Raw genomic sequence first — 115,343 nt, 5'->3', positions numbered from 1 at the left:
ACCGTATTCTGTTGCTGATGGGGGAATGGTTGGCTGTACGTCGGCGCAATGGTCAACTGTCAGATATATTATTCCATAGTTTAAACAATAGGTTAAATGATATGTCGGCGGTACTTGCAGGGTGCGAGCGGATCGCGAATACCCCAGTGCCATTTGCTTACACTCTGATACTTCATCGAACGGTATACTTGTTTTGTATTATGTTACCTTTCGCGTTGGTGGTAGATCTGCACTATATGACGCCGTTTATCTCAGTGCTGATTTCCTATACTTTTATTTCGCTCGATACGCTGGCAGAAGAGCTGGAAGACCCGTTTGGCACAGAAAACAATGATCTGCCGCTGGATGCGATTTGCAATGCGATTGAAATCGACTTGCTGCAGATGAACGATGAAACAAACGTGCCAGCAAAACACATTCCAGATAAGCATTACCAACTCACTTAGTTACATTCTTTTGCCACCATGTAGGTTGCATATCTGAAAAAGAATGAAATTCCGGCGCCAGGTCTTCATCGTCAGGATCGTCAAAAGCGCCTGCTAACAGTGCAATAACCGGGGCGTCATCAATGGCGCCTACAGAACTGCCGCACTGTGGACAAAATGCCCGACTTGACGCCTCAGAAGAGCGCCAGGTTGTCGGTTTTCCGCCTTGACCCGTCCACGTTACATTTTCCGCATTAAACTCAATCCAGACGACGGTCGGTGCACCCGTATGTTTCCGACATATATCGCAGGAGCAGGTATGGGAATTATTTGGACTGCTGGCCACGAAACGAATCGAACCACACAGACAGCCACCAATGTAGACTTTAGACATGACAACTCCCGTCAGAAACACGTTGCCAGACACTAGCAGATGACGGGCTTTGCCACTAGTTCCTCATGATAAAAAGGCGAGGGCGCGCATGGCAGATAGTTATCTCCTGTGATGCACTTATAATAAACGCTTAATCATTGCGTCTGGCTACGATAAATAACCGCGGAAAGGCCAGCAAAATTTTACCGTTTTCCTGCAGAGGATATTGTTCCTGAAGCAGTTCATGATAACGTGCCAGGTAAAGATGTTGCTCATTTTCGCTCAAGTCCTGTAACCAAGGCCGCAGGCCCGTTGAACTTACCCAGTCGATAATCGACTGATGTGAATCCATAACGTGATAATACGTTGTGCGCCAGATATCCACCTCACAGCCCGCTTCAGCCAAAATGTCATAATAGGCGTGTACACCAGGAAGCGGCGAGCGGCCCCGGTCAGGGTAACCTTGTTCATAAGCCACTTCACGCATCAAAACATGCGTTGGCTCCAGCCAGTTATCCGGCATTTGTACAGCCAGCACGCCATTGTGAGCCAGTAGCGATACCAGATGCGGGAACAAATCATAGTGATCGGGAACCCACTGCAACGAAGCATTTGCATATAGCAGTTCAAGAGGCTGCTCTGTCTGGAATTTACAGATATCCGCTTCAATAAAGCGGCATGTTGGTAATGCCTTGCGCGCCTCATTAAGCATGGCGGGTGAGGTATCAATCCCTGTTATTACAGCCGAGGGCCAGCGCTGATGCAGTAATGCCGTACTGTTTCCCGGACCACAGCCAAGATCGACGACTGAATGGACATTCTCTAACGCCACTCTGCTGAGTAAATCCGCAGCGGGTCTTGAACGTTCAGTTTCATATTGCAGATAAAGCGAAGGATTCCAGTCGGCCATGAATGAATCTCCAGTATGAGAGAAAAAGGCGGAAAGGGTTACATAAGTCCTTGCCGATGAGCCATTTCTTTTAGAAGATTATATGAAAATACAGGAGAAGGGCAGAAATATGCTGGAAACATCAAGACTGATTTTACGCCCGTGGGAAGCCAAAGACAAAGCCCCGTTTGCCGCGTTAAATGCCGATCCGGACGTGATGCGTTTTTTTCCGGCTCCGCTGCAACGAACGGAAAGCGACAACCTGGCTGCCAGATTCCAGGAAGGCATTACAGAGCGCGGCTGGGGATTCTGGGCCGTTGAACTTAAAGAAACACACCAGTTTGTGGGGTGTGTAGGTTTACATCCACAACCTGATAAATTTCACTTTTCACCCTGTACCCAAATCGTAGGTACTTCACAAAAGGTGGAAATCAGCGCAGTCATCACATCCATGCTTTTACCACTGGGGATGCTCAAATAATAAAACATCTAGCAACCGGCTTTAACCATAAGCGACCGGACAGTTTCTTTGGACAGATGGACATCGTGCAGTTCTACGAGTTTCCCGCATACCCGCGTCGGCCCAAAGCCGGTATAGCTCTCGCGGATTATGTTGAGTGTGTATCGGGCAAGATCAACAGGCACCTGATAATTGCTTAGCCATAGGAAGTCCTCAATCTGAACCAGAGGGCGCAAGACAATCCAACTGTTATGCGAACTAACTAACTACTGCACCCAATCTGGCTACAATTCTCGCTATCTGACGTTAGTGCGCATAATGTATATTATGTTAAATTAAGTGATTCGCATAAAGTCATAGAATTAAGTCCCCATTAGTCTTTCGTTTGCTGGCATTTGGACATTGGTTGACACCACTACTAACAATCGCTTCTGAAGAGTTCTTCTATCGCGATTATCCTGAAGTGTCAGGCTTGTCCACCCTCCTCTTTTTACTGCTTCAACGAACGTTCGTTCCTTGGAAGATCAGTGCCGATTTGGGCCATTGCTGGTCGTTCCGCTTTCTTGTAATCTGTCTCGTTGCATAACTGACAAAATCTGGAAATACCGAACTGGACTTCATATGAATGCTCATACTTCAAAAGACCCTTTACATGGCGTGACGCTAGAAATGCAGGTCAATGCACTGGTTGATCGTTTTGGTTGGGCTGAGCTTGCTCAACGCATTAACATCAACTGCTTTAAAAATGAACCGAGCGTTAAATCCAGTTTAAAGTTTTTGCGCCGTACGCCGTGGGCGCGTGCTGAAGTTGAAGCGCTCTATCTTGATTCGCTGCATGACGTGACCCCGTTCAACAACACCGCACCTGCTATTGATCCCTGGGCTAACAGCCGCAACAAGAAAAAATAAGAGCAAAGTCTGATGCCAGCATCCGGTTTCTTTTCAGGAAAATATCAGAAAAAACTGGCGAATATCTTCGTCCGTTGCCATGCCAGATTACCGCGAACTAACCTGAAATGGTTCGCGGTACTTGTGGGCAGTATGTTGTTACTGGGCAGTTGCTCTTCACAGCCGCCCGCTCCCAAAGTCACCCCACTACCTCCGGTGAATAAACCGCAACAGATTAAGGAGCCGGTGCGCGGAATCTGGCTGGCGACGGTTTCCCGTCTGGACTGGCCGCCGATCTCATCAGTGAATGTCAGTTCCCCTGCCATCCGTATCAGCCTGCAGCAGAAAGCGTTGACGGATAAGCTGGATAACCTGAAACGTCTTGGCATCAACACCGTTTTTTTCCAGGTCAAACCCGATGGTACCGCATTGTGGCAATCTAAAATCTTGCCTTGGTCAGATACGCTAACCGGCACGATTGGTCAGGATCCGGGTTACGATCCGCTACAGTTTATGCTCGATGAAGCGCATAAACGCGGCATGAAAGTCCATGCCTGGTTTAACCCCTACCGCGTGTCCGTTAATATAAAACCGTCAACGATCACCGAATTAAACAGCACGCTGTCGCAGACGCCTTCCAGTGTTTATGTCCTGCATCGGGACTGGATCCGCACCTCGGGCGAGCGTTTCGTGTTAGATCCTGGTATTCCCGAAGTGCGCGACTGGATCACCAGCATCGTGGCGGAAGTGGTGGAACATTATCCGGTCGACGGCGTGCAGTTTGATGACTACTTCTATACCGAGTCTCCCGGTTCAGCGCTTAACGACAGCCAGACCTTCAGAAAATATGGTCAGGGATTTGATTCCAAAGCTGACTGGCGGCGCGATAACACGCAACGACTGATCGCCCAGGTTTCGCGGACCATCAAGAAACTTAAGCCTGAGGTGGAGTTTGGCGTCAGCCCCGCGGGTGTGTGGCGCAATCGCTCTCACGATCCTGCGGGTTCCGACACCCGTGGCGCGGCAGCGTATGATGAATCCTATGCCGATACCCGCCGCTGGGTGCAATTAGGCTTGCTGGACTACATCGCCCCACAGTTGTACTGGCCTTTTGCCCGTGATGCGGCACGATACGATGTGCTGGCGAAATGGTGGGCAGATGTTGTGAAATCAACCAATACCCGCCTCTATATTGGTGTGGCGCTGTATAAGGTCGGCGAACCTTCACGAAAAGAGCCGGACTGGACAGTCAAAGGCGGCGTGCCAGAACTGAAAAAACAGCTCGATCTGAACGAGTCCGAACCACACATCAACGGCACCATCCTGTTTCGCGAAGATTATCTTAATCAGCCGCAAACGCAGGAGGCCGTAACCTATATTCGCAGCCGTTGGGGGCGTTAATGGTTATCTTTAGGCCAGTGTAGCGACTGTATCTGCATCACCGGGACAGTAACCGGCGAACATTATCATTAATTTGTTTCTGGATCGTATCCAGCGTGGTTTGCGTTATCTGATCGGGGTATTTGTCACTGGCGATAGCGCTCAGCCCTATCGCAGAGTGGCAGATCTTTTCGATTATGGCGTTCACCTCGTCAGCAGTGAGCTCAGCTTCCTGAACGCCAAGCAACTGAAGGTGCTTTCTTTCGATATCCAGCGCTTCCCCCAGCACGTCCATTTGGTGGTACCCGCCGGGTCCTTCACACCAGGTGACGTCGTAAGCCGGAGCCAGAGTCCAGTTTCCATCGGCTGACATTAAATAAGCAAAGTTCTTCGGATGATCGTCACGATTGTTGAATGCCACGTTGAAAACCACGCGTTCGAACGCTTTCGCCTTTTCTCTGACATCATTGGTACAGATCTGCGTGGCACGCAGAAAATCCCGATAATCTAAAGCGCCGGGTAACTGGTAATTTGCGCCGGTTAGAGCCGCCAGACTCTGCATTGGAATACGTATTGACTGGTCACGGTCGAAACGGCGGGTGGCAAAGGCCGCCTGCCCACCAGGCAGATCAAAATATGCCGTATCGGGTGTGCTAATCCTACATTGACGCAAGCATTCAGCATAAACAGCTTCGATGGCGCATACTTCAGCATGCTCATGCCTGGCGGGAAATTTAATCAACCAGCTTTCGCTCCCGGGTAGCGGCGCAGTAGTAAATTTTGACGTGACACTGTCACGATAAAGTAGCGCTTTTGGCCTTGCCCCTTGTGGCGAACCGCCCATCTGAAGCAATTTTTGCAAGAATTCCCCGCCGTCTCCACTCAGGACTTCCTGCACCTCAGCGGCCAGTTGTTCGAGAGGCACATCCTCTTTTGAAATCTTCTCGACATCTGACTGAACGGGCTGGAAAGTCATGGCGCCCATCGCGTTGTTGCCGACCCAGGTTAAGCGCTCCAAAGGACCTATGCGCGCTGCGTTTAGTCCGCGACGTTTAAATAATCGGTCCATCAACAGCATACCCCAGCCATCAGGTAGCGAATCATAGACTGGTCCAGGTAATCCCAATTGATGAGCCGGGAAATCCCTGCGTAAACGTGGGCCGTTCAGCGGTAACATCAGCCTGGACAGTTCCAACCCTTTACGTATGGCGTCTTCACTGTATTCAAAGGCGATCAACGGGCGTCCGGTCAGGGCTGTGGAAGACACCAGTTTTCCCCACAACCATTTCTCACCCCAACCTTCATAAAAGACATCAACTTGTTCAGGCATCAGAATTTTTCCTTTTCACCCGCTGACGTACCGCGCTCTTCTCGTAACGCAAAATATCATCCAGACTGTCAATCCTGGGTTTGAATAAACCCTCCAGCGCATCGCCATAACCTAACACCATTGCGACTTTGACCAGATTCTCAAATCCTACGTTCTTACCTGTTTCCAGATTCGAAACGGTATTCACACCGACACCTGAACGCGCGGCAACCTCAGCCTGCGTCATTTGCCGCGCGAGTCGTTCTTTACGCAATCTGTCACAGAGTAGTTTGACGATATCAGCAGCCGTATTGAGTGTTAAATCCATAATATTGGCCCTTATTTGGATAAATGCCAGTTTACACACAATATTATAGAGTTAAGTCGAGATTAATACAAAGCGGATAACATATGTTTTAATGGATTTAACGCCACAAGTCCGTGATAAAACCCATTATAATGTATTTAAATCATGGTCGGGTGCGGTGATTAATCTGCCGCTATGCAGACTAAATGACCACGGTGCAGCTGGATCGCGCCCTGTCGTTTTAACCGGGCAAGCGTATCCATAATGGTGCTGCGAGAAAGTCCGGTTCGCTCCCTGATATATTGTACCGCCGGGATTCTTTTTTTGATGTCATCAGGCTCTTGTTGTAAAAGTTCAAGATGTCCCCAAACCATATCAGTTGCGGTTCGACTGGTGATTAGGCGATCGCGCTGGCTCATTACCTGAATAATATAGGCTTCAACTATTGCCACAGATTCCCAGAGTCGATCACGGTTAACGATAGTCATGAAATCCGTTTTCTTTACTACATGAGTAGTACATGGGCTGACCGCTTCAATATCATAAAAGTTATGCCCTGTAGGAAGAAAGAACTCGGCCATTCCCAGCATCATCGGTGCCTGCTGACTGGCCAGGATTAGCCCATCAGTGCGCCGGCGAATGACTATTCTACCTTCGGTCAACAACCAGATCCCATTCTCACCCTGAGAGTCCATAATAAAAGAACCGCTACGATATAGCGATTGGGCTTCAGAAAGTGGCAGTAATGCGTTGAAAAGTTTGGTTATATTAGTCGCAAGGAGTTCTTCGCTGCTACCGGTTTGTTCAGTATTGCTGGTCATAGAAAGCTCAGTATAATTCACTAAATAATCTTATTAATGATTATCGGTAATAGAGAAAAAATCAAACCTGAAAAGTCCATTTTTGGATTTTATTATTAACATTAGCCTTACAAGAAAGTCTGATTTTATACTTGCAATACATTAATACTTTTTGTCAAAAAAAACACAGTGATAATATCGATGAACAAAATGGTTCTTGTGGGCTTTTTCAATGTTGATTAAAAATATCGTGTGGTCGCTATTTATTACTGGATTATGTGTGGGGGTTCATTATATTTTGACGCGATGGGTAACCAGACGCCTGCAATGTGCAACATTGAGAAAGCCGAGAGCAGGATTATTATGCTCTTTATTACTGCTTGCTCATTTATTGGAATGTGGCGTTTATGCAACATTTTATTATATTCATCATTGCTTTAGTTCATTTTACGACTCGCTTTATTTTTCAATTACAAGTTTTGCCACCGTCGGTTATGGCGATTTGCTGTTACCACGATTCTGGGAGATCTCCGGTTCACTTGAAGGCATGACAGGCGCACTGCTAACTGGTTGGTCGGTCGCTTTACTGGTAGCAGTAGTGGTGCTCGAATCCGGCGAAAAACAACGTTAGAGATACCCTCTAATTAAGTTATAAATTCTGTTGGAGTTACTATGTTGCTCAATTATTTATCATTAGCAATACTCATCCTGGTGTTCTTAATTATTTTTTATGGCGTATTAATCTTGCACGACATCCCGTACGAGATCGCTAAGAAACGCAACCACCCTCACCTCGATGCCATACATGTCGCGGGTTGGGTCAGTTTATTTACATTACATGCGATTTGGCCATTTCTCTGGATTTGGGCAACATTATACAGTGATAAGCATGGCTGGCATGGAAATACCTCAGGACATAATATCGCTGAGCTAAGCGCGCGGATTGCGATACTGGAAAAAACACATGAACAAACTAATAGCGCATACAGCCCGCAGGATCCAAAGGTGAATTAATCGTGGAAATATTATTAACATTAACCTACGCTGCTATCGTTTACGTCATTTTTAAAGTATTTAAGGTTCCGTTGAATAAGTGGACATTACCCTCAGCGGTATTGGGGGGCGTGGTCATGCTTGGGGCACTGATCCTTACCATGAATTATAATCATCCCTATACAGAAGATGCACAAAAATTGGTTGTGGGCATTCCCGTTGTTCCGCAAGTTACCGGGGTGGTTTCAGAAGTAACGGATAAAATTAACACACCAATAAAAAAAGGAGATGTACTGTTTAAAATCGATCCTGCCCGTTATAAAGCTAAACTTGAAAAGCTTGAAGCGGACATTGTTACGGCAAAACATGACGTTCTGGCCCTTGAGGAGAAACGCAATAGCGCGCGACTGCAGCTAGAACAGGCCAGGGCTGAACGTGATAAATATTACAAAAACTATCAGCGCTACCAGAAAGGCAGTCAGGCAAAAGTGAACCCATTTACTGCCAATGATATTGATACAGCGCGCCAGGATTATCTGGCTCAGGATGCGGCGATGAACGCCGCCAATGCTGAACTGAACAGTATCCAGAAAGAACTCGACAGCACTATTCATGGACAAAACTCGCAGATCGCCAGTCTGCAAGCTCAAATTGATGAGGCTCGATTTAATTATGAGCAAACCATTGTTCGCGCCCCCAGCGACGGTTATGTCAGCCAATTACTGGTTCGTCCGGGAACCTATGCGTCGAGACTGCCTTTTAAGCCAGTTATGGTGTTTATTCCTGCGCACAAAAACCAAATTGTTGCGGCGTTTCGTCAAAACTCGATCTTACGTCTTAATGTGGGTGATGAAGCTGAGATTGTCTTCAATGGCTTGCCGGGACAAGTAGTACAGGGAAAAGTCGTCAATGTTGCCCCCGTGATCCCGACCGGGGCTTATTATGCCCAGGGAACATTGCAATCCTTAAACGTCACACCGGGCAGTAACAAAGTGCTGGTCAGTATCGAAGTTGATAATAATCAGGCTGAACAGCAACTCCCAGACGGTGTTGCCGCTCAGGTTGCGGTCTATTCAGCTCAGCATTTTGAAGCATTATCATTGCTACGGAAAATACTCTTGCGCATGACCAGTTGGATGCACTACCTGTACCTTGATCATTAATCGACTGTCCGGGGGCAATGGTTGCGCCCGGACCTCACTCGACGTCAGGCGGTAGCAGGTTCTGGTAATCTAAATGAGGAGACCAGCAACGCCAGTTGTTCCGCCTCTTCTTTCAGGGCCTGGGTACGTGCGGCGGCATCATCAATTAACGAGGCATTCTGCTGAACGGTGCTGTCCATTTCGGTAACGGCCAGCGTGACTTCGGAAACGCCTTTACGCTGTTCTTCGCCTGCAACGCGTATTTCCCCCATCAACTGACGCACCTGCCGTACGTTATTGACCAGTTCTCCCAGCCGTTCGCCTGCATTGTGAATTTGCTGACTTCCGCTCCCAACGTGAGATACGGATTCATCAATCAATGCTTTAATTTCCTGCGCGGCGGTGGCGCTACGCTGGGCCAGCGTCCGTACTTCAGAGGCGACAACGGCGAACCCTCTACCGGCATCGCCCGCTCTGGCGGCTTCAACGGCGGCGTTCAGGGCCAGAATATTGGTCTGGAACGCAATGCTGTCAATCACCGCGACAATTTCTACCATTCTCCCGGATGACGCGCTGACGTTATCCATTGTTGAGATCACGCCCTGCATGACATCACCACAGCGGTTGGCCGTTTGCGCGGTGCTATCGGATAGCTCATCTGCCAGTTGCGTATTACTGGCATTTTGGTGAACGGTCGCATTTAACTGTTCCATCGCCGCCGAACTCTCTTCCAGCGCAGCGGCCTGCTGCGTGACGCGAGATGAGAGTTCCATATTGCTGTCTGCCAGGCTGACGGCGTTATTCGCCACTACAACGCTGCTGTTTCTGACGGTGATCAGAATGGCTGAGATTTTATCGACGAACAGATTAAACGCCTCGGCGATAGCCGAAATCTCATCTTTGCCGCGCACATCCAGACGACGGGTAAGATCGCCTTCGCCCTGCGCAATATCATCGAGCGCCTGGCGGGTATCATCGAGACGCGAAATCAGTCGGCGAACCACCAGCCAGGATCCCACCAGCAATAGCGTCATAATTGGGATCAACACTTCCAGCACGTCCTGCATCATCACTTTGGCGAGACCGACGATGCGTGATTCAGGCGTCACCAGCCCCACGACCCAGCCGGTATCCGCCATCGGGAATAGCATTACCCGGGTCGGCGTATTCAACACATTGTCGTTGGCAAGCGTAATCGTTTTCACACCATCTGCCGGACGTAAAGATTTAAGACCGTTTTCCACCGGGATAAGCCATTGCGCGCTTTGCGCCAGATCGTTAATGGTTTTGTGTTTTGTCAGGTCTGCCTGCGGGAAATAGAGAATTTGTCCCTGTTTATCCACCACGAACGCGTAACCACCGGTGCTGTTTCCCTGCTGTTGCATAAAGGTGGCAACGTTATCGAGACGAATATCGGTAGTGGCGACGCCGGCAAACTTACCGGCCAGTTGATAAGGAACGCTGCAGGTTACCATGTTGACCCCGGAACTGGCATCCTGGTAAACATCAGACCATAAGCAGCTGTTTTGTGAATGTCCCTTGGCATGCTGATACCAGCTTTCATTGTGGTATCCGCTTGATCCTTCGACGTTATAGTCGTTGGAGTACATCAGCTTTCCTTCAGCGTTACGCGCCCAGAAAAAGCTGCGTTTTTCTACGCCTGCGGTGAAGGCGTCTGGTTCTGGCCAAATGCCGCCGCCGGTAATGATCGATTCTTTATCTTCACCTATCAAATGTGGAACAACGCTTTGATATAGCGATTCATCGTTGGGCAGCACTTCGGCCAGTCGCGACAAACCGACGGTCTCACCTTCAATTCGCGACAACACGGTACTTAACTGACGGGTTAAACCTTGCCCCGTTTCTTCGATCAGGGCGGTATTGATTTCAACGACGCGCGGCTGCCCTCGCCAGAGCATAATCGCAACAATAACAAGTGTAGTGACTGCAAGCAGCAGAATGCCACCAATGGTTAAACGCGTTGAAATACGAGTAGGATACCAGGCCATACAAACTCCTTCTGCAAAAGGCTAACTTTTACCCAGTATCGGCACCGGCGTTTTTATCTTTATAAAGTTTCCTTAAGTATTGCAAAATAAATAAGTGACAGCGTCACAAATAGCAAAACCCAGCACTTTGGCTGGGTTTTAATAACGGTTTAATCTTATTTGGATAATTCTTTTTTGATTTCGTCTTTTATTTTGCTTAATTCGCTCTGCGGATGTTTTTTACAAAGCTCAACGGTCAGAGGGACAGCTGTAGTCACGGTTTCGTTATAGTCAACGTAATCACCACCTTTGAAATCTTCGTCTTCATTAAGCACCCAGAAAGCCACCGGAGCCATGGTCTGCGGGTTCAGATCGATGAACTCCTGGCAGCTCATGCCTTTCGGCGTCACTTCAGTTTTCGCGCTATCAGTGGCTGCATTGACGCTAACGCTGGTTAACAGCGCTGCGACCAGAATACCTGCTGTAGAAAGGGAGAATTTATTCATTGTAGTACTCCATTTATAATATAAATAATATCTACACTTGCGCTTCAAACCGTTAATGTAGTTCGCAAAAAATAATACCCCTACCGTCATAAGAATAAAGATTGCCATTATTGATATGGCTGAAAGTTATATTTCCCATTACTGATTCTGATGTTTGAGAGGAAATGTTGCCGACAATGTGATCGTTCCGACGAAATCAGCAGATTCATACCCCGCTCTTCTGTCGCTGCACCAAAACTGAACTACGCTGCACAAATGTTGATCATTAGTTAATGAATATGGTTTGTGTTTTAACAAAAACAGCCTGCGTGCCGCTGTCTGTGACTTGGCACGCGTCCTGCATTGTTAATTCACTAACAGTGAGCCGTAATCTGACAGACAACTAACAGCGAGAAGGTAATGACAGCGAAACCTGAATTATTTACCCGCATAGAACAGACCTTCAGCCAGCTTACGCCGAGCGAAAAGCGCGTAGCCGGGTGGCTGTTAGCCCATGGTGTACAGATCCCTTTTGAAACTGCGGATGGCATCGCTAAAGCGGCAGGAACCAGTGGCATTACCGTAGGACGCTATCTGCGTAAGCTGGGCTTTCGCAATCTGGAGGATGCAAAAGCCAGCCTGCGTGAGCTGCCGGTTGTCCCCTATCAACCCTGGGGAATGAACGAGCGGCTGGATTCCTGGCACCAGCAACAAAGCCTGCCGGATCGCGCACAGCAGTCGCTGTTACTGGAAATCGACGCCATTACCCACGTCTATCAACTCGCGCAAAGCGATACATTTTTACGCATTGCGCAGCAGCTGGCGCATGCGGAAGCGGTTTACATCCTTGGGATCCAGTCTACTCGTGGAATTGCTAACGCCTTTTTTAGTCACCTGGAATATCTGCGGCCTAAAGTCAGTTACTCCGAGGGGCTTTCCGGCAGTTGGGTCGAGTCGCTGAATTCGGGATTTAACCAGCCATACGTGGTGATCACCGACATGCGCGCCTACTCCGCCATCTCCCGACAATATTGCCGTGTTGCGACAGAACGTCAGATTCCGCTGGCGCTGATCACCGATGTGTGGTGTCCGTGGGCCAGGGATTATGACCTTGATTTACTTCAGGTAAAAACCGACACCGGACATTTCTGGGATTCTCTGGCTCCCGTGAGCTGTCTGTTCAACTTATTACTTTCTGCGGTGGTGGAGCAACTTGGTGATTCCCTCGCAGGACGCCTGCAAACCAATCGCCAGTTACAACAACAGTTTGGTCAATTCGAACAATAAACAGGAAATGTGCTATGTCAGAAACCCCAGAACTGGTCGATCTGTCGGTGATATTCCCGTCGCTGTATATCGATCTCAAATACGCCACTGCCGACAACATTACCGGCGCGCCTATCTACCGGGAAGCGCGCTGCCTGTTACACAGCGAGGCGGTAACCGCGCTGGCTAAAAGCATTAGTATCGCGCAACTGGCGGGCCTAAAACTTGTAGTGTATGACGCGTATCGTCCCCAGCAGGCGCAGGCGGTGCTGTGGAATGCGTGCCCGGATCCCCAGTACGTCGTCGATGTGGCGATTGGATCCAATCACAGCCGCGGGACGGCCATCGACGTTACGCTGATGGACGAGCGTGGCAATGTTCTCGATATGGGCGCGGGTTTTGATGAAATGCACGACCGTTCCCATGCCTGGCACCCTTCTGTTCCCCCGGCCGCGCAGCGTAACCGGTTACTACTCAACGCCATTATGTTCGGTGGCGGTTTTGTCGGCATTAACAGCGAGTGGTGGCATTTTGAATTACCTGATGCCGCGTGTTATCCGCTGCTTGACGACCAGATAGCCTGTTTCCCTGTTCCCCCCATAACAACACAACATCCCTTTTAATTCTGGAGCCTGGTTATGAAGACTACACCTGCGTTAAATGCGTTTTTTCGCCCCGCTCTGATCGCCGTTGCACTGGCGTTTGCCCTCCCTGCCGCGCAGGCCGCCGTGCCTAAAGATATGTTGGTCATCGGTAAAGCCGCCGACCCGCAGACGCTCGACCCCGCCGTGACCATCGATAACAACGACTGGACGGTCACCTATCCCTCTTATCAGCGTCTGGTTCAGTACAAAACCGAAGGCGGTAAAGGCTCCACGGAAGTTGAAGGTGATTTAGCCAGCGGCTGGAAAGCCTCTGACGATCAGAAAGAGTGGACGTTCACCCTGAAAAACGATGCCAAATTCGCCGACGGTACGCCGGTGACGGCAGATGCAGTAAAACAATCTTTTGAGCGCCTGCTCAAAATTGGCCAGGGACCCGCTGAAGCATTCCCGAAAGATCTGAAGGTTGAGGCCATTGATGACAATACGGTGAAATTTACCCTCAGCCAGCCGTTCGCACCCTTCCTGTATACGCTGGCAAATGACGGGGCCTCAATTATCAACCCGGTAATCTTAAAAGAGCATGCCGCAGACGATGCCCGCGGATTCCTGGCGCAGAACACGGCGGGTTCCGGGCCATTCATGCTGAAAAGCTGGCAAAAAGGACAACAGCTGGTGCTGGTGCCAAACCCGCATTATTCCGGGCCCAAACCGACGTTTAAGCGGGTTTCGGTAAAAATCATCGGTGAAAGCGCCTCCCGTCGCCTGCAATTATCGCGGGGTGATATCGACATTGCCGATGCGCTTCCTGTCGACCAACTTGCCGCTTTAAAACAGGAAGGCAAAGTTAACGTAGCGGATTATCCCTCACTGCGCGTGACCTATCTGTATCTGAACAACAGTAAAGCGCCGCTCAATCAGGTGGATTTACGCCGCGCCATCTCATGGGCCACCGATTATAAGGGCATGGTGAACGGGATCCTCAGTGGCAATGGTAAACAGATGCGCGGTCCGATCCCTGAAGGTATGTGGGGTTTTGATGAAAAGGCTATGCAGTACAGCTTCGATGAAGCCAAAGCGAAAGCGGCTCTGGAAAAAGTAGCCACCAAACCCGAGACCCTGAGCTTCTTGTATTCAGATAATGACCCTAACTGGGAGCCGATTGCGCTCTCTACCCAGGCCAGTCTCAACAAACTGGGTATTAAGGTGAAGCTGGAAAAACTGGCAAATGCCACCATGCGTGACCGTGTGGGTAAAGGGGATTACGACATTGCTATCGGCAACTGGAGTCCGGATTTTGCCGACCCGTACATGTTTATGAACTACTGGTTTGAGTCGGATAAAAAAGGTCTGCCGGGTAACCGTTCGTTCTATGAAAATAGTGAGGTCGATAAGCTGCTGCGTAGCGCATTAGCCACCACCGATCCGGTCGCCAGAACCAATGATTATCAGCAGGCGCAAACCATCGTGATTGATGAAGCAGCCTACGTCTATTTATTCCAGAAAAACTATCAGCTGGCGATGAACAAAGACGTCAAAGGATTTGTATTTAACCCCATGCTGGAACAGGTCTTCAACATCTCCACCATGAGTAAATAAGCCACGTTGATGCGGAGCCACTCAGGCTCCGCAAGGGGAAGCTAATGACGTTCTGGAGCATTTTACGCCAGCGATGCTGGGGACTTATTCTGGTGGTTATCGGTGTTTGCGTGATCACCTTTATTATTTCGCACCTGATCCCAGGCGACCCCGCGCGGTTGCTGGCGGGCGATCGCGCCAGCGATGAGATAGTCGAAAATATTCGCCAACAGCTGGGGCTGAACCAGCCGTTGTATGTCCAGTTTTTTCGCTATGTGAGCGATATCTTTCAGGGAGATTTAGGCACATCCATTCGCACCGGACGCCCGGTACTGGATGAGCTGCGTATCTTCTTTCCCGCTACTCTGGAGTTGGCTTTCTGCTCTTTGCTGCTGGCGCTGGTGATCGGTATTCCGTTAGGTATTTTATCTGCGGTCTGGCGCAACCGTTGGCTTGATCACCTCGTTCGCCTGATGGCGATTACCGGCATCTCCACGCCTGCATTCTGGCTGGGGCTGGGGGTTATCGTGCTGTTTTACGGTCATCTGCAAATTTTGCCCGGCGGTGGTCGGTTAGACGACTGGCTGGATCCACCGGCTCATGTCACTGGGTTCTACCTGATTGATGCCCTGCTGGAAGGCAATGGTGAAGTCTTTTTCAATGCGCTCCAGCACCTGATCCTACCATCACTGACGCTGGCTTTTGTGCACTTAGGGATCGTTGCCCGCCAGATTCGCTCCGCCATGCTGGAGCAACTGAGTGAAGATTACATTCGTACCGCGCGCGCCAACGGGCTGCCGGGCTGGTACATCGTGTTGTGTTACGCGTTGCCGAATGCGCTTATCCCATCAATAACGGTTCTCGGCCTGGCATTGGGCGATCTGCTCTACGGTGCGGTACTAACCGAAACGGTATTCGCCTGGCCGGGAATGGGCGCCTGGGTAGTAACGTCGATTCAGGCGCTCGACTTCCCGGCGGTGATGGGATTTGCCGTAGTGGTCTCTTTCGCTTATGTGCTGGTCAACCTGGTGGTGGATTTACTCTACCTGTGGATTGACCCACGAATTGGACGCGGGGGTGCTGAATGATGCTCACCCAAGAAACGCCGACCGCCCCGCAGACATCACGCCGTCGCACGGACTGGGCGAAATTGTTCTGGATGATGAAAAGCAGCCCGCTGACGCTGGTAGGCGGGGTCATCATTGTACTGATACTGTTGCTGATGGTGCTGTCACCGTGGATTACGCCTTACGATCCTAATGCCATCAATTTAAGTGCGCGCCTGCTGCCACCATCTGCCGCTCACTGGTTTGGTACCGATGAAGTGGGCCGCGATCTGTTCAGCCGCGTACTGGTCGGAAGCCAGCAGTCGGTCGTCGCTGGTCTGGTGGTGGTGGGAATTGCCGGTGGATTGGGTTCGCTGCTGGGTTGTCTGTCTGGTGTCATGGGCGGACGCGCCGATGCCATCATTATGCGAATAATGGACATCATGCTGTCCATCCCTTCGCTGGTGCTGACGATGGCACTGGCCGCCGCGCTGGGACCCAGCCTGTTCAACGCCATGCTGGCAATTGCAGTCGTACGTATTCCTTTTTATGTGCGCCTTGCCCGCGGCCAGACGTTAGTGGTGCGTCAGTTTACCTATGTGCAGGCTGCGCGGACCTACGGCGCTTCACGCTGGCATCTGATTAGCTGGCACATTTTACGTAACTCTCTGCCACCGCTGATTGTGCAGGCATCGCTGGATATCGGCAGTGCGATCCTGATGGCCGCCACGCTCGGGTTTATTGGTCTGGGCGCACAGCAACCCAGCGCGGAATGGGGGGCGATGGTGGCGATTGGCCGCAACTACGTGCTTGATCAGTGGTGGTATTGCGCCTTTCCCGGTGCCGCAATTTTGATTACCGCCGTGGGCTTTAATCTTTTTGGCGATGGTATTCGCGACCTGCTGGATCCAAAAGCCGGAGGAAAACAGTCATGACACAACCCGTACTGGAAATTGAGGATTTGCATCTGAGTTTCCCCGGCTATAAAGCTGACGTGCATGCGCTGAATCATGTTTCGCTGCATATCAACCGTGGAGAAATTGTCGGCGTGGTCGGTGAATCCGGTTCCGGCAAGTCCGTGACGGCGATGCTTACCATGCGGCTGCTGCCGGAGGGCAGTTATCATATTCACCAGGGACGCGTTTCGCTGCTGGGTGAAGATGTGCTCAACGCCAGCGAAAAGCAGATGCGCCAATGGCGTGGCGCACGCGTCGCCATGATCTTCCAGGAGCCCATGACCGCGCTTAATCCCACGCGACGTATCGGCCAGCAGATGGTGGAAGTTATCCGCCATCACCAGGCGTTAAGCCGCGCGGATGCTCGCCAGAAAGCCATCGCTTTACTGGAGGAGATGCAAATTCCGGACGCGGCGGAAGTGATGAAACGTTTCCCGTTTGAGCTTTCCGGCGGTATGCGCCAGCGGGTGATGATTGCGCTGGCCTTTTCCTGCGAGCCGGAACTGATCATTGCCGATGAACCGACCACCGCACTTGACGTCACGGTACAACTGCAGGTGCTGCGTTTGCTGAAGCTAAAAGCGCGCGCCAGCGGGACAGCGGTGCTATTTATCAGCCATGATATGGCGGTGGTTTCACAATTGTGCGACCGGTTATACGTCATGTATGCCGGAAGCGTGATTGAGAGCGGCCCAACACCAACCGTTATTCAGCATCCGACGCACCCCTATTCCATCGGCTTGCTGAAATGTGCGCCGGAACACGGCGAACCGCGCGCATTGCTGCCTGCCATTCCCGGCACCGTACCGAATTTAACCCGCTTACCGACCGGATGCGCATTTCGTGAGCGCTGTTTTGCGGCTGGCCCTCGCTGTGACGAGACGCCTGCATTAAGCAGTCAGGGAGGCGCGGATCAACAATCTGCCTGCTGGTATCCGCAACTGGAGACAACACATGTCTGAATTTTTACTGGCCCTGCAGGATGTTCATGTCAGCTTTCCCGCGCGTAAAAACTGGCTCGGCAAGGTTACCGAACGGGTGCATGCGATCAACGGTCTGGATTTACAGATTCGTCAGGGAGAAACGCTGGGGATTGTCGGTGAGTCGGGCTGCGGAAAAAGTACGCTGGCGCAACTGCTGATGGGGATGCTGCAACCGAGTCAGGGAAACTACTCTCGCCACAATGACAAGCGGCACAGCGGCATGCAGATGGTCTTTCAGGACCCGCTTTCATCGCTTGATCCGCGCTTACCGGTGTGGCGAATTATCACCGAACCGGTGTGGATCCAGAAACGAAGCTCCGAGCGTGAACGCCGTATTCTTGCCGAAGATTTGGCGCAACAGGTAGGGATCCGCCCTGAATATCTCGACCGTCTGCCGCATGCGTTCTCCGGCGGGCAGCGTCAGCGTATTGCCATTGCCCGGGCGTTGTCGTCTGAGCCGGACGTGATCGTACTGGATGAACCCACTTCGGCGCTGGATATTTCCGTGCAGGCGCAAATTCTTAACCTGCTGGTGTCATTGCAGGCCCGCAGAAATCTGACCTATGTGCTGATATCGCATAACGTGTCGGTGGTTCGCCATATGAGCGATCGCGTGGCGGTGATGTACCTTGGGCAAATTGTTGAACTGGGTGAAACGCAGCAGGTTCTTACTCATCCTGCTCATCCCTACACGCGATTATTACTGGACTCCGTCCCTAAAACGGGAGCACCGCTGGCGGAGGATTTAGTGTTACGGAAAACCGAACTACCGGGGAACCGAACGCTGCCTAAGGGCTGTTTTTTTCGTGACAGATGTCCGTTGGCGATTCGTGGCTGTGAGAATAAACAGATCTTGCGGTCCAGCGAATCAGGATGTGAGGTTCGCTGCTGGCGGGCGGTTAACGTGAGCTGAACGCGGCGGAAAATCAGGCGCAATACGCCTTTTTCAGAGTATCCACCAGCACTTCTGAGGCAGTAGATAACTTATGATGTGCCGAACGCAGAACGCCGATCCGGCGCTGGATCACCGGCGTGTCCAGATCGATACAGGTTGCGCCTAATTCAGTCATTTGCGTACGGCACAGCGCAGGTACCGCGCTGCCGCCCAGGCCCTTAGCCACCAGCCGGCCAATGGTTACCAGTTGATGGCTCTCCAGCGCCACCTCCAGCGAATGCCCGCTTTGTACCAGCTGTTCTTCCAGCATCAGACGCACGGCGGAAGGACGTTGCAGGGTGATAAAATCCAGCGTCAGCAGTTCACGCCACGCAATACGATCCCGCCCTGCCAGTCGGCAGGTTGGCGGGACAATCGCGATAAAACGATCCACGCCAAGCGGGGTGAAATGCAGATGCCCGGAATAGTCCGGTTCGAAGGCAATACCCATCTCTACCCGCCCTTCACTCACCATCTCAATGACCTGTTCGTTAATCACATCGTGAACCGTTACGTTGATACCAGAATAGGAATCACGAAACGTTTTTAGTACCGATGGCAGGACGTTAGCGGCAAATGAAGGCATGGCGGCAATAGAGATTTTACCGCGTTGCAGCGTGAATCGCTGGCGCATTGCCTCTTCCGTGTTCTCCCAGTCCGCAAGCAGCTGTCGCCCCATATTCAGCAACGTTTCCCCTTCCTGCGTCAGGGTCACTTTGCGGGTAGTTCTCAACAGTAAAGCTCCACCTAACGAATCCTCCAGTCCTTTAATCGCCAGGCTTAATGCGGGTTGCGACATATTCAGTCTTTCACTGGCATGAGCGAAATTCAGAGTGTGAGCTACCGCTAAAAACGCGCGTAACTGTTTGATGCTCATTCCCATTTCGCATTCCTTTAACCTGTTGAATACCTTTAATTAACATTAAATTGATAAAAAAACCCAATGAGTGAGTCACAAATTTAAAATTAACAAATCATTTTTCTCCCCCAATGATGTCGGCAAGGACAACAGGAGGGGCAAGTATATGGCTGGACTGGATAAACGGGTCGCCACGTATCAAGAGGCGCTGGAAGGACTGACCGACAACATGACGCTGCTGGCGGGCGGTTTTGGCTTGTGTGGGATCCCTGAAAATCTGATTGCCGAAGTACGTCGTCGGGAAGTTCAGGGACTTACCGTGGTGTCAAACAACTGCGGCGTGGACGGTTTTGGTCTCGGCGTGCTGCTGGAAACGCGTCAGGTGCGCAAAGTGGTCGCATCCTATGTGGGTGAAAACGCGCTGTTTGAAAAGCAGGTGCTTAGTGGCGAACTGGAAGCCATCCTGACGCCGCAAGGCACGCTGGCGGAGCAGTTGCGCGCTGGCGGCGCGGGGATCCCCGCTTTCTTCACCGCGACCGGATACGGTACCCCCGTGGCTGAAGGAAAAGAGGTGCGCGAGTTTGCCGGACGTCCGTACATTTTAGAGCAGGCCATAACCGGGGATTTTGCGCTGGTCAAAGGCTGGAAAGCCGACTGGTACGGCAATGTTATCTATCGCCATACCGCACAGAATTTTAATCCGCTGATGGCCGCTGCCGGGCGCATTACCGTAGTGGAAGTCGAAGAGATCGTCCCCCCTGGCGAGTTGGATCCCGCTGCGATTCATACCCCCGGAATTTTTGTTAACCGCATTATTCAGGGGCAATTTGAAAAACGTATTGAACAACGCACCCTACGCCAGAAAGGAGCCTGACCATGTTAACGCGTGAACAAATGGCAATGCGTGTCGCCCGTGAGCTGCGCGACGGTTATTACGTCAACCTTGGGATTGGTATTCCCACTCTGGTAGCGAACTACATCCCCGATGGTATGGACGTGATGCTGCAATCGGAAAACGGTTTGCTGGGTATGGGGCCGTTTCCCACCGAAGACGAAATTGATGCGGACATGATCAACGCCGGAAAACAGACCGTGACGGCGCGCAAAGGCGCAGCGATTTTCGACTCGGCGCAATCCTTCGCGATGATCCGCGGCGGCCACGTTGACCTGACGGTGCTCGGCGCGTTTGAAGTCGATGTTAACGGCAATATCGCCTCGTGGATGATCCCCGGAAAAATGGTGAAAGGCATGGGGGGCGCAATGGACCTGGTGGCCGGAGCCGACAACATCATCGTTGTAATGACCCATGCCTCCAAAAGCGGTGAGTCAAAATTGCTTCCTGCATGCACTCTGCCGCTGACCGGCGTGGCCTGCATCAAACGCGTGCTTACCGATCTGGCGCTGCTGGAGATTGCTGATGGGGCGTTCATTCTGCGTGAACGCGCCCCGGGTATCAGCGTGGATGAAATCGTCGCCAGAACCGCCGGCAAGCTGATCGTGCCTGAAAATGTCCCCGAAATGCAATTTAACTGAGGAGCTGACCATGCAGGATGTTGTTATTGTCGCGGCAACGCGCACCCCGATTGGCAGTTTTCATGGCGCGCTGGCGCCGCTTTCGGCGGTTGAACTCGGTTCGGTGGTGATCCGTTCCCTGCTGGAAAAAACGGCGGTGGCACCAGAGCAAATTGATGAAGTGATTTTGGGTCAGGTACTCACGACGGGCTGTGGTCAAAACCCTGCCAGACAGACGGCGGTACGTGCGGGTTTGCCGGTCACTACGCCAGCGCTAACCATTAATCTGGTGTGCGGCTCGGGTCTGAAGGCGGTGCATCAGGCGGTACAGGCGATTCGCTGCGGTGATGCGCAAATTGTGATTGCCGGTGGGCAGGAGAGCATGAGCAACGCGCCCTATTTTCTCGACGGCGCGCGGGCCGGTCTGCGCCTGGGTCATGCCAGCCTGAAAGACAGCGTAGTACATGACGGTTTGTGGGATGCCTTCAACGACTATCACATGGGCATTACCGCGGAAAATCTGGCAGATAAGTTTGTTATCAGTCGTGAGCAACAGGACGCATTTGCTCTGCACTCCCAGCAAAAAGCAGCTGCCGCGATTGAAGCCGGTCGTTTTAGTGCGGAGATTACCCCGGTCAGCGTTCCGCAGGGGAAAAAACCGCCGCGTGTAGTGGACCGTGACGAACAGCCTCGCCCGGATACTCAGGCCGATAAGCTGGCGCAGCTCAAGCCAGCGTTTCGGCCAGGAAACGGCACGGTGACCGCCGGGAATGCTTCTTCAATCAATGATGGTGCCGCGGCGGTGATGCTAATGAGCGCCGCCAAAGCCGCAGAACTCAATTTGCCAGTTCTGGGACGGGTGGCGGGCTACGCGGTTTCCGGCGTCGATCCGGCCATTATGGGCATTGGGCCAGTGGAAGCGTCACTTCAGTGTCTGAAACGGGCTGGCTGGACGCTGAACGATGTTGATCTCATTGAAGCCAACGAAGCATTTGCCGCACAAGCGCTGGCGGTTGGCGAATCACTGAACTGGGACAGCAGCAAAGTTAACGTCAATGGCGGCGCGATCGCGCTGGGTCATCCGATTGGCGCGTCCGGGTGCCGGATTCTGGTGACCCTGCTGCATGAAATGGCCCGCAGCAACGCCGCCAAAGGGTTGGCCACACTGTGCGTAGGCGGTGGTCAGGGGGTCGCACTGGCAGTAGAACGTCCGGGAGGATCTCATGAAAAATAAGCAAATTTGCGTACTGGGCGCGGGTTTAATGGGCGTCGGCATCGCCACCCACTTTGCCCGCTTTGGTCACGATATCTGGTTGTACGACACCGATAGCAGCCGAATTGCGGAAATTAGCCATATTGCCAGCGATATTGTGGATGAGCTTATTGCTACTGAACAATTTGCTCTAAGCGAAAAAACATCGGTTATGAACCGTCTACACGGTACGACGTCGCTACAGGATATTGCCGCGTGCGGATTGCTGATTGAAGCCATCCCGGAACGCCTCGAACTTAAACATGCGCTTTATGCGCAACTGGAAGAGCTGATCGCACCGGAGGCGGTGATCGCCAGTAATACCAGCGGACTGCCACCCGATGCCCTTGCAGAAAATCTTGCCTATCCTGAGCGGTTGCTGATTGCCCATTTCTGGAACCCGCCGCACTTTATTCCGCTAGTTGAAATTGTGCCGGGGACGGCAACGAAGGCGGAATATCTCCATGAATTACAACAACTACTGCTGTCGATGCAGCTGGAAGCGGTCGTACTCGATCGCGCCGCGCCAGGGTTTGTCGGCAACCGTCTGCAATTCGCCCTGCTGCGTGAAGCGTTGCATATCGTTAAAAGCGGTATCGCCAGCGCGGAGGTAGTGGATCAGGTAATGCGTGCCTCGCTCGGACGACGCTATGCCATGGTTGGCCCGCTGGAGGCGGCTGATATGACGGGTCTTTCTACGGTACAGGACATTTGTCAGCATCTGTTACCCACGCTCGCCACCGGTAGCGACATGATGTCGCTGGTCGCTGACAAGGTTGCCAACGGTGATACTGGTTTGCGCAGCGGCCAGGGATTTTATCGCTGGGATGATTCGCGCAAGGAGTACATCCAGCAACGCAGAGAGCACCAGCTGCGCTTTGCCCTGAAACCGTAACTTCTCTTTCTGTACCCCACTATAACAATGATATTGAGGAGTCATGATGAGTGTATTAATCGCCCTGGCAGCGCTGGGCCTGCTGATGCTTGCAGCCTATCGCGGATACAGCGTCATCCTGTTTGCCCCCATCGCAGCATTAGGTGCTGTATTGCTTACTGAACCCAGCGCCGTCGGCCCTGCCTTCACCGGCCTGTTTATGGAAAAAATGGTCGGTTTTGTGAAGCTTTACTTCCCGGTATTTTTGCTGGGTGCGGTGTTTGGCAAGTTAATCGAGTTGTCTGGTTTTTCCCGCTCTATTGTTGCCGCCGCCATCAATATTCTCGGGCGGCGTCACGCCATCCCGGTGATCGTGCTGGTGTGCGCGCTGTTAACCTACGGCGGGGTATCGCTGTTCGTCGTGGCGTTTGCGGTGTATCCCTTTGCGGCGGAGCTGTTCCGCCAGAGTAATATCCCTAAGCGCCTGATCCCGGCCACCGTTGCGCTGGGCGCGTTTTCCTTCACGATGGACGCCTTGCCGGGCACGCCGCAGATCCAGAATATTATTCCGACCAGCTTCTTTGGGACTAACGCCTGGGCCGCGCCGTGGCTGGGGCTGATAGGCTCGCTGTTTATTATTTTCGTCGGTCTGGTTTATCTCGAACGTCAGCGTCGTAAAGCGCAGGCTAAGGATGAAGGCTATGGCACTGAACTGTTAAACGAGCCGGAAACGCCGGATAACATTAACCTGCCAAACCCGATAATAGCTATCTCTCCGCTGATTCTGGTTGGGGTGTTTAACCTGCTGTTTACCCGTTGGATCCCACAGTGGTACGGCGCAACACATCAACTGGAACTGCCAGGCCTTGCCAAACCGATTACCACCGAAGTCGGTAAAATTACCGCTATCTGGGCGGTGGAAGCGGCGCTGATTTCAGGGATCCTGCTGGTGGTGCTGTTCGGCTATCGCAACATTAAAGGTCGCCTGGCGGAAGGCAGCAGAACGGCGGTTGGCGGCGCGATCCTCGCGGCCATGAACACCGCGTCGGAGTATGGTTTTGGTGCGGTGATCGCTGCCCTGCCGGGTTTCCTTGTGTTGTCAAAAGCGCTGGCGGCGATCCCCGACCCGCTTCTTAACGAAGCCATCAGCATCACCACGCTAGCCGGGATCACCGGCTCGGCGTCTGGCGGGATGAGTATTGCCCTCGCCGCCATGTCTGACACTTTTATTGCCGCTGCCCATGCCGCCAATATTCCACTCGAAGTCTTCCACCGCGTGGCGTCAATGGCCAGCGGCGGCATGGATACCCTGCCGCACAACGGCGCGGTCATTACCCTGCTGGCTATTACCGGCCTCAGCCATCGTCAGGCGTACGGCGGGATTTTCGCCATCACCGTGATCAAAAGCCTGGCCGTGCTGTTTGTTATCGGCGTCTTCTACACCACCGGAATTGTTTAAGGAGAATCATCATGAACTTAACGGGAAAAACCGCCCTGGTTACCGGCTCGACCAGCGGTATTGGATTAGGCATCGCTCAGGTGCTGGCACAAGCGGGCGCTACGTTGATCCTCAACGGGTTTGGTGATGTTGAAGCCGCCAAAGACGCCGTGGCGCAGCATGGCAAAACGCCAGGCTACCACGGCGCGGACCTGAGCGATGAGGCGCAAATTGCTGACATGATGCGCTATGCCGCAAGCGAATTTGGCGGCGTGGATATTCTGGTCAACAACGCCGGGATCCAGCATGTGTCTCCGGTAGAAACCTTCCCGGTTGAAAAATGGAATGCGATTATTGCTATTAACCTCTCCTCCGTTTTTCACACTACGCGGCTGGCGCTGCCGGGTATGCGCGCACGAAACTGGGGACGCATCATTAATATCGCCTCGGTTCACGGCCTGGTGGCTTCTAAAGAGAAATCCGCGTATGTGGCAGCCAAGCACGGCGTGGTGGGATTAACCAAGACCATTGCGCTGGAAACCGCGCAGACGGGCATTACCTGCAATGCGCTGTGCCCCGGTTGGGTGCTCACACCGTTGGTCCAGCAGCAGATTGATAAACGTATTGCCGAAGGCGCGGCGCCTGACGTCGCACGTGACGCCCTGCTGGCGGAAAAGCAACCGTCGCGTGAATTTGTCACGCCGGAGCAATTAGGGGAACTCGCGTTATTTTTATGTTCAGACGGTGCGGCACAGGTGCGCGGCGTTGCGTGGAATATGGATGGCGGCTGGGTGGCGCAATAACATCATCGGGTGCCGGATAAGACGTAGTCGCATCCGGCACGCCACGATTAAGACTTCAGCTGATAATCCAGTGTAATTTCCGCGTTCAGTACCTGCGAAACAGGGCATCCGGCTTTCGCTTTCTGGATGATGCCGTCAAACGTGGCGGCGTCTATCCCCGGAACGCTTACTTCACTGTGCAGCGCTACTTTGGTTATCGCAAAACCCGCATCCACCTTATCCAGAGAAACATCGGCAGTGGTATCAATGGCATCTGGCGTAAAGCCCGCTTCACCCAGCATTAACGAAAGCGCCATTGAGAAGCAAGCCGCATGAGCCGCGCCAATCAACTCTTCAGGATTGGTGCCTTTTACCCCTTCAAACCGGGTATTAAACCCATACGGTTGCTGATTCAGCACGCCGCTTTCAGTCGATACGGTACCTTTACCGCGCTTAATGTCGCCTTCCCAGTGTGCCTGACCTTTCTTATGGATAGTCATTACCGTTCTCCTGTGTTGTCGTTGAAGTTACAAGTATAGGACGCCTGAGAAAATGCATGATACATACGGGATAGTTCTGCATTTACCGCTTAACCATTGACCTTTCAGATAAAATGACCGACCATCCTGAAAGCCGTTATTTTAAACATCGGCTTTCTATCAGGTTGTATTTCGTCCGTTTTTATACGGACTCGCCCTTGAAACCAGAAACAGGATTAAGGAGTTAGAATGAAATCGAACCGTCAGGCCCGTCATATTCTTGGACTGGACCACAAAATCTCAAACCAACGTAAAGTCGTGACCGAAGGTGACAAAACCAGTGTGGTCAACAATCCTACCGGAAGAAAGCGCCGCGCTGACGGCAAATAGCCTTTCGCTGGTCTGACTGAATAACGAGATAAACACCATTGCAACCGCAGTGGTGTTTTTGCTTATAAAACCCCTTAACCCATTCACAATGCTTTATACTTCGCCCGTTTCCCTGGCGGACAGGCCACACTCGATCATAAAGAACGCCAGGGACGGTTATTCAAAAAAGAGTGAGTGACATGGAAAACGAAACTAAAAAACTGCGTTCCCTTTACATCCCCTACGCTGGCCCGGTACTGCTGGAATTCCCTTTACTGAATAAAGGGAGCGCTTTCAGTGTGGAAGAACGCCGTAACTTCAACCTGCTGGGGTTACTGCCGGAAGTGGTCGAGACGATTGAAGAACAGGCTGAACGCGCCTGGATCCAATATCAGGGATTCAAAACCGAAATCGACAAGCATATTTACCTGCGCAATATCCAGGACACCAACGAAACCCTGTTTTACCGACTGGTGCATAATCACCTTGATGAGATGATGCCGGTTATCTATACCCCAACGGTAGGTGCTGCCTGTGAGCGTTTCTCTGAGATCTACCGTCGCGCGCGCGGCGTATTTATCTCTTATCAGAACCGCCACAATATGGACGATATCCTGCAGAACGTGCCTAACCACAATATCAAAGTCATCGTCGTTACCGACGGTGAACGTATTCTGGGCCTTGGCGACCAGGGGATCGGCGGGATGGGTATTCCGATCGGTAAGCTGTCGCTGTATACCGCGTGTGGTGGGATTAGTCCGGCCTACACCCTGCCGGTCGTTCTGGACGTCGGTACCAACAATCAGCAACTGCTGAACGATCCGCTGTATATGGGCTGGCGTAACCCGCGTATCACTGATGATGAATACTACGAATTTGTCGATGAATTTATCCAGGCTGTGAAGCATCGTTGGCCGGACGTACTGCTGCAGTTCGAAGACTTCGCACAGAAAAATGCGATGCCGTTGCTGAACCGCTATCGCGATGAAATTTGCTCATTTAACGACGATATTCAGGGCACCGCAGCCGTTACCGTTGGTACGCTCATTGCCGCCAGCCGCGCGGCGGGTAGCCAGTTAAGTGAACAGAATATCGTGTTCCTCGGGGCGGGCTCCGCCGGTTGCGGGATTGCCGAGCAGATCATCGCGCAAATCCAGCGTGAAGGTTTAAGCGAGGAAGCGGCGCGTCAACGCGTGTTTATGGTCGATCGCTTCGGCCTGTTAACCGACAAAATGCCGAACCTGCTCTCCTTCCAGACCAAACTGGTGCAAAAACGCGAAAACCTGCAGCACTGGGATACGCAAGAGGATGTGTTGTCGTTGCTCGACGTAGTGCGTAACGTTAAGCCGGACATCCTGATTGGAGTTTCCGGACAGACCGGCCTGTTTACCGAAGAGATCATCCGCGAAATGCACAAGCATTGTCCGCGCCCGATCGTCATGCCGCTGTCTAACCCGACTTCACGCGTGGAAGCTACGCCACAGGATATTATCGCCTGGACCGAAGGTAACGCACTGGTTGCGACCGGTAGTCCGTTCGCGCCGGTAGTGTGGAAGGAAAAAGTCTTTCCGATTGCCCAGTGTAACAACGCCTATATTTTCCCGGGTATCGGGCTGGGTGTTATTGCTTCTGGCGCATCGCGCATTACCGATGAAATGCTGATGTCAGCCAGTGAAACACTGGCGCAGTATTCTCCGCTGGTGTTGAACGGCGAAGGACTGGTGTTACCAGAACTGAAAGATATTCAGATCGTTTCCCGCGCGATTGCCTTTGCCGTGGGTAAAATGGCCCAGCAGCAAGGCGTGGCGGTGAAAACGTCCGCCGAAGCGCTGCAACAGGCGATTGACGATAATTTCTGGCAGGCGGAATATCGCGACTACCGTCGTACTTCTATTTGACGGTTTGCCCGGCAGCTGTGTCTGCCGGGCAATTTTAAGCGTTCGATGAACGAAATACTGTATGTAGATTACTGTTCTGAAAGTTCAAGTTCAGCAATAACCGGCAGGTGATCGCTCGCCGTAGACCACGTAAACTCTGGCGAATTATGTGGGATTTCCAGGTTTTTGACGTTCCACTTCTGACCTTTAAACGTGAAAATATGGTCTATATCGATCGCAGGATTAACGGCTGGCCAACTGCGCGTATCAATTCCTTCTTTCGTCACTTCATTGAAAAAGTAACGTATTTCTTTAAGTGGCTGCTCATCCCGGGTCGAATTAAAATCCCCTGCAAGGATTTTAATTGAGGAGGCGATATCCGGGAAATCTGATGTCGCGTCGCCAATGCTGATATCTAACAGATAGCGGGCTTGTTCCGTACGCATGGTGGGATCTTTTTGCCAGTCGAGATGAGTCACCATAATGATGGGAGCAGAATCAAACCCAGGAACGTCCACCTGCGCCAGTAACGCCACGCGTTGTTCAGCATTACCCGACGGTAATTTTACCACCTGCGTATGCAATATTTTATATTTGGAAAGCAGTCCTAACCCGTACTCACCGCCATCAAAATCGAGTGCTTTACCGAAGGCGTAATACAGTTTATTGGCATCAGCGATTTTTTTGAGTTGATCAATCTTTTGACTGCGCCCTGTTTTATTATCAACCTCTGGTACAGCAATAATATCCGCATCAATTCTTTTAATTGCCGAATTAAGTGCCGTAAAATCCGCCACATCAGCAGATGCTTCATTTTTACCAATGTTGTAGGTGGCAATCTTTAAATGCGGTTTATTCTGCGTGTAAATTTTGTCAGGAACACCACCTTTTTGCACTTTAAGTATCTCATTACCCGCTAGTTTTTCACTTGCTTGTGCATTTGCAAATAAACATCCCAGCGCAATCATCGTCAATGTAATTGTTTTTTTCATGTCATCTATTCTCCAAATAATAAAATAGTGCGCGATAGGATACCGGAGAATATTGATCGTTATTGTGATCATTAACCCAAGCTTTCGACGCGAAGAAAATTAACTTTTGCATGATTTATTTGTCTTGTAATCTGCTGGGCGTTCAAAGCTTGCGCTACTGCGTATGTTGCGATTACACTTTCATCACCGATTAACATTCTGAAAAACAAAAGGAGGATACTTATGCTGTACTGTGAACGTTTTATCGTTTCACATGCTTTTGGCGATCGCCAGTGCTCAAGCGTTATCGGTATCGTGCTGCGATAACTTCTGCTTGAGCGAAGCTAACTTCTCAATCCCCTTCTCTCGGGCTTACCGGGTTATCGTCAGCGATGTTTGACGAGGCGTTTTTACGCCTGTAACTCTTGAGTAAGCAACAATGAGCACATTACTAACCGCACAATCCTTACACGTTGATACGGCATTCGATACGCTATTCGACGATCTTTCTTTCACCCTGAAAAAAGGCGACCGCATCGGACTTATCGGTTACAACGGCTGCGGCAAAAGTACGCTGTTAAAACTACTCGATGGCACGATTTCACCCACCAGTGGGACAATTGCGCAGGCGAATCACTGTCATCTTGCGCGTGTGGAGCAACATTTACCTGACGATATACTGCCGCTGACGTTGCAAGAGGCGGTGCTTGCTCAACTTCCCGAGCATGAACGCGCGAGCCAGCAATGGCGAGTGGAAGCGTTGCTGGCCGAAATGGGTTTCACGCCGGAGAATTTATCTCTGACAGCACAAACGCTGAGCGGCGGACAACACACGCGTCTGTTATTAGCGCGGGCGCTGATGCGAAACCCTGACCTGCTACTGTTGGATGAGCCAGGTAACCACCTGGATTTGCCCACATTACTGTGGCTGGAACAGTTCTTACAGAACTGGTCTGGTAGTTTTGTGGTTGTTTCCCACGACCCGCAGTTGCTGGATGCCGTGACTCACGGAACCTGGATCCTGCGCGATCGCACCCTGCATGCCTTCGATCTCCCCTGTAGCGCGGCGCGTCAGGCTCTGGTAGACAGAGACACCAGCGATGCCTTGCGCCATAAGGCTGAACAAAAGGAGATCGATCGCGTCACCGCCAGCGCCAAACGGCTTGCGACCTGGGGGCGGGTCTACGACAACGAAGACCTTTCCCGTAAAGCCAGGCAGATGGAAAAACAAGTGCTGCGCCTGAAAGAGGTACAGACCGAAGTAACCTCGGGAAGTCAGTGGACACTAACATTGCAGGGTGATGCCCTGCGTGCGGATCGTTTGCTGGAGATGACTCATCTGTCCGTAGCCCCTGCTCATGGCGCAGATTCGCTGTTTTCGATAGCCGGTATCCGCGTAAAAAGCGGCGATCGCGTAGCGATTGTCGGGCGCAACGGTTGCGGGAAATCATCGTTGTTAAGGCTTATCTGGCAACAGTTTCAGTCACAGCTGGCATCGCCTTCATTGGTGTTACACCCGCGCGTTACGCTGGGGTATTACGATCAGACGCTGCACCAACTCGCTGATGACGATTCGCTGTTTGACGCGCTGGAAGCGTTCGCTCCTCAGCCTGATATCCGCAAAATGGCGCTGATTAGCGCGGGCTTTCCATGGGTTCGTCACGCGCAGCGGGTCAGTACATTAAGCGGTGGTGAGCGCTCCCGGTTATTGTTTGTTGGACTGACTCTGGCGCGTTATAGCCTGCTGATGCTCGATGAACCGACCAACCATCTGGATATGGAAGGCAAAGAGGCGCTGGCTGAAACGCTGCAAAGCTATCACGGAGGCGTGCTGCTGGTAAGCCACGATCGCCAGCTTATCAGCAAAAGTTGTAACCGGTTCTGGTTTATTGATAACGGCGAACTCAGCGAATGGCACGATCTGGACGCGATCAACGCGCGAATTCGGGAAACATCTGCTGAGATACCTGTCCCGAAAATGGTGGTCGAAGCGAGAAATGAAATAAGCTGCGACAGTGATGCGTTACTGGAACAACTTCTCGAACTGGAGCAGCGGCTGGCCGACGATCTCGCTCGTAAGCCGAAGCATCAAAAACCGCTGTTACAGGCGCAATGGCGTAAGGAGATTGCGCGGCTGAACTCACAACTGGAGTAAACCGCATTGCCGGATGGCGGCCTACATCAGCAAAATGTGCGTGTAGGCCCGTCATCCGGCAATTCTTGCGTGACGCTTTCCAGATATTCCCCTTCTCCCTTTTTCTTTGTGCACATTCGCCGCAAAATTTAAAACATCGCAATCCTGGTGTTGCGCTTAAAGGAACATTAATGGTAATGTTCCTCTTGAAGGAACAAGGAAGATATGGATGATCATGAACTTCAGACACAAAGGATTGCGTGACTTGTTTCTTCATGGGCGAACATCAGGCGTTATGGCGAAGCATGTCCGACGATTACGACACAGACTTGCTGTTATTGATGCGGCAAGTAAGGTTACAGATATCAATATGCCCGGTTATAAGCTTCATTCTCTTATAGGCGAGCGTGATGGAGTTTGGGCAATTTCTGTTTCAGGTAACTGGCGTATTACGTTTGAATTCGTCAATGGCGACGCGTACATACTGGACTACGAGGACTATCATTGATGAAAATGGCAAATCATCCCCGCCCTGGGGATATCATTCAGGAAGCACTGGACGAACTCAATGTCAGTCTGCGCGAATTTGCCAGGGCGATGGAGATTGCACCTTCGACGGCAAGCCGACTATTAGCCGGGAAAGCGGCCCTCACGCCTGAGATGGCGATCAAACTCTCTGTCGTAATTGGTAGTTCACCCGAAATGTGGTTAAACCTGCAAAATACCTGGAGCCTGGCAGAGGCCCAAAAAAACGTGGATACTTCACGCCTGCGCAAACTGGCAGTGCAGTGATAAAAGTTGAATGCCGGATAAACTTTTGCCATCCGGCATGCCATTTATTACTTTGGTTTTTTCTCTTTCCAGGCATCCCAGGCCTGTTTGATCTCTTGCTTAGCCGTGGCGGCGTCGTTGAAACCGTTTAATTCGACCTTCTTGCGCCCTTCCGGCAGATCTTTGTACACGCGGAAGAAAGATTCCAGGCGTTGCACTTCAATCTTGGGCAGATCGCTCAGCTCTTTGATGCCATCATAAGTCGGGTCAATTTTACTGGCCGGAACGGCGACAATTTTGTCGTCCTTTTCTCCGCCGTCGATCATCTTCAGCACGCCAATGGCGCGCAGCTTAATCAATGTTCCAGGGGCCAACGGCGCACGGGTATAAAAGATGACGTCCAGCGGGTCGCCGTCACCGGCTAAAGACTGGGTTAGTGAACCGTAGTTGGCGGGATAAGCAACCGGCATAGACTGGAAACGGTCAGCAACGATAAAACCAGTTTTGGCGTCGGTTTCATATTTAATCATTCCACCTGCCGGAATTTCAGTTACGGCATAAAACTCTTCCGGGTTATTTTCCGGCTGAGGAAATTCGAGGATGTTCTGCGCCTGAGCGGACGCACAAAGAAACACGCTAACTGCGAGTAATTTTTTCACCAGATGCATTGTCTTTTAACTCTTCTATTATTGGAAAGACAATACCTTACGTTTAGCAGATGACAGTAACATGACGTTTTTTTGGCAAAAAAATGGCGCTACCGATGTAGCGCCATTACGTGGAGAACGTCTGGGATTAATTAACCCCTTCCTCGCTCTCTTTTTTCGCTTCTTGTCTTTCGACTTCGCGATACCAACGCGGGTGGTGCTTCTTCGCCCAGCGACGGCTCACTTTCCCTTCCACCATGCCTTTAATCGAACCTTTCACCCAGAATGCCATATACATATGAATGAGGATGGCGTGCATCAGGATAATGCCCGCCGCAGCATGGATCAGCAGGCTGTAACGCACGACCTGCATCGGGAAGAACTGCGCAAAGTACGGACGCCAGATAATAATGCCGGTAATCAGCAGCACGAAAATCATGCTCATGATCGACCAGAACATCATTTTCTGTCCGGCGTTGTACTTGCCCACATCCGCCACTTTATGTTCATTGCCTTTCAGCACTTCCACAATGTTTTTCAGCCACGGGATATCTTTTTTATCCGGGATATTGTGGTGAACAAAGCGTACAAACATGAACATTAACGCCACGAAGATCAGCAGTCCGAAGAACGGGTGTAAAATACGCCCCATCTGCGGTGTACCGAAAGTCTGCGTCAGCCATTGCAGAGTCGGGAAGAAAAAGGAAATTCCCGACAGCGCCACCAGGAAGAAGCAGATCACCACCGTCCAGTGACAGGCGCGGTCGATAAACTTCGTGCGCACAATCATTTTCGACTTACTCATGATGATCCTCCTCGTCGTCGTCCACTTCCTTATTCGGACCAATACCAACGTAGTGGTAAATAAGTCCGGCGAAGGTGGCGATAAATCCGGCTGCGGCCAGCGGTTTCAGCGCCCCTTTCCACAGATTGATAGAGGTATCGATCTGCGGTTCTTTCGGCAGGCCGTGGTACAGCTCAGGCTGGTTGGCATGGTGCAGAACGTACATCACATGCGTCCCCCCAACACCTTCCGGGTTGTAGAGACCGGCGTGTTCATAACCGCGTGCTTTCAGTTTGGCCACCCGCTGTTCGCCCATTTCCAGCATTTCCTGCTTAGTGCCGAAATGTATTGCCCCGGTCGGACAGGTCTTGACGCAGGCAGGTTCCTGCCCGACGCTGACGCGGTCCACACACAGCGTACATTTATACACGCGGTTATCCTCTTTATTGAGGCGCGGAATATTAAATGGACACCCGGCAATACAGTAGCCACAGCCAATGCAGTGCTCTGACTGGAAATCGACAATCCCGTTGGCGTACTGAATAATCGCCCCGGCAGACGGGCACGCCTTCAGGCAGCCCGGATCTTCACAGTGCATACAGCCGTCTTTACGAATTAGCCACTCCAGCTTGCCGTTCTGTTCGGTTTCGCTAAATCGCATTACCGTCCAGGATTTGGCGCTGAGATCGGCAGGGTTGTCATACACCCCGACGCAATGGCCGACTTCATCGCGGATATCGTTCCACTCTGAACATGCCACCTGGCAGGCCTTACAGCCTATACAGGTGGACACATCGATCAGTTTCGCGACCTCTGCTTTGTAATCACGGGCCTGAGGCGGCGGCGTGATGGAGTTTGTTGCGGACCGTTTGATGATGTCCTGCGTTTCCATAGACATATATTCGCCCCCTTACGCCTTCTCGATGTTAACTAAAAACGCTTTGTATTCCGGCGTTTGCGAGTTTGCATCACCGACATTCGGCGTCAGGGTGTTGGCGATAAAGCCTTTACGCGCGACTCCTTCAAAGCCCCAGTGGATCGGGATCCCAACCGTTTCGACCTGCTGACCGTTGACGTTCAGAGTACGCAAACGACGTGTCACCACCGCAACTGCGCGAATAAATCCACGTTTGCTGCTGACTTTCACGTGATCGCCGTTATTAATACCTTTCGCTGCCGCCAGCGTTTCGCTGATTTCCACAAACTGTTCTGGTTGGGCAATCGCATTCAGCAATGCGTGCTTGGTCCAGGTATGGAAGTGTTCGGTCAGACGATAAGTCGTCCCAACGTACGGGAAATCCTGTTTGGTGCCCATACGTAGCTTATCCGCCTCGTACAGACGGGCTGCCGGGTTGGAGATTACGTTCGGGTGCAGCGGATTTGTACCCAGCGGCGTTTCCATCGGCTCGTAGTGTTCCGGGAACGGCCCTTCCGCCATCTTATCAATGGCGAACAGACGTCCCAGACCTTCCGGTTGCATGATAAACGGATTGGTGCCGCTGCCTGGTGCCGCGGTGTTGAAGTCCGGGATGTCATTCCCCGTCCATTTCGTACCGCTCCACTGGATCAGCATGCGTTTTGGATCCCACGGTTTACCCTGCGGATCCGCTGACGCGCGGTTATACAGAACGCGACGGTTCAGTGGCCATGCCCATGCCCAACCCAACGTATTACCCAGCCCTGACGGGTCGGAGTTATCGCGGTTGGCCATCTGGTTGCCCTGCTCGGTCCAGCTCCCGGTATAAATCCAGCAGGAAGATGACGTAGTACCATCATCACGCAGCAGCGCAAAGCTATTGAGCAACTGGCCTTTCTTCGCAATCAGCACACCGTTGGCATCATAGAGATCTTCCAGCGCGTAGCCGTTGTTCTCTTTCGCCACTTCCTCTGAATGTGGTTCGTCCGGCTGCTTATAGTTCCAGCTCATTTTCAGTACAGGTTCTGCGGCTTTACCGCCCTCGGTGCGATACATATCGCGCAGACGGTGGTATATACCGGCCAGAATTTCGCCGTCGTTACGGGCTTCGCCCGGCGCGTCCTGACCTTTCCAGTGCCACTGCAACCAGCGACCGGAGTTGGCAATTGAACCGTCCTCTTCCGCAAAGCAGGTTGACGGCAAACGGAAGACTTCGGTCTGGATAGATGCCGGATCAACATCGTTTGATTCGCCGTGGTTTTGCCAGAACGTTGAAGTTTCTGTCACCAGCGGATCGATAACGACCAGATACTTCAGTTTGCTCAGGGACTGCACCACTTTGTTTTTGTCCGGGAAGGACGCAACCGGGTTAAAGCCCTGACAGATGTAACCGGTGACTTTTCCGCTGTCCATCATGTTGAAGTACTTGATCACGTCGTAGGACTGATCCCACTTCGGCAACCACTCAAAGCCCCAGTCATTCTCTTTCTGCGCCGCATTGCCGTAGAAGGATTTCATCAGGCTAACGAAAAACTTCGGATAGTTGCCCCAGTAGTTAACCTGATCGGCCAATGTCGCTTTTGGCGTGTTCGCAGCCAGATAGGTTTGCAGATCTGTCTGTTTCTCTGACGGCAGCGTCAGGTAGCCCGGCAGGCTGGTAGAGAGTAGACCTAAGTCGGTTAACCCCTGAATGTTGGAGTGACCGCGCAAGGCGTTGACACCACCACCGGCCATCCCCATATTACCGAGCAGCAGCTGGATCATCGCCATGGTGCGGATGTTTTGCGCCCCGACGGTATGCTGCGTCCAGCCCAGCGCATACAGGAAGGTGGTGGTACGATCGGGCGCGCTGGTGGAGGCCAGCACTTCGCAGACTTTCAGGAAGTCTTCTTTCGGCGTACCACAGATGTTTTCCACCACAGCCGGCGTGTAGCGGGATACATGCTGTTTCAGCAGGTTCCATACGCAGCGCGGATGGCTTAATGTCTCATCGCGTTTGGCGTAGCCGTTTTCATCGAACTGATAGTTCCAGGACGATTTATCGTACTGACGCTTTTCCGCATCGTAGCCGCTGAACAGGCCGTCTTCGAACGTAAAGTCTTCCCGCACCAGCAGGCTGGCGTTGGTGTAATGCTTAACGTATTCAGCGTTGATTTTGTTGTTTTCAATCAGGTACAGCAAAACGCCGGACAGGAACGTAATGTCCGTGCCGGAACGGATCGGTGCGTAAATATCCGCCACCGAGGCTGTACGTGTAAAACGAGGGTCAACAACAATCAGCGTGGCGTCATTGTTGTTTTTAGCTTCCATCGCCCAGCGGAATCCCACCGGATGTGCTTCAGCGGCGTTACCGCCCATCACCATCACGACGTTAGCATTTTTAATATCAACCCAGTGGTTGGTCATCGCACCGCGACCAAATGTTGGAGCAAGACTTGCTACCGTTGGTCCGTGTCAAACGCGCGCCTGGTTGTCTACTGCCAGCATGCCGAGTGAGCGCACAAATTTTTGCGTCAGCATGCCGGTTTCATTACTGGCTGCAGATGCACACAGCATCCCGGTGGAAAGCCAGCGGTTAACCGTTACGCCCTGCTCATTTTTCTCAATAAAGTTGGCGTCACGGTCAGTTTTCATCAGCTTCGCGATGCGGGAGAAAGCTTCATCCCAGCTGATACGCTGCCATTTGTCGGAACCTGGAGCGCGATATTCCGGGTAACGCAGACGGTTTTCACTGTGTACGTAATCCAGTAATCCTGCGCCCTTAGGACATAATGCCCCTCGGCTCACCGGATGATCCGGATCCCCTTCAATATGGTAAATCGACTCTTTGGCGTTTTTTGCTCCATCACCCAGGCTATACATTAATAGCCCGCAACCTACGGAACAGTATGTGCAGGTGTTTCGGATCTCTTTGGCGCGTAATAACTTATAATTTCGCGCCTGAGCCAGTGCCATTTTGGGTGCAAAACCCAGAGCGGCTACTGTTGTTCCCGCCATACCGCCCGCGCAGATTTTAAAAAATTGTCTGCGGCTGACGTCCATTGCTTTCCTCTTTTTTGCAGGGATTCGTACAAGAAATCTCTCAAAGCGCGTAATCGAGGCAGCCTGAAAGATGACATGTACAACTTCGCGACGAAACTATCAGCTATATCCATATTTTTTTTGCGTCAAATCAAAAACGAAACGGTTCCGCTACTAAATAGTGCACTTTGTTTAACCCTTGTACCCATAAGGAGGTACGTAAAAGGTAATTAATTAGCGCGCTATGGTGTAAAAGTGCTATAAATTTCAGCTTATTTTTTGCCAGTGGCATGGACAGAGAAACAGAATGACAAAACAAAAAGCAACGTTAATTGGTCTGATTGCCATCGTACTCTGGAGCACGATGGTTGGACTTATTCGGGGAGTAAGTGAGGGACTGGGACCTGCTGGCGGCGCAGCGATGATTTTTTCATTAAGCGGCCTGTTGCTCATATTTACCGTCGGATTTCCAAATATCAGAAAAATTCCTGTTCGTTATTTAATCGCCGGTAGCGTGCTTTTTGTGAGCTATGAAATTTGTTTAGCGCTGGCCCTGGGTTATGCCGCTACCCGTCATCAGGCTATTGAAGTGGGGATGGTAAATTATCTTTGGCCAAGCCTGACGATATTGTTCGCCATATTATTTAATGGTCAAAAATCAACCTGGTTGGTCATTCCAGGACTAATTATCGCATTGACCGGCGTTTGTTGGGTACTGGGCGGTGAAAATGGTCTCAATCCAGGCGAAATTATCAGCAATGTTGCCAGTAGTCCACTCAGCTATTTTCTCGCCTTTCTGGGAGCTTTTATCTGGGCCACATATTGCACAGTGACCAATAAATATGCAAAAGGCTTTAACGGCATCACGGTGTTCGTTTTACTTACCGCCGCAAGTCTGTGGATTTACTATTTTGTCACCCCACAGCCGGAGATGGTTTTCAGCACTCCGGTGACGATAAAGATGTTCACTGCAGCATTAACATTAGGATTTGCCTATGCTGCGTGGAATATTGGTATTTTGCACGGTAATGTCACCATTATGGCGGTAGGTTCTTATTTTACTCCCGTACTGTCCTCCGCGCTGGCTGCCGTGCTACTCAGCGCCCCGCTCTCACTTTCTTTTTGGCAAGGCGCGCTGATGGTCTGCGCTGGCTCACTGCTCTGCTGGGTGGCAACTCGCCGCGCCTGAAAAAAACCGGGTTTTATCACAAACAAATAAAATCCGGCTATACTTTAGCCAGACTGATGGATAATTATGCTCATTGCACTTGTGTTTTATGTTTATATTTGTTTAATTAAATGTTAAATATATGATTATTAGTTAACGCGTGAAAGTATTTCATGTTTATCTATAACCCTCCGCATGTATATATTATACAAGCGAAACTAACGCCATTTAAATCATAGTTGCCATAATAGTCCCCTGCGTAAATATATCTAACCAGATCTGTCACATATTAAGATTAATATAATCAGCTGTATTATGTAGATCTGGATCACACAACTTCAAATATTTCGCAATATTATGAAACTTATTATTGAACTTATACCACTGCGTCATTTAAAAATGGTTTGCCATTGACGAACCCCTTCGTTTAGCAATGGTTTAGGAAACACACCAAGAAAAAATTATAAGGATTATTTAGAATGAAACTTAAATTAGTTGCAGTGGCAGTGACTAGCCTGTTGGCGGCAGGTGCAGTAAACGCGGCTGAGGTATATAACAAAGACGCAAACAAACTGGATATCTACGGTAAAGTTCACGCTCAGCATTATTTCTCTGATGACACCAGCAGCGATGGCGACAAAACCTATGCGCGTCTGGGCTTCAAAGGCGAAACTCAGATCAACGACCAGCTGGTTGGTTTTGGTCAGTGGGAATATGAATTCAAAGGCAACCGTTCTGAAGATCAGGGTTCCGAAGCAGACAAAACCCGTCTGGCATTCGCTGGCCTGAAATTCGCTGAATACGGTTCTTTCGACTACGGTCGTAACTACGGCGTAGCTTACGACATCGGCGCATGGACCGACGTTCTGCCAGAGTTCGGTGGCGATACCTGGACCCAGACTGACGTATTCATGACTGGCCGTACTACCGGCGTCGCAACCTACCGTAACACCGATTTCTTCGGTCTGGTTGAAGGTCTGAACTTTGCCGCTCAGTATCAGGGCAAAAATGACCGTAGCAACGACAAAGAAGCTAATGGCGACGGTTTCGGTCTGTCTTCTACTTACGAGTATGAAGGCTTCGGCGTAGGTGCTACCTATGCGAAATCTGACCGTACTGACTCTCAGAGCCGTGCTGGCAGCGCGTTCAAAGCTGACGGTAAAAACGCTGAAGTATGGGCTGCTGGTCTGAAATATGATGCGAACAACATCTACCTGGCAACCACCTACTCCGAAACCCGCAACATGACCACCTATGGTTCTAAAGTTAACGGTATCGCTGATAAAGCACAGAACTTTGAAGTTGTTGCACAGTACCAGTTCGACTTCGGTCTGCGTCCGTCCGTTGCTTACCTGAAATCCAAAGGTAAAGACATCAACAATTACGGCGATCAGGATCTGGTTGAATACGTAGACCTGGGTGCTACCTACTACTTCAACAAAAACATGTCTACCTTCGTTGATTACAAAATCAACCTGCTGGATGACAATGCCTTCACCAATGCTGCCGGCGTAAGCACTGACAACATCGTGGCTGTTGGTCTGAACTACCAGTTCTAATTTTGTTGTAGTCTGAATACAAAGCCAGTCCTTTCAGGGCTGGCTTTTTCTCTTGATGTAGTCTCGGTCATAAGGAGTATGCCGTGCAGACGTTCACTGGTCGTTGTCTTTGCGGACAGAGTCATTTTACCGTTGACGTCGAAATGCTGGATGTCTATGCCTGCCACTGTACATTGTGTCAGAAATGGTCGGGTGGCATCGCTATGTATCTGGAGGCCAGCGCTCATCCGCAGATGTCGCCGGATTCAGCCCAACCCTCGCACTTTCCTTCTTCAAATCGTGGTGAACGTTTCTTCTGTTCCGGCTGTGGGTGCCCGCTGTGGTTTACCCTGACGGGTAGCGAACGCTATTTTGTGCCGTGGACGCTACTGGAACTTAACGAGGTAGATCGCCGCCGCCTGGTGTTAGCGGCAGAGATCTATACGGAAACTCAACCTGCATTCTGGAGACTGACGGGGCAATACGCTCGCTTGAGTGGAAAAGAAGTCGAAGAGATGGATTACCCCTGTCATTTAGCCCACTAGTTATTGACGCTGTATCTTTGCCAGACTGAACCACATCCCTATCGCTAATACGATAAGCATACTGCCAGCGCTGCTTAAGGCCACGCTATGTGACCAGGTAAAGGCTTCTCTGGCAGCCGCCAGCAATGCCTCACTCAGCGACGACGGGAGCGAATGCGCCAGTTGCACCGCTTCGCCCATTGATGATGAGGCGCGCTCTATCTCCTGCGGATTGAGTCCGGCTGGCGGCAGAATTGAGGCAGAAAAGCTACGGCTCAACAGTAAGCCAAAAATAGCGATGCCAAGCCCGGCGCCAAGTTCATAAGCCATCGTCTCAATGGCGCCAGCCGCTGCCGCTTTTTCTGCCGGTGCTGCTGCCATGATTGCCGCAGTTGAGGCCAAAAGCGCACTTGCCGCACTGAATCCGAGCAAGGCCATCAATATCCACGCTTGTATTTGCTGCGTACTGAAATCCGTCATCGCCAGACCGTAAAAACTGACGGCGCTGAGCGCCATGCCCGCCGTTGCCACACAACGTAATCCCAGACGTGACACCAACATGCCTGCAATGGGGCCGCTGAAACCACTTGCCAGCATCACCGGCAGCATAAACAGCCCAGCCTGATACGGCGTCAAACCGTGGACAAACTGGAGCTCCTGAGCCATCAGCAATTCGAAACCAACCAGCGTAATCATCGCGGTCATCGCCATTACTACGCCGCTTAAGATAATGCGATGCGTGAACAGCCGCATATCAATCATTGGCCGGGAAGCCGCTAGCTGGATACGGACAAACTGCCCCAACAGCAATGCTCCGGTTAACAATGTCAGCACGATGGCAATGGTCGCCATATGACCTTTCAGTGCGGTTTTGGCGCTATAGACCAGCAGCAGAATAGCGACAATCAGCATTATCGCATGACCGAAATTTAACGATTGATCTCGACGTCCAGCCTGGCGCGGCACGAAACGAGCCGTCAATGCCATTACCACCACAACAATAGGCACATTGATTAAGAACACGGATCCCCAATAGAAGTGCTCCAGCAGTATGCCGCCCACTAATGGCCCAAACGCCGCGCCGCCGGACCCAACGGCGGCCCAGACGCCGAGCGCCATATTGCGATGACGCTGCTCGGCAAAGGTGGAACGAATACCCGCCAGCGTAGCCGGAACAATCATCGCCGCCCCGATCGCCAATACCGCCCGCGTGGCAATCAGCCAACTGGCGCTGTGGGCAAAAGCGGCGGCCAGCGATGCCAGACCAAATAAGCCCCCGCCCAACAGCAGCAGACGTTTAAAACCGATGCGATCGCCCAATGCCCCCATTGGCAACACCATGCCGGCCATTACCAGGGAATAAATATCAATAATCCACAGCAGCTCGTTGCCACTGGCACCCAGCGTCATACTCAGCGTGGGCGCGGCAACGTGCAGCACCGTTGCATCAATCGCAACAGGGATGTAGACCAGTACAATAATGACTAACGTTAACCACTGACGAAACATAAAACTCCCTAACGAAACCGAAACTGGACACATGTCCAGCTTTTGCGATCCTACGGAAAATTGAACGTATGTCCAACTTTTTGTTAGACTGCGTGCTATAGAGATACAGGAGGAATGATGAGCTATCTGAACCGGGATGAACGTCGGGAAGTGATTCTGCAAGCGGCGATGCGCGTTGCGCTGGAAGAAGGGTTTACTGCCATGACCGTACGACGTATAGCGGCGGAAGCCCATGTGGCGACGGGTCAGGTGCATCATCATTTTGCCTCTGCCGGTGAACTCAAGTCTCAGGCTTTTGTGCGCCTGATCCGTACCCTGCTTGATGCGGAACTGGTCAGTGAGGATGCCAGCTTCCGTGAGCAACTGCATGCCATGCTGGGCAGTGAAGATGGCGGCTTCGAACCCTACATTAAGCTGTGGCGTGAAGCGCAGGTTGTAGCCGGTAAAGATCCAGAAATCAAAAGCGCCTATCTGCTAACCATGCGGATGTGGCATGAGGAAACGGCCAATATCATCATTCAGGGACAGAAAGCCGGTGAGTTTTCATCCACCCCAGATGCCGCTGACGTCGCATGGCGTTTAATCGCACTGGTGTGCGGCCTGGATGGTATGTATATGTTGGGCATCGAGGAAATGGCCGATCCTGCTTTCGATCGTCACCTGGATCGTATGATTACGCTGGAGTTATTTAGCTAATGTTATAGATGAATAAACAATAGACCCTTTAAGTTTACAATTAGTAACACTTAACCAACATGTAATTCTCCCCTCATCCCGCGTTATTGCGCTTTTTTATCTATTCTTTCAGTCAATATTCCCAAAACCTTTCAATAGTTTCTAAAAAGAAGCCGCGCGGCCTGTATGCGTTTATTTCTTTTTCATGAACGGCATGTGCATGGAGAATAATATGTCATCATCAAATGAGAAAAATAATCGTTATCTTTTGACTGACTGGAAACCAGAAAACCCCGCCTTTTGGGAAAACAAAGGCAAGCACATTGCCCGTAGAAATCTTTGGATATCAGTAAGTTGCCTTTTACTTGCCTTCTGTGTCTGGATGCTGTTTAGCGCCGTAGCCGTCAATCTGAATAAAATTGGTTTTAATTTCACCACCGATCAACTGTTTTTATTAACGGCATTACCCTCCCTTTCTGGGGCAATATTGCGCGTCCCCTACTCCTTTATGGTACCTATATTTGGCGGTCGCCGTTGGACCATTTTTAGCACGATTATTCTGGTTATTCCCTGCGTCTGGCTGGGATTTGCCGTGCAAAATACCGCTACTCCGTTTGGAGTATTTATTATTATTGCGCTGATGTGCGGTTTTGCTGGCGCTAACTTTGCCTCCAGCATGGGCAACATCAGCTTTTTCTTCCCCAAAGCAAAGCAAGGCAGTGCGTTGGGGGTTAACGGCGGCCTTGGCAACCTCGGCGTCAGCGTGATGCAGCTAATCGCGCCGCTGGTGATTTTTCTGCCCATATTTACCTTTTTGGGCGTCCAGAGTGTACCGCAAGCTGACGGCTCATTACTGTCGCTGGCCAATGCCGCATGGATTTGGGTTCCACTTCTGCTGATAGCCACCCTGGCGGCAGGCATGGGAATGAATGATATTGCCAGTTCGAAGGCTTCTATTGCTTCCCAGCTACCGGTCCTCAAGCGTTTTCACTTGTGGCTGTTAAGCCTGCTGTATCTCGCGACTTTCGGGTCATTTATCGGCTTTTCGGCTGGTTTTGCCATGCTGGCGAAAACCCAATTTCCTGACGTGAATATTCTGCAACTGGCGTTCTTCGGCCCCTTCATCGGCGCGCTTGCGCGATCGGCGGGCGGCGTTATCTCTGACAAGTTCGGCGGTGTACGCGTCACGTTAATTAACTTCATCTTTATGGCACTGTTCAGCGCCCTGCTGTTTCTTACTCTGCCGGGCTCAGGAGAAGGAAACTTTGTCGCCTTCTATCTGGTGTTTATGGGGCTGTTCCTGACCGCGGGTCTGGGAAGCGGGTCGACCTTCCAGATGATTGCGGTGATCTTTCGCAAAATCACGATTTACCGGGTGAAACTGCGCGGTGGCACAGAGGAACAGGCCCAGCGTGAAGCGGTAACCGACACCGCCGCAGCGCTTGGATTCATCTCTGCCATCGGCGCTGTGGGGGGCTTCTTCATCCCCAAAGCGTTTGGTTCATCCCTGGCGCTTACCGGCTCTCCGGTGGGGGCTATGAAAATATTTTTGGTGTTTTACATCGTCTGTGTGCTGGTGACCTGGCTGGTCTATGGCCGTAAATCACAAAAAAAATAACGAAATGGATACCGCAGGCTCGGACATTCAGGCAGACCTGGTGTGCGATTCACCGTCGGCAATATTATCGAAGCAGGAGTTATGTCATGAGTAAACTGTTAGATCGCTTTCGCTACTTTAAACAAAAGGGCGATACGTTTGCCGAGGGGCATGGGCAAGTGATGCACACCAACCGGGACTGGGAAGACAGTTATCGCCAACGCTGGCAGTTCGATAAAATTGTGCGCTCTACCCACGGCGTGAACTGTACCGGCTCATGTAGCTGGAAAATCTACGTCAAAAACGGACTGGTAACCTGGGAAACACAGCAAACTGACTACCCGCGTACCCGACCTGACCTGCCTAACCATGAACCCCGCGGCTGCCCGCGCGGCGCCAGCTACTCCTGGTATCTTTACAGCGCTAACCGCCTGAAATATCCGTTAGTGCGTAAACGTTTGATCGAACTGTGGCGCGACGCCCTGACCCGCCAGTCCGACCCGGTGCTGGCCTGGGAATCGATTATGAACGACCCGCAAAAATGCCAGAGCTACAAGCAGGTACGCGGTCGCGGTGGTTTCATCCGTTCCAACTGGAAAGAACTTAATCAGCTGATTGCTGCCGCCAACGTCTGGACGGTGAAGACCTACGGCCCGGATCGCGTGGCCGGCTTCTCCCCAATCCCTGCGATGTCGATGGTCTCCTATGCCGCAGGCACGCGTTATCTTTCCCTTCTTGGCGGCACCTGCCTGAGTTTTTATGACTGGTATTGCGACTTACCGCCTGCGTCACCGATGACCTGGGGCGAGCAGACTGATGTTCCTGAATCCGCCGACTGGTATAACTCCAGTTATATCATCGCCTGGGGATCTAACGTCCCGCAGACCCGTACGCCGGACGCGCACTTTTTTACTGAAGTGCGCTACAAAGGCACCAAGACGATTGCCATTACGCCGGATTACTCGGAAGTCGCTAAACTGTGCGACCAGTGGCTGGCACCTAAGCAAGGGACCGACAGCGCGCTGGCGATGGCGATGGGCCACGTCATCCTGAAAGAGTTCCACCTCGACAATCCCAGCGATTATTTCCTCAATTACTGTCGCCGTTATACCGACATGCCGATGCTGGTTTTACTGGATACCCGGGAAGATGGCAGCTACGTGCCTGGACGTATGATGCGCGCCTCAGACCTTGTCGATGGTCTGGGTGAAAGCAATAATCCGGAGTGGAAAACGGTAGCCTTTAACAGTGCTGGCGAACTGGTCGTGCCGAACGGCTCCATCGGCTTTCGCTGGGGTGAAACAGGCAAATGGAACCTCGAGTCGTTGGCCGCTGGGGCAGAAACAGAACTTTCCCTCTCGTTGCTGGGTCAGCATGATGAAGTGGCTGGGGTAGCATTCCCCTACTTTGGCGGCAACGAAAACCCTCATTTTCGCAGCGTCAAACAAGAACCTGTGCTGGTACGGCAACTTCCGGTAAAACGTCTCACCCTCGCCGATGGCAGCCGTTGCCCGGTGGTGAGCGTTTATGATCTGGTGCTGGCGAATTATGGCCTCGATCGTGGTCTGGATGACGTTCATAGCGCACAAGATTACAGCGAAGTGAAAGCCTACACTCCGGCCTGGGGCGAGCAAATTACCGGCGTGCCACGCCGACATATCGAACAAATCGCCCGCGAGTTTGCCGATACGGCGCATAAAACGCATGGCCGTTCGATGATCATTCTCGGGGCTGGCGTCAACCACTGGTATCACATGGATATGAACTACCGTGGGATGATTAACATTCTGGTGTTCTGTGGTTGCGTGGGACAAAGCGGCGGAGGCTGGGCGCACTATGTGGGCCAAGAGAAACTGCGTCCGCAAACCGGTTGGTTACCGCTGGCCTTTGCGTTGGACTGGAACCGTCCGCCGCGTCAGATGAACAGCACTTCATTTTTCTACAACCACTCCAGCCAGTGGCGTTATGAAAAACTCACCGCTCAGGAACTCCTCTCTCCGCTGGCCGACACGTCGAAATTTAGCGGACATTTAATCGACTTTAACGTACGCGCCGAAAGAATGGGCTGGCTGCCGTCCGCCCCGCAGCTTAACCTCAACCCATTGACCGTGAAAGCGAAGGCTGAGCTGGCTGGCTTGTCTCCTGTGGAATACACCGCACAAGCGCTGAAATCGGGTGATATTCGTTTTGCCTGCGAACAGCCGGACAGCGGCCACAACCATCCGCGAAACCTTTTTGTCTGGCGCTCTAACCTGCTCGGCTCCTCCGGTAAAGGGCATGAATACATGCTCAAGTATTTACTGGGTACCGAAAGCGGGATCCAGGGAGAAGCGCTCGGTTCAAGCGAGGGTATTAAACCTGAAGAGGTGGAATGGCAGTCCGCGGCGATTGAAGGCAAGCTTGATCTGCTGGTCACGCTCGATTTCCGTATGTCGAGCACCTGTCTGTTCTCCGATATCGTTCTGCCGACCGCGACCTGGTATGAAAAAGACGATATGAACACCTCGGATATGCATCCGTTTATTCACCCGCTGTCAGCGGCGGTCGATCCGGCGTGGGAATCGAAGAGCGACTGGGAAATTTATAAAGGCATCGCCAAAGTGTTCTCAGAGGTCTGTGTCGGGCACCTTGGGCAAGAAACAGACATCGTCCTGCAACCGCTGCAACACGACTCACCGGCAGAACTGGCGCAGCCGTTTGACATCCTCGACTGGCGCAAAGGCGAATGCGATCTTGTTCCAGGAAAAACCGCGCCTAATATCGCCGTCGTGGAGCGTGACTACCCTGCCACCTACGAACGTTTTACCTCGCTCGGCCCGCTAATGGACAAACTCGGAAACGGTGGCAAAGGTATCTCCTGGAATACCCAGGCGGAAGTCGATTTCCTCGGCAAGCTGAACTACACCAAGCGCGAAGGCCCGGCAAAAGGCCGACCGCTGATTGACACCGCACTGGATGCGTCGGAGGTGATCCTCGCCCTGGCGCCGGAAACCAATGGTCAGGTGGCGATCAAAGCTTGGGAAGCGCTGGGGGCGATGACCGGACGCGACCATACGCATCTGGCGTTGAACAAAGAAGATGAGAAGATCCGTTTTCGCGATATTCAGGCGCAGCCGCGCAAAATTATCTCCAGCCCTACCTGGTCCGGCCTTGAAAGCGAACATGTCTCCTATAACGCAGGCTATACCAACGTCCACGAGCTGATCCCATGGCGTACCCTGTCCGGTCGCCAGCAGTTGTATCAGGATCACGCGTGGATGCGTGCATTTGGTGAAAGCCTGGTGGCGTATCGTCCGCCAATTGATACCCGCAGCGTCAGCGACATGCGTGAAGTTCCACCAAACGGCTTCCCGGAAAAAGCGCTCAACTTCCTGACGCCGCATCAGAAATGGGGCATCCACTCTACCTACAGCGAAAACCTGCTGATGCTGACGCTGTCACGTGGCGGACCCATTGTCTGGATCAGCGAGACCGATGCCAAAGAGTTGGGTATTGAAGATAACGACTGGATTGAAGCCTTTAACGCCAATGGCGCGCTCACCGCGCGTGCAGTGGTGAGTCAGCGCGTGCCACCGGGAATGACCATGATGTATCACGCTCAGGAGCGAATCATGAACATTCCCGGCTCAGAAGTCACCGGGATGCGTGGCGGGATCCATAACTCGGTCACCCGCGTATGCCCGAAACCGACGCATATGATCGGCGGCTATGCGCAGTTGGCGTACAGCTTTAACTATTACGGTACGGTCGGCTCTAACCGCGATGAGTTCATCATGATTAGAAAAATGAAAAATATTAACTGGCTGGATGATGAAGGTCGCGATCAGGTACAGGAGGCGAAAAAATGAAAATACGCTCACAGGTAGGCATGGTTCTTAATCTGGACAAGTGTATCGGCTGCCACACCTGCTCCGTTACCTGTAAAAACGTCTGGACCGGGCGCGAAGGGATGGAATATGCATGGTTTAACAACGTCGAGACCAAACCAGGGATTGGTTATCCGAAAAATTGGGAAGATCAGGAAGAGTGGCAAGGCGGCTGGGTTCGCGATGTTAACGGCAAGATAAGACCGCGTCTGGGCGGCAAGATGGGGGTGATTACCAAAATTTTCGCCAACCCGGTGATCCCGCAAATCGATGATTACTATGAACCGTTTACCTATGATTACCAACATCTGCATAGCGCACCGGAAAGCAAAAACCAGCCCACTGCGCGTCCACTTTCGTTGATTGACGGCAAACGGATGGACAAGATTATCTGGGGCCCCAACTGGGAAGAACTGCTCGGCGGCGAATTCTCAAAACGCGCCCGTGACCGTAACTTCGAGAAAATGCAGAAGGAGATGTACGGTCAGTTCGAAAACACCTTCATGATGTATTTGCCGCGACTTTGTGAACACTGCCTGAACCCAAGCTGTGTCGCTACCTGCCCGAGCGGTGCCATCTATAAGCGTGAAGAAGACGGCATTGTGCTGATCGACCAGGACAAATGCCGCGGTTGGCGCTTGTGCATCAGCGGCTGTCCGTACAAGAAAATCTATTTTAACTGGAAGAGCGGTAAGTCAGAGAAGTGCATTTTCTGCTACCCGCGTATTGAATCCGGCCAGCCGACGGTATGTTCGGAAACCTGCGTCGGGCGCATCCGCTATCTCGGCGTATTGCTGTACGACGCCGACCGCATTGAGGAAGCGGCCAGCACCGAGCATGAGACCGATCTGTATGAACGTCAGTGCGATGTGTTCCTCAATCCGCACGATCCGGCAGTTATCGAAGAGGCGTTAAAACAAGGCATTCCGCAGAATGTTATCGACGCCGCCCAACGTTCGCCGGTCTACAAAATGGCAATGGACTGGAAGCTGGCGCTGCCGTTACACCCTGAGTATCGCACCCTGCCAATGGTCTGGTATGTGCCGCCGTTGTCACCGATTCAGTCGGTGGCTGATGCCGGTGGCCTACCGCACAATGGCAACATTTTGCCGGCGGTGGAATCACTACGTATCCCGGTACAGTACCTCGCCAACATGCTCAGTGCTGGCGATACCGGTCCGGTATTGCGCGCGTTGAAACGTATGATGGCGATGCGACACTATATGCGCTCACAAACCGTCGAAGGCGTGACGGATACCCGCGCCATTGAGGAAGTCGGTCTTACGGTTGAACAAGTCGAGGAGATGTATCGCTATCTGGCTATCGCCAACTATGAAGACCGCTTCGTGATCCCGACCAGCCACCGTGAAATGGCGCGCGACGCTTTCCCGGAGAAAAACGGTTGTGGTTTCACCTTTGGCGACGGCTGTCACGGTTCGGATACCAAATTCAACCTGTTTAACAGCAGCCGTATTGATGCCATCGACATCACCGAAGTGCGCGATAAAGCGGAGGGTGAATAATGCAAATTCTGAAGATTATCGGACTGCTGCTGGAATATCCGGACGAGTTGCTGTGGGAGTGTAAAGACGACGCGCTGGCGCTGTTGTCCAGCGATGCCCCAATGCTTACCGAATTTAGCCGGGGACTACTCAATGCCCCATTACTGGATAAGCAAGCCGAATGGTGTGAGGTGTTTGATCGGGGGCGCGCCACCTCACTGTTGCTATTCGAACATGTCCATGCCGAGTCACGTGACCGCGGCCAGGCGATGGTTGATCTGCTGGCGCAGTATGAAAAGGTCGGGCTCCAGCTTAACTGCCGCGAGCTGCCGGATCATCTACCGTTGTATCTGGAGTATTTAAGCGTGCTGCCGGAGGCCCAGGCCAAAGAAGGATTACAGAATGTCGCCCCCATTCTGGCGCTGCTTGGCGGTCGTTTAAAACAGCGCGATACGCCGTGGTATCAACTGTTTGACGCCCTGCTGCTGCTTGCCGGAAGCCCTCTTTCAAGTGACAGTGTCACCAAACAGGTTGCCGCAGAAACACGTGACGATACCCGTCAGGCGCTGGATGCAGTCTGGGAAGAGGAACAGGTGAAGTTTATCGAGGATAACGCCACCGCTTGTGACAGTTCACCGTTACAAAACTATCAACGACGCTTTAGCCAGGACGTGGCGCCGCAGTACGTCGACGTCAGCGCGGGAGGTCCGAAATGATACAGTATCTGAACGTCTTCTTTTACGATATCTACCCGTATCTGTGCGGCACGGTGTTTATTCTCGGCAGTTGGTTGCGTTACGACTACGGGCAATACACCTGGCGCGCCTCTTCCAGTCAAATGCTGGACAAACGCGGCATGGTGTTATGGTCAAACTTGTTCCATATCGGCATTCTGGGGATTTTTTTCGGTCACCTGTTTGGCATGCTGACACCGCACTGGATGTACGCCTGGTTCCTGCCGATTGCGGTGAAACAGCAAATGGCAATGATTCTCGGCGGTGTCTGCGGCGTGTTAACGCTGGTTGGGGGCGCGGGTTTACTGGTGCGCCGTCTGACTAATCCACGCATTCGTGCAACATCATCCACCGCCGATATTCTGATCCTGTGCATTCTGCTGGTTCAATGCATTCTCGGTTTAACCACTATTCCGTTCTCCGCACAACATCCTGACGGCAGTGAAATGCTGAAACTGGTCGGTTGGGCGCAGTCGGTGGTGACCTTCCAGGGCGGCGCATCTGCGCATCTGGATGGCGTGGCGCCGATATTCCGTGCTCATCTGGTGTTAGGCATGACGATATTCTTACTGTTTCCGTTCACACGTCTGGTCCATGTGTGGAGTGCGCCGTTTGAGTACTTCACCCGCCGCTATCAAATTGTGCGCTCGCGTCGCTAATTGCCTCTGATGCCTGGTGGCCTAAGCGCCACCAGGTCTGCATCGCTATCCCGCTTTTTGTACGCTATGATGCTTCTCCATTCCAGGGAGAACGCTAATGAAACCACAGGTTTACCACGTCGATGCCTTTACCTCGGTCCCCTTTCGCGGTAATTCAGCGGGAGTGGTGCTGCATGCTGACGGACTGAGCGAAGCGCAGATGCAGCTGATTGCCCGCGAGCTGCGTCATTCGGAAACCGCATTCCTGCTGACCAGCAACGATAGCGATGTACACATCCGCTATTTCACACCGACGGTCGAAGTCCCCATCTGTGGACATGCTACCGTCGCGGCGCACTATGTGCGGGCCAATGTGCTGGGGCTGGGCAACACTACCGTCTGGCAAACCTCGCTGGCCGGACGTCATCGGGTGGATATCGAAGCCATCGGGGATGACTATCGTATTAGCCTTGAGCAAGGAATACCTGGATTTGAGCCTCCGCTGGAAGGCGCTGTTCGTACTGCAATTATCCGCGCGCTGCATCTGAGCGAAGACGATATGCTGCCAGGGCTGCCGATCCAGGTTGCCACCACCGGCCATTCGAAAGTGATGATTCCGCTAAAGCCTGAGGTAGACCTGGACGCCCTTTCCCCAGATTTGCAGGCGCTGGCGACAATCAGCCAACAAATTGGCTGTAACGGTTTCTTCCCTTTTCAAATCCGTAAGGGCGAAAACGCCACCGATGGACGCATGTTTTCTCCCGCAATTGGTATTGTGGAAGATCCAGTCACGGGCAATGCCAACGGGCCGATGGGCGCGTGGCTGGTTCACCACCGGCTGATGGAGCATGATGGCAAAACGTTACGTGTTCAGGGGCATCAGGGCCGCGCGCTGGGTCGTGACGGTATAGTTGATGTGACGGTCGCTATTCGTGATAACCAGCCGGAAAAAGTCACCATTACCGGTTCGGCGGTGATCCTGTTTCATGCAGAGTGGGCAATAGATTTTTAATCTATTCCTGTGGGCCGGATATAGCGATTACGCCGCATCCGGCACTATTCCCGATGGCGTTATTTCCCCGCTTCCGGGTGCGTATCAAACGCCGCCATTACCGTCGCCAATTCTGCTTCAGTAAATCCATGCTTCACATCATCCACGCCCAATCCAAACCGCGCCTGCAATAAGGCGTACAGGCTGGCGACGTCGGGCAGATTAATCTGCTCTACCGCATGGCCATCCTGATAATGGGTAAAATGAAAATTGGTTAACGTAAATTTACCGCCGTCTGGCAGATGACGACACATCAGCAGATGATGACGAAAATGCGACTGCGGCCAATGCGCCGACCAGAAGTTGCCCATCAGATAATCGCTCTGATGCTGCATAACCAGGTCAAAACGGTACATTGATTGCCAGTGTTCGTGATGACGGAACTGCAAAATCCAGTCTTCACCGTCCTGAATCAGACGATACTCCCCGTGTGGTGTGTGCTGTGCAACATCTGCCTGCAGACGAATCGGTGCGGTCAGCGTTTGCCCACCAAATCCGACGTCAGCGATCCACTGTTCTCCCTGTAGCTCAACCAGCAGCAGACGATGCGTGCGTGGCGGTAGGCTTGACGGATTTGCCAGCACCACACGTCCAAGTAAACTGCGGACGGTAAAACCGATTTCGCGGAGCGCCCGCTCAAATAACCCATTTTGCTCAAAACAATAACCGCCGCGACGCGCCGTCACCAGCTTCTCTTCCAGCGATGCGTCGTCGAGTTGCATTTCGCGTGGCAGCAGCACATCGAGATTTTCAAAAGGAATGGCGCTGTTGTGCAGTAAATGCAGCGCTCGCAGGGTTTCAATGTTGGCGTTAGCCGAACCTGACCAGCCAATACGGGCAAAATAAGCGTTTAAAAAAGGCGTCATACGGATCCTGTGAGTTAGTTTCTGCACTTTGATGGCGACAGTATAGTGTCATTCCCGATGAAGCAATTTATTTAGCTCGGTTTTAGCTTAATGACTCACTATCGGGTCTTATTTTTACACGCAGGCTATTTTGTGAGCTGATTCATTTTTTCATCTTATTTTCTAAAGCAAAATAACAATCCCTATAAAACATATGGAATTGAGATTTATGAGACTTTTGTCACGCAAGGGCGCGGTTGCGGCCTCCGTTTCCGCAATACTGGCTTCAGGTATACTGGCATCTCCTGCCTATGCGGATAACGTGAAACTGAAAGCAACTAAAACGAATGTCGCATTTTCTGATTTTACGCCTACTGAATACAGTACCAAAGGAAAGCCTAACGTTATTATTCTGACTATGGACGATCTGGGATATGGACAGTTACCGTTTGATCAACGTTCATTTAACCCCAAATCGATGGAGAACCGTGAGGTCGTCGACACCTATAAAATTGGTATTGATAAAGCGATCGAAGCGGCGAAAAACTCGACGCCAACATTACTCTCATTAATGGATGAAGGCGTTCGCTTTACGAATGGATATGTCGCACACGGCGTGTCTGGTCCATCTCGTGCGGCTATTATGACCGGTCGTTCACCTGCACGTTTTGGCGTATATTCAAATACTGATGCGCAAGATGGTATTCCATTGAGTGAAACATTCCTGCCGGAATTGTTTCAAAATCACGGTTACTATACCGCCGCAATTGGCAAATGGCACTTGTCGAAAATTAGCAATGTGCCGGTTGCTGAAGATAAACAAACTCGCGATTATCACGATAATTATACAACATATTCAGCTGAGGAATGGCAACCACAAAACCGTGGCTTTAATTACTTTATGGGATTCCATGCGGCGGGTGTGGCGTATTATAACTCCCCCTCTCTTTTCCGTAATCGTGAACATATTCAGCCCAAAGGCTATATTAGCGATCAGCTGACCGATGAAGCCATCGCGACTATCGACAGAGCCAAAACGTTAGATCAACCTTTCATGTTGTATCTGGCTTACAATGCGCCGCATCTACCCAATGATAACCCGGCGCCAGAGCAGTATCAGAAAATGTTCAATACCGGCAGTCAGACAGCAGATAATTTTTATGCCGCTGTTTATTCCGTCGACCAGGGCGTGAAACGGGTGCTGGAAAAACTTAAAGAAACAGGACAGTACGATAACACCATTATTCTCTTCACTTCAGATAACGGTGCTGTTATTGATGGACCACTCCCGCTGAATGGCGATCAAAAAGGATATAAGAGCCAAACTTATCCTGGAGGAACACACACGCCAATGTTTATGTGGTGGAAAGGGAAACTGCATACTGGCAACTATGACAAACTTATCTCAGCGATGGATTTCTACCCCACCGTTCTGGACGCTGCGAAAATAACCATCCCGCAAAATTTGAAACTTGATGGTACATCGCTACTGCCTTATCTGACAAAAAATAACAGCGGTTCACCACATGATTATCTGACCTGGGTCACTTCCTATTCCCATTGGTTTGATGAGAAAAATATCCCTTTCTGGGATAACTACCATAAATATGTTCGTAAAGAATCCAATGATTATCCCAACAACCCTAATACTGAAGATTTGAGTCAATTCTCATACACAGTGCGTAGTAATGACTATTCTCTGGTTTACACCTTCGAAAATAAGCAACTGGGCCTGTATAAGCTAAACGATTTACAGCAGAAAGATAATCTGGCCGTTCAGCATCCTGATGTGGTCAAAAAAATGCAGAGTGTTGTGAAGAATTTTATCAAGGAAAGCAAACCACCTTTGAGCCAGGTTAATCAAGAAAAATTCAACAACATCAAAAATGCCCTAAATAGCGAACAATAATCATCCGCTTGTTCTCACGACGGCAGGGTACCCTTGCCGTCTTAATTTTCAGAGAAAAATTATGCATATCACTGCCAAACCAACCAGTTATCAATGTAATCTCAAGTGTGAGTACTGTTTCTATTTGGATAAAGCAGAACAGTTTTCTCATCAGCCTCAGATGACCGATCACACGTTGAAAAATTTCATTGAGGCTTACATCAACTCGGGTGAAAAAGAAGTCTATTTTACCTGGCAAGGCGGTGAACCAACCCTGGCGGGTCTCGACTTCTTCCAGGCGGCAGTCGCTTACCAGCAGCAGTTTGCGGGCCACAAAAAAATACATAATGCCCTACAGACCAACGGTATTTTGCTTAATGATGAGTGGTGTCAGTTCCTCAAACAACATGATTTTTTGGTTGGCATTTCTATTGATGGTCCGCAGACATTACATGATCGTTATCGTACGAACCGCTCTGGTAAAGGGACATTTGATAAAGTCATGTCAGCAATTAACTTGTTGAAAAAACATCATATCCAATTCAATACGTTAACTGTCGTGAACAACCACAATGTTCATCATCCCCTTGATGTTTATCGTTTTTTGAAATCGATTGGCAGTCAACATATGCAATTTATTGAACTGCTTGAGACCAGCGAACCCAATATCCATTTTGACTTATCGAAAGATACTTTCCATCTGATTGATTTCACGGTACCCCCTGCGGATTACGGGCATTTCATGTCGGCTATTTTTAATGAATGGGTAAAAGAAGACGTTGGCAAGGTCTTTATTCGTCAGTTTGAAAGTACCCTTAGTCGAGTGCTCGGCAATGGGCACACCAGCTGTATCTTCCAGGAAGCATGCCGGAACAACTTTGTGCTGGAATCCAACGGCGACATCTATGAATGTGACCACTTTGTCTGGCCCGAGTTTAAGCTGGGAAATATAGCAAACGCAGAGTTATCTTTACTGGAGAGCACACAATTAACCACGCAAAAACAGCTTCTGGCAAATGAATGTCTACACTGTATCTACAAGCCGTTATGCAATGGTGGTTGCCCGAAACACAGAATAACCCCCGGCACAGGTGCCAGAATTTCCTGGTTTTGCCAGGGCTATCAAATAATGTTCGCCAATATGGTGCCTTATCTTAATGCGTTTGTAGAACTTGCCCGGCATGATGTACCTCTGGACTACATCATGTCGATTAATGACAAAATAGCCATTAACAAATGATAAAGTTTTGCTAATGGGAGCGTTGTCGCAATGCAAGCGCCCCCAATCGCACAGCAAAGGGTATCGCTATGAGCCATTTTCGTCCTCTCGAACTAAAACATGCCAGTCGACTGCTAAATCACGGCCCGACCATTTTAATCACCAGTCGAGACGATCATACAGAGCGGCGGAACGTGATGGCTGCAGCATGGTCGATGCCCGTTGAGTTTGAACCACCGCGTATCGCGATTGTTGTCGACAAGACAGCCTGGTCACGTGAGCTAATTGAACGCAGCGGCATGTTTGGCATCGTTATTCCGGGAGTTGCCGCCGCCAACTGGACCTGGGCCGTTGGCAGCGTTTCCGGCCGTGTGGAAGATAAATTCAACTGCTACGGCATTCCTGTGGTGCAAGGACCAGTGCTGGGGTTACCGCTCATAGAAGCAAAATGCCTGGCATGGATGGAATGCCGTCTACTGCCTGCAACGGCGGCGCAGGAAAAGTATGACACCCTGTTTGGGGAAGTGGTCTCGGCGGCCGCTGATGAGAGAGCCTTCGTGGAAGGACGATGGCAGTTTGATGATGACCAGCTCACTACCCTGCATCACCTTGGGGCCGGAACGTTTGTCTCCAGCGGAAGACACATTACCGCAGGTGAATAATTGTCTGCTAACGGATGGTAGCTCATGCTTTCCATCCTTCACCGTGTTCTTAAAACTTCTGAAAAACCAGTCGGATGAATCGCTGTACTTCCTTGCTGAATCATTTGCGTGAATTATAGTTAATCTTGCTCTAACTCAAATATCTCTTCCAAACCCAATCAGTCAAAGCAGCATCCCCCAACTGTACTTATAAAGTGTCAGAGAGGTTTTACGATGCAACTGAATAGAATCGCACAAAGTTTTATCCTTGCCGGGTTACTCACCTCTGCCTCTGCTCCCCTGATTGCCGCTGAAGCGCCAAAAGACGCAACCGCTTCCACGCAACAAGCGAACAATGCGCTCTACAACCAACTGCCCTTCTCCGATAACACCGACTTTACCGATGCTCATAAAGGCTTCATCGCCCCTATTCCTCAGGATGTGATCAAAGGTGAGCAAGGAAATGTCATCTGGAATCCGCAACAATATGCGTTCATTAAAGAAGGTGATAAAGCCCCGGATACGGTAAACCCGAGCCTGTGGCGTCAGTCCCAGTTGATCAACATCAGCGGACTGTTTGAAGTGACGGAAGGCGTTTATCAGATCCGTAACCTCGATCTGTCCAACATGACGATCATTGAAGGTAAAGAAGGCGTCACCGTTGTTGACCCGCTGGTATCAGCAGAAACGGCCAAAGTCGGGATGGATCTTTACTTTAAAAACCGCGGTCAAAAACCCGTTGTCGCGGTGATTTATACACACAGCCACGTTGACCATTACGGCGGCGTGCGCGGCGTTGTTGACGAAGCCGATGTTAAAGCGGGCAAAGTGAAGATTTATGCACCTGCTGGCTTTATGGAGGCGGCGGTGGCTGAGAATATCATGGCCGGCAACGTTATGAGCCGTCGCGCGAGCTATATGTACGGCAATCTACTAAAACCTGATGCCAAAGGTCAGGTTGGTGCCGGACTGGGAACCACAACCTCCGCGGGAACCGTCACCCTGATTGCGCCAACCAATATAATTGAAAAAGACGGGCAAAAAGAGGTCATTGATGGCCTGACCTATGACTTCATGTTGGCCCCAGGCTCCGAAGCGCCTTCGGAAATGCTGTGGTACATCGAAGAGAAGAAACTGATTGAGTCTGCTGAAGACGTCACTCACACCCTGCACAACACCTACTCCCTGCGCGGGGCCAAAATTCGTGAGCCGTTGCCGTGGTCCAAATACATCAACGAAGCGATTGTACGCTGGGGAGATAAAGCAGAAATCCTGATGGCGCAGCACCACTGGCCAACCTGGGGTAATGACAAAGTCGTGAACCTGCTGAAAAGTCAGCGGGATCTGTATCGTTACATTAACGACCAGACGCTGCGCATGGCTAACGAAGGTCTGACCCGCGATGAAATCGCCGCGAACTTTAAACTGCCGGACTCGCTGGCGCATACCTGGGCTAACCGCGGCTACTATGGTTCCGTCAGTCATGATGTGAAAGCGACCTATGTGCTCTATCTCGGCTGGTTTGATGGCAACCCGGCAACGCTGGATGAACTGCCACCGGAAGAAGCCGCGAAGAAATTCGTCGACTATATGGGTGGAGCGGATGCCATTCTGCAGAAAGCAAAAGCCGACTATGACCAGGGTAACTATCGCTGGGTGGCTCAGGTGGTGAGCAAAGTGGTGTTTGCCGATCCCAATAACCAGGCCGCGCGCAATCTGGAAGCTGATGCGCTGGAACAGCTAGGATACCAGGCTGAATCCGGCCCGTGGCGCAATTTCTACCTGACCGGTGCGCAAGAGCTGCGTAATGGTGTGGTTAAAGGCCCAACCCCGAACACCGCCAGCCCGGATACCGTACGCGCCATGACGCCGGAAATGTTCTTCGACTATCTGGCGGTACATATTAACGGGCAGAAAGCAGGTGATGCCAAATCGGTGTTTAACATCGACCTTGGCAGCGACGGCGGTAAATACAAGCTTGAGCTGGAAAATGGCGTGCTAAACCATACCGCCAATGCCGAGGCAAAAGAGGCTGACGCCACGATCACGCTGAATCGCGACACGCTCAATAAAATCATTCTTAAGGAAGTGACGCTGAAACAGGCTCAAGACAGCGGTGACGTGAAGATAACCGGCGACGGCGCTAAACTTGACGCTATGCTCGGCTATATGGATAAGTTCGAATTCTGGTTTAACATCGTTACACCGTAAACCTGTTGAAAACGGGCGGAAAATTCGCCCGTTTTATTTCACATGCTGTAGCCAGGTTTTTTAATTAACGTTGCCATCTGCGGCTTAATCTCCGCATCCCACACGCCCTGCCACGCCTCTGGCACAACTTCATTCAGCGCCACGCTTACCGAGCTGTCTTTGCTTTGCAAATGACGAATAATGACTTCGGTAATATCCGCCGCCAGCGCGGATTTTTGCTCGTCGCTCAGATCGCGGGGAAAACATTTAATATCAACGTGCGGCATAGCAGGTTCCTTATTGTTTTGGTCAGAAAGCGTGTTTTCTCAAATAATCTTATTGTTTTTCAGCACAGTACGTAGCCTCGGATGCTGACAAACCGCATCGGCGATGGCGCTAATATTCGGCGTATTGTCCTGGAACCAGTCATGTCCTGGCCCCCAGCTACGCATCACGCAAATATAAACGTCCAGCAAGGTTAACTGCTCTCCGAGCGCGTACGGCTCGGCGCTTAGCTGGTTATTCAACCACATATAGAAAGATTTTCGGTACTCAATACAATTTTTTTTCAACTGCGCCGGAGCATCCGGCACCCAGCGTTCAGGATAATCGGCATAGGTAAACGTGGGATAGACATTTGCCACCAGCCATATCAACAGACGCTGGAACTGCTGACGCTCGCTGCGCCCAACGGAGGGTGAAAGCTCGGGACAACGATCGAGGATCATCAGGGCGATCGCCGCTGTTTCCGTCATGACTTCGCCATTTTCCAGTACCAGTGTGGGCACCTGGCATAGCGGATTCATTGTCTTAAGCAGTTCCCGCGAAGGACCATCGCTATCGAAGCCGTCGACATTAATAAAACTGTAAGGGATCTCCGCCAGTGTGAGCATCACTTCACTGATGGCCGATCCCCAGCCCGGCACCCCATAGACCTTAATCATGCTGCAACCCTCAACGTTAAAACCCTAAGTGTAGAGCAGCATTCAACAACCTATGCAGACATGATTATTACTCTCATAATAACAATGATCGGATACCGGGAGATAATAAGCGATGCGTTCGAGTATGTTTGAATACATGACCATTTTTATACAGGTTGTTGAGCAAGGGGGATTTGCCAGAGCTGCAGACGTGTTACACCTGCATCGCCCCGCAGTGACCAAAGCCATCCAGCACCTTGAAGACGAGCTGGGGGCCAAGTTGCTTAACCGCACAACCCGTAAAGTGTCGCTGACCGATGAAGGTGACGCTTTTTATCAACGTACAAAAATACTGCTCAGTGACGTTGATGACATCATGGCCTCTTTCTCGCCAACTCGCCCGCCACGCGGAAAACTCAGGGTTAATGCACCTTTGTCGCTGGCGCACTCCGTGTTAGTTCCTGCGCTGAAAGATTTCCAGTCGCGGTATCCTGATATCGAGATGGTGCTCACCTCCACCGACCGTAGAATCGATATGCTTGCCGAAGGTATCGACTGCATGATCCGTATCGGCGAGTTACAAGACTCTTCCCTGATATCCAGGCGGCTTGGTGAAGTAAAGATGGTGACCTGTGCGTCACCGGATTATTTGCAACAACATGGCGTACCGCAGACGCCAGAGGATTTATCCCGACACCAGGCGCTTAACTTTTTCAGCGAGCGTCACCGCGAAGCGCTGGAGTGGTCCTTCATCAGCGGAGGTGAAATTTTATCATTCACGCCCACCGGACGGATAAGCGTTGATAACTCCGATATATTGCTGACCGGCTGTTTATCGGGACTCGGCATCATCCGCGGTGTGCATGCCGTGCTGGCCCCCTACCTCCAGTCGGGTCAGCTCGTTGAGGTACTGGCCGATTACGCCGGGGAATCAAAACCGATTTCAGTGCTTTACCCAGACAGACGTCATCTCGCCCCTCGGGTGCGGGTATTCATTGACTGGCTGTGCGAACTTTTTAGCCAACAAACACCGCGGCTTCAGAGATTATTACAAAATCAGTAATAGTGAAGTTCCGCAACTGCGGTTTTTCACTCTCATCTGAATCGTTAAATTGTGTGGACCCAATACCAAACAATTTACTGAGGTCTGCTATGTCTAAGGTCGTAGTTTTTAATCAAATTGGTGGCGCTGACGTCTTGAAGATTCAGGACATGCAGGTTCCCGCGCCTGATGCGAATGAGGTTCAGATCCGCGTACGGGCTATTGGTATCAACCGTGCGGAGATAATGTACCGCACAGGCCAGTATATTTACCAACCTAATTTCCCGGCACGGTTGGGTTATGAAGCTGCCGGAGTCGTTGAATCCGTAGGAGACAACGTAGGTGAGTTTGCACCTGGGGATTACGTTAGCGTCATTCCGGCTTTCAGCTTTCATCAATATGGTATGTATGGAGAAGTCGTTAATGCCCCGGCACACGCGGTCGTAAAACATCCGCAAAACCTCAGCTTTGCCGAAGCCGCCGCCAGTTGGATGATGTATGTGACCGCATTTGGTGCGCTGGTTGAATATGCGGATATTAAACCTGGAGATAATGTGCTGATCAATGCTGCTTCCAGTAGCGTCGGACTGGCGGCAATTCAGATTGCTAATATGCTCGGCGCTAAGCCTATTGCGATGACGCGGACCAGTGAGAAACGAGCTCAGCTACTGCAACTGGGCGCGGCAGAGGTTATTGCAAGCCAGGAGCAGGATCTGGTGGCTGAGATTCAACGGATTACTGATAGCAAAGGAACCCGAGTGGTCTTCGACCCGGTCGGAGGCCCGGGAGTGGCAAAAATTGCCCAGGCAATGCCAGCCGGTGGGATCTTTTTCCAATATGGCTCGCTTGATGCACGCGACCTTTCTATACCGGTCATTGAGATCCTCGGTCGCCATTTGACTTTCCGTGGTTATGAAATTTTTGAAATCACCGCGGACGCAGAAAAACTTTCGCGAGCGAAACGGTTTATCTTTGAAGGATTGCAGTCCGGGCAGCTCAAGCCGCTGATTGATAAAACCTTTGCCTTTGATGATATCGTCAAGGCACATCAATACATGGAAGCCAACGGTCAGGTAGGTAAAATCGTCGTCACTGTATAACCCCTGTGCGGCACAGCCTTGTGCCGCAATGTGTATCAAAGCACTTTCGACAAAAACTGCTGGGTGCGCGTGTGGCGTGGATGATTCAGCACCTAATATTGTACGTTAATGCTATTTTTAGCTATGCTGAGAGCGCCTCTCAAACGATCTTAAGAAGATCCTTCTGAATCTTTGACCGTAATAGTATAGGTTTTATCGAACTCTCCTGATTTTGAAAGCATTCCGCCACCTAAGCCCCCATGTACTCGCACTTTAGCTATGCCTGCTTTTGTTGGTGTCCCTCTAATCTGGATACAATTATTGAATTCATTATCATCACAATACTGTAGGTGAAGCCCTAAATTATCTGGATGAATATCTCCAGCAACGACTTGTTTACCATAAAGATCATAAGAAAGAACTACTCCACCAAATATATTTATTTGGTTATAATAGGGAATGCCAACAGTTGCATCATTAAGTACCACCCCTTCTGGAGTGAATTCTGCCTGCAACGAACAGGCAGACAGTAAAAATAAAGGCAGAACCAAAAAAAATTTCCCCATTTTATTTCAATGATTTGAAAACCATCCCTCCAAAAAACCTGTTGATAAAAAATTGCAAATCTTTGTTTGGTTTTATCCAGTTTTTTTCCTTTCCCCAAGAAAACAATTCCAAACTAATATATCCATTAGGATCTTGCATGACTGAACCATTCCAAACAACCCAGTGTGTAGGTAATGTTGTTTTATTTGTACTATTTACAAGAAGTCCATCATTTATCAATGTTACGACTTTATAATCTTGCTCAATATATTTATTTAAATCTCTGATTCCCTGAACACCCGCCTGAGTAATACCGACATTACTGAAAACCATTTTATAGCCGACTTTTTCAAACCATTCTGCCAAAATTTGCCAAATTGTGATACCAGCAACTGGAGAATCAAGAGCATCAAAGCTCAGCATTGTATTCTCTGAATCTCTGAGTCCAGCAAGTGTCATCCAGTCTGTACCGGCTATCTTCGGTCTGCCGTCATCATAGTAAAATGCACCTGTAGGATGCCGACAGCCTTTACCTGGCGAAATGATTAAATTACCTATTTTAGTTTTTCCGTATCGCCAAAGTTCACGAGCAGCTTGCGCATACACATCAGGGCGATCCTTTTGCAGGCAGTAAAAAAATGCTGCAGGTCCACATACACTTGCAGCTATTTGATTAGGGAAATTAAATCCGTTAAATCTTTCTTCTATTTGACGTTCTACTATTTTTTTATCAAAAGGATCCCTGGGGATATTCTTTTGCTATAAATGGTCTCTCCTCGCAGGTTATGGTAATTATTTTCATTTCACCGCACTGACTTTCAGGTTTAGGTGTACCTGCCGATTCAAAATAACAGAGATTTTCACGTTTAGCCCCAGACCATGCTTTACCTGTACTAAATTCTGCAAGCGTATACATCTTTGTGAAAGGCTTTGGAGTAACACTGTGAGTTCTGCATCATTATCGATAATTGACTGGTGTCGCGGGTGGTTAAAGTACCCGCAACACTGCTGGTATATTGTGTGGCTGTACCAAAAACATAGTGATTGGAGCAGCCACACAACACCCTGTCGCCAGTAGCTACATATGCTTTACCATTTTCCATCCAGTCCACTGCAGAAGCGAAAATTGGAATATGTCCATTGCATTTCCGACAAATTGCCCTGTCACCGGTTTGGGCAATAGCTCTATCACCATCATACCAGGATGCAGAAGCAGTAATAATTTTTCCATAACTTGTTTTATCGCCGAGACAGGCCAGTGCTCTTACCATTTTCAATTCCTTAGTTAAAAAGTGGTAATACTCAATGGCATGATACATAACACATGATTTAAGCAAAGTTTTACTATGCTTGCTCACAACTTCATTAAGGGTGATATATTCCAGATCCAAGTCATTATTCACCTGATAATAAAGTGATTTTTTGATAATTAGTCACTAAGATTGTTACTCAAAAGGAAGACTAATTTAGGATTAACGGACGTTCATATTTTCTTGATAATTTCACTCTTTGGACGCAGCACTCAAAGCACTTTCGACAAAAACTGCTGGGTGCGCGTGTGGCGTGGATGATTCAGCACCTGTTCGCTGCTGCCCTGCTCGACAATTTTGCCATCGACCATAAACACCACCTGGTCCGCCACTTCCCGGGCGAAGCCAATCTCGTGCGTTACCACAACCAGCGTGGTTCCCGACTGCGCCAGCGTTTTAATCACATCCAGCACTTCGCCCACCAGTTCGGGGTCAAGCGCTGACGTGGGTTCATCAAACAGCATGACGCGCGGATTTAATGCCAGTGCACGGGCAATGGCGATACGTTGTTGTTGTCCGCCGGATAAGTGACGCGACCAGGCATCGGCTTTATTACGCAGCCCTACCGCATCAAGCAGGGTTAATGCCCGCTCGGTGGCGGCTTTACGCGATGCCAGTCCGTGTGCAATGGGCGCTTCAATCAAATTCTCCAGCACCGTTAGGTGTGGGAACAGATTAAAATTCTGAAACACATAGCCGACGTTGACGCGCTGGCGCAAAATTTCCGCCTCTTTCAGCTCATACAGCTTATCTCCCTGCCGACGATAACCAATGTAATCGCCATCGATTTGAATAAACCCTTCATCCACACGCTCCAGATGGTTGATTGTCCGCAAAAGCGTGGATTTCCCGGAACCGGATGGGCCAAGAATAACGGTTACCGTACCGGGCGGGATCTCCAGCGATACGTTATCCAACGCTTTATGGCGGCCGAAGTATTTGCTGACGCCGGTAATAGAAATATGGCCTTCAGGCGAGTGGGACATGGGCGGCCTCCTGCTGTGGACGTTGACGACTGCGTTTTTCTGCACGACTCACCCGGGCGGTATTGATCGCTGAACGTCGTTCGCTACGTGCCAGCGCGCGTTCGACCAGGTGCTGAATTAGCGACAGGACGCTGGTAATCACCAGATACCACACCGCGCCAACCATCAGCAGCGGGATCACCTCCTGCGTGCGGTTGTAGATCATCTGGATTGTGTAGAACAACTCCGGCATGGCCAGCACGTATACCATCGCCGTCCCTTTCGCCAGACTGATGATTTCATTGAACCCGGCAGGTAAAATGGTGCGCAGCGCCTGCGGCAGGATAATCCGCAACGTACGTCGCCATGCCGGTAAGCCCAGCGCCGCAGCGGCCTCGTACTGACCGTGATCAACCCCCAAAAATCCACCACGAATAATTTCAGCGGTATAGGCGCTTTGCACCAGCGTCAGGCCGACTACCGCAGTGGAAAACTGGCCGAGTACATTGATGGTCTCAAAACTGCCCCACTGAAGCGGAGTAAACGGAATACCAATCGTCAACGTGTCGTACAGATAGGAGAAGTTGTACAGAACGATTAGCACCACAATCAACGGTAATGAACGAAACAGCCAGATGTATCCCCATGCCAGGCCGTTCAGCAACCAGGAAGATGAAAGTCGCGCCAGCGCCAGCAGACCGCCGATGATAATACTCAACAGCGTACCGATAAGCGTCAGCAACAATGTTTGTCCGAGACCGGACAAGATAACCGGATCAAAGAACCAGCGGGCAAATACGGCCCATTCCCAGCGCGGGTTAAATGCCACGGACTGGATAATCACCGCCAGGACAAACAAGGCAACAACCGCTCCCACGGTGCGCATAGGATAGCGCGCCGGTACGACTTTAATGCTATCAGTCGTTTTCATTTTATCTCCTCAGGCAATTCTGGCCTGACCGGCGATGGTCAACAGTTTGGTAAAGCGCAGTCGTCCATCAAACGGCGGCTGGCTGTACTCTTCCGGATCCCGCGCCGTATCAAATTGCGGATCGTAGCCCTGACTTAAATACAGCCGGACGGCCTCCGGCTGGCGAAATCCTGTGGTCAGATATATCCGGCTGTAGCCCGCGAGCAGCGCCCGACGCTCCAGTTCCTGCACCACGCGTGCCGCCAGTCCCTGCTGACGTAGCGTGCTTTTCGTCCAGATACGCTTAATCTCGGCGGTGTCTTTGTCGTAAGGTTTGTAGGCTCCGGTGGCGATAATCTCGCCGCCACGCTCCAGGACCACAAACAGTCCCTGCGGCGCCAGATACCATTCGGTCAGTTCCACCTCTGCGTCGCGAGAAAAATAATCGCCATAGCGGGCGGCATATTCACCAAACAGACCGTTCAAAATGGGTTGCAGCTCGCTGGCTTCAGGTGAGACCACGCGAAATTGATCGCTCACGATGACCTCCTTAGTCGCCTAACCCGGCTGGGTTGATTTCAGATTGCGGAATGCGTTCCACCCCTTCCCCCCAACGGTTCAGTACCTTGTCGTAGTCGCCGTTGCCAATCACGCCGTTGAGGGCGGTTTGCACAGGCAGCACCAAACCGCTGTCTTTTTTCAGCGTCACGGCGATATGTGCCGCTTTTGGCCAACCGCCATCAACGCTACCCACCAACTGCGTTTTACCGTTGAGCGCGGCTTTCCACGCGCCGATAACGTTAGGACCGAAGTAGGCATCAGCGCGACCTGACTGCAGGGCCAGAGTCTGGGCGGCATCGTCTTTGGTATACACTGGCGTAAACGGCTGTAACCCTTTCTTCACGTTTTCATCGTTCCAGGCCAGCAGGATGGCTTCCTGGTTCGTCCCCGAACCGACGATAATGCGCAGACCGGCGATATCTTCCGCCTGCTCGATTTTCTTCAGCTTGCTGCCGGTTTTGACATAAAAGCCCAGGGAGTCCTTACGATAGGTCGCGAAATCGAATTTCTCTTTGCGCGCTTTTGTGACGGTAATATTGCTGATCGCGGCATCGTATTTGCCGGAGGTGACCCCCAGCGGCCAATCTTCCCATGATGTAGGCACAACGTTGAGTTCCAGACCCAAACTGTCTGCCACCAGACGGGCAATGTCCGCCTCGCTGCCGATCAGTGTTTTATTGTCATCGGCAAATACGGTCAGCGGCGGCTGACTGAGCCCGGCAATCGCCACAGTAAATTTGCCCGGAACGGCCAGGTGCAGGTTCGCGGGTAATTGCGCAATCGCCTGCGGATTTTTTGCCGTATTAATCGGCGTTTTATTGGCTTCCAGGCTTACGCCCGTGCCGTTAATGGTCACGTCATTTGCCCAGACGGTCGCGCTGAAAGCCAGCGACAGCGCGAGGAATACTGATTTTTTCTGCATAGCGTTTTTCTCTTATTGTGTGAATTGATTTGCAGGTGTTGCTAATCCCAGGCTTGCGCGCAGGGTCGTACCGGGATATTCATGGCGGAACAGACCACGAGCCTGAAGCTCGGGGATAACCTGCTCAACAAATCGTGGGAAGGTATCCGGCGTTCCTCCCTGAATGATAAAACCGTCAGCGGCTTTCTCGTCGAACCACTGCTGAAGTCCGTCGGCCACCTGTTGAGGCGTGCCGCTAAAACGCGGACGCGGGCTGGCTGCTTCCAGAGCAACCTGACGTAGCGTTAATCCACGCTCGCGCGCATTGCGCTTGATCTCATCGGTCGTGCTGCGAAAGCTGTTTTGTCCGAGGGATCCCAGATCCGGGAATGGTGCGTCCAGCGGATATTGGGCAAAATCATGATGTTCGAAGTAGCGGCCAAGGTAGTTCAGTGCGTCAGTGATGGAAACCAGCGCAGCGGTCGTCTGATACTGCTGCTCCACGTCCTCTGCGCTGTCGCCAACAATAACGCTGACGCCCTGGAATATATGCAGTTGATCGGGACCGCGCCCGGTGGTTGCTAATTGGCCTTTTACATCCTGATAGAACGCTTTAGCCTCTGCCAGCGACTCCTGATGAGTGAAAATGGCATCGGCATGCTGCGCCGCTAATTTCTTGCCATCGGTTGAAGCACCTGCCTGAAATATAATTGGACGGCCTTGTGGTGTACGCCCGATATTTAACGGCCCGGCGACCTGAAAATAATCCCCATGATGGTTAAGCGTGTGCAGTTTTTGCGGATTAAAAAACTCCCCGCTTGCCTTATTACGGGTAAAAGCATCATCCTCCCAGGAATCCCACAGTCCTTTCACCACCTGTAAATATTCATCGGCAATACGATAACGCTGGGCATGCTCTGGATGCTGGGCCCGGGAATAGTTTTTTGCCGACCCTTCCAGAGGCGACGTCACCACGTTCCATCCGGCACGCCCCTCGCTGAGATGGTCGAGGCTGGCAAACTGCCGGGCGGTGGTAAAGGGCTCACTGTATGACGTGGAGACGGTGCCAACCAGTCCCAGATTGCGGGTGATGCTGGCCAAAGCAGATAATACCGTCAGCGGCTCAAAGCGATTTAAAAAATGCGGGATTGATTTTTCATTAATATACAGACCATCGGCGACAAAAATAAAATCCAACTTCCCTTTTTCCGCAATACGCGCCGTTTCTTTAACAAAGTCAAAATTAATACTGGCATCGGCCTGCGCTGCCGGATGACGCCATGCAGACATATTACCCGATGCGCCATGCAGAATAGTGCCGAGCCGTAGTTGCCGATTTCCAGCCATAATAACCCCTACCCAACAGATAAAATTAAATGTGTGCGAATGCCGTTTTTGCTAAATGAGCAAAATAGTGCGCGGCGGGTTCTATTAAACGTTCATCCGGATTAAATCCCGGATGATGTAATCCGTATTCGCTGGCGCTGCCAATACTGACGAACGCCCCAGGCGTATTTTGCAGGTAGACGGCAAAATCCTCCCCGCCCATATGCAGGTCGGCATGGTGGGTGGCGTAGCCTGATTGTTTCGCCACGGCGGTGGCGATATCGGCCCAACGATCATCGTTCACCAGCGCGGTCGGTCCCGCGTGCCAGATAACATCAATTTGTGCGCCAAAAGCGTGGGCAAATCCGGCCGCGATATCATTTACCCGGGCTTTGACCTGCTGCTGCACTTCTATGCGATGCGTTCTGAGCGTTCCTTCCAGCTCTACGGACTCTGGCAGCACGTTCCATGTGTTTCCTCCCTGAATACGGGTCACGCTGAGCACCACTGAATCCAGGGTGTTAACGTCGCGACTGGCAACGCTTTGCAACACTGTTACCAGTTGGCTGGCGAGCAGGATGGCGTCTTTGCCTTCATGCGGACGCGCCGCATGTGCGCCTTTACCATTGATACGTAACACAAAGCGATCAACATTGGCATAGAATGCACCACCGCGCGTAGCGAACTCTCCTACCGGCAACCCCGGTTCATTGTGCATGCCAAAAATAGCCGCGACGTTTTGCAGAGCACCGGCGCGAATCAGTGTTTTTGCGCCACCAAAACTTTCTTCAGCGGGCTGAAACAAAATACGGACTCGCCCCGGTAAGTCAGCTTCCTGCTGCTTAAGCAGCAGTGCGGCGCCAAGCATGACGCTGGTGTGAATATCGTGCCCGCAGGCGTGCATCACCCCCGGTGTGAGTGAGCGAAACGGAACATCGGCGCTTTCTTCTATCGGGAGGGCATCAATATCCGCCCGCAATGCGATGATCTCTTCTCCCTGACCAATTTCCGCGACCAGACCGGTTTTCAGGTTGAATGGCAGAATCTGGACATCAGCACCGTGCAACCAGTCGCGAATACGCGCCGTCGTCGCCACTTCCTGCAGAGAAAGTTCGGGATGTTGATGCAATTCACGACGCCAGTTGATAAGCGTTGTCGCCAGCGTCATCAGACCACCTCCACGGCGTTATGGGCTTGTGCCAACAAACGTAGCGACGTCAGACGCGCGTGCCCCTCTGCCACTGGCGTGTCGATAATGAACTCATTAATGCCAAATTGCGCGTGCAGGCCGTTCAGTTTTGCCAGCACGTCGTGGGCGGTACCGTATAATAAGGCCTGTTCACGACGTGCGATTTTGCGGGGAGAACTGCCAGCCTGCGCAGCGAATGCCAGCGCCTGCTCTTCGCTGGCAACTGTGACGCGTTGCCCATTTTCTAGTTCCACGCCCCAGATCTGCACATTTTCGGCAAGCTGCGCGGCGGTGTCGTTACTGTCAGCCACAATCACCTGGACGGCGACTATCGTCGGGCGTGTACTGTGGGTCTGCCAAAAGGACAAAACGTCACGCAATAACGCTCTGTCACCGTTGAGGTGTGCCGCGAAGATGAAATTCCAGTTGGATTGCGCTGCCAGCTGAGCGCTTTGCACACTGGCTCCCAGAACAAATCCTTCCGGCGGTTGCGGTGGGATTGGCGTCGGGAATACCGCTTCCCCGCTTTCCGTTCCGCTTAACGCCAGCCAGTCGTTAAGCTGGGAAAGCTGGTCAGCAAAACTGCCTTTTTCATCCGCATGAAGTCCCAACTGTAACGCCTGAGTCGACAGGGGTAAGCCGCCTGGCGCTTTTCCTACACCAAGATCAACACGCCCCGGTGCCAGTGATGCCAAAAGATTGAAGTTTTCCGCCACTTTGTACGGGCTGTAATGCTGCAGCATCACGCCGCCGGAACCTACGCGGATACGCTGGGTTTGCCCGAGGATCCAGGCGATCACCAGCTCCGGCGACGGGCTGGCCAGCTGGGGTGTATTATGGTGTTCCGCGATCCAGAAACGATGGTATCCCCACTCTTCTGCCAGTTGCGCCAGACGCAAGGTCCGGGCAAGCGCCATCATGGCAGTTTCTCCTTCCCCAACGGGGCTTTTATCCAGAATACTCAGGCGATATGACATGTTACAGGCCCATGTTTGTTAACATGTCTTTATTATTAAATCATCAAATAACCATAATGAAACACTTAATTCACATTTACTCAGCTAAAAAGTAGATAACCAGCCTTGTTGCCATCAGGGATAATACCAGTGGATTCCTTGACTGGTCAGAACACTCAATGGAAAACATGCAAAATTTATGACCTACAAAATATAATAGGGGCACGACTCTCACGGAAATAACATCAAAATAAGTTCATGCCTGTTTTCTTTTTGCGAAAACGTTTTTTAGCGCGATTTACGTTAAGTCAGGTTAAACGACTTGCAAGGTTATGCGGTTGTATTAAATGTTTCACTTTTATGACGCTTAATGGATAGTACATATAGGATTTTTTAATTTAAGCACTTCCACAGCAATGATGATTAGTAGAGAATACAGCGTTTCTTATTAAAACGGTTTAATACAGTTTTTTAATATCCCCCGATTTTTATTGCGGGGATTTTTGTATGAATTATACATACCATCATGGGGCCTCTATGAAAAGTAACATGCCCGTTACACAAATTGAGTATGCACTTAACGATAAAGCGACGCTGCTCTCGACGACAGATAAAGAAAGTCATATTACCTACGCTAACACCGCTTTTATCGACGCCAGCGGATTTAACGAGCATCAGTTAATGGGCGAACCACATAATATTATTCGCCATCCTGACATGCCTCCCGCCGCGTTCGCCGATATGTGGTACACGCTACAGCAGGGAGACAGCTGGACGGGAATGGTGAAAAACCGGCGGCAGAATGGCGACCATTACTGGGTGCGAGCCAACGTGACACCGGTCTGGCATCATGAAAAACTCACCGGTTACATCTCGGTACGGACGGTTCCTTCGCGCGATGAAATAACGCAAAGCGAAAGCTTATATCAAAAAATAAATAGTCAGCAGTTTAAACACTTTCGCCTTTTTAAAGGCCTTGTCATTCGTCGTGGCATATTGTCATGGGTTTCTGCGTTTAAATGGCTGAGCATTAGCCAGCGAGTTAATTATAGTTTAGGGGTGGCTGCCCTGCTGGTGCTGTTATTAATTTTTATCCCCGTCCCCCTCTTTATTCAGGCAGGTGGGCTGTTGGTGCTTTTTCTGGCACTGGCTATTTACCTTAAGTATCAAATTTGTCAGCCAGTTAATACGCTACTGACGCAAATGAAAAAAGTGGTGTCGGGTCGTAAACCTGATAACTGTCATTTAAACAGGGTCGATGAGATCGGAATGTTGATGCGTCTGGTTAATCAGTCCGGGCTTAATTTGAATTCGCTGGTCGATGACGTCAGTACGCAACTATCCGGTATTCGCGCAATTAGCCAGCGGGTGTCAAAAGAAGGTACTGCGTTGCACAAACGTTCAGAAGAAACCTCCGCTGACCTGCAACAAACTGCTGCTGCCCTCGAAGAAATTGGCAGCGCGGTACAGCAAACCGCTGATACCGCAGCGCATACTATGACCATGGCCGATAAAACGAGCGCCAACGCGGCAGCAGGCGGCGATATCATGAAACAAACCATTGCCATGATGCAGGCAATCTCGCGTGATAATGGGCAGATTGTCGACATCATTGGCGTTATCGACAGCATTGCCTTTCAGACCAATATTTTGGCGCTCAATGCCGCGGTTGAAGCCGCACGAGCCGGGGAATCCGGGCGTGGATTCGCAGTTGTGGCGGCAGAAGTGCGCAATCTGGCGCAGCACTCAGCGTCCGCGGCAAAAGAGATTAAACAACTGATCGAGAAGAACGTCGCCAATGTTAACAGCGGCGTCAAAATGGTGGAAAAAACGGAAACGCATCTCACCGGCATAATTGGTGATGTCTTGCAGATGTCGATGATGATCAAAGATATTAGTCTGGCCACGCGAGAGCAAACCCAGGCGCTGGATCTGATTAACGATTCGATTTCACGCGTGGGCGCCATGACACACAATAACGCCGAAATGGTGGAGCGCGTCACTGACGCTACCGCCGATCTGACCCAGCGTTCATCACGCTTACAGCAGGCCGTTCAGGTCTTTGGCGCATCAGCATAACGTTACGGCGCTTACCGGGCGAATGTCTTGATAAGCGCACTCCTCTGGCTGGTTAAACGCCCCCTCTCTTTTATTGGCTGAATCGAGGCCACACCGCGCCAGTTCCGGCTGCACAAAAATGCTGCATTCTTGTTATCGGGGCTTTGCGCAAGTGAACAATTGAATGTAGGATGCTCGGCCGGCAGTTTTCCCCCCGTAACACAATGAAGGGTAACGCTGTTTTCGCCGCAGCAGGTGCGGCAAAAAGGATTTTGTATTTTTGTCAGGTCAACAGGAAAAGTAATGAACACACACAACACGCAAGCCGCGGAACAACATGCGGCGAAACGACGCTGGTTGAATGCTCACGAAGAGGGGTATCACAAAGCGATGGGGAATCGACAGGTACAAATGATCGCCATTGGCGGCGCGATTGGTACCGGGTTGTTTTTAGGGGCAGGCGCACGTTTGCAGATGGCTGGCCCCGCTTTGGCGCTGGTCTATCTGGTGTGCGGTATTTTTTCGTTCTTTATTCTTCGCGCGCTCGGCGAACTGGTTTTGCACCGCCCTTCCAGCGGTAGCTTTGTCTCCTACGCCCGCGAATTTTTAGGTGAGAAAGCTGCCTATGTGGCGGGCTGGATGTATTTCATCAACTGGGCGATGACCGGCATTGTCGATATCACCGCAGTTGCGCTGTATATGCATTACTGGGGCGCATTTGGCGACGTACCGCAGTGGGTGTTCGCCCTCGGGGCGCTGGCCATTGTCGGCACCATGAACATGATCGGTGTGAAGTGGTTCGCGGAGATGGAGTTTTGGTTTGCGCTGGTCAAAGTGCTGGCGATTGTAATTTTCCTGGTGGTGGGTACCGTTTTTTTAGGCAGCGGAAAACCGCTGGATGGTAACGCCACCGGTTTTCACCTGATAACCGACAACGGCGGATTTTTCCCGCATGGCCTGCTGCCAGCGCTGGTGCTGGTCCAGGGAGTCGTCTTCGCGTTTGCCTCCATCGAACTGGTCGGCACTGCCGCTGGTGAGTGCAAAGATCCGCAAACGATGGTGCCAAAAGCGATCAATAGCGTTATCTGGCGTATCGGTCTGTTCTACGTGGGTTCAGTGGTCCTGCTGGTTCTACTTCTGCCCTGGAACGCCTATCAGGCGGGACAAAGCCCGTTTGTCACCTTCTTCTCCAAACTTGGCGTGCCGTATATCGGCAGCATCATGAATATTGTGGTGCTCACCGCGGCGCTTTCCAGCCTGAACTCCGGCCTGTACTGCACTGGCCGTATTTTACGTTCCATGTCGATGGGCGGTTCCGCGCCAAAATTTATGGCTAAAATGAGCCGCCAACAGGTGCCATGGGCAGGGATCCTCGCCACGCTGGTCGTGTATGTCGTAGGGGTATTTCTGAACTATCTGGTGCCGTCGCAGGTGTTCGAGATCGTGCTTAACTTCGCCTCGCTGGGCATCATTGCGTCGTGGGGATTTATCATGGTTTGCCAGATGCGTCTGCGCCGGGCGATTAAAGAAGGTAAAACCGCAGACGTCAGTTTTAAACTGCCGGGTGCGCCGTTTACCTCGTGGCTCACGTTGCTGTTCCTGCTGAGTGTGCTGGTGCTGATGGCGTTTGATTATCCAAACGGCACTTATACTATCGCATCATTACCGTTAATTGCCATCCTGCTGGTTGCAGGCTGGTTCGGCGTGCGTAAACGCGTAGCGGAAATCCACCGCACCGCGCCGTAAGGATAACAAGGCCTGACAGGTTACCCCTTCAGGCCTTCTTTTTTAGTCTGCTTCAATGAGCTGCGCGACGTCGTTGCTGTTAATTTCCCGCGCATTCCCATCCTGATCGGTATAGCTGGTCATTCCCGTATCTTTATCCAGTTGTGGCTTACCCTGGGTGGTAATGGTTTGTCCGCTTTTGGTCGTCATAACGTAATTGGTCGTGCAGCCTGCCAACGTAAACAGCATTACGCCTGCACAAAGACACATAAATGGCTTTTTCATGGTATTCCCGCGTTATTTAGTTAGCCGTTGAGGGCGTAGTGTAAGTCCCTGAAGTTAGTCAGGCTACTGGCGGGGTGTAACGAGGCGTATCGTGAGGTTTAGAGAAATGACAGGAGGGGTTTCCCCCTCCGGTTAATTACAGCGCGATACGAATAACATCGTCCGGCTGGGTAGCTTCCTGCTCGCGGGTGGATTTCTGTTTCACGCTGACGTATAGCGTTTTACCGTCTGCGGAGAGCGCCAGGCTGTTCGGGAATGTTGGGGTCTCGAACGTTTTGACAACTTTGTAGCTTTTCGCGTCGATCACGCTTACTTTACCGGCCTGACGATGGGTTACATAGGCCTCGTTGCGCGCCGGGTTGAACAGCACGGCCAGAGATTCCGGCGCGGCGACTTTCGCCAGTACATTGCCGTTGCGGGTGTCGATAACCAGCACTTCCGCAGCCTTAGAGTCGGTAACAAATGCGCGGTTACCCGCCGTGTCCAGACTCAGGTTGATAAAGAAGTGCTCTTTTCCATCATCCAGCAGCTTTTTACGGCTGAGAATTTTGTTATTGGTGGTATCGATAGTGATGAATTCACCGTCCGCATTGGCGGTGTACAGGCGTTTAGCTTTGCTGTCGATAGCCAGAGCGGTGCTCATTTTGCCAGTATTTTGGATTGTGTCCTGAAGTTTGATCGTCTCACCGTCCACTACCCAAATTACGCTCTCTTTACCAATACCGCTAATGTATATCGTGTTGGTAGCATCATCGGCGACCAGCTCACGCGGTTGCAGCGGACGCACATCCTCAGAACGCTTACGCGCATCCAGCACCAGGCGCCCTTTCACCACTCCGGTTTTAGCATCCATCGCCGTCACCGCACTGTTTACCGTATTACCAAACCACAGCGTTTGCGTGGTGTTATTGATGGTGGCGCCAAACGGTTTGAGATCGTTATGGATAACCTGAGTCACTTCGAGCGTCACCGGGTCAAGACGGTAAACCACGCCGCCGGTATCCAGTTTGCGGCTCTGTGAGGTCGCCAGCCACAGCGCGTTCTCTTGCTGGCTGTATGCCATTTCATAGGCACCTTTGCCCACGGCTTTGCGCAGCAGTTCTTCTGCAGCCTGCGTAGTAAAAGATGATGCCACGAGCAGTGAACCTAACAGTAAAGAACCACGCAGGCGCGGCGAAAACAGATGACGTAAAGACATGACGACTCCCTTTGATAAATTCGTTTGTTACTGCTTCACATAGCTTCAATGAGCAAAATCATGGTTTTGCCTTTTTAAGAATGAGAATAGTAATCATTATTCATCGCAAAGTGGAGCACTTCTTCACATATTGACTACACTCCTTTTCATTGCCCGAAAAATTACCGCAATTCAGCAGCGCTAAAATTCATATTTTTTATAAAAAAATTCACATGCTTACCGTCCTTTTTCCGACGTCAGCATCCTAAACTGGCCTTATTCATGACGATTTTTTCAGCCCGCTATATTGTCTTTCCTGTTTCATTACTGCCTGTCTTTCTCTCGACTTTTGCCGCGGCAGAAAGTGAGCTAAACGAGCAAACGCTGATCGTTAGCGCGACGCCACAATCTGTTTCAGAACTGGATACGCCTGCTGCCGTCAGCGTCGTTGCCGGTGAAGATATGCGTCTGGCAACACCGCGCATTAACCTGTCCGAATCGCTGACCAGCGTCCCTGGGTTACAGGTGCAAAATCGGCAGAACTACGCGCAGGACCTCCAGTTGTCGATTCGCGGCTTTGGTTCAAGAACCACGTATGGCATCCGCGGCATTCGTATGTACGTAGACGGAATCCCAGCCACCATGCCGGATGGGCAAGGTCAAACATCCAATATCGATATCAGCAGCGTACAAAATATTGAAGTCCTGCGGGGGCCCTTCTCTGCGCTGTATGGTAATGCTTCCGGCGGTGTGATTAATGTCAGTACTGAAACAGGGCGTGAACCGCCAACCATTGAGGCCAGCAGCTATTACGGTAGTTTTGGCACCTGGCGCTACGGTGTAAAGGCCACAGGAGCACTGGGTGACGGTACTCAGCCAGGTGATGTGGATTACACCGTTTCAACTACACGATTTACTACCCACGGGTATCGTGATGACAGTAGTGCGCAAAAAAATCTGGCTAACGCCAGACTGGGAGTACGTGTTGATGACGTGAGTAAACTAACCCTGATTTTCAACAGCGTGGATATTAAGGCCGACGATCCCGGTGGCCTGACGAAGTCAGAATGGAATGCCAATCCGCAACAATCGCCCCGCGCGGAGCAATTCAATACGCGAAAAACTATCAAGCAGACCCAGGCGGGATTGCGCTATGAACGCCAGCTTAGCGCGCAGGATGATATCAGTGTCATGGCCTATGCAGGAGAGCGCGAAACCACCCAGTATCAGTCGATCCCAATGGACCCACAGTTAAATTCTTCTCATGCCGGCGGTGTCATCACCTTGCAACGTCATTATCAGGGGATAGATAACCGTTGGACTCACCGTGGCGAATTGGGGATTCCGGTGACGTTCACCACCGGAGTGAACTATGAAAACATGAGTGAAAACCGTAAAGGCTATAACAACTATCGTCTTGATAATGGTGTCCCAGAGTACGGTCAGAAAGGCGACCTGCGACGCAATGAACGTAACCTGATGTGGAACGTCGATCCCTATCTGCAAACCCAGTGGCAATTGACGGAGAAGCTTTCGCTGGATGCTGGCATTCGTTACAGTTCCGTGTGGTTTGATTCCAACGATCGCTACATTACGCCCGGTAACGGCGATGACAGCGGGGACGCCAGCTATCACCAATGGTTGCCTGCCGGATCGTTAAAGTATGCAATGACTGACGCCTGGAACGTCTATCTGGCTGCGGGGAGAGGATTTGAAACCCCCACGATTAACGAACTCTCCTACCGTTCCGATGGACAAAGCGGCATGAATTTTGGTTTACAGCCGTCCACGAATGACACCATTGAAATCGGCAGCAAAACGCGCATCGGCGATGGGCTGTTTACCGCGGCGCTCTTTCAGACCGATACCGATGACGAGATTGTGGTTGATAGTAACAACGGTGGTCGTACGACTTATAAAAACGCCGGAAAAACCCGCCGTCAGGGTGGCGAGCTATCCTGGGACCAACGCTTTGCCACAAACTGGCGCGTAAAAGCAACATGGACCTGGCTGGATGCAACCTATCGCAGCAACGTCTGTGGCGATCAAAACTGCAACGGCAACCGACTGCCCGGCATAGCGCAAAACATGGGATTTGCCTCACTGGGCTACGTGCCAGATGAAGGTTGGTATGCGGGATCAGATGTGCGTTATATGGGCGACATTATGGCCAATGATGAAAACACGGCGAAAGCCCCGTCATATACCGTAGTTGGCTTGAATACCGGCTATAAATTTTATTACAGCAGTCTCATGATCGACCTTTTCGGTCGGGTGGATAACCTGTTTGATAAGACCTATGCTGGGTCGGTGATTGTTAATGAAACAAGGGACAGATACTACGAACCGGCGCCAGGACGAAACTATGGCGTGGGTATTAATCTGGCCTGGCGTTTTGAATGATACTGGCGGGAATCGCTCCCGCCGGCACTCTTTACGCATCGTCTGCTACGCGAATAACTACCTTGCCGAAGTTTTTCCCGGTCAGCAAACCGATAAAGGTCTGCGGCGCATTCTCCAGACCGTCAGTGACCTGCTCACGGTAGTGGATTTTACCCTCTTTAATCCAACGCCCCATCTCCCGCTGAAACTCATGAATGCGGTGACCATAATCCTGACCAATAATAAACCCCTGCATCCGGATACGCTTTTTCAGTAAGGTTGCCATCAGCAACGGTAATCGGTCAGGGCCGGTCGGAAGCGATGTCGCGTTGTAACCGCTGACCAGTCCACAAAGCGGTATGCGCGCAGAGGTATTGAGTAACGGCAGTACGGCGTCAAACACCTTACCGCCCACGTTCTCGTAGTAAATATCAATCCCCTGTGGACATGCTTTTGCCAGTTGTTGCGCAAAATCTTGCGCATGGTGATCGAGACAAACATCAAAGCCCAGCACTTCGGTGGCATGCCGACATTTCTCTGCCCCGCCCGCCACACCGATCACCCGACACCCTTTGAGCTTACCAATCTGTCCAACCGTTGCGCCCACCGGGCCAGTTGCAGCGGCGACAACCAGCGTTTCCCCGGCTTTCGGCTGGCCGATGTCCAGCAAGCCCATATAGGCGGTAAATCCCGGCATTCCCAAAACACCCAGCGCCCAGGAAGGATGTTCAGGATTATCGCCAAGCTTCACCAGTCCGTTACCGTCTGAAATGTCATAGTCCTGCCAACCACTATAGCTCAGCACCCATTCGCCTGGCTGGTAATCAGGATGGTTAGAGGAAACCACGCGGCTCACCGTGCCGCCAACCATCACGCCGCCAATTTCAACGGGAGGCGAGTAAGACGGTTCATCGCTCATGCGCCCACGCATGTAAGGATCGAGAGAAAGGAAAACGGTGCGCAGCAAAACCTGACCTTCTCCCGGCGTTGCGACTTCATCTTCTTCAAGACGGAAGTTATCCGGGATTGGCGCGCCATGCGGGCGGGAAGCCAGTACCCAGCGGCGATTACGATTAGTCTGTTGACCCATGATGTGCTCCTCTGCTTTTAGCATGAATCCATCAATAGTAGCAGCCTGCGCCAGCATTTAGCTCACGACATGGTTTAATCGCACAACCAGGTAAACGCAGGTTTGCGCGGTTTCATTGATAAACCGACAGTCATTCGGCGGGCCCAGCTCCAGACAATCGCCTGCTTTCATTTCATGACGCACATCGCCTTCCACAAAGACTAACTCCCCTTGCTGTAGCCAGATAAGCTGTCTGGCCTGCACGTAGGAGGATGCTGGCATTGGGATATCGCTTCCGGCGGGCAATTCGATCTGTACCAGGTCGATGGGTAGATCGCTACGCGGTGAAACATGACGTCGCAGATAGTGGCTTTGCGGGTCGTGCCAGACGGGCTGGTCAGCGAGGCGCAGCAACTTGCCCTCCTGCATTTCGGCCCGCGCAATCAGCATCGACATGCTGATTCCAAACGCCCCGGAGAGTCTGCCCAGCAGCGTGGCCGTGGGGCTGCTCTCACCGCGCTCTATTTTATGGATCATTGCCCGCGACACGCCTGCGCGCTCGGCGAGTTCCGTCAGAGACCAGCCGCGAGATTCTCGTTCAAGGCGAATTCTTGCACCGATCCGTTGATTTATGCTGTCTTCAATAGTATTCATATTGTAATACTATAGTGAACAAGCCCTGAGGTTCAACATGTCAATTAGATTTGCCAGCAAAGCAGACTGCGCCGCTATTGCTGAAATTTATAACCACGCGGTACTGCATACGGCGGCTATCTGGAACGATCAAACGGTCGATGCCGAAAACCGTATCGCGTGGTACGAAGCACGCCAGTTGGTGGGGTATCCCGTGCTGGTAAGTGAAGAAAACGGCGTGGTCACCGGATATGCTTCGTTCGGCGACTGGCGCAACTTTGACGGATTTCGTTATACCGTTGAACATTCGGTGTATGTCCATCCCGATCATCAGGGCAAGGGCCTGGGACGAGCGCTGCTCAGCCGACTGATAGAAGAAGCGCGCGCGTGCGGAAAACATGTGATGGTGGCGGGGATTGAGTCTCAGAATCAGGCGTCGCTGCATTTGCACAGTACGCTGGGATTTAAGATCACGGCACAAATGCCGCAGGTTGGCACCAAATTTGGTCGCTGGTTGGATCTGACCTTTATGCAGTTACAGTTAGACGATCGTCGCGATCCGGATGCCGGCAGATGAATCAGACGCTGACCCTCTCCTTTCTGATTGCCGCAGGTATTGGTCTGGTGGTGCAAAATACCTTAATGGTGCGTATTACGCAGACCTCCTCGACGATCCTGATTGCCATGCTGCTGAACTCACTGGTTGGGATTGTACTGTTTGTCAGCATTCTGTGGTTTAAGCAAGGCGCTGCGGGGTTTGGCGAACTGGTCTCCAGCGTGCGCTGGTGGACGCTGATCCCCGGTTTGCTGGGGTCTTTTTTTGTTTTTGCCAGTATCAGCGGCTATCAAAATGTGGGGGCTGCCACCACGATTGCGGTACTGGTCGCCAGCCAGTTAATTGGCGGACTGGTGCTGGATATTCTGCGCAGTCATGGCGTACCGATACGTGCGCTGGTGGGGCCAGTTTGCGGCGCGGTGCTGCTGGTCGTCGGGGCCTGGCTGGTAGCGAGACGCTCTTTTTAACTGCCTGATAGCGCTTGCCTTATCAGGCCGACAGAACTTATCCGGCCTGAATATACAGGCCGGATAACAGCAATAACGAATTAAAGGATTGTGCCGCCTTTGGTTAACTGTTCGCGACGGGCTTCCATATCCTCTTTATGCTGACGGCCATGATGTGCGATAGCCGTACGCAAACGCTGTTGCTGGGTGTAGCGATCTTCCCGGCTCAGCGCGACATCATCGCTGAGTTCAATCAGCAATTCATTCATATGCGTAATGACGCTCTCTTCAATGGCGGCATCAACTCGTGCGCTGACCTCATCCAGATGCGACATAACCTCTCCTTAACTCATTAATTTAATTTTGCTTTTGAAAAATCACTGCCCATCAGGCTGACGCTGTATCCGCTGACGTTGCTGCGCGTGGCATAGAACGTTTTACCATTTGCCAGGGCTATCCACGGAGCCTGCTGGTAGAAAATCTCTTGCGACTGCTGGTAAAGCGCGGCGCGTTCTTCAGGTTTGCTCACCAGTTTCGCCTTTTGAACCAGAGAATTATACTCTTTATCGCACCAGCGCGCGGCGTTAGATCCGGTTTTAATGCTGTCGCAGCCCAGCAGTACATCGGCAAAGTTATCCGGATCGCCGTTGTCTGACATCCAGCCGAACAGCGCGGTGTCATGCTCGCCTTTGCGCATTCCGGAGAGATATTCGCCCCACTCGTACGACACTATTTTTGCCTTCACGCCGACTTTTGCCCAATCGCTCTGGATCATCTCGGCAATACGTCTGGAGTTGGGGTTGTATGGACGCTGAACCGGCATTGACCACAGCGTCGCTTCAAATCCCTTTTCCAGCCCAGCCTGTTTGAGCAGATCTTTCGCTTTTTGCGGGTCGTAAGCATAATCTTTTAGATCTTTATTGAACCCCATCATATTCGGTGGAATCGGCGATTTTGCCACCGTTCCGGACCCCAAAAAGACGGCGTTAATAATGGCTTTTTTATCGGTCGCATAGTTCAACGCCTGACGCACTAATACGTTATCAAACGGTTTTTTCTCGGTATTAAACGCCAGATACCCGACGTTCAGCGCTTCAACCGAATGCAGCGTCAAATCTTTATTCTTGTTGATCTCGTCAAACTGTATTGGCGCAGGTGCTGGGATAATCTGGCATTCGTTAGTTTGCAGTTTTGCCAGTCTGGTCTGTACATTTGGTGTGATCGAGAATATCAGGTGCTTCGTTGGAACGGTGCCATCCCAGTAATTCGGGTTGGCCAGGTAACGGATTTGAGAATCCTGCTTGTACTGCTGCAACACATATGGCCCGGTGCCAATCGGCCAGTTATCAACGTTTTCCGGGGTGCCTTTTTTCAGCATCGCGTCGGCATATTCCGCAGAGAGAATGGAAGCGAAATCCATCCCCCAGTCGGCAAGAAACGCGGCGTTAGGTTCATTCAGCACAAACTGAACGTGATAATCATCCACCTTCTTCACTTCTTTGATCAGTTTATCCAGACCGACATCGTTAAAGTATTCGTAGCTGCCCTGAGAAACCTTGTGGTACGGATGATCGGCATCTTTCTGGCGTAATACCGAGAAAACCACGTCATCGGCGTTGAAGTCGCGGGTGGGTTTAAAGAATTTATTACTGTTGAACTTTACCCCCTGACGCAGAGTAAACGTGTAAGTCTTCCCATCGGGAGAAATTGTCCAGTCCGTTGCCAAAGACGGTATTGGGGTATTCTTTACCGGATCAAAGTTGATAAGTCGGTTATAGAGCACCTGAGAACTGGCCACAAATGAGGGACCGGAACTGGCGATTTGCGGGTTAAATGACTCCGGCGATGCTTCAGAGCAATAGATGATGGTGTCCGTGCTGGCCGCGAACGCTGCGCCTGACGGTAAGACAGCGCTGAGCGCCAGCGCGAGTAACGTTTTCCTTGCAATCATGGTTATAAGCCTTCTTATTTTATTATTAACCGGAATATCAGAGCATAGCTGACAAAAACTGACCAATAACAAATCACTATCAGGTTATTCTAATCCGGTGGTTTTCGCTGAATAATTCATCACCACAAGCGAATTAATTTCCCTTAAGTCTTTTTCAAAACGTCAAGATTTTTCCCGACACTCTATGCCATGAAAATTAGCCCCTTTTTGCCTCTCTTTCGCCGTTTGCTCGTTTTTATAAAACGTAAAGTAGATGTGTGAAGAAGTCTAAGGGGTAACAACGTGGCAAAAACTCTCTTGCGCAGCGGCAATTTGGATGACTATCAGGCCGTGGGTGGCGGTGGTCAGGCCGTGTTTGATTCAGCACTGCAAATTCGTGAAACGCTTCGTTTGCGTAAACAGCAGGCGATGGTGGATTGTCTGGCGATCCCACAAATTAACGATAACGGCGATCGGGTTGACTGGTATTCCCCGGTTGAAGGAAAAGCCGTTGCATGGAAAACCGCTGATGAAGAGGCACGTTTTCGTGCGCTGCGCTATCTGGGGAGCACGCTGGAAAATGCGGCGGCACTGAGCCGTAAAAGCCTGCAATCGGGAAAAACCTCCCTCCAGCTGTTTGGTTCATTGCTCGAAAAAGCCATCCAGTTTCCTGGCGAGAACCACGTGTTTCTGGTTGATGGCAAACCCGTCATTACGTTCTGGGGCTTCGTCAATCTGAATGAAAATCCCCGCGACGATGTGCTCGATTGCCTGCGCCTTGCTGATATTCCATCTGTTGTCACTGTGACAGAGCCTGACCCGAAAGAAGAGACTTCACCTGAAATCACCTTCACTGAGGCCGATGCCCCTTTACTGACGCCAATCGTTGAACCGCCAAAACCGGTTGAACCTGAACCACAACCGTTGGTCATGATTAACGAACCGGAAGTCACAACGCCACCGGTACAGGTGAAGCCCGCACGTCGCCTGCCGCTGTGGAGTCTGCCCGTTGCCGCTGTAATTATCGCAGCCATTGTCGGACCGCTGCTGTGGAAACAACATGCCGTTATCCCTACCCCCTCAGTCGCCCCCATTGCCGTCGCTAAAGCAGACATGACGCCTTTGCCGGAATTGACCTCTGCACTGCCGTTGCATCGGGCTGAAGTCATTCCGGCTGCGAAAAAAGAGAAACCTGGCGCAGGACCGGTGGTGATTGCCGCTATTCCCAAAGATGCGCTGGTAATGGATGCCAGCCAGATGAAGGCAGGAACGACGCGTTTCCTCAACGGTAACTGGCGCGTCATCGTCGACGTGAAAGATCCGGTCAGCGGCAAAGCGCCGTCGCTGCGCTATCAGATCCAGACGAATAAAGGCACTGCACGCGTAGTGCATGGCGACAATATTGTTTGTCGTGCCGAGATTTTCTCTGGTTTGCATCAGTCGGGCGAATTAATGATTAAGAGTCGCGGCAATGCCCGTTGCACGGATGGCTCACGTTATCCGATGCCTGAAATTACCTGCAAAGCGGGAACCAATGACGTCGCCGCCTGTACCGCACGATATGACGATCACGCGGAAATCCCTCTGACGATCAAAAAGATAGGTGCCTGATTTTATGTTGGTGAATCTGTGTGACTACAAACAGAGCGTGACGCTCATCGCCAATAGCGGTGTGCAATTTCTGGATTTTGGCCTGACGCCGCAGGAGTCTGCACATCATGGCCGCTTTGTGCGCAAAACGGCCAACGGTCCCCTGCTACGGCTGGACTTCGATCTGACAACGGGACGCTATACCTTGCCGGGCAGCACCGGCGGTCAGCCCGAAGTGGTGAAGCCGGAAAGCACCCAGACGCTGCATTATTCTCTGGACGTGCTCGACGGCGTCTGGCTACCGCTGCCGTTCCTGCGCTTTAATCCGCCGCGTACGTTTGTTGAAGGCCCGGATAACTGGGCGCGTGTACAGGTACGAAAACTGGCACAACCTGACAGCGCGGGCAACACCCACCGCATTACCCTGGCGCTGGACAGCCAGCTCACTGAAAATGCCCCGGCAGCGTTAACCCCTAACGAAAATGACCTGCTTAACGGTACGCGATTTGCACTGGCCTGGCATGACAACGAAATTGCCGATTTCCTCGACCAGACCTGGATTGACGGCTGGCTGCGCGAATCCTTTATGCACCATGCCACTCAGCACGAGAACCGCTCAGAACATGAGATCCAGCAGGCGCTGCGTAACTTTGAATATCAGGCGCACTGGTTAAATTTGTTAACCCTGTTAGGCGAACAGCTTTCCATTCCGGAAGTCAAGCTGGTCACACATACACTCAGCACACCGGCAATTCCCGTTGATCTGATTCTGGATATTGGTAATACCCATACCTGCGGCGTCCTGATTGAGGATCACGGCGATGCCAATGATGGACTGCGCCAGACCGCTGAATTACAGGTGCGGTCATTAAGCGAGCCGCAGTTTCTTAACGATCCGCTATTCACCAGCCGACTGGAGTTTTCCGAAGCGCGGTTCGGTAAACAGCACTTTTCCGTTGAGAGCGGTCGTGATGACGCCTTTATCTGGCCGTCGATTGTTCGCGTGGGCGATGAAGCCCGCAAGCTGGCGATGCAACGTATGGGTACGGAAGGCAGCAGCGGGATCTCCAGCCCGCGCCGTTATCTGTGGGATGAAACGCCTGTGCTGCATGACTGGCGCTTTAGCCAGATGAATGGCAAAACCCAGCGCGAACCGCTGGCTACCGCCTTCCCGCTGATGAATCTAATGAATGATGACGGACAACCGCTGTTCAGCCTGCCGCAGGATGACCGTCTGCCGGTGTTCTCACCGCAATACAGCCGCAGCACGTTGATGACGCATATGCTGTGTGAGATCCTGGCTCAGGCACTGGGTCAAATTAACAGCGTGGCGACGCGTTTGCGCCTCGGTTTCCCGGCCTCTCCTCGCCAGTTGCGCACATTGATCCTGACCCTGCCATCAGCGATGCCAAAACAGGAGCGCGAGATTTTCCGCCTGCGTATGTTTGAAGCCATTGCACTGGTCTGGAAAGCGATGGGCTGGCACCCGCAGGATGAAGACTTCACCACCCGCAAGCAGCAGGAAAAGAGCGTGGTTCCCGTCCCTGAGATTCAGATGGAATGGGATGAGGCCAGCTGCGGTCAGTTGGTGTGGCTGTATAACGAGGCGATTTCCCACTACGATGGCCATACCGAATCGTTTTTTAATGCCCTTTCCCGTCCGGACCGTCTGCCGGAACCAGGTGAGATAAAAGGCCGTGCGCTGCGCGTGGCATCCATCGATATTGGCGGTGGCACAACGGATATGGCCGTCGTCCATTATCAGCTTGATGACGGCGTTGGTGCGAACGTCAAGATCACTCCACATTTGCTGTTTCGCGAAGGGTTTAAGGTCGCGGGCGATGACATGCTGCTGGACGTGATTCAGCGTTGCGTGCTACCTGCCCTGCAAACCCGCTTGCAGCAGGCTGGCGTGACCGACGCCGCTGCATTACTGGCTACGCTGTTTGGCGATTCCGGGCGCATCGATACTCAGGCAATTCTGCGTCAGCAAACGGCATTACAACTCTTTATGCCGCTCGGTCATGCGGTGCTCTCCGCTTGGGAACAAAGCGATATTAACGATCCGGTAGCCGGGCTGCATGCTACCTTTGGCGAGCTGCTTAGCCAGCAACCCACGCGTAACGTGATGAACTATATCCAACAGGCTATCGATCATGCGTTGCCCTCTGGTTCACCAGCGTTTGATGTTTTGAGCGTGCCGTTACAGGTGCAGTTCAGGCAGTTACAAGAAGCGTTACTGGCGGGGAAATTTACCCTGACCTCGCCGCTGCACGCGGTCTGTGAGGCTATTTCACATTATCGTTGCGACATTTTATTAGTGACCGGCAGACCCGCCTGTTTACCGGGCGTACAGGCGTTGATCCGCCATCTTCAACCCGTTCCGGTTAATCGTATGATCTGGATGGATAACTATCGGGTCCACGAGTGGTATCCGTTCAGTCAGCAAGGGCGGATTGGCAACCCCAAATCCACCGCAGCAGTCGGCGCAATGCTATGCAGCCTGGCACTGGATCTGCGTTTACCGCGCTTCAATTTTAAAGCTGCCGATATCGGCGCTTATTCGACCGTACGTTATCTTGGTGTGCTGGATAATACGGTCAACACGCTGCGCGATGAGAACATCTGGTATCACGATATCGATCTGGATAAACCCGGCGCGAAGCTGGATACCCGTTTGCACTTCCCGCTGCGCGGCAATGTGACGTTAGGTTTCCGCCAACTGGCAAACAGCCGATGGCCTGCCACGCCGCTGTATACGCTGAGCATAAATTCTGCCGAACTGGCAAAAAGCATCGCCGGAGATGGCGTATTAAATGTACGGCTGCAGTTACGTGGCGGCAGCAAAGAGAGCGGCCCGGAATGCTTCGTACTCAGCGATGCCTGGTTACAGGATGGCACCCCCGTTGCCGCGAATGCCTTAACGTTAAAACTGAATACGCTGGCGGATCGTCGCCATAGCGGTAGCCATTACTGGATTGATAGCGGGAGCGTGTACCTGAAATGAGTAAGATGTTAAACACCGCGCAGGCCGCCATCGAGTGGGTAACAGAGTCCCGCCAGCATTCGGTTCGTCTTGATGATGAGGCGGATGCCCTGCTGACACAACTTACGTTAGCCACGGTTAATGAATCTGCGCTGACGGCGACCTTTTCAGCACGAGGCTGTGTTGGGTTATACGGGCATTCACAATCAGCAAAAGCGCATCTGCTCGCGGCATTGTGCAGCAATGCCAACGGCAAAATGAACATCGTGACCCCGGATCGCAGTTTTGATTATTTTTCGCATATTAATCCGGGGCATGCACCGACCAATATGGCGATTCGCTTTACGCGTGAAGATAATCTGCTGAATAGCGAATGGCCGTTGCGCTTACGCTTACTCAGTGAAGCCGAACTGGTACAGCTGTTTATCACGCAGTTCTGTGCGCTCCCGGACAACCGCCAGGTTGAGAAATCGATTATTGAAGCGCGCCTGGAAAAATGGCAAACGCTGCGTCAGCGTCATCCGGTGCAAGGTATTACTGCTCAGGATGTCGCGACAATCGGTCGTTTCTGGCGCTCCTGCGTACCGGCTAACCAACAGCAAATTGACGATGCGCTATGGCATCAGTTTGCCACGCTGCTGCCCGCTCTGGATCTGACGACCCGGGCAAACGCCTGGGCATTATTGTGGGGAGAACAACCAGAGCTAACGCAACAGTGGCTGGCGTTGGCGCATACGTTGCAACAAACCGGGAACGCGCAAGAACTGGCGGCTCCGCTGAGCCTGCTGGTTGATCATTTTGGCTTACCTGCCGAAAGTTTTCTCACTCAGGCGGCATTGCATGGGAGTGAAGCGCAAAGTGATGTAGTCGTTCATCCGATTGAAAATCATCAGTTGCTCAATGCGGTCAGTCTCTCGCAAACCTCGCTGGCACTGCTGACGCGCGAGCTGGTCCTGACGGTGGAAGATACTGTGCTGGAGAATGTCGACCTGCTCGATATTCCCCTCGCCCCGGATGCTCATTCCCATCCGCTGTGGCAGGCAAAATTAGGCTGGATGCTGGAGCATTATCGCCAGCATCTGCAACCGGATGTGCTCCTAATCTGCAACGCGGTATCTACCCGCGCCCAGACGCCAACCATTACCCGCAAGCTACTGGGCTGGGTCAACGATACGCAACCCGTACATGACGCCGCATTACCGGGCGTAGTCTGGGCCATTACCCCACAGGATGCGCGTTTTAGCACCCAGCAAAACCTGGATGAGTCAGTACAGCAATTAATGGGCAAACCGGGACTGCACTGGGGGACGCTACAGGCGCTGGATAACCACAGCTTACAACGCCTTGTCGAATGGCTGACTCAGGCGACTTCACCACAACAGCGTCAGGCCAGGCTGACCTCTCTGCGCGAACAGCACCAACAGCGCATCCGCGAAACGCTGATGAGTTGGATTAACACCCGTGATAATGAGTCAGGTAGCAGCGAGTCGGTGATCCGCCAGTTACAATCCCAGGCGGCAAAACATGGGGAACTCCTGGAGGGTTTACTGCCGCCAATGCGCCTCTTTGAGTCTCTTCTGCGTGTTCATCAGCCGCGTGAGGAACAGGTGAACGGGTTATTTAATGAAGAGATCGACCTGTTTGCTGAAGTGCGTGACATGCCGCACTCGCAGGAAAGTAAAGAAACTGGATACCAGGCACACAAAATGTGGGTTAATCACGTGCGCCAGTGGTGCCGCGATGAAAATAATGCGCGCCGTTTAGGCCTCGATCCTCGTACGCTAAGGCAGGTGGCTGATATCCTCGTTACCACCAGCTATCGCCTGGATATGCCGCAACGCTTACAGCATATTATGCAGCGTGAAAACGTCTGTGCAGCGCAGCTACATGCCGATATTGGGGATTTTATTACCTGGCTTGGATTTACCAACGTTGCTGAGGAACAGCGCCCTGCCAGCAGGATCCAAAAAGGCGCGGCTATTTTTAGCGCGCCAAAGCAACAACCAATGTCGCGCCTGGCCAAACTGGAAGAACAGCCTTCGCACGGTGCAAGTCGCTACGTTTACGACTGGCTGGTTGCTTTGTATACACGCGCGAATGAGAACGTGGGGTATCAGCACCCACAGGATGTCACGGAAGCCGACAAAAAACGTTTAGATACCCTACTTTCCGTCTGAAACGGCCTCATCAGAAAAGTGAAAACATCAGCGCGACGGGGAAGCTCATTGGCCAGGTCGCCCCGACTAATACCGCGCTGAGAAAGCGGATCCGCTTTTTATCGCGGGACAAAAACCAGGTGATGATTGCCGTGATAGCGGCCATCACTGCATAAAAGACCAACATTTTTTGGTACAGAGACATGTAAGCCATCCAGGCCAGAAGGTAAAATCGCGCGCAATATGCTCTTTTTCATGACTCACATCAAGTTTTATTAATTATTTTAAGAGAAACAGCGGTAAAACAACCCGTTTTCATTATGTTCAGATTTCGTACTATTGCGGATAGTTATAACCCGTACTATACCCATAGGGGTTAAAACGAAAGGTGGCACAAATGAATGTTTCCAGTAAAACTGTGGTGCTGATAAATATATTTGCTGCTGTAGGACTATTCAGTCTGATTTCCGCAAGGTTCGGCTGGTTTGCTTGATGTGAAACTTCTTGATTAATGGCAGCGTCCACTGGCAGAGAGGACTTATCTCTGCCATTAGTCAATAATCTTCCCACCCTGCCTTCATCTGGTAAATTACCCTCAGGTTGTAATATCCCTAACCCTTCTGCGGCATTAATTACCTGTAAAGCGGGCCGGTGTGGTACCAGTGTGCTGACGGAAAAATGCGATAAAAGCACTGTCACTGACAAATTCCAGATGTTGCGCCGCGTGGCTAATATGACTCCCGTCCGCCAGCATTTCCATGGCCTTTAACAGTCTAAATTGCTGCCGCCAGTTCTGATAATTCATCCCGGTATCTCTGATAAAGATCCGGCTGATTGTCCTCTCACACGCCCCAACCTGTTGGGACAACTGATTCAGTCGCGGTGGTAACGCGCCCATACGCAATTGCTCAAGCCATATGTCCAGCCGTGGATCTGAGGGAAATTGTAATGTCCAGTTTTCACTGCGCGCGGCCCGCAATTCCTGACAAAAAACGGTGATGAGGCTGGCCTGTTGCACCGCAGGCATATCCCATGACCAAAAGGCCATGCGTTCTATGACTTCGAAAAAAAGAGAATTAACCTCGACGATTTGCATTGGCAGATTGGATAACGGCAGCGAGGTTGAAAAGTACAAAGAACGATAAGCCATTACGCCACGCATGATGGCGCGATGAACCGTACCAGCCGGGATCCAGACCGCTCGGCGTGGCGGCAGCTGGCACAGGGCCTGCTCCAGCTCAATCGTGATGCTCCCCGCAGCCGAAAAAAGGAGCTGATGACGAAGGTGGCTATGGCGTCCTGAATCGTGTACGCCCATATCGGCGGCAATCCCGATTACCGGGTTATCAAAGCTATCCGCATCGAAAATTTCATCGGGGGCAATTTTCATTATCTGTCCGATTTTTGATATTTAAAGTCCTGCTAATAGTAATAAGACACACCCCTTTCAGCAATAATGCCCGCCTGTTTTCGGTCTCTACGGATATTGCTATGAATATTCTTCGTCGCCCGCCGCTGTGGCTCCTTACTCTACTGATTATGTTCCCACAACTGGTGGAAACCATTTACAGCCCGGCATTGCCTGGCATAGCCAGCGCTTTTCACATCAGCAGTGAACGTGCGGCTCAAACACTCTCCGTTTACTTTGTTGCCTTCGCCGTCGGTGTGACGATATGGGGCTGGCTGAGCGACAGTATCGGGCGACGGCGGGCGATGCTGGCAGGACTTATCTGCTACAGCACAGGTTGCGCATTGGCCATTGTTGCCACCAATTTCAACGTGTTGCTACTGGCGCGGATGGTGTCAGCCATCGGAGCGGCTGCCGGGTCAGTCGTGGTACAGACCATGTTGAGGGACAGTTATGAATCAACCACGCTATCCCGCGTCTTTTCTGTGATGGGTGCCGCGCTGGCACTGAGTCCGGTTTTTGGCCTGCTAAGCGGAGGCTGGGTGGTAAGCTTCTATGGTCATGTTGGTGTATTCGTTGCCCTTGTTTTACTGGCGATATTACTGCTCATACTGACAGCAACCCTTTTGCCGGAAACAAGGCCGGAGAATACGGTCCGCCCACGGATGACGGTGCTCTTTCCCCGTATGGCGCGGGACGGTGAGCTGTGGAAAAATGCCATCCTGGTCGCGTTGTTAAATACCATGCTGTTTAGTTATTACAGCCTGGCGCCATTTCTTTTCGGGCAGTTGGGATGGAGTTCCAGAGCCTTTGGCTGGACAGGAGTGTTACTTGCGCTGGCTTCGCTGTCGGGGAGCCTGCTGAATCGGCGGCTGTTAACTACCGGTCTGACGCCGGAACAGTTGGTACGTCATGCTTGCGCGCTGGCCGTGTTGTCAGGTCTGGCGGCGTGGTGGCTACAGCATACTGCATGGATCCTGATACCGGTGTTTGGGGTGGTACTGGCCTATGGTATCGCCATTCCCAATGTATTGAGCCAGGCTCTGCGTCGATATCGTGAACAGGCCGGGGCCGCCGGTGCTTTGTTCGGGTTAAGCTATTACCTGTTACTGGGAATGATGCTGGGATTGGCTGGCATGGTGCAACAACTGGGGCTGGTGCTGAGCGTCTGTGCGCTACTAGCCTGGCTTTGCAGCTTGCGCCGCTAATGCCATGCTTAAATTACGGAGCCCCAACCTGCTGTCGGGGCTTCGTTATGTTAATTAGCCTGACCTCGCGGATATTTCCAACTTACCGCCGTCCGATGGCGACGAGGCCAGTGGCGCGAATAGTATAGACACCCGTTTGCTGATTTTTAGCTATCCGTGCCGCATTAGGTATTCACGCTTAAAATGTTACTCATGCTTGATCATGACATGGCGAACAATCGTGTAATCCTCCAGTCCGTACACCGACATATCTTTGCCATAACCAGACTGTTTTTGCCCGCCGTGCGGCATCTCGCTGACCAGCGTAAAATGGGTATTGACCCAGGTGCAACCATATTGCAGACGAGAGCTGAACCGATGCGCGCGTCCGACGTCCCGGGTCCAGACGGAAGATGCCAGTCCGTATTTCGAATCATTCGCCCACGCCAGTACCTGGTCTTCATCATCAAATACGGTCACGCTGACCACCGGACCAAAAACTTCCCGCTGCACGATGGCATCTTCTTGCTTCGCCCCGGCCAGCAGCGTTGGGGCAAAGTAGTAGCCTGCACCATCCACTTTTTTACCACCGGTGATAACCTTGATATGCCCCAGGGCTTTGGCCTCATCGACCGCTTTGGCCACGCGATCAAGATGCGCCTGCGAACTTACCGGTCCCAGCTCCGTCGATTCGTCGTTCGGCGCGCCAATTTTCAGGCTGGCAACCGCCGCGCCAAGTTTCTCAACCAACGCGTCATAAATACCTTTCTGGGCATAGATTCGACAAGCGGCGGTACAGTCTTGTCCGGCGTTGTAATAACCAAAGGTTCGCACGCCGTTCACTACCGCATCCAGATCCGCATCATCAAAAATGATCACCGGGGCTTTGCCGCCCAGTTCCATATGTGTGCGCTTAATTGAAGACGCGGTATGCTGGATAATGTGTTCGCCAGTGGCAATAGAGCCGGTTAGCGAAACCATGCGGACTTTTTCATGTCCGGTCAGCGGATCCCCCACCGTTTTACCGCGACCAAACAGCACATTAACAACGCCTGCCGGATAAATATCTTTGGCAAACTCGGCCAGTTTAAGCGCCGTCAATGGGGTAATTTCCGACGGTTTAATCACCACGCAGTTCCCCGCCGCCAGCGCCGGAGCCAGTTTCCACGCCGCCATCATCAGCGGGTAGTTCCACGGCGCAATGGAGGCGACCACGCCCAGCGGATCCCGGCGAATCATTGACGTATGCCCTTCCAGATACTCTCCGGCGGCCTGGCCTTGCAGGGTGCGGGCTGCCCCGGCGAAGAAGCGGAAAACATCGACGATGGCCGGAATTTCATCGTTGAGCACACAGTGCAGCGGCTTACCGCAGTTGAGCGATTCCAGCTCAGCGAATGTTTGCGCGTTATCCGCGACAGCATCCGCCAGTTTCAGCAGTAACTCGGAACGCACTTTCGGTGTGGTTTGCCCCCAACTGGCAAATGCATGGTCGGCCGCACGGACCGCGGCATCAACCTGCATGGCTGAGGCCTCTGCAATCTCCAGAATCAGTTCACCAGTGGCAGGGTTATAGACCGGCTGCTTTTCACCTTCACCGTTGACCAGCTCGCCATTAATCAGTAATTGATGTTGCATAGCAATTTCCCATATCGTCGTTTATTTACCGTTTCCGGCGAGAGTGTCGCCTTCACGCGTTAGCCACCAGGCCCCTAAAATTGGCAGTGTAGTCACCAGCATTACCAGCAATGCCACAACGTTGGTGACAGGCACATCTCGTGGACGACCCAATTGATTGAGCAGCCACAAAGGAAGTGTTCTTTCATGTCCGGCAGTGAACGTTGTCACGATGATTTCATCAAATGACAAGGCAAACGCCAGCATCCCTCCTGCCAGCAGTGCCGATGCCAGGTTCGGCAGCACCACGTAACGAAAGGTTTGCCAGCCGTTGGCGCCAAGATCCATAGACGCTTCAACCAGACTCCATGAGGTACGGCGAAAACGCGCCACTACGTTGTTAAACACCACCACCACGCAAAACGTCGCATGCCCCACCACGATGGTGAGAAAACCCGGTTCCAGGTTGATGGTTTTAAACGCCGTCAACAGCGCCAGACCGGTGATGATCCCCGGTAACGCGATTGGCAACAGCAGCAACAGCGATATTGCACTCTTGCCAAAAAAGTCCCTACGCCACAGCGCGGCAGCGGCCAGCGTCCCCAGAACGAGAGCAATGGCCGTCGACAACGCAGCGATTTTAAGTGACAACGTCACTGATTCCAGAATATCGCTACGTTGTGCCGCAACGCTAAACCACTTCAGCGTTAACCCCTGCGGTGGAAAACTAAAAGCAGCCTCCTCAGTATTAAAAGCATAGGTGGCGATGATGAGGATGGGAAAGTGCAGGAAAATAACCCCGCCCCATGCCGCCAGTTTGAGTAACCAGGGTGCGCGTTCAGAGTGCATCGAAAGCTCCCAGACGCTTCACAAACGCCAGATACAGTGCGATTAACACAATCGGCACCAGAGTAAATGCCGCCGCCATCGGCATATTGCCGATCGCCCCTTGTTGCGAATACACCATGTTGCCGATGAAATACCCCGGCGGTCCCACCAGTTGCGGCACGATAAAGTCGCCCAGCGTCAGAGAGAAGGTAAAGATCGATCCCGCCGCGATACCGGGTATTGCCAGCGGAAGGACCACATAGCGGAAGGTTTGACGAGGGCGTGCGCCCAAATCAGCGGAAGCCTGTAACAGTGACGGAGGAAGCCTCTCCAATGCGGCCTGTACCGGCAGGATCATAAACGGCAACCAGATGTAAACGAACACCAGAAAGCGCCCTAACCCTGAGGTCGACAACGTATTGCCGCCAACAGCAGGTAGCGTCAGGAACGAAAGCAGCAGCGGCTCCAGCCCAAGATGGGTTAAAAACCACTGCGCCACGCCGTCTTTCGCCAGCAGTAACGTCCACGCGTAGGCTTTAACAATGTAGCTGGCCCACATCGGCAGCATCACCGCAATGTAAAAAAAGGCTTTCATTTTGCCGCTGGTATAGCGCGCCATATACCACGCCATTGGAAACGCCAGAATCGCGCTGGCAATGGTGACCGCTATCGCCATCGTCAGGGTACGCAAAATGATGTCGTAGTTGGCGGGATTAAACAGCGCCTGCAGATTCGCCAGCGTCAGGTCCGGCGTGACCGACATGGTGAAATCGTCGAAGGTATAAAAACCTTGCCACAACAGCGTCAGCAGTGAGCCAAAGTAGACGATGCCAAACCACATCAGCGGCCCGAGAAGCAGTAAAAACAGCCCCAGCCCCGGATTACGCCAGAAGAAACCGGAGATCTTGTTCAGATTTGTCGGTTGCGATGGCGAAGGTAAGACGTTCATAGCCATTCACCTCTCCTCAACCAGCGGCACCATCACGTCGCGTGACCACGATGCCATCACCTGCTGACCCGGCGACAGCGTTGAGGGCAGCATTTCTCCCGTCAGGTTCGCCTGGCTAACCAGCAACTTTTCACCGCCGGCGAGTTTCAGTTCAAACCGTGTCGCCGCGCCCTGGTACTGCACCGCCTGGATAACGCCCGGAGCCTGGACTTCTCCCCCAATATCATTCAGACGAATGTGTTCCGGACGCAGGGAAAACATCCCCTGTAGCCCGCAAACGTTCGCTGACATCGTGGCATCAAAGACATTGGACGTCCCGACGAAACTTGCCACAAACGGCGTACGCGGTCGCATGTACAGTTCACGCGGCGAGTCCACCTGTTCGATGCGACCGTTATTAAACACCGCCACACGGTCAGACATCGACAGCGCTTCGCCCTGATCGTGAGTGACAAAAATGAAGGTGATACCGAGAGATTGCTGTAACTTCTTCAGCTCTAATTGCATCTGTTCGCGCAACTTAAGATCCAACGCCCCGAGCGGCTCATCCAACAGCAGGACACGTGGCTCATTAACCAAGGCCCTGGCAATCGCCACGCGCTGACGTTGTCCGCCGGAAAGCTGTGACGGTTTGCGCTCATGAACAAAACCGAGTGCAACCTTATCAAGCGCCTCACGGGCTTTGGCGTGACGCTGTTTTTTATCAATCCCTTTGACCATCAGCCCGTAAGCGACGTTGTCGAGGATCGACATATGTGGGAATAGCGCGTAATCCTGAAATACCGTATTGACGTCCCGCTCCCAGGGCGGCAATTCGCTGGCTTGTTTTCCAAAAATGGTGATTGCGCCGCCTGAAAGCTGCTCGAACCCGGCAATCAGGCGCAGACAGGTGGTCTTGCCGGAGCCGGATGGCCCCAGCATAGAAAAAAACTCCCCGTCGTTAATCGCAATACTCACTCCATCAACTGCACGAACATCCCCGTACAGACGCGAGACGTTATGAAACTCTACTGCGTACGTCATAAAACCCCCAGCGGAATTAACGACCGCCCATAATGGCGATGTAATCCTGCGTCCAGCGACTGTAAGGAACGAATTTGCCACCTTCCGCCATTGGCGTTTTCCAAAAGGCGATTTTGTCAAAGTAGCTATAGCCGTTGGTTTCACAGCCCTTTTCACCCAACAGCGGGCTGGCTTTACATCCTTCAGGCACCACTGGCAGAGAACCAAACCAGGCGGCTACGTCGCCCTGTACTTTCGGGGTTAATGACCAGTTCATCCATTTGTAAGCGCACACCGGGTGTTTCGCTGCACTATGCAGCATGGTGGTGTCAGCCCAACCGGTAACCCCTTCTTTTGGGAATACCGTGGCAATAGGCTGACCTTCTGCTTTCAGGGCGTTAGCCTGATAAGGCCAGGCGCTGGATGCCACCACGCCTTCGTTTTTGAAGTCACTCATTTGCACAGTGGTATCGTGCCAATAGCGATGGATTAGCGCATGCTGATCGCTCAGGACTTTGATAACCGCCTGATACTGCTGTTCGGTGAGTTGGTAGGGATCGGTGATGCCTAATTGCGGCTGGGTGGCTTTAACGAATAACGCGGCATCGGCGATATAGATCGGACCATCGTAGGCCTGCACGCGTCCTTTATTGCTTTTTCCATCCTCAAGTTTTTGCTCAACAAACACCACGTTCCAGCTATCTGGCGGTGTTGGGAAAGTTTTGGTGTTATACATCAGCAAGTTTGGTCCCCACTGATACGGGGTGCCATATACTTTTCCGCCAACGTTAAACCACTCGCCTTTCACCACGCGTGGATCGATACTTTTCCAGTTTGGGATCAGCGCAGTGTTAATCGGCTGCACGCGTTTACCCATAATCAGACGCAGTGAAGCGTCACCGGACGCGGTCACCAGGTCGTAGCCGCCTTTTGCCATCAGGCTGACCATCTCATCAGATGTGGCCGCCGTTTTAACATTGACCGCGCAGCCGGTATCTTTCTCAAACTGCGAGACCCAGTCATATTGTTTATCGGTTTGTCCGCGCTCGATATAACCCGGCCAGGCAATAATATCCAGGCGGCCTTCCGGTTTATCTAATGATGTAGGGGGTTCGGCTGCCTGTGCAGTCATCAGCGTCATACTGAGCGCACACAGGCTACTGAGGGCAAATTGCTTGCTCATAACATCTTACTCCTGTCGAAAAAATATTGAGCGGCAGCCTTGCCGTAAATATATGTCCTTTCCTAAAAATAGTCGGGGTGTGCTAAGCGTTCCTGCTGGCGCAAGGAAATTTAATCAGGTTGTGAGCTAACGCTCATTACGCTACTGATTCTGACCGGGTGTTTTAATCTTCTGGAGTATAGACAAGGAGTTAGGCGTAGAGGTGGCAATAGTAAGAACTATTGATTTTTTGTATGGTAGCACCCGATATAAATAACATCAGGGTTCGGTATTCTCTATTTCGAAAATAAGAACGCACTATTCTTTTATATTGAATAGCGCGTTAGATTTTATTTCATCATTTCGCGAATTAATTTTCCAAGCTGTTTCACCGCCAGTTCCTCGCGTTCTCCCCAGTGCCATGCGGTATTAAAGCGAAAGAAACGTGTCCAGCTTCCCGAGGTTGAGAACATTTTCCCCGGCGCAATGCTGATGTGGTGCGCCAACGCTTGCGTACTGAGCTCTCCCGCATCCAGCGGTTCCGGCAGTTCGAGCCACAGAAAATAGCCGCTGTCGTTGTGGTGAATTTTGACCTCCGCCGGAAGATGGCGCAGTAGCGTTTGCCAGGCCTGCTGTTTGCGTTCTGCAAGTTGACGGCGTAAACGGCGCAGATGCGCGTCATAGCGTCGGGTTGACAAATAGTCCACGAGAGCAAGCTGCATGGGGGAACTGGTGGATAAGGTGCTCATTAGCTGGAGTCGCTGAATGCGCCGGGCATGTTTCCCTGCCGCCACCCAGCCAATACGAAATCCGGGCACCAGGCATTTTGAGAATGATGAACAATGCAGAACGCTATCGCTGCGATCCCAGGCTTTGGCGGGGAGCGGTTTTTCTCGACCAAAGTACAGTTCGCTATAAACATCATCTTCAATCAGCATCACATGATATTTCTCCAGTAATGCGACCAGATGCGCTTTTTTCTCTGCGCTGAGCGTAAATCCCAGCGGATTTTGGCTGTTGGTCATCAACCAACACGCTTTTACCGGATACTCCTGCAATGCCTGCTCGAGCGCGGTAAGATCGATCCCTTCTTTAACATCAGTGGCAACAGACAGCGCCTTCAGACGTAATCGCTCCAGTGCCTGCAATGCGCCATAAAAACAGGGGTTTTCGACAATTACCCAGTCACCCGGCTCGGTGACCGCCTGCAGGCTCAGGTTGAGGGCTTCTAGCGCACCGGTGGTGATCACAATTTCGTCAGGTGAAATGGTCATCCCCTGTTGGGCATAGCGGCGGGCGATGGCATGGCGCAGCTCTTGATTCCCCGGCGGCAAGTTTTCGATCACGCTCATAGCCGTGGCTGTTTTACTCACCTGCGCCAGCGAGCGGTTTAACTGCTGGAGGGGGAACAGACGCGGGTCAGGGAACGCAGAGGCAAATGGCATCACCGACGCATCCCGACTGGCCTGTAGCATATCAAAAATGTAGGTGTTGATATCCACCGCTTCGTCGCGCATCACCTGCGCTGGCGGCGCTGCCAGCTCGCGTTCGGGACGTGCGGCAACATAGTAACCCGACTGTGGCCGGGCAATAATCCGGCCCTGGCTTTCCAGCAACTGATAGGCATGGCCAACGGTCATAAAACTCATCCCGCTGCTGGCCACCTGCTCACGCAAAGAAGGCAGACGATCGCCGGGTTGCCATACGCCAGACGCGATTTGCTCGCGAATTTGCTCTGCCAGCCGCTGGTACTTTTTCATGTTTCGTCCTGATTACCGGTGTTGGTGACTACCACTGTGTATATCAGTTTACATAATCAAGACATTTTTTATAACTGTTATGACCAAAATTTGATTAGATTTCATAACGGTTAGATTTTTTATGAAAGGTGCGCAGCGATCACTTTAAAGCTCAAACTCTGATTTCTCACTGAGCTTTTTCTCAAAGGCTGTTCGCAACTTATTGGTCACAGCATCAAAATCATTAAGTATTTCTGTATCATTAAAGCAGACCTGAGCGGTTCCATCGGTTAGCGTTTTAATAGCATCATTGATACTTTTAGAAGACAAATTAAAATACTTCCCTCTCTTTAGGGGGTTTTGTGGGTTAAACGTTCCTTTAGCCAGTTGCCAGTAACGGAATAAATATTGCGTTAAGCACAAAGGCTCTCTGAATTTCTTGCTGATCGTTTCTCTCAGCAGTTTTTCTTCTACCTGCCATATCTCATTAAATGTGCTTTTCAAAAATGGCTGTGGAATATGTCGGCTGTAAAAGCCTTCAAAAAACTTCTCTTTTCTGTTAGAAAAATTTTTCAATAGTCGTCTTTTGTAACACATGTTGTAATATTTACTCTTATTCTCTCGCATTGTAACATGTTTACTAAAGTGGCTATTTAAGATGCTGATATTGAGAAAATCTGATGAACTCATGATAAGGTCATCTTTATTGGTTGGCGGATTTCTCTTTAAAATCAGAAAGTCATTAGGTTTATCGTGATCAAAGTAGAAGTCTTCACTCAGCGGTGCCGTGATGAACATATCATCATTAAACAACACAAACTTATCACTCAAATCATTAATTTTGTGAATATTAAGTTCTATCGCATTTGAGTTGAAGGTCGGCAGATACTTACTTTCGATGAACTGCTCATGAAAAACGATATTTAATTTCTTATGATGAACATTAAGCCATGCAGGAATTTGTCCGCATGTAACTAAATGTATCTTCCTGACCCATGGTGCATATTTTTCAACACATCTGAACCAATAATTAAAGATACCCATATCCCTGAACCGTGCCGGATGTATAGCACCCTCATCGTGGTAACACGCGGCTTTATGTTGGGAAAAACTAGCCTGCCAGGCTAAATCACTTGAGTCAACCCACAAAACGACAAAGTCGATTCCGCTCATTTTATTGTTCCAATGAATTATTTGCGGCGAATATAACAAAGTGCTAATTCACTTTTTGAACTAATCAAGGCATCAACATTGAAGGTCCCTGCTTTTGTGAAAACCATAGCAATAGTGCAACTGTTATGGTTAAAAAGAACTGTTCTGTTTCTGCCCTCTATTGCTTCCCAGGCTTAGAATTGCGCCAAATCAATTTTGCCTGCGGAGTTAAGCATGTTCGGTCTTGACGCGTTTCACCTGGCGAGGATCCAGTTCGCGTTTACGGTATCCTTCCACATTATCTTTCCGGCCATTACCATCGGGCTCGCCAGTTATCTGGCAGTGCTCGAAGGACTATGGTTAAAAACGAAAAATCCCACCTGGCGCTCGCTATATCATTTCTGGTCCAAAATATTCGCCGTAAACTTTGGTATGGGCGTGGTTTCCGGGCTGGTGATGGCCTATCAATTCGGCACCAACTGGAGCGGTTTTTCCGAGTTCGCCGGGAGCATCACCGGACCGCTACTGACCTATGAAGTGTTAACCGCCTTTTTCCTCGAAGCGGGTTTCCTTGGAGTAATGCTGTTCGGCTGGAATCGCGTGGGCCCTGGCCTGCACTTCTTCGCGACCTGTATGGTTGCACTGGGTACCATTATTTCTACCTTCTGGATCCTCGCCTCCAACAGCTGGATGCAGACGCCGCAAGGCTATGAAATCGTTAATGGGCAGGTTGTTCCCGTCGACTGGTTCGCCGTTATCTTCAATCCCTCATTCCCTTATCGTTTGCTGCATATGTCTGTAGCCGCCTTCCTCAGCAGCGCGTTATTTGTGGCGGCTTCTGCGGCGTGGCATTTGCTGCGCGGAAACAATACGCCAGCTATTCGCGCTATGTTTTCGATGGCGCTGTGGATGACATTAATCGTCGCCCCGTTACAGGCATTGATTGGTGATATGCACGGTTTGAATACGCTGAAACACCAGCCGGCAAAAATTGCGGCGATTGAAGGACATTGGGAAAATCCGCCCGGTGAACCTACTCCGCTATTGCTGTTCGGTTGGCCGGATATGGAACAGGAGCGTACCCGCTATGGACTGGAGATCCCGGCGCTGGGCAGTCTGATCCTGACCCACAGCCTGGATAAACAAGTCCCGGCCCTAAAAGAGTTTCCTAAAGAAGATCGACCCAACTCAACCATGGTGTTCTGGTCGTTTCGCATTATGGCAGGGCTAGGCATGCTGATGATCCTGCTGGGCACGATCGCCCTGCGGCTACGTTACAAGCAGAGGTTATACACCTCACGTCCTTTCCTGCGTTTTGCATTATGGATGGGTCCCTCCGGTCTGATTGCCATACTGGCTGGCTGGGTAACCACTGAAGTTGGCCGTCAACCGTGGGTGGTCTACGGTCTGCAACGTACCGCAGATGCAGTATCCGCACATGGCGATTTACATATGAGTATCAGCTTGTTGTCATTCTTTGTGGTGTACAGCTCCGTATTTGGCGTCGGTTACAGCTACATGATCCGCCTGATCCGTAAAGGGCCACAGGAAGATGATCCGTCAACGCCGCCATCCGGCACGCCTGCACGACCGCTTTCTGCTGCAGTTCTTGATTCTCAACCGGAGGCTCACCGCTAATGGGTATCGATTTATCAGTTATCTGGTTTGTCATTATCGTGTTCGCCACGTTGATGTACATCGTGATGGATGGTTTCGATCTCGGTATCGGCATTTTGTTCCCTGCAATTCAGGATGCTGATGACCGTGATGTGATGGTGAATAGCGTCGCCCCCGTATGGGACGGCAACGAAACGTGGCTGGTACTGGGCGGGGCCGGATTATTCGGCGCCTTCCCCCTGGCCTATGCAGTGATTGTCGATGCGCTGACGATCCCGCTAACCCTGATGCTGCTCGGCCTGATTTTTCGCGGCGTCGCTTTTGAGTTTCGCTTCAATGCCACGCCAGCACATCGACCATTCTGGGATAAAGCTTTTCTCGGCGGCTCAATTCTGGCGACATTCACTCAGGGCATCGTGGTAGGTGCCGTGCTTAACGGATTCTCTGTAACCGGACGCAGCTACAGCGGCGGTCCTTTAGACTGGCTGACCCCGTTCACGCTGTTCTGTGGTGTTGGGCTGGTCGTGGCCTACGCCCTGTTGGGAGCAACATGGCTGGTGATGAAAAGCGAAAATCCGTTGCAGGATAAAATGCGCCGCGTGGCCAAAAAACTGCTGCTGGCGATGCTGGTTGTTATCGCCATTATCAGCCTGTGGACGCCGCTGGCGCACAGTGCGATTGCCGAGCGCTGGTTTAGCCTGCCCAACCTGTGGTTCCTGATGCCGGTTCCGCTGCTGGTGCTGTTGATCAGTATGTGGCTGTGGCGCTCACTGGACCAACAACACAGCCATGCACTACCGTTTGTTTTGACGCTGGGATTGATCTTCCTTGGGTTCAGCGGTCTGGGGATCAGCATATGGCCGCATATTATTCCGCCGTCCATTACGCTCTGGCAGGCAGCAGCGCCAGCGCAAAGCCAAGGCTTTATGTTGGTTGGCGCCCTACTGATTATCCCGATAATCCTGGTATATACCTCCTGGAGCTACTACGTTTTCCGCGGCAAAGTTCAACATGGTGAGGGGTATCATTGATGCAACAATCAATCTGGAAACGCCTGATGTGGCTAGTGATCCTCTGGGGTGGCAGCGTGCTGGCCCTGGCCGCCGTCGGTATGTTCTTTCGTTTACTGATGACGGCTGCTGGCTTTAAGTCCTGAGACTCTCCCTGAAAACAACCGGGCAGCGCGATGCTTCCCGGTTGTAACAAATCCCAACGTTAACCAAACAAAAATGCAAAAAACATCTCACTGGCAAAACAGAGATTGCCATTTCACCGATTAAAATATTGAATAGTCACAAGGCGAAATTATCGCCACTTCCGTTGCTAACGTACCAGAGGGTGCAAGATGTTTAAGAAAGGATTAACGGTGTTATTGCTGGCCAGCGCGCTTTTTTCAGGTCAACTTCTCGCAACCAATCAAGGGCATGAATATCTTCAGGTGCAGAATGCCGATCACGTATTACGGCACACCGCCGACAGCGATGAGCTGCGCGTGACGGCGGAAGAATCCGCCGCCGATCTTCGCGAACATCATTACTGGCAAAAATCACGCAAACCCGATACTCACCAGGGTTAAGGTTTGCGCTTCGGCAATGTTTTCATCAGATCTTCAGGACTGACGGAAGCGACGATGCTGCCCGGCAATGGCATCTTCAGAATGTGATGTTTCATCTTGCCGATTACATGCATTTCGCACGGTCGGCAATCAAATTTCAGCGTCAGAACTTCATCGCCGTTTACCAGTTGCATCGGTGTGGCTTTCCAGCTCTTGATGTTTCCTTTCGCCTGTTTCGGGCACAGGTTAAACGCAAAACGCAGGCAATGTTTGGTGATCATCACCGGCACATCGCCCTTTTCTTCGTGCGCTTCATAGGCCGCATCAATCAACTGAACACCATAACGGTGATAAAACTCACGCGCTTTATGGTTGTAGACGTTTGCCAGGAAGCTCAGATGCGTTTGTGGATACACCGGCGCAGGCTGTGAAACCGGTTTGCGACTGCCGCGCTGATAGTTTTGCAAACGCGCCGCATCCAGCATATCGACAGCTTCACGTCGCAGTTGATTGAGTTGACCGTTTGGCACAAACAGCGCCCCCGGCAGATTAACCTGAATATCGCGGGCGTAATAAAGCGTTTGTCCAAGTTTGGCCAGACCATCCTGCAGATTGCTCAACGCTTTTTCTGCATTGTTCGCTTCGTCAAAGTGACCGTCCAGCGTATGAGTAACGCTCACCCCCTCTTCACTGGTGAGTGTCAGGATCAACTGCTCCTGCCAGCCACCCAGCTCAATATCAACCGCGATACGACGTTCGCTGGAGGTTTTGGTTAACGCCTGCTGCCAGTTATGATCGAGATTACGGTTCAGCGGATGATGCGGACGCACTTTGTGCAAATCGGTTGGCATTTCATTCGGCCACACCCGATATCGATTGTGCCCCGTTTTTTCAACGGTATTGGCACGGAAACCAACCACCTCACGCTTGATTAACACGTTCAGACCATCGCCGTTCGCCAGCGGCTCGGTGACCTCAACATCCAGATGATCTTTCGCGACCTTCAGGACTTCACCAACCGGCAGACCAATGAATTTTGGCGAGTCAAACGCGCCGATATCGCCCTTACGCGCATTGACAAAATAATCGGTGCTACCGCGATGGAAGGTTTTTTCCGTGGAGGGGGTAAAGAAATGTTCGGTGCGTCCGGCTGATGAACGGGCCAGGTCGCCGCGCTCTTCAATGATGGCGTCGAGCATCTGACGATAATGCGCGGTAATATTCTTCACATAGCTCATGTCCTTATAGCGCCCTTCAATTTTGAAGGAACGCACGCCTGCATCAATCAACGCGCCGAGGTTGGCGGTCTGATCGTTATCTTTCATCGATAGCAGGTGTTTTTCATAGGACACCACGCGCCCCTGATCGTCTTTCAGGGTATACGGCAAACGGCAAGCCTGGGAACAGTCGCCGCGGTTAGCGCTACGCCCGGTTTGCGCATGTGAAATATAACACTGACCTGAATAGGCAACGCACAACGCACCGTGAATGAAAAATTCAATGGTCGCGTCCGTGGCCTGGTGGATGGCGTTAATCTGCTCAAGGCTCAGTTCCCGCGCCAGGACAATCTGGGTGAATCCGACATCAGACAGAAACTTCGCCTTCTCGACGCTGCGAATATCACACTGCGTGCTGGCATGCAGCTCAATGGGGGGAATATCCAGCTCCAGAATCCCCATATCCTGCACAATCAGAGCATCAACACCGGTCTGGTACAGATCGGTAATTAATCGCTGTGCGGGCTCCAGTTCATCATCGTGCAAAATCGTATTCAGCGTCACAAAGATTTTCGCCCCGAAGCGATGGGCAAAAGGCACCAGGTCAGCGATATCTTTCAGGCTGTTGCTGGCGTTATGACGCGCGCCAAATCCCGGTCCGCCAATGTAAACGGCGTCTGCACCGTGTAAAATGGCTTCGCGCGCAATGGCGGTATCCCGGGCCGGGCTTAACAATTCAAGGTGATGAGGCTGCTGGCGCATACAGTTGTTACCATCCACAAGCGGTAAAAATGGCGGCTATTGTAGTCACAAGCGCGGCATTTCGGAATAGTTTTCCCGATCAACTGCGCGGGTAATGGATCAGCGAATGAAAGTGAACCGTTTGTTCACCGCTGTTACGGTAGCTATGGGCCGTATCGCCGGCAAAACGGACACCTTCACCGGCTTTAATGGTACGCCATAGACCATCAATGCACATATCCAGTAGACCACTAATCACCACTACATGCTCTATAACCCCGCTTTCGTGTGGCGTGGATTCACTGAGCGCGCCGGGTGCCAGCAGTATCGAAAAGTGATCGAAACACAACTGAGGATCCCACGGGAACAGCGGCGTGACGACCATCGCCTGGTGTTGGGGATCGAAAGCCGGGGGGCTGTCTGACTCGGGTGGCGAAATAAACGTCGAAAATGGGACATTCAACCCGGTGGCGATTTTCCACAATGTCGCCACTGTAGGGCTGGATTCATTGCGCTCAATCTGCCCCAGCATCGCTTTTGACACGCCGGTTTCCTCCGCCAGACGCGAGAGACTCCATTCCCGCTGGTGGCGCAGCGTTCTGAGCGTCGTCGCCAGATAGTGAGTTAAGTTATCCATGTTTCTCCTCCTTCGCCCTTCCTTCTCAAGGCTACAGCTTAGCACTTGTACGCTATAACGCACAGTGCTACAGTGACTGACCGTTATAACGCACACGGAGTTGCTATGCGCACATTTTCAATCCCTCTGCCTACCGTGCTATCAGGTTTTGTCGCGGTGCTGGTCGGTTATGCCAGTTCGGCAGCCATTATCTGGCAAGCGGCGCTGGCCGCAGGTGCGACGACAGGGCAAATTGCGGGTTGGATGACCGCGCTGGGAATAGCGATGGGTGTTAGTACGCTGGCGCTGACATTATGGTATCGCGCCCCTGTTCTCACTGCATGGTCAACGCCCGGCGCCGCACTGCTGGTTACGGGCCTGCAAGGGGTAACGATTCAGGACGCGATCGGTATTTTCATCGTGGCTAACGCCTTAATTGTGCTGTGCGGCGTAACCGGACTCTTTGCCCGACTGATGAAAATAATCCCTCACTCACTGGCGTCAGCCATGCTGGCCGGGATCCTGCTACGCTTTGGCCTGCAGGCGTTCAATAGCCTTAACAGTGAGCTTATCTTGTGCGGTAGCATGCTGGTGGCATGGTTAGCGTTTAAAGTCATTGCCTCACGGTATGCGACGATCGCCGCGATGCTGGTAGGTATAATCATCGCGCTGATAAAAGGTGACATTGTCACTAATGAGATAAGTTTATCTCCAGTGTTACCCGAGTTTATTGCCCCGCATTTTTCATTTGCCCACAGCATTAGCATCGCACTGCCGCTGTTTCTGGTCACCATGGCCTCGCAAAATGCTCCCGGTATCGCCACCATGAAGGCGTCAGGTTATGCGTTACCCGTTTCACCGTTGATTGTCTTTACCGGTCTGCTGGCGCTGCTGTTTTCCCCTTTTGGTGTCTATTCCATTTGCATTGCCGCTATAACCGCGGCAATTTGCCAAAGTCCCGAAGCGCATCCTGATGCCAAACGACGTTGGCTAGCCGCGGCGGCGGCGGGTGTCTTCTATCTTCTGGCTGGGGTGTTTGGCGGTTCGGTCACCGGGCTGATGGCAGCCTTGCCCGTAAGCTGGATCCAAATGCTGGCGGGTTTGGCGTTGCTTGGCACGATTAGCGGCAGCTTGTACCAGGCATTGCATCATGAAGCCGAGCGTGATGCGGCTATCATTACTTTTCTGGTCACTGCCAGTGGCCTGACGCTATGGGGAGTTGGGTCTGCATTTTGGGGGCTGATCGCCGGAGGTATGTGTTACGCGGTGTTTACTTTATTTCGCCGCACGTAACTGCGTTGGCGTTTTACCCGTCACCTGCTTAAACCGGTTGCTGAAATGGCTCGCCGAACTGAACCCGCAAGCCATCGCAATATCCGACAAACTGCGGGAGGAATGACAGACCAGATGCTGGGCTAATACCATACGTCGTTGCATAACGTACTGATGCGGCGCCATATTCATTGACTGGCGAAACATTCTGGCAAAGTGGAATTCACTCAGCGCCGCCTCGCTTGCCAAATCGCTCAGGGTGATGGGGTACGCCAGATGCGCTTCTATGTAGGCCAGCACATTGCGCAATGTGGCAGGCGCAAGTCCCCCGGTGACAGCGGGCAACTGCCATTGGACGTTGCTGTAATGCTGGATCAGATGCGTGAGCAGTAGCGAAGACGCGGCGCTGAGCGTGAGATGGTTGGCCGGTTGTTGCCAGTCATTCCCGAGTAAAAACTGACGATAAACCGCTGTTATCCCCGGATCGCTGCCAAACGTATGCTCATCCAGCATGAAGCTATAAGGGCTTTTGTCCCAGACTTTTTCACCCACTTCGCGCAAATGGCCGTCCGTACAATAGAGATGCACAAAGGAAAGATCGTCGCGGATATCCCAACTGGATTCGCTCTCTTTCGGCATCAGGCAAAAACGGTCCGGCCCACCACCATTCTTCCAGCCGCCGGCCGTCTTGTGGTAACTCTCGTAACCATCGGCGATGTATAAGCTAAGGGTATGGTGATCGCAATACTGGGTAATGGTATCACGCTTATTTGACCAGGCCGCCAGTTGGATCCCTGAATGTAACGCAACCGACTCGTGCAGCACGGCATTGTGTTTGCGTAAGTTTTCAAAGGCAGCGTAGGGCTGAGACAGAGACATACCATCACATTCAAAATAAGTTAGCAGGCTTTCAGTCTATATCAGCTACATATTGTTAACAGCTTCCTTTTCACATTTGCGCGAAAAAAAGCGCAAGATTTTGCAAGTCCACCGCAATCGGATGAAAGCCCCCTGCTACCCAACGTGACACAGTGTGCGCCTGAAGACCAAAAAGAGAGAGTTGTATGAACGCACTATTGTACTGCCTGGTGGTAGTGATTTGGGGAACGACATGGATTGCCATTTATCTGCAGCAAGGGCCGGTTTCAGCGCCGGTATCTATCTTTTGGCGCTTTGCCGTTGCCAGCTCGGTAATGATAATAATCCTGTTGGTTAGCGGTAAATTACGCAAACTATCTGGTCGTGACCATCTGTTTTGTCTGTTACAAGGCGGATGCGTTTTTTGCTTTAACTTTTGGTGTTTTTATACGGCTGCGGCGTGGATTAACACGGGCCTTGAATCGGTGATTTTCTCGATGGCCGTCCTGTTCAATGCGATCAATAGCTTTCTCTTTTTCGGCCAAAAACCGCCGATGCGCTTTTATATTGCCGCCGGTCTCGGTCTGACCGGCATTGTCACCCTGTTCTGGCAGGACTTGCTCAACAGTGGGTTCAACCATTCACTTCTGCTGGGCATCGGCTTAAGCGCTCTGGGAACCTTTGGTTTTTCATTGGGCAACATGATAAGTCTGCGCCACCAGAAAAAAGGGCTGGAAGTATTGACCACCAATAGCTGGGCCATGTTGTACGGCACGTTGCTGATCGCCGCTATTGCGCTGGTGCGTGGCGATGACTTCACTCCGCAGTGGACTTTCAGCTATCTTAGCGCACTGCTGTACCTGGCTATTTTTGGTTCGGTGATTGCCTTTGGCGCCTATTTCACACTGGTCGGTCGTATTGGTCCCAGTAAGGCCGCATACAGTACGCTGCTTTTTCCTCTGGTCGCACTGACGCTGTCAACATTGTATGAAGGGTATATCTGGCAGGTAAATGCGATTGTGGGATTAGTATTGATTTTGCTGGGGAATCTGGTGATGTTTGCCCGACCAGAAGCGCTGATGGGTAAACTCGTATATCGTCGCCGGGCGGCATAAAAAAACGCACCATCCTTAGATGGTGCGTTCATCATTATTATTGTGTTTTTTTGTTCACGTCAAACATGGAAGCATCAGTCGCCATGTCATCAACAACTTTCTTCAACGTTTCGAACGCCATCGGCGTGCTTTCGTTGTTCAGATCTTTACCTTCACCCTTACGTACAACCTTAACAACCGGTTTATTGGTCGCCGCATCAATCAACTCACCCTCGAAGTAGAGGTTGGTATCCATGGTACGGTGACCCGTTGCCATTTGCGTTCCCGCAACCAGCAGCGCAACCGGGATCACTTCGTAGAACTGCAGCCCTTCTTTACTGGTCGCTACACCGGTAATTGCCCCGCGGAAAATCAGGCTACGTGGCCCAGGGGTAGTCACCAGGGGTTTACGTTTACTGATTGCGGATTTCAACTGTGTATTGGTGTAGGTCAGTAGTTGATCAAGAACCTTCTGCCCTACCTGCGTAGTAGGTTTAGGAACCGGATAATACGTTACCGGGTTATATACAATGTTGTCATATTTGGATTCGTTGTAGTTCGGGTCAACCCAACGGAGTACCGTTTGTCCGGTTGCCGATTTTGTTTCCTTCAGATCAGAGTAATTTTTTAAAAACCCAGAATATTTATCCGGTTCGGTTACTTTTGACGCACAGCCGGATAATGCCAACAAGCCAGTAAGCACTGCAACTTTAAATAAAGTATGAGTACGCATGAAACGATCCCTTTAGTTTTCGCAATGATGCCTAAAAAGAATAGCAAAACAGATTCATTTTGGATGCACTAAAAATGGTAAGGACCGCACAATTTTATCTTTGCGCTCAACATAAAAAATGCTGAACGCAGAGAGAGTTAACCCAGACAGGAGGTTCAGGCAGTTTTGCGTGCAAGCATAGTGGCAAAGCGCAGTTTAATGCGATTACCATTTTCATCCGTACGATGAAGTTCACCCACGTCTTCGTTGTATTTCAGCAGATCCCACCCGCTGTAATAGTTGCGTAATTCACCCGCTTTAAAGGCAAACGGAAAACCAACAGTGCACGGGAAATCATCAGTGTCCATTGCCGCAACGATTAAATTATATCCGCCTGGCTTCGTGCAGCGCTGCATATTCTCTATCAGTCCTGGGATAGTTTTAGCCTCAAGGAACATCAGCACAACGGTAGAAAGAATAAAATCATATTCGCCATCAAAGCGTAAGGCGTTAAGATCTGCGACCTGCGTATGCAGGTTGGTCAGTCCTTCCGCCGCTTTAATACGCTCAAGGTTCGCTATGCTCATGGGGTTTTTATCCCATGCGGTAACGTCATAGCCGTTTGCCGCAAGGTACAGACTGTTACGACCATTACCGCAGCCCAGATCTAATGTTTTACCTGGCGCGACCACTTTTGCCGCTTCAACAACATCGGAATGCGTACGGGTTAAATCGTATTTCTCAGTAAAGTAGTTTTCGTCGCAATGAGTCATCATTTATCCTCAGATTTCAGTAATGCAGCACGTTCTGTGCGGATAAGCAGCTTTCCCTGCATCAGCAAAGCAAGCGTACGTATCAGTAATAATGCAATGATAAAATTGGTAAAAATAAACAGTGGGATAGACAGCGTATGAAAAAATCCTGATTCGCTGCCGTGTCCGAGATGCAGGCCCGTCGTCGCCAGGGCCGACACGCCAAACGAGAAGCTCCAGAACGAGGCATTAAATGGTTGAGACAGATACCATGGCATGAGACGTAGCATAAACAGAAGTTGCAACAGACCATAGCCGAACAGCATTTTGGCTAACGTATCGCCCTCACCGCCGTTGACGCTAAGCCAGGCGCTACAGGCGACCAGCGCGGGCGCCAGTTGAATGCCAAGCGAAGTCCGTAAGACCGATGGCAGCTCCCCGCAGCTACGTAAACGTTGCAGGATCACCGGTTCCAGGCTGAGCCAGGAAAAAACCCCGGCCCCCAAAAACACCAATCCGGCATCATTGAAACCAAGCGCGCCACAGGCCATTGCGCTGATAAAGTTATTGGCGACGGTCGGCAGATACAGACCTGGCGTGGTGGCTTCCTCTGGATGCGCTCCACGCCATAATCCTGCCGTTTGCCAGGCCGCATACGCCAGTTGTATCACCACGCCAATGCTGAATAACCCGATCGCCAGCGGTCGATACCAGGGAACAAAACCAATTGCTACCAGCATGGTTGTGGCCGGAAACAGACTGACAAAGCTACTCATCACCGGGTGACGAATTTCAGCCAGTACGCTGTGCGGGAAATGCAGCAAGCGATACATAAAAGCCAGCGTCAGCAGCCCCCAAATGACCATCGCCAGGATCACTAACCCATCGCCAATCCAGTGACTCACCGGCCATATCTGGCTGGCATAACGCCAGGCGAATCCCATCCCGATGGTACCCAGTACCATGCCAAAATAACCGGCCGGAAGATTTAGGACCCGTTCACTCTGTTTGCTCTTACTCATTTTGTTTATTTTTTAAAGTATATTTGAAATACATTTTATGGAATTTCAACCGGTTTAGCCAGTGCGGAAAACTTTGCTACGTTTAACTAAGGTGCGCAACATGGAAATGAGCAATGACCAAATATCGACTCAACGATGAGCTTCGCTCCTTTAGTTACCAGGATAATGGCAATAAAAAAAGCGTATTACTACGCCAAATCATTGCTCTCATTGATTTTAATGATGTTACCGCCGGTACGCCTGGCGGCTGGATTGATGATGAAAGCGTCTTGTCGCAAAGCGGTGATTGCTGGATTTACGATGAGAATGCGCTCGCATTTTCCGGCGCATCGATAACCGGAAACGCCCGGGTTACTCAGGCAAGCGTAGTCAGAGATGGCGCGCAAATAGGCGATGCCGTGTGGATTGACCGGGCAGAAATCAGCCATTACGCACAAATACGTGACAACGTCACGATTCAGAATTCTGTTATTCGCGGCGAGTGCCTTCTGCGCGGTAATGCACGCGTTGTAGGTGGATCCGAAATCATTGCCGCCAGGGGACTCACTCTTGAAAACGACCAGTTGCTGCAGATTTACGATCGGGCGACCATTAGCAACTCACGAGTAGTGCACCAGGCGCAGATCTATGGCGATGCGAAAATCAACTATGCCTTTATTGAGCATCGGGCGGAAGTTTTTGATTTCGCCCTGGTGGAAGGTAATGAAGAGAATAATGTCTGGATTTGCGATTGCGCCAAAGTCTACGGACATGCGCGCGTCATCGCCGGAACCGATGAAGATGCGATTCCTACCCTGCGCTACAGCTCACAGGTGGCGGAACACGCGGTAGTCGAGGGTAACTGCGTGCTGAAGCACCATGTGTTGGTCGGGGGACATGCTACATTAAGCGGCGGACCAATCCAGCTTGACGATCACATTCTGGTTGAAGGTCACGCCTGCGTTATTGGAGCAGTGTTGATCGAGAATCACATTGAGATAACCGGCCAGGCGCACATTGAAGCGTTTGATGGCGATGCTATTCATCTGCGCGGGCCGAAAGTGATCAACGGCGAACAACGCATTACGCGTACCCCTATCGCAGGCTTACTCTGAAGGACCATCAATGATGCGGGCATAGAGATTCATATCGTAGTATTCGCCATTGAGGAACTCAGCCTGTCGTAAACATCCTTCCAGTTGGAAGCCATTGCGCAATGCCACCTGGTTGCTCTCAACGTTCTCTACGCGGCATTTAATCACAAAACGGCGAATTTCCTGGCGCTGCGCATAATGATGAATCAATGCCTGCAGCGCCTGGGACATAATGCCCTTACCCTGCTGAGCTTCATCCAGCCAGTAACCAATATAGGCCGCTTTGTTCTGTGGCTCTATCTGGTTAAACGCGATGACACCCACCACATTCTGTTGTGCAAAAATCAGGAACATTTTGGCGTAGCCGCGCTGGTGCAACATCATATTTCCCTGCACGTTTTTGCGCGTGTCGTCCTCGGATTCTACAAACTGCGGCCAGTTCAGCGACTGCTGGAGCCAGGTTTTATTCTTGAGCACCAATTGATGCAGAGGGGTGACGTGTTGTTCTTCTACGGCACGCAGTTCCAGCGTGTCACTAATGGTTATCACTTCTGGCATTTTCTTTCCGTTACGCTCGTTAAGCAGCTAATTCTGCTCACAATAAAACAGGAAGGGCTTCCCTTTTGGAAGCCCTTTTACACAGCAAGCGCTGTTTTACTTAGCTCTCACCGACACTCTCTTTTTGCAAAATTTTGAGCAGATCTTCCTTCAGGTGGAGTTTCTGTTTCTTAAGGCGAACAATGTCCAAACTATACCCCCGACCATCCGAACCTTCCAGTCTGGAGATCTCATGATCAAGGCTGTTGTGTTTTTCGAATAAGGACAGAAAGCGAGGGTTCTCGGTTTTCAGTCGGGAAATAAGGTCTCTGTATTCTGGAAACATACTTTCTCCCTGTTAGTGGACAAGAACATGTATAAGAAATACACAGCCCCAGAGTACCCATTTGCCATACAGAAAAATGCGAACAGGATCGAGTAAATAGCGTACAGACTATTTTCAGAAAGATTGCAGATATGGCTCTCCACCTGGAGAGCCATTGCGGTCGTGATTAACGCATCTCACGGTCGTCAACGTACTGACGTTTATCCGGCGCTGGCGGGAAGTACTGATACAGCCAGGTTTCGCTGATGGCGTCGCCCTGGCAACGCAGGAACATACGCATATCTACCGGGTCGGTTGAGTCAGACGTCGGATACCAGTCAAACTGGATACGGTAGCCGTCGATAGGCTCCACGTAGAGGATCTCAATCTGTTTCGCTTCACCGCTGGAGAGCGTAATCACCGGTTCAATGCCTTTCGGCGCAGCGGCTTTCAGATCGCCACCGACGAAGTCCACGGCAAAACGGCGCGCCCATTTCTCCGGGTAGTGCTCGCCCGGCGCCCATCCTTCCGGGAAGCCGCCCATGCCGGTACGGGTCGCCATCACGCGAGCTAACGGCGAACGTACCGGCGGCTGCGCGCTCCAGTACAGACGATATTTAAATTCCAGCTCATCGCCGGCTTTAATCGACTTCTCCGGCTGCCAGAAGCAGACAACGTTATCCAGCGTTTCGCCCGTCGTCGGGATCTCCATCAGGCCGATGGTCCCCTTGCCCCACTGGTTACGCGGCTCGACCCACAGGCTCGGACGCTTGTTATACCAGCCCATGATGTCCTGGTAATGAGAGAAGTCGCGATCGAGCTGCAGTAAACCAAACCCTTTCGGGTTGTTATCGGTATAGGCATTGAACTGCAGTTTTTGCGGGTTATTCAGCGGACGGCAGATCCACTCGCCGTTGCCCCGCCACATCGCCAGACGATCGGAGTCATGAATTTGCGGGTGAATGGTGTCGCACATCCGGCGTTCATTGTTACCACAGCTGAACATGCTGGTCATCGGCGCAATGCCGAGCTGTTTAATGTCTTTACGCGCGTAGATATGGTTTTGTACATCCATGATCACCTGCGTTTTCTCGCAGTGGATCGTGAACTTAAAGGCGCCTGTTACGCTTGGGCT

107 protein-coding genes and 3 pseudogenes (2 of these 110 only partly in view) are annotated in these 115,343 nt (G+C 51.5%); 59 read left to right on the top strand and 51 right to left on the bottom strand.

Going from position 1 to position 115,343, the window contains the following annotated elements; all coding sequences use genetic code 11:
• A protein-coding gene (locus tag FDW96_RS08400) for a bestrophin family protein (protein WP_042308416.1) crosses the window boundary here: on the top strand, window positions 1-446 show its end. The gene continues 469 nt to the left of window position 1, outside the view; the window shows 446 of its 915 coding nt (coding positions 470-915); its start codon lies off the left edge, out of view; its stop codon occupies window positions 444-446.
• On the opposite strand, the gene FDW96_RS08395 is transcribed toward FDW96_RS08400, so the two are convergent.
• Both FDW96_RS08395 and tam read right to left on the bottom strand, forming a co-directional pair.
• Entirely contained in the window at window positions 439-819 is a 381-nt protein-coding gene (locus FDW96_RS08395) for a GFA family protein (protein ID WP_061381341.1), read from the bottom strand. The two genes, FDW96_RS08400 and FDW96_RS08395, sit on opposite strands and share 8 nt — an antisense overlap.
• A gap of 130 nt (window positions 820-949) precedes the next feature.
• Complete coding sequence (gene tam, locus FDW96_RS08390; protein WP_061381340.1) at window positions 950-1,708, bottom strand: trans-aconitate 2-methyltransferase; 759 nt, start codon at window positions 1,706-1,708, stop codon at window positions 950-952.
• A gap of 109 nt (window positions 1,709-1,817) precedes the next feature.
• Between tam and FDW96_RS08385 the strand changes: the two are divergent.
• From FDW96_RS08385 to FDW96_RS08365, 4 genes and pseudogenes are all read left to right on the top strand, one after another.
• A pseudogene (locus tag FDW96_RS08385) lies at window positions 1,818-2,093 on the top strand (GNAT family N-acetyltransferase); the annotation flags it as partial.
• Window positions 2,090-2,182 (top strand): annotated as a pseudogene (locus FDW96_RS08380) (GrpB family protein); the annotation flags it as partial. The pseudogenes FDW96_RS08385 and FDW96_RS08380, both read left to right, overlap by 4 nt.
• Before the next feature lie 586 nt (window positions 2,183-2,768).
• Window positions 2,769-3,056, top strand: a complete 288-nt coding sequence (locus FDW96_RS08370) for a VF530 family DNA-binding protein (RefSeq protein WP_079224212.1) — start codon at window positions 2,769-2,771, stop codon at window positions 3,054-3,056.
• A 12-nt stretch (window positions 3,057-3,068) separates the two neighbouring features.
• A complete protein-coding gene (locus FDW96_RS08365) occupies window positions 3,069-4,436 on the top strand; it encodes a glycoside hydrolase family 10 protein (RefSeq protein WP_042308408.1) in 1,368 nt (455 codons plus the stop codon).
• Window positions 4,437-4,473: 37 nt separating this feature from the next.
• On the opposite strand, the gene FDW96_RS08360 is transcribed toward FDW96_RS08365, so the two are convergent.
• The 3 genes from FDW96_RS08360 to FDW96_RS08350 form a co-directional block, all read right to left on the bottom strand.
• Window positions 4,474-5,745, bottom strand: a complete 1,272-nt coding sequence (locus FDW96_RS08360) for a type II toxin-antitoxin system HipA family toxin (RefSeq protein WP_137365522.1) — start codon at window positions 5,743-5,745, stop codon at window positions 4,474-4,476.
• Window positions 5,738-6,052: a helix-turn-helix domain-containing protein gene (locus FDW96_RS08355; RefSeq protein WP_042308404.1), complete on the bottom strand. Its 315-nt coding sequence runs from the start codon at window positions 6,050-6,052 to the stop codon at window positions 5,738-5,740. Before FDW96_RS08355 ends, FDW96_RS08360 begins: the two co-directional genes overlap by 8 nt.
• Before the next feature lie 161 nt (window positions 6,053-6,213).
• Window positions 6,214-6,852, bottom strand: a complete 639-nt coding sequence (locus FDW96_RS08350) for a helix-turn-helix domain-containing protein (RefSeq protein WP_052511176.1) — start codon at window positions 6,850-6,852, stop codon at window positions 6,214-6,216.
• Window positions 6,853-7,063: 211 nt separating this feature from the next.
• Here FDW96_RS08350 and FDW96_RS08345 point away from each other — a divergent pair, with 211 nt between their 5' ends.
• From FDW96_RS08345 to FDW96_RS08335, 3 genes are read left to right on the top strand one after another with little or no spacing between them, the layout of a single operon-like run.
• Window positions 7,064-7,462 carry an ion channel gene (locus FDW96_RS08345; protein WP_137365521.1) on the top strand — a complete coding sequence of 133 codons (399 nt, stop codon included), beginning with the start codon at window positions 7,064-7,066 and terminating at the stop codon, window positions 7,460-7,462.
• 41 nt (window positions 7,463-7,503) lie between these two features.
• A complete protein-coding gene (locus FDW96_RS08340) occupies window positions 7,504-7,845 on the top strand; it encodes a DUF3302 domain-containing protein (RefSeq protein WP_042308402.1) in 342 nt (113 codons plus the stop codon).
• A 2-nt stretch (window positions 7,846-7,847) separates the two neighbouring features.
• Window positions 7,848-8,987 carry an HlyD family secretion protein gene (locus tag FDW96_RS08335; protein WP_137365520.1) on the top strand — a complete coding sequence of 380 codons (1,140 nt, stop codon included), beginning with the start codon at window positions 7,848-7,850 and terminating at the stop codon, window positions 8,985-8,987.
• A 44-nt stretch (window positions 8,988-9,031) separates the two neighbouring features.
• Here the strand turns inward: FDW96_RS08335 and FDW96_RS08330 are convergent, their stop codons facing one another.
• Both FDW96_RS08330 and hdeB read right to left on the bottom strand, forming a co-directional pair.
• On the bottom strand, window positions 9,032-10,975 hold the full coding sequence (locus tag FDW96_RS08330) for a methyl-accepting chemotaxis protein (RefSeq protein WP_137365519.1): 1,944 nt from the start codon (window positions 10,973-10,975) through the stop codon (window positions 9,032-9,034).
• Window positions 10,976-11,130: 155 nt separating this feature from the next.
• Entirely contained in the window at window positions 11,131-11,460 is a 330-nt protein-coding gene (gene hdeB / locus FDW96_RS08325; RefSeq protein ID WP_032939734.1) for an acid-activated periplasmic chaperone HdeB, read from the bottom strand.
• Window positions 11,461-11,859: 399 nt separating this feature from the next.
• Between hdeB and FDW96_RS08320 the strand changes: the two genes are divergently transcribed.
• From FDW96_RS08320 to FDW96_RS08290, 7 genes are read left to right on the top strand one after another with little or no spacing between them, the layout of a single operon-like run.
• Entirely contained in the window at window positions 11,860-12,726 is an 867-nt protein-coding gene (locus FDW96_RS08320; RefSeq protein WP_061381334.1) for a MurR/RpiR family transcriptional regulator, read from the top strand.
• Between the two features lie 14 nt (window positions 12,727-12,740).
• Entirely contained in the window at window positions 12,741-13,328 is a 588-nt protein-coding gene (ddpX, locus tag FDW96_RS08315; protein ID WP_137365518.1) for a D-alanyl-D-alanine dipeptidase, read from the top strand.
• Window positions 13,329-13,343: 15 nt separating this feature from the next.
• On the top strand, window positions 13,344-14,906 hold the full coding sequence (locus FDW96_RS08310) for an ABC transporter substrate-binding protein (protein ID WP_137365517.1): 1,563 nt from the start codon (window positions 13,344-13,346) through the stop codon (window positions 14,904-14,906).
• Window positions 14,907-14,950: 44 nt separating this feature from the next.
• Complete coding sequence (locus FDW96_RS08305) at window positions 14,951-15,973, top strand: ABC transporter permease (protein ID WP_137365516.1); 1,023 nt, start codon at window positions 14,951-14,953, stop codon at window positions 15,971-15,973.
• Window positions 15,970-16,866: a D,D-dipeptide ABC transporter permease gene (ddpC, locus tag FDW96_RS08300; protein ID WP_042308386.1), complete on the top strand. Its 897-nt coding sequence runs from the start codon at window positions 15,970-15,972 to the stop codon at window positions 16,864-16,866. Before FDW96_RS08305 ends, ddpC begins: the two co-directional genes overlap by 4 nt.
• Window positions 16,863-17,849 (top strand): ABC transporter ATP-binding protein, encoded by a 987-nt coding sequence (locus FDW96_RS08295; RefSeq protein ID WP_042308384.1) that lies wholly within the window; start codon window positions 16,863-16,865, stop codon window positions 17,847-17,849. Before ddpC ends, FDW96_RS08295 begins: the two co-directional genes overlap by 4 nt.
• Window positions 17,842-18,783, top strand: coding sequence for an ABC transporter ATP-binding protein (locus tag FDW96_RS08290; protein WP_137365515.1), 942 nt, complete (start codon window positions 17,842-17,844; stop codon window positions 18,781-18,783). The genes FDW96_RS08295 and FDW96_RS08290 overlap by 8 nt, the downstream gene beginning before the upstream one ends.
• 13 nt (window positions 18,784-18,796) lie before the next feature.
• On the opposite strand, the gene FDW96_RS08285 is transcribed toward FDW96_RS08290, so the two are convergent.
• Complete coding sequence (locus FDW96_RS08285) at window positions 18,797-19,687, bottom strand: LysR family transcriptional regulator (protein ID WP_038640611.1); 891 nt, start codon at window positions 19,685-19,687, stop codon at window positions 18,797-18,799.
• 142 nt (window positions 19,688-19,829) lie between these two features.
• Between FDW96_RS08285 and FDW96_RS08280 the strand changes: the two genes are divergently transcribed.
• From FDW96_RS08280 to FDW96_RS08255, 6 genes are read left to right on the top strand one after another with little or no spacing between them, the layout of a single operon-like run.
• The gene (locus FDW96_RS08280) at window positions 19,830-20,537 is read left to right on the top strand and encodes a CoA transferase subunit A (RefSeq protein WP_032939731.1); all 708 of its coding nucleotides are present in this window, start codon (window positions 19,830-19,832) and stop codon (window positions 20,535-20,537) included.
• 2 nt (window positions 20,538-20,539) lie between these two features.
• Window positions 20,540-21,196, top strand: a complete 657-nt coding sequence (locus tag FDW96_RS08275; RefSeq protein ID WP_042308378.1) for a CoA transferase subunit B — start codon at window positions 20,540-20,542, stop codon at window positions 21,194-21,196.
• 10 nt (window positions 21,197-21,206) lie between these two features.
• Window positions 21,207-22,409 carry an acetyl-CoA C-acetyltransferase gene (locus FDW96_RS08270; RefSeq protein WP_137365514.1) on the top strand — a complete coding sequence of 401 codons (1,203 nt, stop codon included), beginning with the start codon at window positions 21,207-21,209 and terminating at the stop codon, window positions 22,407-22,409.
• Window positions 22,399-23,322: a 3-hydroxyacyl-CoA dehydrogenase family protein gene (locus FDW96_RS08265; protein WP_137365513.1), complete on the top strand. Its 924-nt coding sequence runs from the start codon at window positions 22,399-22,401 to the stop codon at window positions 23,320-23,322. Before FDW96_RS08270 ends, FDW96_RS08265 begins: the two co-directional genes overlap by 11 nt.
• Before the next feature lie 43 nt (window positions 23,323-23,365).
• Complete coding sequence (locus tag FDW96_RS08260) at window positions 23,366-24,760, top strand: GntP family permease (RefSeq protein ID WP_204554957.1); 1,395 nt, start codon at window positions 23,366-23,368, stop codon at window positions 24,758-24,760.
• An 11-nt stretch (window positions 24,761-24,771) separates the two neighbouring features.
• Window positions 24,772-25,542: a 3-hydroxybutyrate dehydrogenase gene (locus FDW96_RS08255; RefSeq protein ID WP_042308370.1), complete on the top strand. Its 771-nt coding sequence runs from the start codon at window positions 24,772-24,774 to the stop codon at window positions 25,540-25,542.
• Between the two features lie 47 nt (window positions 25,543-25,589).
• On the opposite strand, the gene osmC is transcribed toward FDW96_RS08255, so the two are convergent.
• The gene (osmC, locus tag FDW96_RS08250) at window positions 25,590-26,021 is read right to left on the bottom strand and encodes a peroxiredoxin OsmC (protein ID WP_042308368.1); all 432 of its coding nucleotides are present in this window, start codon (window positions 26,019-26,021) and stop codon (window positions 25,590-25,592) included.
• Window positions 26,022-26,249: 228 nt separating this feature from the next.
• Between osmC and sra the strand changes: the two genes are divergently transcribed.
• Window positions 26,250-26,390 (top strand): stationary-phase-induced ribosome-associated protein, encoded by a 141-nt coding sequence (sra, locus tag FDW96_RS08245; RefSeq protein ID WP_038640628.1) that lies wholly within the window; start codon window positions 26,250-26,252, stop codon window positions 26,388-26,390.
• Between the two features lie 179 nt (window positions 26,391-26,569).
• On the top strand, window positions 26,570-28,267 hold the full coding sequence (gene maeA / locus FDW96_RS08240) for a malate dehydrogenase (protein ID WP_042308364.1): 1,698 nt from the start codon (window positions 26,570-26,572) through the stop codon (window positions 28,265-28,267).
• A 68-nt stretch (window positions 28,268-28,335) separates the two neighbouring features.
• Here maeA and FDW96_RS08235 read toward each other — a convergent pair whose 3' ends face one another.
• Window positions 28,336-29,238 (bottom strand): endonuclease/exonuclease/phosphatase family protein, encoded by a 903-nt coding sequence (locus tag FDW96_RS08235; RefSeq protein ID WP_061381327.1) that lies wholly within the window; start codon window positions 29,236-29,238, stop codon window positions 28,336-28,338.
• 418 nt (window positions 29,239-29,656) lie between these two features.
• On the opposite strand from FDW96_RS08235, the gene FDW96_RS08230 reads away from it, so the two are divergent.
• The 3 genes from FDW96_RS08230 to FDW96_RS08220 all read left to right on the top strand — a co-directional run bounded on the left by FDW96_RS08230 (window position 29,657) and on the right by FDW96_RS08220 (window position 32,143).
• A complete protein-coding gene (locus tag FDW96_RS08230; RefSeq protein WP_137365512.1) occupies window positions 29,657-31,372 on the top strand; it encodes an ABC-F family ATP-binding cassette domain-containing protein in 1,716 nt (571 codons plus the stop codon).
• A 208-nt stretch (window positions 31,373-31,580) separates the two neighbouring features.
• The gene (locus FDW96_RS08225) at window positions 31,581-31,859 is read left to right on the top strand and encodes a type II toxin-antitoxin system RelE/ParE family toxin (RefSeq protein ID WP_061381325.1); all 279 of its coding nucleotides are present in this window, start codon (window positions 31,581-31,583) and stop codon (window positions 31,857-31,859) included.
• A complete protein-coding gene (locus FDW96_RS08220; protein WP_061381324.1) occupies window positions 31,859-32,143 on the top strand; it encodes a HigA family addiction module antitoxin in 285 nt (94 codons plus the stop codon). The genes FDW96_RS08225 and FDW96_RS08220 overlap by 1 nt, the downstream gene beginning before the upstream one ends.
• A 47-nt stretch (window positions 32,144-32,190) precedes the next feature.
• On the opposite strand, the gene FDW96_RS08215 is transcribed toward FDW96_RS08220, so the two are convergent.
• The 4 genes from FDW96_RS08215 to fdnG all read right to left on the bottom strand — a co-directional run bounded on the left by FDW96_RS08215 (window position 32,191) and on the right by fdnG (window position 37,511).
• Window positions 32,191-32,790, bottom strand: a complete 600-nt coding sequence (locus FDW96_RS08215) for an inorganic diphosphatase (protein WP_061381323.1) — start codon at window positions 32,788-32,790, stop codon at window positions 32,191-32,193.
• A 127-nt stretch (window positions 32,791-32,917) separates the two neighbouring features.
• A complete protein-coding gene (gene fdnI, locus FDW96_RS08210; RefSeq protein WP_016153106.1) occupies window positions 32,918-33,574 on the bottom strand; it encodes a formate dehydrogenase-N subunit gamma in 657 nt (218 codons plus the stop codon).
• On the bottom strand, window positions 33,567-34,451 hold the full coding sequence (fdnH, locus tag FDW96_RS08205; RefSeq protein WP_042308353.1) for a formate dehydrogenase N subunit beta: 885 nt from the start codon (window positions 34,449-34,451) through the stop codon (window positions 33,567-33,569). Before fdnH ends, fdnI begins: the two co-directional genes overlap by 8 nt.
• A 12-nt stretch (window positions 34,452-34,463) precedes the next feature.
• Window positions 34,464-37,511: a formate dehydrogenase-N subunit alpha gene (gene fdnG, locus FDW96_RS08200; RefSeq protein WP_137350219.1), complete on the bottom strand. Its 3,048-nt coding sequence runs from the start codon at window positions 37,509-37,511 to the stop codon at window positions 34,464-34,466.
• Window positions 37,512-37,797: 286 nt separating this feature from the next.
• On the opposite strand from fdnG, the gene yddG reads away from it, so the two are divergent.
• From yddG to FDW96_RS08185, 3 genes are all read left to right on the top strand, one after another.
• Complete coding sequence (yddG, locus tag FDW96_RS08195; protein WP_042308348.1) at window positions 37,798-38,679, top strand: aromatic amino acid efflux DMT transporter YddG; 882 nt, start codon at window positions 37,798-37,800, stop codon at window positions 38,677-38,679.
• A gap of 458 nt (window positions 38,680-39,137) precedes the next feature.
• Window positions 39,138-40,217 (top strand): porin OmpD, encoded by a 1,080-nt coding sequence (gene ompD, locus FDW96_RS08190; protein ID WP_137350221.1) that lies wholly within the window; start codon window positions 39,138-39,140, stop codon window positions 40,215-40,217.
• Window positions 40,218-40,360: 143 nt separating this feature from the next.
• A complete protein-coding gene (locus tag FDW96_RS08185) occupies window positions 40,361-40,741 on the top strand; it encodes a GFA family protein (RefSeq protein ID WP_087856632.1) in 381 nt (126 codons plus the stop codon).
• On the opposite strand, the gene FDW96_RS08180 is transcribed toward FDW96_RS08185, so the two are convergent.
• Window positions 40,742-42,229 (bottom strand): MFS transporter, encoded by a 1,488-nt coding sequence (locus tag FDW96_RS08180; protein ID WP_137350222.1) that lies wholly within the window; start codon window positions 42,227-42,229, stop codon window positions 40,742-40,744.
• 117 nt (window positions 42,230-42,346) lie between these two features.
• Here FDW96_RS08180 and FDW96_RS08175 point away from each other — a divergent pair, with 117 nt between their 5' ends.
• The 7 genes from FDW96_RS08175 (at window position 42,347) to FDW96_RS08145 (ending at window position 52,253) form a co-directional block, all read left to right on the top strand.
• Window positions 42,347-42,925 (top strand): TetR family transcriptional regulator, encoded by a 579-nt coding sequence (locus FDW96_RS08175; protein WP_079224172.1) that lies wholly within the window; start codon window positions 42,347-42,349, stop codon window positions 42,923-42,925.
• A gap of 211 nt (window positions 42,926-43,136) precedes the next feature.
• A complete protein-coding gene (locus tag FDW96_RS08170) occupies window positions 43,137-44,522 on the top strand; it encodes a NarK family nitrate/nitrite MFS transporter (RefSeq protein ID WP_079224170.1) in 1,386 nt (461 codons plus the stop codon).
• An 86-nt stretch (window positions 44,523-44,608) separates the two neighbouring features.
• Window positions 44,609-48,349: a nitrate reductase subunit alpha gene (locus FDW96_RS08165; RefSeq protein ID WP_137365511.1), complete on the top strand. Its 3,741-nt coding sequence runs from the start codon at window positions 44,609-44,611 to the stop codon at window positions 48,347-48,349.
• Complete coding sequence (gene narH / locus FDW96_RS08160; RefSeq protein ID WP_137365510.1) at window positions 48,346-49,890, top strand: nitrate reductase subunit beta; 1,545 nt, start codon at window positions 48,346-48,348, stop codon at window positions 49,888-49,890. The genes FDW96_RS08165 and narH overlap by 4 nt, the downstream gene beginning before the upstream one ends.
• Window positions 49,890-50,585, top strand: coding sequence for a nitrate reductase molybdenum cofactor assembly chaperone (gene narW, locus FDW96_RS08155; protein WP_137365509.1), 696 nt, complete (start codon window positions 49,890-49,892; stop codon window positions 50,583-50,585). The genes narH and narW overlap by 1 nt, the downstream gene beginning before the upstream one ends.
• Window positions 50,582-51,262: a respiratory nitrate reductase subunit gamma gene (narI, locus tag FDW96_RS08150; RefSeq protein ID WP_038640663.1), complete on the top strand. Its 681-nt coding sequence runs from the start codon at window positions 50,582-50,584 to the stop codon at window positions 51,260-51,262. Before narW ends, narI begins: the two co-directional genes overlap by 4 nt.
• 97 nt (window positions 51,263-51,359) lie before the next feature.
• Window positions 51,360-52,253 (top strand): PhzF family isomerase, encoded by an 894-nt coding sequence (locus tag FDW96_RS08145; protein WP_137365508.1) that lies wholly within the window; start codon window positions 51,360-51,362, stop codon window positions 52,251-52,253.
• Window positions 52,254-52,312: 59 nt separating this feature from the next.
• On the opposite strand, the gene nhoA is transcribed toward FDW96_RS08145, so the two are convergent.
• Window positions 52,313-53,158, bottom strand: a complete 846-nt coding sequence (gene nhoA, locus FDW96_RS08140; protein ID WP_061381316.1) for an N-hydroxyarylamine O-acetyltransferase — start codon at window positions 53,156-53,158, stop codon at window positions 52,313-52,315.
• 208 nt (window positions 53,159-53,366) lie between these two features.
• Here nhoA and FDW96_RS08135 point away from each other — a divergent pair, with 208 nt between their 5' ends.
• The 4 genes from FDW96_RS08135 to FDW96_RS08120 all read left to right on the top strand — a co-directional run bounded on the left by FDW96_RS08135 (window position 53,367) and on the right by FDW96_RS08120 (window position 59,096).
• A complete protein-coding gene (locus FDW96_RS08135; protein ID WP_061381315.1) occupies window positions 53,367-55,046 on the top strand; it encodes a sulfatase-like hydrolase/transferase in 1,680 nt (559 codons plus the stop codon).
• A 61-nt stretch (window positions 55,047-55,107) separates the two neighbouring features.
• A complete protein-coding gene (locus tag FDW96_RS08130) occupies window positions 55,108-56,265 on the top strand; it encodes an anaerobic sulfatase maturase (protein ID WP_137365507.1) in 1,158 nt (385 codons plus the stop codon).
• 68 nt (window positions 56,266-56,333) lie between these two features.
• Entirely contained in the window at window positions 56,334-56,906 is a 573-nt protein-coding gene (locus FDW96_RS08125) for a flavin reductase family protein (protein WP_079224153.1), read from the top strand.
• A gap of 213 nt (window positions 56,907-57,119) precedes the next feature.
• Window positions 57,120-59,096 (top strand): alkyl/aryl-sulfatase, encoded by a 1,977-nt coding sequence (locus tag FDW96_RS08120; protein WP_079224151.1) that lies wholly within the window; start codon window positions 57,120-57,122, stop codon window positions 59,094-59,096.
• Window positions 59,097-59,134: 38 nt separating this feature from the next.
• Here FDW96_RS08120 and pptA read toward each other — a convergent pair whose 3' ends face one another.
• The gene (pptA, locus tag FDW96_RS08115) at window positions 59,135-59,362 is read right to left on the bottom strand and encodes a tautomerase PptA (protein ID WP_137365506.1); all 228 of its coding nucleotides are present in this window, start codon (window positions 59,360-59,362) and stop codon (window positions 59,135-59,137) included.
• Window positions 59,363-59,401: 39 nt separating this feature from the next.
• The gene (locus tag FDW96_RS08110; RefSeq protein WP_137365505.1) at window positions 59,402-60,019 is read right to left on the bottom strand and encodes a glutathione S-transferase family protein; all 618 of its coding nucleotides are present in this window, start codon (window positions 60,017-60,019) and stop codon (window positions 59,402-59,404) included.
• Between the two features lie 112 nt (window positions 60,020-60,131).
• On the opposite strand from FDW96_RS08110, the gene FDW96_RS08105 reads away from it, so the two are divergent.
• Together FDW96_RS08105 and FDW96_RS08100 are read left to right on the top strand one after the other, a co-directional pair.
• Entirely contained in the window at window positions 60,132-61,061 is a 930-nt protein-coding gene (locus tag FDW96_RS08105; protein WP_137365504.1) for a LysR family transcriptional regulator, read from the top strand.
• Window positions 61,062-61,150: 89 nt separating this feature from the next.
• The gene (locus tag FDW96_RS08100) at window positions 61,151-62,140 is read left to right on the top strand and encodes a zinc-dependent alcohol dehydrogenase family protein (RefSeq protein ID WP_137365503.1); all 990 of its coding nucleotides are present in this window, start codon (window positions 61,151-61,153) and stop codon (window positions 62,138-62,140) included.
• 149 nt (window positions 62,141-62,289) lie between these two features.
• Here FDW96_RS08100 and FDW96_RS08095 read toward each other — a convergent pair whose 3' ends face one another.
• From FDW96_RS08095 to FDW96_RS08045, 9 genes and pseudogenes are all read right to left on the bottom strand, one after another.
• Entirely contained in the window at window positions 62,290-62,685 is a 396-nt protein-coding gene (locus FDW96_RS08095) for a hypothetical protein (RefSeq protein WP_137365502.1), read from the bottom strand.
• Between the two features lies 1 nt (window position 62,686).
• Complete coding sequence (locus tag FDW96_RS08090) at window positions 62,687-63,271, bottom strand: hypothetical protein (RefSeq protein ID WP_137365501.1); 585 nt, start codon at window positions 63,269-63,271, stop codon at window positions 62,687-62,689.
• A 287-nt stretch (window positions 63,272-63,558) separates the two neighbouring features.
• Window positions 63,559-64,056, bottom strand: coding sequence for a PAAR domain-containing protein (locus FDW96_RS08080; RefSeq protein ID WP_252362858.1), 498 nt, complete (start codon window positions 64,054-64,056; stop codon window positions 63,559-63,561).
• Between the two features lie 131 nt (window positions 64,057-64,187).
• Entirely contained in the window at window positions 64,188-64,961 is a 774-nt protein-coding gene (locus FDW96_RS08075) for an amino acid ABC transporter ATP-binding protein (RefSeq protein ID WP_042308310.1), read from the bottom strand.
• Window positions 64,945-65,871, bottom strand: coding sequence for an amino acid ABC transporter permease (locus tag FDW96_RS08070; protein ID WP_137365499.1), 927 nt, complete (start codon window positions 65,869-65,871; stop codon window positions 64,945-64,947). The genes FDW96_RS08075 and FDW96_RS08070 overlap by 17 nt, the downstream gene beginning before the upstream one ends.
• 9 nt (window positions 65,872-65,880) lie before the next feature.
• Window positions 65,881-66,390 carry a GNAT family N-acetyltransferase gene (locus tag FDW96_RS08065; RefSeq protein WP_042308308.1) on the bottom strand — a complete coding sequence of 170 codons (510 nt, stop codon included), beginning with the start codon at window positions 66,388-66,390 and terminating at the stop codon, window positions 65,881-65,883.
• A gap of 10 nt (window positions 66,391-66,400) precedes the next feature.
• Window positions 66,401-68,659: pseudogene (locus FDW96_RS25400) on the bottom strand (NtaA/DmoA family FMN-dependent monooxygenase).
• Window positions 68,660-68,684: 25 nt separating this feature from the next.
• Window positions 68,685-69,806 (bottom strand): amidohydrolase, encoded by a 1,122-nt coding sequence (locus FDW96_RS08050; RefSeq protein ID WP_042308306.1) that lies wholly within the window; start codon window positions 69,804-69,806, stop codon window positions 68,685-68,687.
• Window positions 69,806-70,804 carry an MsnO8 family LLM class oxidoreductase gene (locus FDW96_RS08045; protein WP_137365497.1) on the bottom strand — a complete coding sequence of 333 codons (999 nt, stop codon included), beginning with the start codon at window positions 70,802-70,804 and terminating at the stop codon, window positions 69,806-69,808. Before FDW96_RS08045 ends, FDW96_RS08050 begins: the two co-directional genes overlap by 1 nt.
• A gap of 516 nt (window positions 70,805-71,320) precedes the next feature.
• Here FDW96_RS08045 and FDW96_RS08040 point away from each other — a divergent pair.
• Together FDW96_RS08040 and ansP are read left to right on the top strand one after the other, a co-directional pair.
• A complete protein-coding gene (locus FDW96_RS08040) occupies window positions 71,321-72,862 on the top strand; it encodes a PAS domain-containing methyl-accepting chemotaxis protein (RefSeq protein WP_137365496.1) in 1,542 nt (513 codons plus the stop codon).
• Between the two features lie 282 nt (window positions 72,863-73,144).
• Window positions 73,145-74,587 (top strand): L-asparagine permease, encoded by a 1,443-nt coding sequence (gene ansP / locus FDW96_RS08035; protein ID WP_038640693.1) that lies wholly within the window; start codon window positions 73,145-73,147, stop codon window positions 74,585-74,587.
• Window positions 74,588-74,629: 42 nt separating this feature from the next.
• Here the strand turns inward: ansP and FDW96_RS08030 are convergent, their stop codons facing one another.
• Window positions 74,630-74,851 carry a YgdI/YgdR family lipoprotein gene (locus tag FDW96_RS08030; RefSeq protein WP_137350234.1) on the bottom strand — a complete coding sequence of 74 codons (222 nt, stop codon included), beginning with the start codon at window positions 74,849-74,851 and terminating at the stop codon, window positions 74,630-74,632.
• 136 nt (window positions 74,852-74,987) lie between these two features.
• Complete coding sequence (locus FDW96_RS08025) at window positions 74,988-76,049, bottom strand: YncE family protein (RefSeq protein WP_137365495.1); 1,062 nt, start codon at window positions 76,047-76,049, stop codon at window positions 74,988-74,990.
• Between the two features lie 261 nt (window positions 76,050-76,310).
• Between FDW96_RS08025 and pqqU the strand changes: the two genes are divergently transcribed.
• Entirely contained in the window at window positions 76,311-78,431 is a 2,121-nt protein-coding gene (gene pqqU, locus FDW96_RS08020; protein WP_137365494.1) for a TonB-dependent receptor PqqU, read from the top strand.
• 31 nt (window positions 78,432-78,462) lie between these two features.
• Here the strand turns inward: pqqU and FDW96_RS08015 are convergent, their stop codons facing one another.
• Both FDW96_RS08015 and FDW96_RS08010 read right to left on the bottom strand, forming a co-directional pair.
• Window positions 78,463-79,500: an NADP-dependent oxidoreductase gene (locus FDW96_RS08015; protein WP_061388458.1), complete on the bottom strand. Its 1,038-nt coding sequence runs from the start codon at window positions 79,498-79,500 to the stop codon at window positions 78,463-78,465.
• A gap of 57 nt (window positions 79,501-79,557) precedes the next feature.
• Window positions 79,558-80,133, bottom strand: a complete 576-nt coding sequence (locus tag FDW96_RS08010) for an XRE family transcriptional regulator (protein ID WP_042308292.1) — start codon at window positions 80,131-80,133, stop codon at window positions 79,558-79,560.
• A gap of 37 nt (window positions 80,134-80,170) precedes the next feature.
• On the opposite strand from FDW96_RS08010, the gene mddA reads away from it, so the two are divergent.
• Entirely contained in the window at window positions 80,171-80,689 is a 519-nt protein-coding gene (gene mddA / locus FDW96_RS08005; RefSeq protein WP_137365493.1) for an L-methionine sulfoximine/L-methionine sulfone acetyltransferase, read from the top strand.
• Window positions 80,686-81,135 carry a DMT family transporter gene (locus tag FDW96_RS08000; protein WP_137365492.1) on the top strand — a complete coding sequence of 150 codons (450 nt, stop codon included), beginning with the start codon at window positions 80,686-80,688 and terminating at the stop codon, window positions 81,133-81,135. The genes mddA and FDW96_RS08000 overlap by 4 nt, the downstream gene beginning before the upstream one ends.
• An 80-nt stretch (window positions 81,136-81,215) precedes the next feature.
• Here the strand turns inward: FDW96_RS08000 and FDW96_RS07995 are convergent, their stop codons facing one another.
• Complete coding sequence (locus tag FDW96_RS07995; RefSeq protein ID WP_003020183.1) at window positions 81,216-81,449, bottom strand: YdcY family protein; 234 nt, start codon at window positions 81,447-81,449, stop codon at window positions 81,216-81,218.
• Between the two features lie 17 nt (window positions 81,450-81,466).
• Window positions 81,467-83,065: an ABC transporter substrate-binding protein gene (locus FDW96_RS07990; RefSeq protein ID WP_137365491.1), complete on the bottom strand. Its 1,599-nt coding sequence runs from the start codon at window positions 83,063-83,065 to the stop codon at window positions 81,467-81,469.
• A gap of 282 nt (window positions 83,066-83,347) precedes the next feature.
• Here FDW96_RS07990 and FDW96_RS07985 point away from each other — a divergent pair, with 282 nt between their 5' ends.
• Genes FDW96_RS07985 through FDW96_RS07975 form a run of 3 tightly spaced genes read left to right on the top strand, consistent with a single transcriptional unit; the run spans window position 83,348 to window position 89,797 of the window.
• Window positions 83,348-84,655 (top strand): SrfA family protein, encoded by a 1,308-nt coding sequence (locus FDW96_RS07985; RefSeq protein ID WP_137365490.1) that lies wholly within the window; start codon window positions 83,348-83,350, stop codon window positions 84,653-84,655.
• A gap of 4 nt (window positions 84,656-84,659) precedes the next feature.
• Complete coding sequence (locus FDW96_RS07980) at window positions 84,660-87,641, top strand: virulence factor SrfB (RefSeq protein ID WP_042308529.1); 2,982 nt, start codon at window positions 84,660-84,662, stop codon at window positions 87,639-87,641.
• On the top strand, window positions 87,638-89,797 hold the full coding sequence (locus FDW96_RS07975) for a virulence factor SrfC family protein (protein WP_137365489.1): 2,160 nt from the start codon (window positions 87,638-87,640) through the stop codon (window positions 89,795-89,797). The genes FDW96_RS07980 and FDW96_RS07975 overlap by 4 nt, the downstream gene beginning before the upstream one ends.
• Before the next feature lie 10 nt (window positions 89,798-89,807).
• On the opposite strand, the gene FDW96_RS07970 is transcribed toward FDW96_RS07975, so the two are convergent.
• The gene (locus tag FDW96_RS07970; RefSeq protein ID WP_016153148.1) at window positions 89,808-89,981 is read right to left on the bottom strand and encodes a GhoT/OrtT family toxin; all 174 of its coding nucleotides are present in this window, start codon (window positions 89,979-89,981) and stop codon (window positions 89,808-89,810) included.
• A gap of 192 nt (window positions 89,982-90,173) precedes the next feature.
• Here FDW96_RS07970 and yncL point away from each other — a divergent pair, with 192 nt between their 5' ends.
• Window positions 90,174-90,269, top strand: coding sequence for a stress response membrane protein YncL (gene yncL, locus FDW96_RS07965; protein WP_071524268.1), 96 nt, complete (start codon window positions 90,174-90,176; stop codon window positions 90,267-90,269).
• Window positions 90,270-90,404: 135 nt separating this feature from the next.
• Here the strand turns inward: yncL and FDW96_RS07960 are convergent, their stop codons facing one another.
• Window positions 90,405-91,166 (bottom strand): helix-turn-helix domain-containing protein, encoded by a 762-nt coding sequence (locus tag FDW96_RS07960; RefSeq protein ID WP_137350241.1) that lies wholly within the window; start codon window positions 91,164-91,166, stop codon window positions 90,405-90,407.
• Window positions 91,167-91,267: 101 nt separating this feature from the next.
• Between FDW96_RS07960 and FDW96_RS07955 the strand changes: the two genes are divergently transcribed.
• Complete coding sequence (locus tag FDW96_RS07955) at window positions 91,268-92,392, top strand: multidrug effflux MFS transporter (RefSeq protein WP_137365488.1); 1,125 nt, start codon at window positions 91,268-91,270, stop codon at window positions 92,390-92,392.
• A gap of 186 nt (window positions 92,393-92,578) precedes the next feature.
• On the opposite strand, the gene patD is transcribed toward FDW96_RS07955, so the two are convergent.
• The 7 genes from patD to FDW96_RS07915 form a co-directional block, all read right to left on the bottom strand.
• Entirely contained in the window at window positions 92,579-94,006 is a 1,428-nt protein-coding gene (patD, locus tag FDW96_RS07950) for an aminobutyraldehyde dehydrogenase (RefSeq protein ID WP_137365487.1), read from the bottom strand.
• A gap of 21 nt (window positions 94,007-94,027) precedes the next feature.
• Window positions 94,028-94,834: an ABC transporter permease gene (locus tag FDW96_RS07945; protein WP_003020204.1), complete on the bottom strand. Its 807-nt coding sequence runs from the start codon at window positions 94,832-94,834 to the stop codon at window positions 94,028-94,030.
• Window positions 94,824-95,768 (bottom strand): ABC transporter permease, encoded by a 945-nt coding sequence (locus FDW96_RS07940; RefSeq protein WP_061381299.1) that lies wholly within the window; start codon window positions 95,766-95,768, stop codon window positions 94,824-94,826. The genes FDW96_RS07945 and FDW96_RS07940 overlap by 11 nt, the downstream gene beginning before the upstream one ends.
• Window positions 95,769-96,785 carry an ABC transporter ATP-binding protein gene (locus FDW96_RS07935; RefSeq protein WP_042308276.1) on the bottom strand — a complete coding sequence of 339 codons (1,017 nt, stop codon included), beginning with the start codon at window positions 96,783-96,785 and terminating at the stop codon, window positions 95,769-95,771. It lies immediately after the preceding gene.
• Window positions 96,786-96,801: 16 nt separating this feature from the next.
• The gene (gene ydcS / locus FDW96_RS07930; protein ID WP_137365486.1) at window positions 96,802-97,947 is read right to left on the bottom strand and encodes a putative ABC transporter substrate-binding protein YdcS; all 1,146 of its coding nucleotides are present in this window, start codon (window positions 97,945-97,947) and stop codon (window positions 96,802-96,804) included.
• A 329-nt stretch (window positions 97,948-98,276) separates the two neighbouring features.
• Window positions 98,277-99,686 carry a PLP-dependent aminotransferase family protein gene (locus FDW96_RS07925; RefSeq protein ID WP_137365485.1) on the bottom strand — a complete coding sequence of 470 codons (1,410 nt, stop codon included), beginning with the start codon at window positions 99,684-99,686 and terminating at the stop codon, window positions 98,277-98,279.
• A gap of 144 nt (window positions 99,687-99,830) precedes the next feature.
• The gene (locus FDW96_RS07915; protein ID WP_137365484.1) at window positions 99,831-100,838 is read right to left on the bottom strand and encodes a Stealth CR1 domain-containing protein; all 1,008 of its coding nucleotides are present in this window, start codon (window positions 100,836-100,838) and stop codon (window positions 99,831-99,833) included.
• Between the two features lie 213 nt (window positions 100,839-101,051).
• Here FDW96_RS07915 and FDW96_RS07910 point away from each other — a divergent pair, with 213 nt between their 5' ends.
• From FDW96_RS07910 to FDW96_RS07895, 4 genes are all read left to right on the top strand, one after another.
• Window positions 101,052-102,455 carry a cytochrome ubiquinol oxidase subunit I gene (locus tag FDW96_RS07910; protein ID WP_137365483.1) on the top strand — a complete coding sequence of 468 codons (1,404 nt, stop codon included), beginning with the start codon at window positions 101,052-101,054 and terminating at the stop codon, window positions 102,453-102,455.
• Window positions 102,455-103,465 carry a cytochrome d ubiquinol oxidase subunit II gene (gene cydB, locus FDW96_RS07905; protein ID WP_079224094.1) on the top strand — a complete coding sequence of 337 codons (1,011 nt, stop codon included), beginning with the start codon at window positions 102,455-102,457 and terminating at the stop codon, window positions 103,463-103,465. The genes FDW96_RS07910 and cydB overlap by 1 nt, the downstream gene beginning before the upstream one ends.
• Complete coding sequence (locus FDW96_RS07900; RefSeq protein WP_064507023.1) at window positions 103,465-103,590, top strand: DUF2474 domain-containing protein; 126 nt, start codon at window positions 103,465-103,467, stop codon at window positions 103,588-103,590. Before cydB ends, FDW96_RS07900 begins: the two co-directional genes overlap by 1 nt.
• A 189-nt stretch (window positions 103,591-103,779) precedes the next feature.
• On the top strand, window positions 103,780-104,010 hold the full coding sequence (locus FDW96_RS07895) for a DUF2554 family protein (protein ID WP_042308265.1): 231 nt from the start codon (window positions 103,780-103,782) through the stop codon (window positions 104,008-104,010).
• On the opposite strand, the gene FDW96_RS07890 is transcribed toward FDW96_RS07895, so the two are convergent.
• Together FDW96_RS07890 and FDW96_RS07885 are read right to left on the bottom strand one after the other, a co-directional pair.
• On the bottom strand, window positions 104,007-105,968 hold the full coding sequence (locus tag FDW96_RS07890) for a U32 family peptidase (RefSeq protein ID WP_137365482.1): 1,962 nt from the start codon (window positions 105,966-105,968) through the stop codon (window positions 104,007-104,009). The two genes, FDW96_RS07895 and FDW96_RS07890, sit on opposite strands and share 4 nt — an antisense overlap.
• Before the next feature lie 79 nt (window positions 105,969-106,047).
• A complete protein-coding gene (locus tag FDW96_RS07885; protein ID WP_061381295.1) occupies window positions 106,048-106,584 on the bottom strand; it encodes a helix-turn-helix domain-containing protein in 537 nt (178 codons plus the stop codon).
• Between the two features lie 105 nt (window positions 106,585-106,689).
• On the opposite strand from FDW96_RS07885, the gene FDW96_RS07880 reads away from it, so the two are divergent.
• Entirely contained in the window at window positions 106,690-107,856 is a 1,167-nt protein-coding gene (locus tag FDW96_RS07880) for a benzoate/H(+) symporter BenE family transporter (protein ID WP_042308262.1), read from the top strand.
• On the opposite strand, the gene FDW96_RS07875 is transcribed toward FDW96_RS07880, so the two are convergent.
• Window positions 107,839-108,708 (bottom strand): AraC family transcriptional regulator, encoded by an 870-nt coding sequence (locus tag FDW96_RS07875; protein ID WP_137365684.1) that lies wholly within the window; start codon window positions 108,706-108,708, stop codon window positions 107,839-107,841. The genes FDW96_RS07880 and FDW96_RS07875 overlap by 18 nt on opposite strands.
• Before the next feature lie 191 nt (window positions 108,709-108,899).
• Between FDW96_RS07875 and FDW96_RS07870 the strand changes: the two genes are divergently transcribed.
• Entirely contained in the window at window positions 108,900-109,808 is a 909-nt protein-coding gene (locus FDW96_RS07870; RefSeq protein WP_137365481.1) for a DMT family transporter, read from the top strand.
• A 37-nt stretch (window positions 109,809-109,845) separates the two neighbouring features.
• Here FDW96_RS07870 and FDW96_RS07865 read toward each other — a convergent pair whose 3' ends face one another.
• The 3 genes from FDW96_RS07865 to tehA form a co-directional block, all read right to left on the bottom strand.
• Window positions 109,846-110,520, bottom strand: a complete 675-nt coding sequence (locus FDW96_RS07865) for a DUF3313 domain-containing protein (RefSeq protein WP_038640757.1) — start codon at window positions 110,518-110,520, stop codon at window positions 109,846-109,848.
• A gap of 155 nt (window positions 110,521-110,675) precedes the next feature.
• Window positions 110,676-111,272 (bottom strand): tellurite resistance methyltransferase TehB, encoded by a 597-nt coding sequence (gene tehB, locus FDW96_RS07860; RefSeq protein WP_137365683.1) that lies wholly within the window; start codon window positions 111,270-111,272, stop codon window positions 110,676-110,678.
• Window positions 111,272-112,273, bottom strand: a complete 1,002-nt coding sequence (gene tehA, locus FDW96_RS07855; protein WP_137365480.1) for a dicarboxylate transporter/tellurite-resistance protein TehA — start codon at window positions 112,271-112,273, stop codon at window positions 111,272-111,274. Before tehA ends, tehB begins: the two co-directional genes overlap by 1 nt.
• 113 nt (window positions 112,274-112,386) lie before the next feature.
• Here tehA and ydcK point away from each other — a divergent pair, with 113 nt between their 5' ends.
• Complete coding sequence (ydcK, locus tag FDW96_RS07850) at window positions 112,387-113,367, top strand: YdcK family protein (protein ID WP_137365479.1); 981 nt, start codon at window positions 112,387-112,389, stop codon at window positions 113,365-113,367.
• Here ydcK and rimL read toward each other — a convergent pair.
• From rimL to FDW96_RS07835, 3 genes are all read right to left on the bottom strand, one after another.
• Window positions 113,359-113,904: a 50S ribosomal protein L7/L12-serine acetyltransferase gene (gene rimL / locus FDW96_RS07845; RefSeq protein WP_137365478.1), complete on the bottom strand. Its 546-nt coding sequence runs from the start codon at window positions 113,902-113,904 to the stop codon at window positions 113,359-113,361. The genes ydcK and rimL overlap by 9 nt on opposite strands.
• 100 nt (window positions 113,905-114,004) lie before the next feature.
• Entirely contained in the window at window positions 114,005-114,229 is a 225-nt protein-coding gene (locus FDW96_RS07840) for a YdcH family protein (RefSeq protein ID WP_006684453.1), read from the bottom strand.
• A gap of 166 nt (window positions 114,230-114,395) precedes the next feature.
• Window positions 114,396-115,343, bottom strand: partial view of a glucan biosynthesis protein D gene (locus FDW96_RS07835; RefSeq protein ID WP_079224079.1) — the 3' portion only. 708 nt of this gene lie beyond the right edge of the window; 948 of the gene's 1,656 nt are visible here — the last part of the coding sequence; its start codon lies off the right edge, out of view — the gene reads right to left on this strand; it ends in the stop codon at window positions 114,396-114,398.

It is taken from the genome of Citrobacter sp. TBCS-15, from assembly GCF_005280815.1.
Taxonomy (GTDB): domain Bacteria; phylum Pseudomonadota; class Gammaproteobacteria; order Enterobacterales; family Enterobacteriaceae; genus Citrobacter; species Citrobacter werkmanii.
The sequence above is the reverse complement of the archived record's forward strand: the minus strand, read 5'-3'. Positions and strand labels throughout refer to the sequence as shown.

Excerpts from the sequence above, each read along its gene's own strand:
- FDW96_RS07980 (WP_042308529.1), top strand. The coding sequence starts at position 84,660 with ATGTTGGTGAATCTGTGTGACTACAAACAGAGCGTGACGCTCATCGCC.
- FDW96_RS07995 (WP_003020183.1), bottom strand. The coding sequence starts at position 81,449 with ATGTCGCATCTGGATGAGGTCAGCGCACGAGTTGATGCCGCCATTGAA.
- FDW96_RS08350 (WP_052511176.1), bottom strand. The coding sequence starts at position 6,852 with ATGACCAGCAATACTGAACAAACCGGTAGCAGCGAAGAACTCCTTGCG.
- narI (WP_038640663.1), top strand. The coding sequence starts at position 50,582 with ATGATACAGTATCTGAACGTCTTCTTTTACGATATCTACCCGTATCTG.
- FDW96_RS08370 (WP_079224212.1), top strand. The coding sequence starts at position 2,769 with ATGAATGCTCATACTTCAAAAGACCCTTTACATGGCGTGACGCTAGAA.
- FDW96_RS08345 (WP_137365521.1), top strand. The coding sequence starts at position 7,064 with ATGTTGATTAAAAATATCGTGTGGTCGCTATTTATTACTGGATTATGT.
- FDW96_RS08030 (WP_137350234.1), bottom strand. The coding sequence starts at position 74,851 with ATGAAAAAGCCATTTATGTGTCTTTGTGCAGGCGTAATGCTGTTTACG.
- FDW96_RS08100 (WP_137365503.1), top strand. The coding sequence starts at position 61,151 with ATGTCTAAGGTCGTAGTTTTTAATCAAATTGGTGGCGCTGACGTCTTG.
- FDW96_RS08125 (WP_079224153.1), top strand. The coding sequence starts at position 56,334 with ATGAGCCATTTTCGTCCTCTCGAACTAAAACATGCCAGTCGACTGCTA.
- narH (WP_137365510.1), top strand. The coding sequence starts at position 48,346 with ATGAAAATACGCTCACAGGTAGGCATGGTTCTTAATCTGGACAAGTGT.
- FDW96_RS08360 (WP_137365522.1), bottom strand. The coding sequence starts at position 5,745 with ATGCCTGAACAAGTTGATGTCTTTTATGAAGGTTGGGGTGAGAAATGG.
- patD (WP_137365487.1), bottom strand. The coding sequence starts at position 94,006 with ATGCAACATCAATTACTGATTAATGGCGAGCTGGTCAACGGTGAAGGT.
- FDW96_RS08280 (WP_032939731.1), top strand. The coding sequence starts at position 19,830 with ATGGCTGGACTGGATAAACGGGTCGCCACGTATCAAGAGGCGCTGGAA.
- FDW96_RS08045 (WP_137365497.1), bottom strand. The coding sequence starts at position 70,804 with ATGTCATATCGCCTGAGTATTCTGGATAAAAGCCCCGTTGGGGAAGGA.
- FDW96_RS07975 (WP_137365489.1), top strand. The coding sequence starts at position 87,638 with ATGAGTAAGATGTTAAACACCGCGCAGGCCGCCATCGAGTGGGTAACA.
- maeA (WP_042308364.1), top strand. The coding sequence starts at position 26,570 with ATGGAAAACGAAACTAAAAAACTGCGTTCCCTTTACATCCCCTACGCT.
- narW (WP_137365509.1), top strand. The coding sequence starts at position 49,890 with ATGCAAATTCTGAAGATTATCGGACTGCTGCTGGAATATCCGGACGAG.
- FDW96_RS08025 (WP_137365495.1), bottom strand. The coding sequence starts at position 76,049 with ATGTCTTTACGTCATCTGTTTTCGCCGCGCCTGCGTGGTTCTTTACTG.
- FDW96_RS08305 (WP_137365516.1), top strand. The coding sequence starts at position 14,951 with ATGACGTTCTGGAGCATTTTACGCCAGCGATGCTGGGGACTTATTCTG.
- FDW96_RS08075 (WP_042308310.1), bottom strand. The coding sequence starts at position 64,961 with ATGTCCCACTCGCCTGAAGGCCATATTTCTATTACCGGCGTCAGCAAA.
- FDW96_RS07885 (WP_061381295.1), bottom strand. The coding sequence starts at position 106,584 with ATGGATAACTTAACTCACTATCTGGCGACGACGCTCAGAACGCTGCGC.
- FDW96_RS08015 (WP_061388458.1), bottom strand. The coding sequence starts at position 79,500 with ATGGGTCAACAGACTAATCGTAATCGCCGCTGGGTACTGGCTTCCCGC.
- FDW96_RS08275 (WP_042308378.1), top strand. The coding sequence starts at position 20,540 with ATGTTAACGCGTGAACAAATGGCAATGCGTGTCGCCCGTGAGCTGCGC.
- osmC (WP_042308368.1), bottom strand. The coding sequence starts at position 26,021 with ATGACTATCCATAAGAAAGGTCAGGCACACTGGGAAGGCGACATTAAG.
- FDW96_RS08220 (WP_061381324.1), top strand. The coding sequence starts at position 31,859 with ATGAAAATGGCAAATCATCCCCGCCCTGGGGATATCATTCAGGAAGCA.
- FDW96_RS07900 (WP_064507023.1), top strand. The coding sequence starts at position 103,465 with ATGCAACAATCAATCTGGAAACGCCTGATGTGGCTAGTGATCCTCTGG.
- FDW96_RS08355 (WP_042308404.1), bottom strand. The coding sequence starts at position 6,052 with ATGGATTTAACACTCAATACGGCTGCTGATATCGTCAAACTACTCTGT.
- FDW96_RS07910 (WP_137365483.1), top strand. The coding sequence starts at position 101,052 with ATGTTCGGTCTTGACGCGTTTCACCTGGCGAGGATCCAGTTCGCGTTT.
- FDW96_RS08050 (WP_042308306.1), bottom strand. The coding sequence starts at position 69,806 with ATGACGCTGGCGACAACGCTTATCAACTGGCGTCGTGAATTGCATCAA.
- FDW96_RS07955 (WP_137365488.1), top strand. The coding sequence starts at position 91,268 with ATGAATATTCTTCGTCGCCCGCCGCTGTGGCTCCTTACTCTACTGATT.
- FDW96_RS08135 (WP_061381315.1), top strand. The coding sequence starts at position 53,367 with ATGAGACTTTTGTCACGCAAGGGCGCGGTTGCGGCCTCCGTTTCCGCA.
- FDW96_RS08330 (WP_137365519.1), bottom strand. The coding sequence starts at position 10,975 with ATGGCCTGGTATCCTACTCGTATTTCAACGCGTTTAACCATTGGTGGC.
- FDW96_RS08215 (WP_061381323.1), bottom strand. The coding sequence starts at position 32,790 with ATGCATCTGGTGAAAAAATTACTCGCAGTTAGCGTGTTTCTTTGTGCG.
- FDW96_RS07945 (WP_003020204.1), bottom strand. The coding sequence starts at position 94,834 with ATGCACTCTGAACGCGCACCCTGGTTACTCAAACTGGCGGCATGGGGC.
- FDW96_RS08225 (WP_061381325.1), top strand. The coding sequence starts at position 31,581 with ATGATCATGAACTTCAGACACAAAGGATTGCGTGACTTGTTTCTTCAT.
- FDW96_RS08270 (WP_137365514.1), top strand. The coding sequence starts at position 21,207 with ATGCAGGATGTTGTTATTGTCGCGGCAACGCGCACCCCGATTGGCAGT.
- ddpX (WP_137365518.1), top strand. The coding sequence starts at position 12,741 with ATGTCAGAAACCCCAGAACTGGTCGATCTGTCGGTGATATTCCCGTCG.
- ompD (WP_137350221.1), top strand. The coding sequence starts at position 39,138 with ATGAAACTTAAATTAGTTGCAGTGGCAGTGACTAGCCTGTTGGCGGCA.
- FDW96_RS08365 (WP_042308408.1), top strand. The coding sequence starts at position 3,069 with ATGCCAGCATCCGGTTTCTTTTCAGGAAAATATCAGAAAAAACTGGCG.
- FDW96_RS08255 (WP_042308370.1), top strand. The coding sequence starts at position 24,772 with ATGAACTTAACGGGAAAAACCGCCCTGGTTACCGGCTCGACCAGCGGT.
- FDW96_RS08230 (WP_137365512.1), top strand. The coding sequence starts at position 29,657 with ATGAGCACATTACTAACCGCACAATCCTTACACGTTGATACGGCATTC.
- FDW96_RS08340 (WP_042308402.1), top strand. The coding sequence starts at position 7,504 with ATGTTGCTCAATTATTTATCATTAGCAATACTCATCCTGGTGTTCTTA.
- hdeB (WP_032939734.1), bottom strand. The coding sequence starts at position 11,460 with ATGAATAAATTCTCCCTTTCTACAGCAGGTATTCTGGTCGCAGCGCTG.
- FDW96_RS08110 (WP_137365505.1), bottom strand. The coding sequence starts at position 60,019 with ATGATTAAGGTCTATGGGGTGCCGGGCTGGGGATCGGCCATCAGTGAA.
- pqqU (WP_137365494.1), top strand. The coding sequence starts at position 76,311 with ATGACGATTTTTTCAGCCCGCTATATTGTCTTTCCTGTTTCATTACTG.
- FDW96_RS07960 (WP_137350241.1), bottom strand. The coding sequence starts at position 91,166 with ATGAAAATTGCCCCCGATGAAATTTTCGATGCGGATAGCTTTGATAAC.
- FDW96_RS08185 (WP_087856632.1), top strand. The coding sequence starts at position 40,361 with ATGCTGGATGTCTATGCCTGCCACTGTACATTGTGTCAGAAATGGTCG.
- FDW96_RS08000 (WP_137365492.1), top strand. The coding sequence starts at position 80,686 with ATGAATCAGACGCTGACCCTCTCCTTTCTGATTGCCGCAGGTATTGGT.
- tam (WP_061381340.1), bottom strand. The coding sequence starts at position 1,708 with ATGGCCGACTGGAATCCTTCGCTTTATCTGCAATATGAAACTGAACGT.
- FDW96_RS08290 (WP_137365515.1), top strand. The coding sequence starts at position 17,842 with ATGTCTGAATTTTTACTGGCCCTGCAGGATGTTCATGTCAGCTTTCCC.
- FDW96_RS08295 (WP_042308384.1), top strand. The coding sequence starts at position 16,863 with ATGACACAACCCGTACTGGAAATTGAGGATTTGCATCTGAGTTTCCCC.
- rimL (WP_137365478.1), bottom strand. The coding sequence starts at position 113,904 with ATGCCAGAAGTGATAACCATTAGTGACACGCTGGAACTGCGTGCCGTA.
- yncL (WP_071524268.1), top strand. The coding sequence starts at position 90,174 with ATGAATGTTTCCAGTAAAACTGTGGTGCTGATAAATATATTTGCTGCT.
- FDW96_RS07935 (WP_042308276.1), bottom strand. The coding sequence starts at position 96,785 with ATGACGTACGCAGTAGAGTTTCATAACGTCTCGCGTCTGTACGGGGAT.
- nhoA (WP_061381316.1), bottom strand. The coding sequence starts at position 53,158 with ATGACGCCTTTTTTAAACGCTTATTTTGCCCGTATTGGCTGGTCAGGT.
- FDW96_RS08010 (WP_042308292.1), bottom strand. The coding sequence starts at position 80,133 with ATGAATACTATTGAAGACAGCATAAATCAACGGATCGGTGCAAGAATT.
- FDW96_RS07870 (WP_137365481.1), top strand. The coding sequence starts at position 108,900 with ATGAACGCACTATTGTACTGCCTGGTGGTAGTGATTTGGGGAACGACA.
- FDW96_RS07990 (WP_137365491.1), bottom strand. The coding sequence starts at position 83,065 with ATGATTGCAAGGAAAACGTTACTCGCGCTGGCGCTCAGCGCTGTCTTA.
- FDW96_RS07925 (WP_137365485.1), bottom strand. The coding sequence starts at position 99,686 with ATGAAAAAGTACCAGCGGCTGGCAGAGCAAATTCGCGAGCAAATCGCG.
- FDW96_RS08320 (WP_061381334.1), top strand. The coding sequence starts at position 11,860 with ATGACAGCGAAACCTGAATTATTTACCCGCATAGAACAGACCTTCAGC.
- FDW96_RS08095 (WP_137365502.1), bottom strand. The coding sequence starts at position 62,685 with ATGGGGAAATTTTTTTTGGTTCTGCCTTTATTTTTACTGTCTGCCTGT.
- FDW96_RS08165 (WP_137365511.1), top strand. The coding sequence starts at position 44,609 with ATGAGTAAACTGTTAGATCGCTTTCGCTACTTTAAACAAAAGGGCGAT.
- FDW96_RS08170 (WP_079224170.1), top strand. The coding sequence starts at position 43,137 with ATGTCATCATCAAATGAGAAAAATAATCGTTATCTTTTGACTGACTGG.
- FDW96_RS08180 (WP_137350222.1), bottom strand. The coding sequence starts at position 42,229 with ATGTTTCGTCAGTGGTTAACGTTAGTCATTATTGTACTGGTCTACATC.
- yddG (WP_042308348.1), top strand. The coding sequence starts at position 37,798 with ATGACAAAACAAAAAGCAACGTTAATTGGTCTGATTGCCATCGTACTC.
- mddA (WP_137365493.1), top strand. The coding sequence starts at position 80,171 with ATGTCAATTAGATTTGCCAGCAAAGCAGACTGCGCCGCTATTGCTGAA.
- fdnI (WP_016153106.1), bottom strand. The coding sequence starts at position 33,574 with ATGAGTAAGTCGAAAATGATTGTGCGCACGAAGTTTATCGACCGCGCC.
- tehA (WP_137365480.1), bottom strand. The coding sequence starts at position 112,273 with ATGAGTAAGAGCAAACAGAGTGAACGGGTCCTAAATCTTCCGGCCGGT.
- FDW96_RS08175 (WP_079224172.1), top strand. The coding sequence starts at position 42,347 with ATGAGCTATCTGAACCGGGATGAACGTCGGGAAGTGATTCTGCAAGCG.
- cydB (WP_079224094.1), top strand. The coding sequence starts at position 102,455 with ATGGGTATCGATTTATCAGTTATCTGGTTTGTCATTATCGTGTTCGCC.
- FDW96_RS07865 (WP_038640757.1), bottom strand. The coding sequence starts at position 110,520 with ATGCGTACTCATACTTTATTTAAAGTTGCAGTGCTTACTGGCTTGTTG.
- ydcK (WP_137365479.1), top strand. The coding sequence starts at position 112,387 with ATGACCAAATATCGACTCAACGATGAGCTTCGCTCCTTTAGTTACCAG.
- FDW96_RS07895 (WP_042308265.1), top strand. The coding sequence starts at position 103,780 with ATGTTTAAGAAAGGATTAACGGTGTTATTGCTGGCCAGCGCGCTTTTT.
- ddpC (WP_042308386.1), top strand. The coding sequence starts at position 15,970 with ATGATGCTCACCCAAGAAACGCCGACCGCCCCGCAGACATCACGCCGT.
- FDW96_RS07840 (WP_006684453.1), bottom strand. The coding sequence starts at position 114,229 with ATGTTTCCAGAATACAGAGACCTTATTTCCCGACTGAAAACCGAGAAC.
- tehB (WP_137365683.1), bottom strand. The coding sequence starts at position 111,272 with ATGACTCATTGCGACGAAAACTACTTTACTGAGAAATACGATTTAACC.
- ydcS (WP_137365486.1), bottom strand. The coding sequence starts at position 97,947 with ATGAGCAAGCAATTTGCCCTCAGTAGCCTGTGTGCGCTCAGTATGACG.
- FDW96_RS07970 (WP_016153148.1), bottom strand. The coding sequence starts at position 89,981 with ATGTCTCTGTACCAAAAAATGTTGGTCTTTTATGCAGTGATGGCCGCT.
- FDW96_RS08310 (WP_137365517.1), top strand. The coding sequence starts at position 13,344 with ATGAAGACTACACCTGCGTTAAATGCGTTTTTTCGCCCCGCTCTGATC.
- FDW96_RS07890 (WP_137365482.1), bottom strand. The coding sequence starts at position 105,968 with ATGCGCCAGCAGCCTCATCACCTTGAATTGTTAAGCCCGGCCCGGGAT.
- FDW96_RS07915 (WP_137365484.1), bottom strand. The coding sequence starts at position 100,838 with ATGAGCGGAATCGACTTTGTCGTTTTGTGGGTTGACTCAAGTGATTTA.
- FDW96_RS08040 (WP_137365496.1), top strand. The coding sequence starts at position 71,321 with ATGAAAAGTAACATGCCCGTTACACAAATTGAGTATGCACTTAACGAT.
- fdnH (WP_042308353.1), bottom strand. The coding sequence starts at position 34,451 with ATGTCTATGGAAACGCAGGACATCATCAAACGGTCCGCAACAAACTCC.
- FDW96_RS08070 (WP_137365499.1), bottom strand. The coding sequence starts at position 65,871 with ATGAAAACGACTGATAGCATTAAAGTCGTACCGGCGCGCTATCCTATG.
- FDW96_RS08235 (WP_061381327.1), bottom strand. The coding sequence starts at position 29,238 with ATGAAAAAAACAATTACATTGACGATGATTGCGCTGGGATGTTTATTT.
- ansP (WP_038640693.1), top strand. The coding sequence starts at position 73,145 with ATGAACACACACAACACGCAAGCCGCGGAACAACATGCGGCGAAACGA.
- FDW96_RS08285 (WP_038640611.1), bottom strand. The coding sequence starts at position 19,687 with ATGGGAATGAGCATCAAACAGTTACGCGCGTTTTTAGCGGTAGCTCAC.
- FDW96_RS08260 (WP_204554957.1), top strand. The coding sequence starts at position 23,366 with ATGATGAGTGTATTAATCGCCCTGGCAGCGCTGGGCCTGCTGATGCTT.
- FDW96_RS08105 (WP_137365504.1), top strand. The coding sequence starts at position 60,132 with ATGCGTTCGAGTATGTTTGAATACATGACCATTTTTATACAGGTTGTT.
- sra (WP_038640628.1), top strand. The coding sequence starts at position 26,250 with ATGAAATCGAACCGTCAGGCCCGTCATATTCTTGGACTGGACCACAAA.
- FDW96_RS08265 (WP_137365513.1), top strand. The coding sequence starts at position 22,399 with ATGAAAAATAAGCAAATTTGCGTACTGGGCGCGGGTTTAATGGGCGTC.
- FDW96_RS07940 (WP_061381299.1), bottom strand. The coding sequence starts at position 95,768 with ATGGCTATGAACGTCTTACCTTCGCCATCGCAACCGACAAATCTGAAC.
- FDW96_RS08395 (WP_061381341.1), bottom strand. The coding sequence starts at position 819 with ATGTCTAAAGTCTACATTGGTGGCTGTCTGTGTGGTTCGATTCGTTTC.
- FDW96_RS08130 (WP_137365507.1), top strand. The coding sequence starts at position 55,108 with ATGCATATCACTGCCAAACCAACCAGTTATCAATGTAATCTCAAGTGT.
- FDW96_RS08145 (WP_137365508.1), top strand. The coding sequence starts at position 51,360 with ATGAAACCACAGGTTTACCACGTCGATGCCTTTACCTCGGTCCCCTTT.
- pptA (WP_137365506.1), bottom strand. The coding sequence starts at position 59,362 with ATGCCGCACGTTGATATTAAATGTTTTCCCCGCGATCTGAGCGACGAG.
- FDW96_RS07880 (WP_042308262.1), top strand. The coding sequence starts at position 106,690 with ATGCGCACATTTTCAATCCCTCTGCCTACCGTGCTATCAGGTTTTGTC.
- FDW96_RS08120 (WP_079224151.1), top strand. The coding sequence starts at position 57,120 with ATGCAACTGAATAGAATCGCACAAAGTTTTATCCTTGCCGGGTTACTC.